The sequence below is a fragment of the Wolbachia endosymbiont (group A) of Sicus ferrugineus genome (genome assembly GCF_947251515.1).
GTDB lineage: Bacteria > Pseudomonadota > Alphaproteobacteria > Rickettsiales > Anaplasmataceae > Wolbachia.
Genome location: NZ_OX366370.1, coordinates 749,729 through 865,071 on the forward strand (window position 1 = coordinate 749,729; position 115,343 = coordinate 865,071).

90 protein-coding genes, 7 tRNA genes and 18 pseudogenes (2 of these 115 running past the window's edge) are annotated in these 115,343 nt (G+C 35.4%); 45 read left to right on the forward strand and 70 right to left on the reverse strand.

The genetic code is table 11. The features are described 5' to 3' along the window. The 4 genes and pseudogenes from OPR24_RS03870 to OPR24_RS03885 form a co-directional block, all read left to right on the forward strand. A pseudogene (locus OPR24_RS03870) lies at positions 1–293 on the forward strand (IS630 family transposase); it begins 719 nt to the left of the window's first position. Continuing rightward, positions 290–487: a hypothetical protein gene (locus OPR24_RS03875; RefSeq protein WP_265032707.1), complete on the forward strand. Its 198-nt coding sequence runs from the start codon at positions 290–292 to the stop codon at positions 485–487. Before OPR24_RS03870 ends, OPR24_RS03875 begins: the two are co-directional and overlap by 4 nt. A gap of 46 nt (positions 488–533) precedes the next feature. Continuing rightward, positions 534–977: a hypothetical protein gene (locus OPR24_RS03880; RefSeq protein ID WP_265032709.1), complete on the forward strand. Its 444-nt coding sequence runs from the start codon at positions 534–536 to the stop codon at positions 975–977. A gap of 101 nt (positions 978–1,078) precedes the next feature. Beyond that, positions 1,079–1,447: a hypothetical protein gene (locus OPR24_RS03885; protein WP_265032711.1), complete on the forward strand. Its 369-nt coding sequence runs from the start codon at positions 1,079–1,081 to the stop codon at positions 1,445–1,447. A 74-nt stretch (positions 1,448–1,521) separates the two neighbouring features. Here the strand turns inward: OPR24_RS03885 and ccmE are convergent, their stop codons facing one another. The 9 genes from ccmE to OPR24_RS03925 are packed head-to-tail and all read right to left on the reverse strand — an operon-like array spanning position 1,522 to position 9,541. Beyond that, on the reverse strand, positions 1,522–1,914 hold the full coding sequence (gene ccmE, locus OPR24_RS03890; RefSeq protein WP_265032713.1) for a cytochrome c maturation protein CcmE: 393 nt from the start codon (positions 1,912–1,914) through the stop codon (positions 1,522–1,524). Continuing rightward, positions 1,898–2,035 (reverse strand): CcmD-like small membrane protein, encoded by a 138-nt coding sequence (locus OPR24_RS06625; RefSeq protein WP_458694312.1) that lies wholly within the window; start codon positions 2,033–2,035, stop codon positions 1,898–1,900. Before OPR24_RS06625 ends, ccmE begins: the two co-directional genes overlap by 17 nt. Beyond that, a complete protein-coding gene (locus OPR24_RS03895) occupies positions 2,032–2,910 on the reverse strand; it encodes a biotin--[acetyl-CoA-carboxylase] ligase (protein ID WP_265032715.1) in 879 nt (292 codons plus the stop codon). The genes OPR24_RS06625 and OPR24_RS03895 overlap by 4 nt, the downstream gene beginning before the upstream one ends. A 26-nt stretch (positions 2,911–2,936) precedes the next feature. Then, a complete protein-coding gene (locus tag OPR24_RS03900) occupies positions 2,937–3,923 on the reverse strand; it encodes a hypothetical protein (protein ID WP_265032717.1) in 987 nt (328 codons plus the stop codon). A 48-nt stretch (positions 3,924–3,971) separates the two neighbouring features. Then, positions 3,972–5,360, reverse strand: a complete 1,389-nt coding sequence (locus tag OPR24_RS03905; RefSeq protein ID WP_265032719.1) for an NADH-quinone oxidoreductase subunit N — start codon at positions 5,358–5,360, stop codon at positions 3,972–3,974. Continuing rightward, on the reverse strand, positions 5,357–6,799 hold the full coding sequence (locus OPR24_RS03910; RefSeq protein WP_265032720.1) for a complex I subunit 4 family protein: 1,443 nt from the start codon (positions 6,797–6,799) through the stop codon (positions 5,357–5,359). Before OPR24_RS03910 ends, OPR24_RS03905 begins: the two co-directional genes overlap by 4 nt. A 3-nt stretch (positions 6,800–6,802) precedes the next feature. Next, positions 6,803–8,650 carry an NADH-quinone oxidoreductase subunit L gene (gene nuoL / locus OPR24_RS03915; RefSeq protein WP_265032722.1) on the reverse strand — a complete coding sequence of 616 codons (1,848 nt, stop codon included), beginning with the start codon at positions 8,648–8,650 and terminating at the stop codon, positions 6,803–6,805. Positions 8,651–8,654: 4 nt separating this feature from the next. After that, positions 8,655–8,963 (reverse strand): NADH-quinone oxidoreductase subunit NuoK, encoded by a 309-nt coding sequence (gene nuoK / locus OPR24_RS03920; RefSeq protein WP_019236815.1) that lies wholly within the window; start codon positions 8,961–8,963, stop codon positions 8,655–8,657. Continuing rightward, positions 8,954–9,541, reverse strand: a complete 588-nt coding sequence (locus OPR24_RS03925; RefSeq protein ID WP_265032723.1) for an NADH-quinone oxidoreductase subunit J — start codon at positions 9,539–9,541, stop codon at positions 8,954–8,956. Before OPR24_RS03925 ends, nuoK begins: the two co-directional genes overlap by 10 nt. A 382-nt stretch (positions 9,542–9,923) precedes the next feature. Between OPR24_RS03925 and OPR24_RS03930 the strand changes: the two genes are divergently transcribed. Next, a complete protein-coding gene (locus OPR24_RS03930; protein ID WP_265032724.1) occupies positions 9,924–11,837 on the forward strand; it encodes an ATP-dependent helicase in 1,914 nt (637 codons plus the stop codon). Positions 11,838–12,239: 402 nt separating this feature from the next. Continuing rightward, positions 12,240–13,205, forward strand: a complete 966-nt coding sequence (locus OPR24_RS03935) for an Rpn family recombination-promoting nuclease/putative transposase (protein ID WP_265032726.1) — start codon at positions 12,240–12,242, stop codon at positions 13,203–13,205. Between the two features lie 4 nt (positions 13,206–13,209). Here the strand turns inward: OPR24_RS03935 and OPR24_RS03940 are convergent, their stop codons facing one another. The 3 genes from OPR24_RS03940 to dapE form a co-directional block, all read right to left on the reverse strand. After that, positions 13,210–13,959 carry an alpha/beta hydrolase gene (locus OPR24_RS03940; RefSeq protein ID WP_264735522.1) on the reverse strand — a complete coding sequence of 250 codons (750 nt, stop codon included), beginning with the start codon at positions 13,957–13,959 and terminating at the stop codon, positions 13,210–13,212. A 1-nt stretch (position 13,960) separates the two neighbouring features. Continuing rightward, positions 13,961–14,488, reverse strand: coding sequence for a c-type cytochrome (locus OPR24_RS03945; protein WP_265032728.1), 528 nt, complete (start codon positions 14,486–14,488; stop codon positions 13,961–13,963). Positions 14,489–15,143: 655 nt separating this feature from the next. After that, entirely contained in the window at positions 15,144–16,349 is a 1,206-nt protein-coding gene (dapE, locus tag OPR24_RS03950) for a succinyl-diaminopimelate desuccinylase (protein ID WP_265032730.1), read from the reverse strand. Positions 16,350–16,391: 42 nt separating this feature from the next. Here dapE and OPR24_RS03955 point away from each other — a divergent pair, with 42 nt between their 5' ends. Continuing rightward, positions 16,392–17,729, forward strand: a complete 1,338-nt coding sequence (locus tag OPR24_RS03955; RefSeq protein WP_265032732.1) for an iron-containing alcohol dehydrogenase — start codon at positions 16,392–16,394, stop codon at positions 17,727–17,729. A 195-nt stretch (positions 17,730–17,924) separates the two neighbouring features. On the opposite strand, the gene OPR24_RS03960 is transcribed toward OPR24_RS03955, so the two are convergent. From OPR24_RS03960 to dnaE, 7 genes are all read right to left on the reverse strand, one after another. Further along, positions 17,925–17,997 (reverse strand) — tRNA-Met (locus OPR24_RS03960). Then, on the reverse strand, positions 17,997–19,289 hold the full coding sequence (gene purB / locus OPR24_RS03965; protein WP_265032734.1) for an adenylosuccinate lyase: 1,293 nt from the start codon (positions 19,287–19,289) through the stop codon (positions 17,997–17,999). Before purB ends, OPR24_RS03960 begins: the two co-directional genes overlap by 1 nt. Next, the gene (locus tag OPR24_RS03970; protein WP_265032735.1) at positions 19,289–19,723 is read right to left on the reverse strand and encodes a GNAT family N-acetyltransferase; all 435 of its coding nucleotides are present in this window, start codon (positions 19,721–19,723) and stop codon (positions 19,289–19,291) included. Before OPR24_RS03970 ends, purB begins: the two co-directional genes overlap by 1 nt. A 212-nt stretch (positions 19,724–19,935) precedes the next feature. Continuing rightward, complete coding sequence (rplI, locus tag OPR24_RS03975) at positions 19,936–20,481, reverse strand: 50S ribosomal protein L9 (RefSeq protein ID WP_265032737.1); 546 nt, start codon at positions 20,479–20,481, stop codon at positions 19,936–19,938. Between the two features lie 7 nt (positions 20,482–20,488). Beyond that, positions 20,489–20,764: a 30S ribosomal protein S18 gene (rpsR, locus tag OPR24_RS03980; RefSeq protein WP_265032739.1), complete on the reverse strand. Its 276-nt coding sequence runs from the start codon at positions 20,762–20,764 to the stop codon at positions 20,489–20,491. Beyond that, positions 20,764–21,546: a 30S ribosomal protein S6 gene (rpsF, locus tag OPR24_RS03985; RefSeq protein ID WP_265032741.1), complete on the reverse strand. Its 783-nt coding sequence runs from the start codon at positions 21,544–21,546 to the stop codon at positions 20,764–20,766. Before rpsF ends, rpsR begins: the two co-directional genes overlap by 1 nt. Positions 21,547–21,594: 48 nt before the next feature. Next, the gene (dnaE, locus tag OPR24_RS03990; protein WP_265033998.1) at positions 21,595–24,924 is read right to left on the reverse strand and encodes a DNA polymerase III subunit alpha; all 3,330 of its coding nucleotides are present in this window, start codon (positions 24,922–24,924) and stop codon (positions 21,595–21,597) included. A 929-nt stretch (positions 24,925–25,853) separates the two neighbouring features. Here dnaE and OPR24_RS03995 point away from each other — a divergent pair. Beyond that, positions 25,854–27,101, forward strand: a complete 1,248-nt coding sequence (locus OPR24_RS03995; RefSeq protein WP_265032744.1) for an IscS subfamily cysteine desulfurase — start codon at positions 25,854–25,856, stop codon at positions 27,099–27,101. Positions 27,102–27,164: 63 nt separating this feature from the next. Here the strand turns inward: OPR24_RS03995 and OPR24_RS04000 are convergent. The 3 genes and pseudogenes from OPR24_RS04000 to lipB form a co-directional block, all read right to left on the reverse strand. Continuing rightward, a pseudogene (locus OPR24_RS04000) lies at positions 27,165–27,410 on the reverse strand (Rpn family recombination-promoting nuclease/putative transposase); the annotation flags it as partial. A gap of 247 nt (positions 27,411–27,657) precedes the next feature. Beyond that, positions 27,658–28,635: an LD-carboxypeptidase gene (locus tag OPR24_RS04005; RefSeq protein ID WP_265032746.1), complete on the reverse strand. Its 978-nt coding sequence runs from the start codon at positions 28,633–28,635 to the stop codon at positions 27,658–27,660. After that, positions 28,635–29,252, reverse strand: coding sequence for a lipoyl(octanoyl) transferase LipB (lipB, locus tag OPR24_RS04010; RefSeq protein WP_253309637.1), 618 nt, complete (start codon positions 29,250–29,252; stop codon positions 28,635–28,637). The genes OPR24_RS04005 and lipB overlap by 1 nt, the downstream gene beginning before the upstream one ends. A gap of 159 nt (positions 29,253–29,411) precedes the next feature. Here lipB and OPR24_RS04015 point away from each other — a divergent pair. The 4 genes and pseudogenes from OPR24_RS04015 to OPR24_RS04025 all read left to right on the forward strand — a co-directional run. Continuing rightward, positions 29,412–30,215: pseudogene (locus OPR24_RS04015) on the forward strand (phage portal protein); the annotation flags it as partial. An 85-nt stretch (positions 30,216–30,300) separates the two neighbouring features. Next, positions 30,301–31,312, forward strand: a pseudogene (locus tag OPR24_RS04020) (IS630 family transposase). A gap of 3 nt (positions 31,313–31,315) precedes the next feature. Continuing rightward, entirely contained in the window at positions 31,316–31,399 is an 84-nt protein-coding gene (locus OPR24_RS06525; RefSeq protein ID WP_406833294.1) for a DUF2924 domain-containing protein, read from the forward strand. Next, positions 31,393–32,967 carry a recombinase family protein gene (locus OPR24_RS04025; RefSeq protein ID WP_265032747.1) on the forward strand — a complete coding sequence of 525 codons (1,575 nt, stop codon included), beginning with the start codon at positions 31,393–31,395 and terminating at the stop codon, positions 32,965–32,967. Before OPR24_RS06525 ends, OPR24_RS04025 begins: the two co-directional genes overlap by 7 nt. Positions 32,968–33,542: 575 nt before the next feature. Here the strand turns inward: OPR24_RS04025 and OPR24_RS04030 are convergent. After that, positions 33,543–33,618: transfer RNA gene (locus OPR24_RS04030), tRNA-Lys, on the reverse strand. A gap of 287 nt (positions 33,619–33,905) precedes the next feature. After that, positions 33,906–34,917: pseudogene (locus OPR24_RS04035) on the reverse strand (IS630 family transposase). 254 nt (positions 34,918–35,171) lie between these two features. Here OPR24_RS04035 and OPR24_RS04040 point away from each other — a divergent pair. The 4 genes and pseudogenes from OPR24_RS04040 to OPR24_RS04055 all read left to right on the forward strand — a co-directional run. After that, positions 35,172–35,247: transfer RNA gene (locus OPR24_RS04040), tRNA-Ala, on the forward strand. Positions 35,248–35,445: 198 nt separating this feature from the next. Continuing rightward, positions 35,446–35,670 carry a hypothetical protein gene (locus OPR24_RS04045; RefSeq protein WP_265032748.1) on the forward strand — a complete coding sequence of 75 codons (225 nt, stop codon included), beginning with the start codon at positions 35,446–35,448 and terminating at the stop codon, positions 35,668–35,670. 44 nt (positions 35,671–35,714) lie between these two features. Then, positions 35,715–36,726, forward strand: a pseudogene (locus tag OPR24_RS04050) (IS630 family transposase). Then, positions 36,727–37,110 (forward strand): annotated as a pseudogene (locus OPR24_RS04055) (phage portal protein); the annotation flags it as partial. It lies immediately after the preceding pseudogene. 316 nt (positions 37,111–37,426) lie between these two features. Here the strand turns inward: OPR24_RS04055 and OPR24_RS04060 are convergent. The 4 genes from OPR24_RS04060 to murJ all read right to left on the reverse strand — a co-directional run bounded on the left by OPR24_RS04060 (position 37,427) and on the right by murJ (position 42,454). Continuing rightward, on the reverse strand, positions 37,427–38,092 hold the full coding sequence (locus OPR24_RS04060) for a hypothetical protein (RefSeq protein ID WP_265032749.1): 666 nt from the start codon (positions 38,090–38,092) through the stop codon (positions 37,427–37,429). A 105-nt stretch (positions 38,093–38,197) separates the two neighbouring features. Then, entirely contained in the window at positions 38,198–40,750 is a 2,553-nt protein-coding gene (locus OPR24_RS04065; RefSeq protein ID WP_265032750.1) for an AsmA family protein, read from the reverse strand. Continuing rightward, positions 40,747–40,965 (reverse strand): hypothetical protein, encoded by a 219-nt coding sequence (locus OPR24_RS04070; RefSeq protein ID WP_264732050.1) that lies wholly within the window; start codon positions 40,963–40,965, stop codon positions 40,747–40,749. Before OPR24_RS04070 ends, OPR24_RS04065 begins: the two co-directional genes overlap by 4 nt. Then, on the reverse strand, positions 40,958–42,454 hold the full coding sequence (gene murJ, locus OPR24_RS04075; protein ID WP_265032751.1) for a murein biosynthesis integral membrane protein MurJ: 1,497 nt from the start codon (positions 42,452–42,454) through the stop codon (positions 40,958–40,960). The genes OPR24_RS04070 and murJ overlap by 8 nt, the downstream gene beginning before the upstream one ends. 150 nt (positions 42,455–42,604) lie before the next feature. Here murJ and OPR24_RS04080 point away from each other — a divergent pair. Both OPR24_RS04080 and OPR24_RS04085 read left to right on the forward strand, forming a co-directional pair. Beyond that, positions 42,605–42,680, forward strand: a tRNA-His gene (locus tag OPR24_RS04080). A 163-nt stretch (positions 42,681–42,843) separates the two neighbouring features. Further along, on the forward strand, positions 42,844–43,194 hold the full coding sequence (locus OPR24_RS04085; RefSeq protein WP_265032752.1) for a hypothetical protein: 351 nt from the start codon (positions 42,844–42,846) through the stop codon (positions 43,192–43,194). A gap of 561 nt (positions 43,195–43,755) precedes the next feature. Here OPR24_RS04085 and OPR24_RS04090 read toward each other — a convergent pair. From OPR24_RS04090 to OPR24_RS04115, 6 genes are all read right to left on the reverse strand, one after another. Then, positions 43,756–45,087, reverse strand: a complete 1,332-nt coding sequence (locus OPR24_RS04090) for an IS4 family transposase (protein ID WP_406833281.1) — start codon at positions 45,085–45,087, stop codon at positions 43,756–43,758. Between the two features lie 461 nt (positions 45,088–45,548). Then, complete coding sequence (locus OPR24_RS04095) at positions 45,549–48,065, reverse strand: hypothetical protein (RefSeq protein ID WP_265032754.1); 2,517 nt, start codon at positions 48,063–48,065, stop codon at positions 45,549–45,551. 110 nt (positions 48,066–48,175) lie between these two features. Further along, positions 48,176–49,510 carry an alanine:cation symporter family protein gene (locus OPR24_RS04100; protein ID WP_265032755.1) on the reverse strand — a complete coding sequence of 445 codons (1,335 nt, stop codon included), beginning with the start codon at positions 49,508–49,510 and terminating at the stop codon, positions 48,176–48,178. Between the two features lie 536 nt (positions 49,511–50,046). Beyond that, positions 50,047–50,550, reverse strand: a complete 504-nt coding sequence (locus OPR24_RS04105) for a protein-disulfide reductase DsbD domain-containing protein (protein ID WP_265032756.1) — start codon at positions 50,548–50,550, stop codon at positions 50,047–50,049. Between the two features lie 287 nt (positions 50,551–50,837). Further along, positions 50,838–52,487 (reverse strand): chaperonin GroEL, encoded by a 1,650-nt coding sequence (groL, locus tag OPR24_RS04110; RefSeq protein ID WP_265032757.1) that lies wholly within the window; start codon positions 52,485–52,487, stop codon positions 50,838–50,840. Between the two features lie 100 nt (positions 52,488–52,587). Beyond that, a complete protein-coding gene (locus tag OPR24_RS04115; RefSeq protein WP_373457551.1) occupies positions 52,588–52,878 on the reverse strand; it encodes a co-chaperone GroES in 291 nt (96 codons plus the stop codon). 155 nt (positions 52,879–53,033) lie between these two features. Here OPR24_RS04115 and ygfZ point away from each other — a divergent pair, with 155 nt between their 5' ends. The 3 genes from ygfZ (at position 53,034) to OPR24_RS04130 (ending at position 55,189) form a co-directional block, all read left to right on the forward strand. Beyond that, positions 53,034–53,840, forward strand: coding sequence for a CAF17-like 4Fe-4S cluster assembly/insertion protein YgfZ (gene ygfZ / locus OPR24_RS04120; RefSeq protein ID WP_253309649.1), 807 nt, complete (start codon positions 53,034–53,036; stop codon positions 53,838–53,840). A gap of 149 nt (positions 53,841–53,989) precedes the next feature. After that, positions 53,990–54,445 carry a dUTP diphosphatase gene (dut, locus tag OPR24_RS04125; protein WP_406833282.1) on the forward strand — a complete coding sequence of 152 codons (456 nt, stop codon included), beginning with the start codon at positions 53,990–53,992 and terminating at the stop codon, positions 54,443–54,445. 66 nt (positions 54,446–54,511) lie between these two features. Then, positions 54,512–55,189, forward strand: a complete 678-nt coding sequence (locus tag OPR24_RS04130; protein ID WP_265032759.1) for a hypothetical protein — start codon at positions 54,512–54,514, stop codon at positions 55,187–55,189. 114 nt (positions 55,190–55,303) lie between these two features. Here the strand turns inward: OPR24_RS04130 and nusB are convergent, their stop codons facing one another. The 3 genes from nusB to yidC are packed head-to-tail and all read right to left on the reverse strand — an operon-like array spanning position 55,304 to position 57,901. After that, complete coding sequence (gene nusB / locus OPR24_RS04135; protein WP_265032760.1) at positions 55,304–55,786, reverse strand: transcription antitermination factor NusB; 483 nt, start codon at positions 55,784–55,786, stop codon at positions 55,304–55,306. Then, complete coding sequence (locus OPR24_RS04140; RefSeq protein ID WP_265032761.1) at positions 55,786–56,214, reverse strand: 6,7-dimethyl-8-ribityllumazine synthase; 429 nt, start codon at positions 56,212–56,214, stop codon at positions 55,786–55,788. Before OPR24_RS04140 ends, nusB begins: the two co-directional genes overlap by 1 nt. Continuing rightward, a complete protein-coding gene (gene yidC, locus OPR24_RS04145; RefSeq protein ID WP_265032762.1) occupies positions 56,192–57,901 on the reverse strand; it encodes a membrane protein insertase YidC in 1,710 nt (569 codons plus the stop codon). The genes OPR24_RS04140 and yidC overlap by 23 nt, the downstream gene beginning before the upstream one ends. Before the next feature lie 113 nt (positions 57,902–58,014). Between yidC and OPR24_RS04150 the strand changes: the two genes are divergently transcribed. Next, a complete protein-coding gene (locus tag OPR24_RS04150; protein WP_265032763.1) occupies positions 58,015–58,530 on the forward strand; it encodes a TIGR02281 family clan AA aspartic protease in 516 nt (171 codons plus the stop codon). A gap of 6 nt (positions 58,531–58,536) precedes the next feature. On the opposite strand, the gene secF is transcribed toward OPR24_RS04150, so the two are convergent. The 5 genes and pseudogenes from secF to OPR24_RS04175 form a co-directional block, all read right to left on the reverse strand. Further along, positions 58,537–59,412, reverse strand: coding sequence for a protein translocase subunit SecF (gene secF, locus OPR24_RS04155; protein WP_265032764.1), 876 nt, complete (start codon positions 59,410–59,412; stop codon positions 58,537–58,539). A 74-nt stretch (positions 59,413–59,486) separates the two neighbouring features. Beyond that, a complete protein-coding gene (locus OPR24_RS04160) occupies positions 59,487–59,642 on the reverse strand; it encodes a hypothetical protein (RefSeq protein ID WP_265032765.1) in 156 nt (51 codons plus the stop codon). A gap of 88 nt (positions 59,643–59,730) precedes the next feature. Beyond that, positions 59,731–60,742, reverse strand: a pseudogene (locus OPR24_RS04165) (IS630 family transposase). Between the two features lie 53 nt (positions 60,743–60,795). Continuing rightward, positions 60,796–61,053, reverse strand: a pseudogene (locus tag OPR24_RS04170) (major capsid protein); the annotation flags it as partial. A 76-nt stretch (positions 61,054–61,129) separates the two neighbouring features. Then, positions 61,130–61,207: pseudogene (locus OPR24_RS04175) on the reverse strand (head decoration protein); the annotation flags it as partial. A 255-nt stretch (positions 61,208–61,462) separates the two neighbouring features. Between OPR24_RS04175 and OPR24_RS04180 the strand changes: the two are divergent. Beyond that, positions 61,463–62,860, forward strand: a complete 1,398-nt coding sequence (locus tag OPR24_RS04180) for an ankyrin repeat domain-containing protein (RefSeq protein WP_265032766.1) — start codon at positions 61,463–61,465, stop codon at positions 62,858–62,860. A 119-nt stretch (positions 62,861–62,979) separates the two neighbouring features. On the opposite strand, the pseudogene OPR24_RS04185 reads toward OPR24_RS04180, so the two are convergent. The 4 genes and pseudogenes from OPR24_RS04185 to OPR24_RS04200 form a co-directional block, all read right to left on the reverse strand. Next, a pseudogene (locus OPR24_RS04185) lies at positions 62,980–63,297 on the reverse strand (phage portal protein); the annotation flags it as partial. Beyond that, on the reverse strand, positions 63,297–64,328 hold the full coding sequence (locus OPR24_RS04190) for a PDDEXK nuclease domain-containing protein (RefSeq protein ID WP_265032767.1): 1,032 nt from the start codon (positions 64,326–64,328) through the stop codon (positions 63,297–63,299). The pseudogene OPR24_RS04185 and the gene OPR24_RS04190, both read right to left, overlap by 1 nt. Before the next feature lie 26 nt (positions 64,329–64,354). Continuing rightward, entirely contained in the window at positions 64,355–64,570 is a 216-nt protein-coding gene (locus OPR24_RS04195) for a gpW family head-tail joining protein (RefSeq protein WP_265032768.1), read from the reverse strand. Then, positions 64,563–65,828, reverse strand: a pseudogene (locus tag OPR24_RS04200) (phage terminase large subunit family protein); the annotation flags it as partial. The gene OPR24_RS04195 and the pseudogene OPR24_RS04200, both read right to left, overlap by 8 nt. A gap of 81 nt (positions 65,829–65,909) precedes the next feature. Here OPR24_RS04200 and OPR24_RS04205 point away from each other — a divergent pair. Continuing rightward, positions 65,910–66,921, forward strand: a pseudogene (locus tag OPR24_RS04205) (IS630 family transposase). Positions 66,922–66,924: 3 nt separating this feature from the next. On the opposite strand, the pseudogene OPR24_RS06460 reads toward OPR24_RS04205, so the two are convergent. The 4 genes and pseudogenes from OPR24_RS06460 to OPR24_RS04220 form a co-directional block, all read right to left on the reverse strand. Further along, positions 66,925–67,809 (reverse strand): annotated as a pseudogene (locus tag OPR24_RS06460) (phage terminase large subunit); the annotation flags it as partial. A gap of 678 nt (positions 67,810–68,487) precedes the next feature. Then, entirely contained in the window at positions 68,488–70,317 is a 1,830-nt protein-coding gene (gene typA, locus OPR24_RS04210) for a translational GTPase TypA (RefSeq protein ID WP_265032769.1), read from the reverse strand. A gap of 105 nt (positions 70,318–70,422) precedes the next feature. Continuing rightward, a complete protein-coding gene (gene pyrE / locus OPR24_RS04215) occupies positions 70,423–71,019 on the reverse strand; it encodes an orotate phosphoribosyltransferase (RefSeq protein WP_265032770.1) in 597 nt (198 codons plus the stop codon). A 3-nt stretch (positions 71,020–71,022) separates the two neighbouring features. Beyond that, a complete protein-coding gene (locus OPR24_RS04220; RefSeq protein ID WP_265032771.1) occupies positions 71,023–72,207 on the reverse strand; it encodes a dicarboxylate/amino acid:cation symporter in 1,185 nt (394 codons plus the stop codon). A 130-nt stretch (positions 72,208–72,337) separates the two neighbouring features. On the opposite strand from OPR24_RS04220, the gene OPR24_RS04225 reads away from it, so the two are divergent. Next, the gene (locus tag OPR24_RS04225) at positions 72,338–72,826 is read left to right on the forward strand and encodes a hypothetical protein (RefSeq protein ID WP_265032772.1); all 489 of its coding nucleotides are present in this window, start codon (positions 72,338–72,340) and stop codon (positions 72,824–72,826) included. 64 nt (positions 72,827–72,890) lie between these two features. Here OPR24_RS04225 and OPR24_RS04230 read toward each other — a convergent pair whose 3' ends face one another. The 3 genes from OPR24_RS04230 to OPR24_RS04240 form a co-directional block, all read right to left on the reverse strand. Next, positions 72,891–74,216: a dihydroorotase gene (locus OPR24_RS04230; RefSeq protein WP_265032773.1), complete on the reverse strand. Its 1,326-nt coding sequence runs from the start codon at positions 74,214–74,216 to the stop codon at positions 72,891–72,893. A gap of 114 nt (positions 74,217–74,330) precedes the next feature. Beyond that, positions 74,331–75,572 (reverse strand): hypothetical protein, encoded by a 1,242-nt coding sequence (locus tag OPR24_RS04235; RefSeq protein ID WP_265032774.1) that lies wholly within the window; start codon positions 75,570–75,572, stop codon positions 74,331–74,333. Positions 75,573–75,683: 111 nt separating this feature from the next. Further along, entirely contained in the window at positions 75,684–75,863 is a 180-nt protein-coding gene (locus tag OPR24_RS04240) for a hypothetical protein (protein WP_264328606.1), read from the reverse strand. Between OPR24_RS04240 and OPR24_RS04245 the strand changes: the two genes are divergently transcribed. The 3 genes and pseudogenes from OPR24_RS04245 (at position 75,820) to OPR24_RS04255 (ending at position 79,756) form a co-directional block, all read left to right on the forward strand. Next, positions 75,820–77,706, forward strand: a complete 1,887-nt coding sequence (locus tag OPR24_RS04245; protein ID WP_458694313.1) for a heme lyase CcmF/NrfE family subunit — start codon at positions 75,820–75,822, stop codon at positions 77,704–77,706. The genes OPR24_RS04240 and OPR24_RS04245 overlap by 44 nt on opposite strands. A 207-nt stretch (positions 77,707–77,913) precedes the next feature. Then, positions 77,914–78,693: a helix-turn-helix domain-containing protein gene (locus OPR24_RS04250; protein WP_265032776.1), complete on the forward strand. Its 780-nt coding sequence runs from the start codon at positions 77,914–77,916 to the stop codon at positions 78,691–78,693. A gap of 51 nt (positions 78,694–78,744) precedes the next feature. Continuing rightward, positions 78,745–79,756: pseudogene (locus OPR24_RS04255) on the forward strand (IS630 family transposase). Between the two features lie 311 nt (positions 79,757–80,067). Here the strand turns inward: OPR24_RS04255 and OPR24_RS06530 are convergent. Continuing rightward, entirely contained in the window at positions 80,068–80,280 is a 213-nt protein-coding gene (locus tag OPR24_RS06530) for a DUF2905 domain-containing protein (RefSeq protein ID WP_406833295.1), read from the reverse strand. Positions 80,281–80,401: 121 nt separating this feature from the next. On the opposite strand from OPR24_RS06530, the gene OPR24_RS04260 reads away from it, so the two are divergent. Next, positions 80,402–80,839, forward strand: coding sequence for an Hsp20/alpha crystallin family protein (locus OPR24_RS04260; RefSeq protein ID WP_265032777.1), 438 nt, complete (start codon positions 80,402–80,404; stop codon positions 80,837–80,839). 689 nt (positions 80,840–81,528) lie between these two features. Here OPR24_RS04260 and OPR24_RS04265 read toward each other — a convergent pair. The 3 genes and pseudogenes from OPR24_RS04265 to OPR24_RS04275 all read right to left on the reverse strand — a co-directional run bounded on the left by OPR24_RS04265 (position 81,529) and on the right by OPR24_RS04275 (position 84,262). After that, a complete protein-coding gene (locus tag OPR24_RS04265; RefSeq protein ID WP_265032778.1) occupies positions 81,529–82,485 on the reverse strand; it encodes a helix-turn-helix domain-containing protein in 957 nt (318 codons plus the stop codon). 183 nt (positions 82,486–82,668) lie between these two features. Further along, a pseudogene (locus OPR24_RS04270) lies at positions 82,669–83,680 on the reverse strand (IS630 family transposase). Positions 83,681–83,731: 51 nt separating this feature from the next. Further along, entirely contained in the window at positions 83,732–84,262 is a 531-nt protein-coding gene (locus OPR24_RS04275) for a WD_0033/WD_0034 family tandem repeat-containing protein (protein WP_265032779.1), read from the reverse strand. A gap of 443 nt (positions 84,263–84,705) precedes the next feature. On the opposite strand from OPR24_RS04275, the gene nuoF reads away from it, so the two are divergent. Next, complete coding sequence (nuoF, locus tag OPR24_RS04280) at positions 84,706–85,959, forward strand: NADH-quinone oxidoreductase subunit NuoF (protein WP_265034000.1); 1,254 nt, start codon at positions 84,706–84,708, stop codon at positions 85,957–85,959. A gap of 28 nt (positions 85,960–85,987) precedes the next feature. Here nuoF and infC read toward each other — a convergent pair whose 3' ends face one another. The 3 genes from infC to nuoI all read right to left on the reverse strand — a co-directional run bounded on the left by infC (position 85,988) and on the right by nuoI (position 89,088). Further along, positions 85,988–86,506, reverse strand: coding sequence for a translation initiation factor IF-3 (infC, locus tag OPR24_RS04285; protein WP_265032780.1), 519 nt, complete (start codon positions 86,504–86,506; stop codon positions 85,988–85,990). A 12-nt stretch (positions 86,507–86,518) separates the two neighbouring features. Beyond that, the gene (gene thrS / locus OPR24_RS04290; RefSeq protein ID WP_265032781.1) at positions 86,519–88,420 is read right to left on the reverse strand and encodes a threonine--tRNA ligase; all 1,902 of its coding nucleotides are present in this window, start codon (positions 88,418–88,420) and stop codon (positions 86,519–86,521) included. Between the two features lie 185 nt (positions 88,421–88,605). Further along, positions 88,606–89,088, reverse strand: a complete 483-nt coding sequence (gene nuoI / locus OPR24_RS04295) for an NADH-quinone oxidoreductase subunit NuoI (protein WP_265032782.1) — start codon at positions 89,086–89,088, stop codon at positions 88,606–88,608. A 213-nt stretch (positions 89,089–89,301) separates the two neighbouring features. On the opposite strand from nuoI, the gene mnmE reads away from it, so the two are divergent. From mnmE to OPR24_RS04310, 3 genes are all read left to right on the forward strand, one after another. Then, on the forward strand, positions 89,302–90,630 hold the full coding sequence (mnmE, locus tag OPR24_RS04300; RefSeq protein ID WP_265032783.1) for a tRNA uridine-5-carboxymethylaminomethyl(34) synthesis GTPase MnmE: 1,329 nt from the start codon (positions 89,302–89,304) through the stop codon (positions 90,628–90,630). Positions 90,631–90,677: 47 nt separating this feature from the next. Next, positions 90,678–90,765 (forward strand) — tRNA-Ser (locus tag OPR24_RS04305). A 177-nt stretch (positions 90,766–90,942) separates the two neighbouring features. Beyond that, on the forward strand, positions 90,943–91,956 hold the full coding sequence (locus OPR24_RS04310; protein WP_265032785.1) for an NAD(P)/FAD-dependent oxidoreductase: 1,014 nt from the start codon (positions 90,943–90,945) through the stop codon (positions 91,954–91,956). Positions 91,957–92,731: 775 nt separating this feature from the next. Here OPR24_RS04310 and OPR24_RS04315 read toward each other — a convergent pair. The 3 genes from OPR24_RS04315 to rpmE all read right to left on the reverse strand — a co-directional run bounded on the left by OPR24_RS04315 (position 92,732) and on the right by rpmE (position 95,246). Continuing rightward, a complete protein-coding gene (locus OPR24_RS04315) occupies positions 92,732–94,108 on the reverse strand; it encodes a hypothetical protein (protein WP_265034001.1) in 1,377 nt (458 codons plus the stop codon). Between the two features lie 92 nt (positions 94,109–94,200). Continuing rightward, a complete protein-coding gene (locus OPR24_RS04320; RefSeq protein ID WP_265032787.1) occupies positions 94,201–94,995 on the reverse strand; it encodes an NAD kinase in 795 nt (264 codons plus the stop codon). A 38-nt stretch (positions 94,996–95,033) separates the two neighbouring features. Continuing rightward, positions 95,034–95,246, reverse strand: a complete 213-nt coding sequence (gene rpmE, locus OPR24_RS04325; protein ID WP_265032789.1) for a 50S ribosomal protein L31 — start codon at positions 95,244–95,246, stop codon at positions 95,034–95,036. A 128-nt stretch (positions 95,247–95,374) separates the two neighbouring features. On the opposite strand from rpmE, the gene fabD reads away from it, so the two are divergent. Further along, the gene (gene fabD, locus OPR24_RS04330) at positions 95,375–96,355 is read left to right on the forward strand and encodes an ACP S-malonyltransferase (protein ID WP_265032790.1); all 981 of its coding nucleotides are present in this window, start codon (positions 95,375–95,377) and stop codon (positions 96,353–96,355) included. A gap of 31 nt (positions 96,356–96,386) precedes the next feature. Here the strand turns inward: fabD and gpmI are convergent, their stop codons facing one another. From gpmI to OPR24_RS04345, 3 genes and pseudogenes are all read right to left on the reverse strand, one after another. Then, positions 96,387–97,907 (reverse strand): 2,3-bisphosphoglycerate-independent phosphoglycerate mutase, encoded by a 1,521-nt coding sequence (gpmI, locus tag OPR24_RS04335; RefSeq protein WP_265032792.1) that lies wholly within the window; start codon positions 97,905–97,907, stop codon positions 96,387–96,389. Positions 97,908–97,940: 33 nt separating this feature from the next. Next, positions 97,941–98,012: transfer RNA gene (locus OPR24_RS04340), tRNA-Asn, on the reverse strand. Between the two features lie 71 nt (positions 98,013–98,083). Further along, positions 98,084–98,567, reverse strand: a pseudogene (locus tag OPR24_RS04345) (IS5 family transposase); the annotation flags it as partial. Positions 98,568–98,641: 74 nt separating this feature from the next. On the opposite strand from OPR24_RS04345, the gene gatA reads away from it, so the two are divergent. Continuing rightward, entirely contained in the window at positions 98,642–100,111 is a 1,470-nt protein-coding gene (gatA, locus tag OPR24_RS04350; RefSeq protein ID WP_265032794.1) for an Asp-tRNA(Asn)/Glu-tRNA(Gln) amidotransferase subunit GatA, read from the forward strand. An 810-nt stretch (positions 100,112–100,921) separates the two neighbouring features. Here the strand turns inward: gatA and alaS are convergent. Continuing rightward, the gene (alaS, locus tag OPR24_RS04355; RefSeq protein WP_265032796.1) at positions 100,922–103,585 is read right to left on the reverse strand and encodes an alanine--tRNA ligase; all 2,664 of its coding nucleotides are present in this window, start codon (positions 103,583–103,585) and stop codon (positions 100,922–100,924) included. Between the two features lie 174 nt (positions 103,586–103,759). Between alaS and OPR24_RS04360 the strand changes: the two genes are divergently transcribed. The 5 genes from OPR24_RS04360 to purH all read left to right on the forward strand — a co-directional run bounded on the left by OPR24_RS04360 (position 103,760) and on the right by purH (position 107,405). Further along, positions 103,760–104,203, forward strand: coding sequence for a PAS domain-containing protein (locus tag OPR24_RS04360; protein ID WP_265032797.1), 444 nt, complete (start codon positions 103,760–103,762; stop codon positions 104,201–104,203). Positions 104,204–104,301: 98 nt separating this feature from the next. Continuing rightward, on the forward strand, positions 104,302–104,508 hold the full coding sequence (rpmI, locus tag OPR24_RS04365) for a 50S ribosomal protein L35 (RefSeq protein ID WP_064125368.1): 207 nt from the start codon (positions 104,302–104,304) through the stop codon (positions 104,506–104,508). Between the two features lie 20 nt (positions 104,509–104,528). After that, a complete protein-coding gene (gene rplT / locus OPR24_RS04370; protein WP_064125369.1) occupies positions 104,529–104,894 on the forward strand; it encodes a 50S ribosomal protein L20 in 366 nt (121 codons plus the stop codon). 19 nt (positions 104,895–104,913) lie between these two features. Continuing rightward, positions 104,914–105,813 carry a methionyl-tRNA formyltransferase gene (fmt, locus tag OPR24_RS04375; RefSeq protein ID WP_265032798.1) on the forward strand — a complete coding sequence of 300 codons (900 nt, stop codon included), beginning with the start codon at positions 104,914–104,916 and terminating at the stop codon, positions 105,811–105,813. 80 nt (positions 105,814–105,893) lie between these two features. Further along, on the forward strand, positions 105,894–107,405 hold the full coding sequence (gene purH, locus OPR24_RS04380) for a bifunctional phosphoribosylaminoimidazolecarboxamide formyltransferase/IMP cyclohydrolase (RefSeq protein ID WP_265032799.1): 1,512 nt from the start codon (positions 105,894–105,896) through the stop codon (positions 107,403–107,405). A gap of 596 nt (positions 107,406–108,001) precedes the next feature. Here the strand turns inward: purH and gltX are convergent. From gltX to tldD, 3 genes and pseudogenes are all read right to left on the reverse strand, one after another. Beyond that, entirely contained in the window at positions 108,002–109,441 is a 1,440-nt protein-coding gene (gene gltX / locus OPR24_RS04385) for a glutamate--tRNA ligase (protein WP_265032800.1), read from the reverse strand. Positions 109,442–109,601: 160 nt separating this feature from the next. After that, positions 109,602–110,613: pseudogene (locus tag OPR24_RS04390) on the reverse strand (IS630 family transposase). A gap of 782 nt (positions 110,614–111,395) precedes the next feature. Next, positions 111,396–112,814, reverse strand: a complete 1,419-nt coding sequence (tldD, locus tag OPR24_RS04395; RefSeq protein WP_265032802.1) for a metalloprotease TldD — start codon at positions 112,812–112,814, stop codon at positions 111,396–111,398. A 62-nt stretch (positions 112,815–112,876) separates the two neighbouring features. Between tldD and OPR24_RS04400 the strand changes: the two genes are divergently transcribed. From OPR24_RS04400 to OPR24_RS04420, 5 genes are all read left to right on the forward strand, one after another. Further along, a tRNA-Leu gene (locus tag OPR24_RS04400) sits at positions 112,877–112,961 on the forward strand. Between the two features lie 70 nt (positions 112,962–113,031). Next, positions 113,032–113,538, forward strand: coding sequence for a hypothetical protein (locus OPR24_RS04405; protein ID WP_265032804.1), 507 nt, complete (start codon positions 113,032–113,034; stop codon positions 113,536–113,538). Between the two features lie 66 nt (positions 113,539–113,604). Further along, complete coding sequence (locus OPR24_RS04410; protein ID WP_265032807.1) at positions 113,605–113,988, forward strand: hypothetical protein; 384 nt, start codon at positions 113,605–113,607, stop codon at positions 113,986–113,988. Positions 113,989–114,140: 152 nt separating this feature from the next. Further along, positions 114,141–114,848 carry a uroporphyrinogen-III synthase gene (locus tag OPR24_RS04415; protein ID WP_265032808.1) on the forward strand — a complete coding sequence of 236 codons (708 nt, stop codon included), beginning with the start codon at positions 114,141–114,143 and terminating at the stop codon, positions 114,846–114,848. Then, a protein-coding gene (locus OPR24_RS04420; protein WP_265032810.1) for an exodeoxyribonuclease III crosses the window boundary here: on the forward strand, positions 114,848–115,343 show its 5' portion. It continues 284 nt past the right edge of the window; the window shows 496 of its 780 coding nt (coding positions 1–496); its start codon is at positions 114,848–114,850; the stop codon falls past the right edge of the window. Before OPR24_RS04415 ends, OPR24_RS04420 begins: the two co-directional genes overlap by 1 nt.

A 115,343-nucleotide genomic window follows, 5' to 3' on the forward strand; every position in this document is an offset into this window, starting at 1 on the left:
CGCAATATCTAGGGACAAGAGAAGCTGTTCTTGTTATGGACTGTGCTAGTTGGCATAAGTCAAAAAATTTAAAGGTAGCTAAAAATATTGAGATTATATACCTACCTCCATATTCACCTGAACTCAATCCTGTTGAGAGGCTTTGGTTATACATAAAACAGAACATTTTGCGCAATAAAATATACGATACAATTGCTCTGCTTTAGGGTGCTTTGTGCAAATTTATTACTTCTCTTGCCAGCTCCACAATTAAACAACTCTGCAATTTCTCCTATTTGACTGATCAACAATGAGAATTGGTATCAGCAATCAAGATCAGTCTAAAGCTATTATTGATGCATTAAAAGGGAAACTTGACGAGCAGAGTAAACAGAACGAGGAAATGATTGAGATGCTCAAGCAAATCAAGGACGATATGCCAGACATTGGACAGGCTCCAGACTTTACAACAGTAGACATTAATAATGACTCACTGTTATTTGTATAGTAGTGATTTATAAAGATAAGTAGTTTTTTTATAGGAGGTAACTATTATGAATAAAAATATAAAATTATATTCTAGTGAAGAAGTTGAATCAAATAATACATTACAACTTCCGAAGCCGGAGTTTGATAAACCAAGCTTTGAAAAGCCAGTAATAAAGAAGATTGTCAGTGGTAAAACAAAGAAAGAATTTGATATAACTAAAGATATGACACAAGAAGAGATTGATGAGATGCCACAAATTACATTGACCATAAAGCACCTTAAAAATTTTTATGATGGCTTGATAAACAGCATTAATAAGTATAACGAAAATATGGATAGTGCAATTCAAAGTGGTATAATAAAACAATTATCATCAACCATAGATAGTATAGGCAGCAAGACAAGTAGTATAGACAGTGAACTTGAAGATCTTAGGAATTCGATTCCAGATATTGGAGAAGCTCCTCCATTACTCCATATTACTGGTGAAGAGAACGGATTGCTTTAATAAAAAAGGTAATAGCCTGATATCAGGCTGTTGCTTTCTTTCACATACCATTTCAAGGTAACTAGTTAGTTTCAAAATTCTAATTTTTTATAGGAGTTAGCATGAATAATAGTAAACAAGAAAGCAAAAACGAACTTAAAGTAATAAGCAAAATAGAAGTTAACACCAAACCTAAAGGTTATGATGAAACAGTTGCGCGAAATCCAGCGCAGCTTGGTTATGTCCACAAAGCTTTAGATAAATTAATCGCAGAGCTGAACACGAAATTCGTTCCTGAATTGGATGATGTATTGCATAACAATAGCAACTCTATCAGTCAATTAAATGACATGCTAACAGAAGAAAGGAGTAAGCTTGACGAGCTAATAAAAGATCTCAGTGATTTAAAACAAGCTTTAGACGATATTGCTCCTCCACCAGCAGCTCCTCCATTATTCCATGTTACTGGCGAAGAGAACGGATTGCTTTAATAAAAAAGGTAACAGCTTGCTAGCAGGCTGTTACTCTCTCTACATATCGTTTCAATACAGCTGAATTAGGGAATCTATTTTAAAACTTTCGGCATATAGTTCTCATCATGTTTTGCAAACACTGTATCTGCAAGAAAAGTACTATTATCAAACATTTTACCTTGCACAACAACACCACTTTTTTCTGAAAACATTGGTGGAAGTATTCCCTGATATTTCACCATAACGCTCTTATTAAAATCTGTCATTTGAAAAATCACTTCACTTTCGTTGCGTATCACGCTATTTTCAACGACCATTCCACCAACACGGATTGGCTTTTGATTATTTGGTAAAACTATTGCCTCACTTACTGTATAGAAAAATGAGATATTTTCTTTGAGCGTCGTTAAAATAAAAAAGACTATGCAGCTTAAAAAGCAGAAAATTCCTGAAGTTATAAGTAATCGCTTATGTTTCTTCTTCATTATTATCTTTCAGGCTTTCTAGAATTTTTTTACTTTTAGTATAGCAAAAAATGGTAAAAATCAGTTCTCCGGTAATCAACGTAAAACTAATAAGGTAAGCAAAAATTACATATGTATTCATAATGCATTATCAATAAATAACTCACCTGCATCAAAATAAATTAAGCTTCCATCCTTTTGCTGCAACACCAATTTACCACTTTTATCTATATCAGCAAAAATTCCTTCATACAATTTGTCAGCTAACTTTACACTGATTTGCTCATTCATTTTGAATGCTTTTTTTAACCACATTTTTCTTATAGCATAAAACCCATCAAATAGCCATTGCTTTCTTAGCTTATTAAAATTTATTATTAATTCCTTTAACAGATCCATGTTAGACACAGATTCACCGTAATTGCTAATGCACGTTGTTCCTGGAAGTGGTGCATGATTGACATTAAGTCCAATTCCTATAATGAGCCAATTCGAATTGGACTTTCTTTCAAGCAATATTCCACTGATTTTTTTACTATCAACTAGGACATCATTTGGCCATTTATATTGAATGTTACTATCATTCATAAATGACAGTAAAGTATTTCCTACAGCAAGAGCAGTCACAAAAGTCAATTCTGTTAATTTACTGATGTCTTTAACTTGACTCGTTAAGCCTACTGTTATCCCAGTACCATCCGATGTCATCCCAGTGCTTGACACTGGGATCCATGCTTCTTGATTCCTAGATTCCAGCGTCACGCGCTGGAATGACACCGAAAACTGATTTTCACTTAGATAATCGTTAAAGAGGTTTACTATCAAACTTGCATAGAAATTACCTTCTGGAGAAACCCAACTTTTTCCAGTACGCCCTCTACCTTCTGTTTGTTTATCGGCAATAATAATAGTTTCATTAGATATCCCTCTCTCAATTAAATCCAACGCTTTTTCGTTAGTGCTTGAAACTTCTTTGTAATGATGAATATGAAAGCCCTCAAATGTTTCAGGGATCATTTTCTTAATTGTATCAAAAAACTCTCTTATCCAGAAAAACTGTTGCCACGGCTAGCAGAACTTGATAATATAGGTGATTGCATACTGCTATATGGAGCCCTATTTCCATTTACGTCATAGGGCATTTCTTCAGGACCACTTTCCACACCTTCAATTATTGAGGTTAAAGATGGTGCATATTGGTAAGCTAGTGATGGTGTAATTGAATCATCACAATTAGTACCCCAAGAATTACAATTATCAGTCATTACAGAATTATATTCCGTCTGAAGTTCTTGTGCACCAAATCCTTCTTCCGCATTTTGTTGTTCAACCGTGATAGTTTTTGTTAGGTTAAACAATGATTGAGATCGGCTTAAATTGCTTGGATATGGTGGTATGATTTGACTAACAGGAAGCGATTGATACCCCTGATTTTCCTCGTCAATAGAATTAGATGGCAAATTAATTAATGGAATTAAGGCACACATCATCATTTTTTTATCTTGATCTTGCCCAACTTTTACACCACTTATAAATGCAGGAACCGCAATTCTTAATTTATCCGCAAGTGGTATTCTGGTTTGTGGCTCATGATTTTGAACACAATTGCTATCATCTTCCAAACTGTTACACGTGTCCATAACGTTTTCAGATTGCTGTATCTCTATCCCTTCTGTTAAATTATTATCTGATTGCTGTTGAGCAGTACTAATCGACTCATCTTTTTCTTCTTGTACTAAACTTTTTCCTTCATCCTTACTTTCACTTCTTGATTTTTCATTAGCCTCATTAGATTTACCTTTAGCATCCTTACTGCGTATGGCGGAAACAGTAAATACTGCTAATGTAATTACCGAAGCTAATGCAGCAACTACAGAAATGGCAAAAATTACCAGAGGAGCTGTAGAAATTACAATACCAAATTTAATTGCTAAAGCAACATAAGGAAAATATAAAACAGCTACAGTGCTCGATCCTCCTAGCAAGAGAGCGGCAATTGAAAATTTCAAAACAGTTTTTCTTTTACTCATTTTTCACCACAAAATATTAATTAATCACTAATTATAAACACTAAATTGTTAATTTGTCAATGAACTAATCAATGAGTAAAGATCTTCTGCGTATAAGAAAAGAACGAGGTTGATCAGTGAAGCCACTGAAGTGATAATGAATAGACCCTTAGAATAAGCAACCTTATTACCACTAGCTTTATCAAAATACATAACTTTCATGATATTTAAATAATAGTAGCATGATATCACACTCGCTATTACAAGGATCAAAGACAGGCTGATAAAGCCAGAATTTATTAAACTTTTGAATATAAAAAATTTAGCGATAAAACCTGCAAGTGGAGGTATTCCCGACATCGAGAGTAATAGTATAGAAAGATGGAATGCTAAAATTGGTTGCTTTTTTCCTATACCAGATAAATTTGCAATATCACAATCGTCATCGTCAATTTGTACGAGATATGAGAATAGCCCTATGCTTGTGATTATATATACCACCAGATACATTAAGGCACTATCTGTTCCTGCTTGTGTAAAAATAGAAAGTGAAGCAAATATAAAACCAATGTGACCAATTGAACTGTAAGCAAGCAGCCTTTTTAAGTTTTGCTGACGCAAGGCCCCAAAAGCTGAGATAAGCACAGACAATGCTGAAACGTATAAGAAAATAGGCTGAACATAACTTTTTACATTTACTAACTCTTCATTCATCAATCGAATTAAAAATGTTACAAGTGCAGCTTTTGGGGCCGTAGAAAAAAACGCAGTTACTATGGTAGGTGCACCTTGATAGACATCTGGAGCCCACATATGAAAAGGAGCAATAGCAAGCTTGAAACACAAACCAATAAGGATAAAAACTAACCCAAAAACTATTCCATAAGTTATCTGATGGTTTTGCAAGAATGAACCGAGCTCAGAGAAATTGACTTGTCCTGTATATCCATAAAGCAGCGACATTCCATATAGCATAATGCAGGAAGATAGTGCACTAAGTGTAAAATATTTCACTCCTGCTTCACATGAATAAGCTGAATCTTTATTAAAGCTCGCAAGAACATACAAAGATACACTCATCAACTCAAAAGCTAAATAAAAAGAAATCAGACTATTTGCTGAAACCAAAGTTATCATGCCAAATAGCGCAAAAAGAATCAGTATTGAAAATTCATATTTATAGTCATATTTTGATAAATTCAGCATCAAAAGTATTAAAATTCCTGTGCTGAGAATTAACCCTTGGGCTGACCTGATGTATAAATTGAGTTTTAACAACGAATTAAAGAGAAAAATTTCATTGTTTTCTGCCGAAATAATTAAAATAATCAAAGTTACCACTGTGCAGCCAAGTGCTAATAAGTTGATAGTTCGGCGGTTAAATATAATTCCAAGCAGTAGCAACACTAACGAGGAGATAATAGAGAACGTTTCCGGCAATATCTGTATATAATTCATAGCGCATTATATTTGACTAACAAATTTGCCATACATGGCTTCAAATAATTCAGTGCAAGGGTTGGGTAGAATCCAAGCAAAATAATAAACACTGCAAGCAGAATTAAGACAGAAAATTCTATGCTATCCAAGCGATTATTTAATAATTTAGAATAGCTAACCCCCCATATTATTTGCTTACATAAATTCAGCATATAAACTGCGCTTAAAATGGTGCCAAGTGCGATAAATCCTGTAAAAAACCCTATGCTCTTAAACATTCCAACCATAGCCAAAAACTCACCTATGAATCCAGATGTTCCAGGTAGCCCTATTGAAGCCATTGAAAATAAAATGAACATAAAACCAAATTTTGGCATTGTGTTTACTATGCCAAAGTACTTTGCAATCTCCAAAGTTCCAGTTCGAGTATATAGCATTCCAACACACAAAAATAAAGCAGCAGAAATAAGGCCATGACTAATCATTTGAAATATGCTACCCAGTACTCCTTCCTCACAAAATGAAAAGAGGCCAGCGGTAACGATCCCCATATGTGCTATTGAAGAATAAGCTATTAACTTCTTTATATCATCTTGAGCAAACGCAACTAGAGAAGCATATATCACCGCAATAATGCTCAGCACAACAACGAAATTTGAAAAATACAAACTTGCCTGAGGAAGCATTGGAATAGAAAACCTTAAAAATCCATACCCCCCCATTTTAATAAGCAAGCCAGCTAAAATCACAGATCCAGAAGTTGGTGATTGCACATGCGCATCAGGAAGCCAGGTGTGAAATGGAAACATAGGTACTTTTATTGCAAAAGAAATAAAAAATGCAATCCACAGCAATGACTGCACTTCAAGATCAAGGCTTGGCACTAATGTAGCTAATTTTTGTATACTAAACGTTCCAAAAACACTATAGATGTATACCAACCCAAGTAGAAATAATAATGAGCCAGTTAATGTATAAAGAAATAACTTAAACGTCGCATATATCCTTTGCTTCCCTCCCCAAATGCCAATAATAAAGAACATTGGTATTAAGACAGCTTCAAAAAACACATAAAAGCTTATAGCATTCAGTGAAACGAAAAAACCGACTACAAAACTCTCAAGCAGTAGAAATAATGCCATATATGGCTTGAGGGTCGTATAACTCATTTTGCAATTATAGAGCATACAAATAACAAACAAGAAGGTCGTAAGTAGAAGGAAAAGCAACGATATTCCATCCACCCCTATTCCAATATCTCTCACTGGATAGCTGACAAACTGAAAGTCCGCATTGTTATAATCAAATTCTATACAAGCTACAATGCTAAGCAAGAATGGAAGTACAGCAAAAAATAGGGCAAGGAATCTTAGGTGTATAGATTGATGATTAATCCTGATCGAGGATAAAATCAACGCTCCTATCAGTGGAAGCAAGAATATACTAAGTAACAACACCTTCTATTTAATTCCAATAATATATAAAGCACCGATTATTAAAGTAACAAACATAATAAATGCATAATCAAATATATAACCAGTTTGTAACTTTATAGAACTTTTTGAACATTCATTAACCAACCTTACAACACCATTTGGTCCAAATGAATCAATAGCCTTAACATCAAACTTCCATAGAAGCCTAGATATAAACCTTATCGGTGCAATTATAACAAACTCATACACCTCATCAAAGTACCATTTATTCTGCAAAAACTTAAGTAAAAATTTACTCTTAATTTGCCTAATTACTTGATATTGGTAAATTAGGTACGCAAGTGCTATTCCACTTAGGCTTGCCAAGGTTGGTAGTAATTTTATAAAGAAATTATGAACTCCATGCTCATCAATCACCATTAAACTTGATTTCCAAAACGCATTACTAGTTATGTTCAAAATATTTGCTCCCCACACTCCAGAAAATACCGATCCAAAAGCAAGTATCAGTAATGGTATAAGCATAATCTTCGGTGCTTCATGTATATTAATTTTACTTTGTTTTTGGCTATGGAACACAAGAAGCAATAACCTCCAAGAGTAAAACGCTGTGAAGAATGCAACAACTAAGCTTATTACAAAAGCAAAGCTATCCGTGCTATAAGCATGTTCAATTATCAAATCCTTTGAGTAAAAACCTGCAAATGGAAATATTCCAGAAAGCGCAAGAGACCCAATCCACATGAGAGTGTAAGTGCAAGGGATTTTCTTCCAGCAATTTCCCATTTTCTGAATGTTTTGCTCATGATGCATTGCATGAATTACATTGCCAGCACCAAGAAATAGTAGAGCTTTAAAAAAAGCGTGTGTCATTAAATGAAAAATAGCAACATTGTAAGCAGAAAGCCCACATGCCATGAACATATAACCAAGTTGGCTGCAGGTTGAATAAGCAATTATTTTTTTTATATCGTTCTGAGTAATCGCAACCGTAGCTGCAAAAAAAGCAGTAAGTGCCCCAACAATAACTATTAATTCTCGTGCCACATTTGATAGCTCAAACAATGGAGAACATTTTGCTACTAAAAATATACCTGCCGTTACCATCGTTGCTGCGTGAATGAGTGCAGAAACAGGGGTTGGCCCTTCCATTGCATCTGGCAACCAAACATGTAAACCAAGCTGTGCAGATTTACCCATACAGCCAATAAAAAGTAATATGCATATTATATGAATTATTTTAAATTCACAGCAGAATGCCCTAATGTTCTGTGCGCCAAGAAGATCATCTGTGTCAAAAACTTCAGTAAATTTCAAAGAGTGAAATGTATAATAAATGAGAAAGATCCCAATCAATAGTGCAAAGTCTCCTACCCTATTCACAACAAATGCTTTAATTGCTGCATTATTTGCAGAATATTTTTGGAACCAAAATCCTATGAGTAAATAAGAACATAGGCCAACCCCTTCCCAGCCAAAAAAAAGCTGCACGAAATTATCGCTTACAACCAGCACAATCATGCAAAACGTAAATAGCGATAGGTAAGAAAAAAACCTCGACTTCCCTTTGTCATGCTCCATATAACCGATAGAATAGAGGTGGACTACTAGTGAAACGGTGGTAATAACAATAAGCATTAAGGATGAGAGAGCATCCACACTAATTGCCCAATTTACTTTTAATACACTTAATGAAAATAGAGGAAATAAACTCAAGTGATAATTTTCAGAGAAGGTGAGAAAAACATACCAAGATAAAACTGCAGATATTCCAATCCCTGCCGTTGTAACTAACTGACTTTTTCTAAAAAGTGCTGCAAATAGCGAACCAAAGAGTGGCAAAAATACTATTAATTTCAGTATATCCATCATACTTTCATTCTTTCATTAAGTTCGCTTGTTCAACATCTATATTGCCACGGCTTCTATAATATACAACCAATATTGCAAGCCCAACTCCTGACTCTGCTGCCGCAACAGTCAACACAAACATCACAAAAATTTGCCCAACTATATCGTTCATAAAGGCAGAAAAAGCAACTAGATTGATATTAATTGCCAGCAATAATATTTCTATTGATAACAGTATATTGATTATGCTCTTACGGTTAATGAAAATACCGCACACCCCAATAGTGAACAAAATAGCAGCAACTATCAAAAAATGATTTAATCCTATTTCCATTCTACTCCTTTTCCAAATTTAGCCTTAATCAATTTTACAGATGAAGATTGTGTCAATTGCTTTAATACATTCTGTTTTTTAACTCCTTTTTTCTTGTCCTGCAAAGTAAGAGCAATTGCACCGACAATTGCAACAAGCAGCAGAATACCAGAAAGATGAAAAGCGTACATGTAGTCAGTGTAGAGCAAATTACCAATAGCTTTCACGTTATTGGCATTATAGTTTATAACATTACTTATATTCAGCGTTGAGCTGCGGATTACAAAACTGATAATCAGAAAAAACACAACACATAATATAGCACCAGGAGTGAAATGCTTCGCAAAACCCTGGCGCAACCTTATGTAGTCAATATCGAGCATCATAACTACAAAGAGGAACAACACTGCAACCGCACCGATGTATACTATCAGCACCATCATAGCGATGAATTCAGCTCCAAGGAGAATAAAAAGAACTGCAGAATTAACGAAGGTGAAAATTAAAAATAATACTGCATGCACAGGATTTCTTACACTAATCACACAAACAGCAGATAAAATGCTAAGAATTGCAAAAAAATAAAAGAAAAAAGGCATTGATACTTTAACTGCAACAATAATTACTAATTTAAAGTGACTATTGTTGTAAAGTCAATATTATATTAAACATTTAAAACACTGTACTACAAAGCCATTTTAAATTATTATAAAGCTGAAGAAATAGAAATGAAGGCGTACATATGCCATTCCAAACTCCACCTATTCACCCAACAAGCAGAAATTCTGGTGCCAATACCTCAAATCAAGTTGTTGCTATTCGACATACACCTGAAACTACTAAAACAAAATAGATGTAAAACCTTACATTTAAATATGTAGTACTTGAGTGAAGCATTCTTTAACTGTTCTATTCAATAAAACCTTTACAATATTTCGATCATAGGTTTAACTTTACGAAGTTATAATCTATAGAGCTGCAATGAACGATTATCTCTCACTGCTAAATCCAGAACAACAATCAGCTGTAACTAACATAGATGGACCAGTTTTGATACTGGCAGGAGCCGGAACCGGAAAAACAAGAACGATCACTTCAAGAATAGCGCACATAATTAGGAACGGTCACGCTTATTCTGATGAAATATTAGCAGTGACATTCACAAACAAAGCAGCAAATGAGATGGTATCAAGGGTACTTGAGCTAACAGGCACAAACATACCATGGCTTGGCACTTTCCATGCAATTGCAGCAAAAATTCTACGTTATCATGCTGAAGTCGTGGGGCTAAATTCCAATTTTACAATTATTGGTGTGGATGACCAATTACAGGTAATAAAAAACATCATGAATGAAATCAGCCCTGATTACCTATCAGAAAAATGTAAGACCATTATGAATATTATTCAGCAATGGAAAGAGAAGTGCTTATTGCCATCTGAAGTGGAAGATATTCAATCATTTAGGCCAGTGTACGTAACTGCACTCAAAGTCTATCACCAGTATCAGGAAAGGTTAAAATTCCTTAACTCTGTCGATTTTGGTGACTTATTGCTACACAACATACAACTCTTTAATCAAAAGACCGAAGTTCTGTCCTACTACCAAAACAAGTTTAAATATGTCATGGTAGATGAATATCAAGATACAAATGCGATACAATATCTTTGGCTAAAATACCTTGCAAAAAAGCACTCAAATATTTGCTGTGTGGGAGATGACGATCAGTCAATATACAGTTGGCGTGGTGCAGAAGTTGAAAACATTTTAAAATTTTCTGATGATTTTAAAAATGCAAAAACTGTCAAACTAGAGTGTAACTATAGATCAACATCTCACATACTTGCAACTGCGTCATATGTTATCAATCACAATAAAACTCGGCTAGAAAAAAAATTGTGGACAACAAACATTGAAGGGGAAAAGGTAAATCTAATAAAATTATGGGACGGAAAAGCTGAAGCAAGGTTCATAAGCGAACAGATATTAAAGCTCAATAAATACAGATTTAGTGACATTGCAGTGCTGGTAAGGGCCACTTTTCAAACTAGAGTTCTCGAAGAGTATTTTATAAAATATTCAATTCCCTACAAGATTATAAGTGGCGTAAAATTCTACGAACGTCAGGAAGTCAGGGATATAATTGCACATTTAAGACTTGTTACAAACAATAACGATGACTTAGCTTTCGAAAGGATAGTAAACCGGCCAAAAAGAAGTATAGGAGCTACAACTCTAAAGAAAATATACACGACTGCTCAGGATAACAAAATTTCTTTTTTTGAGGCAGCAAAAATATTAGTTAATAGTAATCAAGTAACCGAAAGAATTAAACTCTCACTAAATGATTTTTTAAATAAAATTAAAGCTTGGGAAGAAATAGTAAGCGTAAAACCACTGCATGAATTCGTTAAAATCGTAGCAAACCAATCAGGGTATATTGAAATGCTTGAAAATGAGGAGGTAACAGGCTTAGCACGAATAGAAAATGTCAAGGAGCTCATCTCATCTTTAAAAAATTTCGATAATGCCACAACTTTCTTGGAGCATATAAGTCTAGTGATGGAAGTGGATAATATGAATAACGATGACACCGTATATGTTATGACTCTTCATGCAGCCAAAGGACTTGAATTCCCGTGCGTGTTTCTACCTGGTTGGGAAGAGGGATTATTTCCTCATCAAAGATCTTTTGAAGATAAAAGTGGTAAAGCTTTAGAAGAAGAAAGGAGACTTGCATATGTTGGCATAACCAGGGCAAAGGAAAGGTTAATCATTTCATGTGCAGATAGGAGGGAAATTAACAACCAGTGGCAACCGATGCGCACTTCTCGGTTCATTAAAGAATTGCCAAGAGAAAATGTTGAGGTAATCAAGAGTAACGCCTACTGTTGAAGCTATAACTGCAGATAAACATATCTTACAAATCTGAATTACTTCAACTATGTGTGTAACCAGACTGCATTCTGTGATTTTTAGCAAAGCACGGTCTTTCATTTGAGCTTTCTTCAATTTAAAATAAATACAGAAAATTGCTGCCTATAGCTAAACTGACTTAGATTTACCGACAATTTGAAAAACCGTTATTCCGCTACTTGTTAGCGGATGAGATACCGCGGCGGTATGACGGTTCGCGGCGGTATGACGATAACCTCGTCATACCGCTACTTGTTAGCGGGATCTATGCTAAGAGATACCGCGGCAGCATGACGTGTTAGCTATAGCTATCTTCAAAAATATGGTTGAATAATTGTTAATAATAGTGTATAGTTATTAATATTTTCAAGCATTTTTGCCATGGCTCTTTCAAAATTTCTCGATCCTCGCAATGATTTGTGTTTCAAAAAAATCTTTGGAACGGAAAAAAATAAGAATATCCTGATCCACTTTTTGAACGATATTTTAGGGTTTACTGAGATAAATGCAATACAAGAAGTTGAGTTTCTTAGCACTATTATGGATCCTGAGATTGCTTCTGATAAACAGAGTATTGTTGATGTCCTCTGTAAGGATTCTCACGGAAATAGATATATAGCAGAAATGCAGCTCGCTAGAGACAAGGGCTTTGAAAAACGCGCTCAATTATATGCCGCTAAAGCCTACTCAAGACAATTAGATAAATCTGGCAACTACATTGATTTAAAGAAAGTCTTCTTTATTGCTATATCAAATTGTAACTTACTTCCTGAAGAAGTTGATTATATCTCTACTCATAATATACGTGATATAAAAACCAACGGACATTACTTAAAAGATTTTCAATTTATCTTTATAGAATTGCCCAAATTTTCAAAAAGTAAAGTAGAGCAGTTAGAAAGTATAGTAGAAAGGTGGTGTTTCTTTTTTAAATACGCAGAAGAAACAACAGAAGAGGACTTAAAAGAGATAGCAGAAAAAGCGCCAATAATAAAGCTAGCATATGATGAATTAGACAAGTTTCGTTGGAACGAAAAAGATTTAGTAGCTTACGAAGAAAGAATAATGGATCTACGGAAAGAAGAAGCCATTCTTGAATACAGACTTGATCTTGCTGAAGAGAAAGGTATACAAAAAGGTATAGAGAAAGGAAAAATTGAAGGAAAAATTGAAGGGAAAATTGAAGGGAAAATTGAAGGGAAAATTGAAGGGAAAATTGAAGGGAAAATTGAAGGGAAAATTGAAGTCGCAAAAGCAATGCTGGCTAATAATGTTGATGTCAACACTATTGTCAAGTTTACAGGCCTTTCTATTAGTGAGATTGAAGAATTAAGTGGAAATCTGTGAACGGTTACCTATATGTTTTTGCTGGCAAAAATTCTCTAATGGTCTTAAATAAAACTTTCAGTGAGTGATTGTCAGACATGTTGTGCTCTGCTGATTTCATCAAGTATACTTCAACATCGGTTGACTTAATTTTTTCAGCTAAATTCAATGAAGTTTGATAAGGAACATCTTTATCATTAATGCTATGCAATAAGCGCACAGGACAGTTTATATCTATTGCTTCTCTGTTTAAAAGAAGGTTCTTTCTGCCATCTTCGATCAAATTTTTAGTTATTTTATATGTACAATGCTCTGAAGTAAAATCTATTACACCTTTAGAACCTAGTTCTTCTTTTTGCTTGCCTGACAATTGCTTGAATATCAAATCTTCAGTAAAATCAGGAGCAGACGATATGCCGATTAATGCTGCAATTTTTTCTGGAAATTGAAGGGCAATGAGCAGCATCAGCCATCCTCCCATACTTGAACCTATAATTATTTGTTTATCGCTAGTTAATTCACTTATCACTTTAGCACAATTTTCTTGCCAATCACTTATCGTGTAATCAATAAAATCACCACTTGAATGACCGTGACCAAAATAATCAAATAGCACAAGTGCTATATCGTTTTCTTGGCAAAATTTGTAAATAGCAGTTGCTTTAGTTCCATCCATATTAGATGCAAATCCACCGAAAAAAACTACAGAAGCTTTCTTTCCTTGTAGCTTTCGATATGCTATGTGACCATTATTTCCATCATTACAATAATCCATACTACTTTGGCAAAGCAACCGGGTTATCACTCAATTGACGCAAATAACTAACTAGATCTGCAATTTCTTGTGGATTGGAAATACCTGCAAATGCCATACGCGTACCTTTTATATAGGCTTTTGGGTTCTTTAAGAAAGCAAATAGCTCCTCATACCCCCATTTTCCATCTCTTTCAAGCACTGCTTTTGAGTAATTGAATGAGTTACCAAGATGAGCCTTTTTGTTTCCAACTACGTTCCATAAGTTTGGTCCTACTTTATTCATTCCACCTTTCTCAAAACTATGGCAGGCTATACATTTCTTCGCTGCTGACTTGCCTTTTTCAAAGCTAGCATTCTGCATGAGCGCTCCAATATCGAGCGCCACTTGCTCGATTTTTTGCTGGGACTCATTGTTACCAGCAGCTACTATCGTTTGGTGTTCAATCTTATATTCCTCTGGACTATACAGCATATCAACTACGTTGCTGACTATCATAATGATTAGCCCAGAAAGTAAAATCGATGCTGCAATCTTATTAAGCTCCATAGTTAATTTTTATCAATTAATGTTGCTTAAATTATGCAAATATTTTCGCAAATAGCAACCAATTACCCTGAAGCTCGCTAAATGTGAGAGTCTCTAGCTACAAATATTAAGAAATTTACCAAATAAAAAAAAAGGCAAAAGAAACCCTGGGGTTATTATCCGCTTTAAAATATTGGCGTTTTTTATGTTTTAAACGCTTGACAAGCGAAATTCAGCTGCTTTTAATTGCAACTAACCTACACTGCAAATGTTTAAGAAATTTACTAAGCAGAAAAAAAGACAAAGAATCTCCGAGTTAGCTAGTCTTTTACTATCTCTGTCGAGTATTGGTATTTTTTGATGTCTTGTAACGCTTTATAAGCGCGTTCAGCTTATTTAGATAAAAATCTAGATGTAGATGAAGTTTTGTAAAGACATACAGTATCTATATACTGCAAAAAATTAAACATAAGACGCCGATACATTAAGTAATCCTTACCTTTTAATCTGCAGATTGGCGAAAGCAAATACAATAGCTTCAGTTTCATGATAAGGGGACTGGCGAAGTTTGTCAAGTGGTTTTTGTAGCTCTCATGGTTTTTGGATTCTAACGTCACACGCTGGGATGATACCAGTTGTTACTCAAACAACAGTTATGCAAGAGATCTGATTACATCTAAGCTAACAATGGACCACTAGATATATTACTAACTACGTTGACCTGACTCAATATTTTATTAGTGGGATTGAAATAATTTTCTATAAATTCCTTATATATAGATGTTAATTTGTGTATATCATTTACTAATACGCATTCGTTTATCTGATGTGCGGTTTTGTTGATTATACCAAATTCAATCACTGGACAAACATCTTTGATAAATGCAGCGTCAGATGTGCCACCACTTGTGCTCAGCACAGCATCAATACTGGTAACTTTATTTATCGCATCAAGCATAATATCAGTATTTCTATCAGGAGTAGAGAGGAAAACGTCCCTGCTGCTATGCATAGAAAGTTTATAATCGTTAGTTACACTGGAGCATATTTCATCAATCAGCTTATATAAGCCGTCAGGTGTTTGTGTATCGTTATATCGAATGTTAAAACGTGTAGTTGCTGAACTAGGTATTAGATTGCTAGTATTATTTCCAACATCGATAGTAGTAACTTCGCAATGTGAAGGCTGAAAATATTTATTACCATGATCAAAAGTAGTATTTTTTACCTTACTCAATATCGATATTACCTTATATATTGGATTATCTGCTAGGTCTGGATAGGCAACGTGTCCTTGTTTTCCATGGCAAATTAATTCAAATGTTACAGAACCTCTTCTGCCTATTTTTATGGTATCACCTAATTTCTCACTACTGGTTGGTTCGGCAACTACACAAAAATCTATCTTTTTTTGCTTACTTTTCATCCATTCCAAAACTGCCTTTGTTCCATATTCTTCCGTGCTTTCTTCAGCACTGGTAATCAATGCACTTATCGAACCATTAAATTGAAACTTTTCTGCAATTAAATTTGCCATAGCAGCAATAAATGCAGCTATTCCGCTTTTCATATCAGCTGCTCCTCTTCCATATAGCATTCCATCTCTAACTTCTGGATTAAATGGACCAAATGCCCAATTTTTTAACTGACCCGGTGGTACAACATCAACATGCCCAGCAAAGCACAAATTTGGTACTCCATTTATATATTTCGCATAAAGATTTTTAACTTTAGTTCCATCATCACCAAATTCTAAAATCTCACAGTCAAAGCCACTTTTCTTGAAGATTGTTGCTATATGCTCTATTGCCCCGCCGTCCCTTGGTGTTATACTCTCAAAAGAGATCAATTTCTTAGTTAGCTCTACAGGGTCAATTTTCATGTCAATCTTAAAATACTTATATTGCTATATTGTAAACACTCTATGCACTATTTAAAACAAATATTACAACAAGCCGAACAAACTTTTCTAAGAGAAGTAATAACAGATTACCACCTTGCTGATGATATCTATAAAATATGCACACGACACGGAAATGACATCTTTCTAGTTGCAGATGAAAATACAGCAAAACTTTTAAACAAAAACGTATTTAATAAAATTTCTCACTTAATTATCCCGAGCAATACCATTAGGCCTCTTGCAAAACCTCATATCATTTCGGATGCTCCCTACATTTTATCATCCCAGTCCTCCGAGACTGGGATCCAGGAAAAAAAATCAGCGTCACGCGCTGGAATGACACCAACCATGGGTACTAATCTTTCACTTGCCTCTCTTGAAACCATAAATCTAGTTAGAAACAAAGCAAAAGACAGTGACTTAATAGTTGCATTTGGTAGCGGCACCGTTAACGACATCTGCAAATATGCAAGCTACCTCGAGAAAAAAGATTATATATCGTTCCCAACAGCCGCTTCCATGAATGGATATACATCCGCAAATGCTTCAATATTAGTAAATGGATACAAAAAATCGTTCAAAGCACATCTTCCAAGAGCGATATATATAGATATAGACATACTTACCAATGCACCACTGCGCCTCACATTAAGCGGATTTGCAGATTTCATTTGCCGTTCGACAGTTCAGGCTGACTGGCTACTATCTCATTTGTTGCTTGGCACAGAATACAATGAATTACCTTTTACACTTGTTCGCGATTTGGAGCAAATTTTGCTAAGAGAGTATACGGCGCTTACTAAAGGAAGTAGAAAAGTGGTCCTATTACTTATGGAAGTTCTACTAATTTCAGGACTTGGAATGGTAATATCAAAAGGCAGCTATTCTGCAAGCCAAGGAGAGCATATGTTAGCTCACGCAATGAAAATGGTAACAAGAGATTATTCCTCATTACATGGCGAAAAAATTGCTGTTACGACGATTACCATGGCTAATTTGCAGGAAAAGATATTATCAATACAAAACCCGATTATCAACCCGACCACTTTAGATGTAAAACATATAACTCAGTGCTTTGATAATATCGAATTTGTAAGAACTTTTGAACAGAAGCAAATTATGCAGCAAAAAATCCAAGAGATTATTTGTAAAGAATGGACTAATATTTCCAATTTAATTAAGCAAAATTTACTACCTGCAAAATACCTGCAAAAAATATTTGAAGATCTATCAATTCCGCACTTACCAGAGCACCTCAGTTGGAATAAAGAACAATATTGTAAAGTGGTCGATCTTGCGTTTGCAACAAGAGATAGATTCACCTTTCTTGACTTAGCTAATTGCATAGAAGAAAGTTAAGTTTTGTAGTGAAATTCTGTCATTTAAAGAGATCATAGGCCAAAAGCTAAACCCTTTTCACAATCTCTTATCCATTGTCCTCTAAACTGTACACCTAAGTGGATATACAACTGAACGTAACCATTCCAAGTAGCTGACACTGGGTCGCACTACTTCACCAATAGCACTATCTTGCTAAACATAGTTTAGTTCGAGTGGCTGAGGAGGGACTTGAACCCCCGACCAAGAGATTATGATCCTCCTGCTCTACCAACTGAGCTACTCAGCCTAATTGAAAACCTTGCTATATATGTGACCTACATGCTTTGTATAATATTTCAAATCAAACAAAGATTCAAGTTTTTCCGAGTTAATAACCTTAAGTAAAGGTTTATCTTGTTTCAATTCGGCCAGAAAATCACTGTTGTTTTGTTTCACTTTCATTGCATTGCTCTGAACAATTTGATACGCCTCTTCCCTCGCCAAACCACTATTTACTAACTCAAGCAATACACGCTGTGAGAAAACTAAACCTTTTGAAGAATTTAAGTTCTTTTCAATGTTTTCCTTATTGATTACCAATTTACCTATCAAATCTGTTAATCGCACTAAAGCAAAATCCATTGTTATACAAGCATCAGGAGCAATGCATCTTTCCACAGACGAGTGTGATATATCACGTTCGTGCCACAATGCAACATTTTCTAATGCAGGAAAAACATAACTGCGTATTAAACGTGAGAGTCCCGTCAGATTTTCACTTAAAATAGGATTACATTTGTGTGGCATAGCAGAGCTTCCCTTCTGCCCAATGGAAAAATGCTCAGAAATTTCGCCGATTTCAGTTCTTTGCAAATGACGAATTTCAATTGCAATATTTTCTATTGAGCTTGCAATCACTCCCAAAACCGAAAAGAACATGGCATGTCTATCACGAGGAATGACTTGAGACGATATGGTTTCAGGTATGAGTCCCATTTCTTTCGCTACATACTCTTCAACAAACGGATCAACATTTGCAAAATTACCTACTGCACCTGATATTTTACAAATTGAGATCTCTTTTTGCGCGCTAATTAATCTCTGATAATTGCGTTTAAATTCAGCATAAAATCTAGCAAATTTTAATCCAAGAGTTGTTGGTTCTGCATGCATTCCATGACTGCGCCCAACACAAACAATATCTTTATAGTCCTCAGCTTTTTTTTTCAATACTGCAAGTAAATTTTTTAGATTCCCGAGTAAAATATCACATGACTCTTTCAACTGCACCGCAAGGCATGTATCCAAAACATCAGAACTTGTCATTCCATAGTGGAGATAACGAACATCAACTCCCGCTTTTTCAGCAACATATGTCAGAAAAGCTATAACATCATGTTTTACAATGGATTCAATTTCGTTGATACGTTCAATATCAAATTCAATAGCACCAGAAAGCTTCTGAGCAACACTATTTGGAATCACTCCTAACTCTGCTTGAGCCTCACACGCTAATTTTTCTATTTTGAGCCATATATTAAATTTATTATTTTCCTCCCAAATGGAAGACATTTCTTTTCGGCTATAACGAGGAATCATTAGTGGTCTCCTATTAACAAACTCTTCTTTAGATAGTAGCGTTTGTGGCCTTTAGCAGGGCAATCATCTAAAACAGCAAATATTTCATACCCTAATTTTAGGTAGAAATCAGGTGCCTGAAAGTCAAATGTATTTAAACTAGCAAGGCATGCTCCTTTGAATTTTGCTTCTTCTTCAATCTTTTGCAAAAGCTGCTTGCCGTAACCTTTTTTTCTTTCGCTCTCTTTAACACACAATGTGGATATACTAAGAACATTATCCATAATCAAGCTGCCATAAACACCTGCTACCAACTCATTATCTGAATTTCTAATAACATAACACATATCTTCCGAAGGAGGATTCTTATAACATGGTATTTGTGTGAGATTAAATTCAACAAGTACCTTATCTAGAGATTCTTGCTCTTCTTTACCACCAGGAATGATCTGCACTTCTCTTTTCCTTTAATTATAAATCTTTTTCCCTGTCATTCCAGCAATTCATAGGGTGTCATTCGAGTAGCTGACACTGGAATCCAGATATTTGCAAATTATTCAATGGACAACGGATTCTAGAAGCATAAAATAATGTCCATGATGAAATAAACTGGATTCCAGTGTCAAGCACTGGGATGATAGGAACAGTTGACATATTTTATTCACTCCTATTCGTTATTTGTATCTTCCTGCTCTGCAATTTTACCTTCTTGTTGCTCAGACTTCTGATTTTGCAATTTTACTTGCCTTAGCTCATTTGCATCTGTTTCGGATTTCACGACGTATATAGTAATTGGTACTACTACTTCACTATGTAATTCTACGTTTACTTGGTACTCGCCCAAGTTTTTGATACTTATTCCACCAAAAGATAAACTACGATGATCTATCACATGTCCTTCTTGTAGTAAAACTTTCGCAATTTCACGTGTTGTCACAGAACCAAAAATTTTACCATCCTCTGAAGCTTGCTTTATCAATACCACAAACTTATCATGTAGTGACAATGCAAGCTCTTTTGCTACATTTAATCTTTTTATATTCTCTTTTTCCAGTAATAAACGTTGCTCCTCTAGCTTTGTTAAATTTTCCTTGGTAGCTTTCACCGCTTTTCTTTGTGGAAAAAGAAAATTACGTGCATAACCTGGTTTAACTTTGACAACTTCACCAAGCTTACCTAAAGTCCTTATATTTTCCTTTAAAATTATCAACATAAATTACCTAAACTTTTTTAGTACAGTAAGGAACAAGAGCTAAAAAACGTGCCCTTATGACTGCTAAGCGTAACTTCCTTTGTTTTTTTGCACATATGCCTGTTAACCTTCTAGGTAATATCCTACCATAGTCAGAGGTAAACTTGGATAATAAATCTGTATTCTTATAATCTATGTCTTCATCTTTAGACGCAGCAAGAGGGCAAACTTTAGAACGCCTAAAGCCAGTCCTATTATTTACAGATACGTAAGAATTATTAAAACTATTTCGTCTTTTCATCATTATGTGCTTTGCTCCTCAATTTGTTTATTCATCATATAAGATTTACCTTCAAAAAATTTATCAACCTGCACAGACAAGTGGCGAATAACGTTCTCATTAAGTTTCATTCTACGCACAAATTCATCCAGAATGCTTGCAGTAGAACTTATACACATTATACAATAATGACCGCTCTTCATCTTATTTATTGGATATGCAAAATCCAAAAGACCCCAATGTTCATACTTGATTAATCCTGATGCTTCAATGTTTTCCAAAAGCATTTCCAATGCTTTGCTCGATTGAGTTGGACTGTTTATTCTAAAATCTTTCAAAATATCTTGAAAAATCTTTATTAGATGTTCTGAAATATTTCTCTTCAAAGCATTTACTGCATTATGGATAAACGCACTTTTAGTAATTTGCTCACTGCCTCCTAGAAATTTTGTAAAATCCTGCGTTATTCCTAAATCTTTTAGGTCATCTTTCAACTCTTTATCGATTTTTGACTTCACTTCTTTCAAATTTGAAAGATCTTCTTCCAATTCAACCCATAAAATTTTTGTAAGATCTTCCAAGAAATCAGAGTAAGCAACTAGACCTTCTTTAATGTTTTCAGCACGCGTTTCTAACTCTTGTTTTGTAAGCGTACTATTTTGCCTTTCCATAAGACTCTTGATCTTCTGGAAAATAACATCTGCTTTAATATTTTTCAATGAAACAGCTAGCTCTTGGACCATCTCCTCTACTTCTTGCTGTAACAATCCTTGTTGTGCTATAAAAGTAAATTCATAGAGATTCACTATATCTTCCTTTAATAACGATTAAATACTTCATTATATAAAGCTTTTTTATATAAGCAAGTTATTTGTATTAATTTCTACGCCTTTAATCCAGCTTAAGTTAGATATTTCATAAATAACTTGAGGAGCAATTGAGTATGCACCTGGTAATAAGATGCTCACTTTATGTGTTTCGAGAAGAAGTTTTAGCATTATTTTGGTTCTGCCTTCATCTTTCAATATTGTGTTTAATTCCATAGCGGCTTTTTGCGAATCCGTGCACTCAGTGGTGAGAACTAATTCTTTTATTGTAGAAGTGATTCTTTTTGTAAACTCAGATATATCCTTGCCTGCTAATCTTGTTGTATTTTCCGAAGCTTCAAGATCAATTATCACAAATGTTCCTGGTGAAAATAAATCTCTTTTTCCTTCTATTATTTCATTATTATAAAATGCTATTTCAGAAACGTTATGGGGATCAGAAAGTGTGAGTATAACAAACCTTCCACGCTCTGAAGTTCTCATACGTGCATTTAATATTACCCCAGCAGTTTTTGCTGTTCTATTTTCTCCGATAAACCCAATATTTAACTTTTCCAGAAGAATTCTAAATTTTTCAAGTGGATGATTAGTTAAATAAAATCCTAGTGAAAATAACTCATGCTCTAATTTTTCCTCTTCATCAAAATCTTCCACATTCTCAAATTTCGGTTTGAGGACATCAAGACTACCAAACAAAGCAGCTTGACTTGATTCCCTATCCTGTTTGTTTTTATTTGCAAAGTAAATCAGCATGTCCATTGACTCATATAGCTGCTTTCTGTTCTTATGCACGCTATCGAATGCTCCGGATTTAATCAGGCTTTCTAGCGCTCTCTTATTTATTATATGACCTGAATTTTGAATGAATTCCCATATGTCCTTATAAGCGCTTGAACGTGTGTTCACTATTCCCTCTGCTATAGAAAAACCAACATTCCTCAAGGCAGCAATACCATAACGTATGCACTCACCCTCTATTGAGAATTCAGCTTGAGACTTATTTATATCAGGTGGAAGAACGGTAACGCCACTAAACTTTGCTGCATGATAAAATAAATTCAGTTTATCTCTATCATCAATATTTAGATTCATTAGTGCTGTAAAAAATTCTAATGGATAATTAGCTTTAAGGTAAGCCGTTTGATAAGATATAACCGCATATGCAGCTGCGTGAGATTTATTAAATCCATAACCAGCAAATTTTGCAACAAGGTCAAAGATATAACTTGCCCTGTCATAATCAACGCCATTCTTTGTTGCCCCTTGGATGAAAAGTTCACGTTGTTTATCCATCTCTTCCTTAATTTTCTTACCCATGGCACGTCTCAGCAGATCTGCTTCCGCTAAGCTATACCCGGAAAGAATACGGGCTATTTCCATCACCTGCTCCTGGTAGATTATTACCCCAAATGTTTCTTTTAACACTCCTTCAAGTAACGGATGAATATAATCTGGCTTTTCAAGTCCATGCTTTCTTGCAACATAAGTTGGAATGTTATCCATAGGTCCTGGACGATAAAGGGAAATTAAAGCGATAATATCTTCAATGCAATCTGGCTTTAATTTGATTAAAGCTTCTCTCATTCCCGAACTTTCAAGCTGGAACACTCCAATTGAATCACCGCTAGAGAGCATCTCATAGGTTTTTTGATCATTCAAAGGAACTGAAGAAATATCGATCTTTTTTTCATCACGATTAATTAAACGACATACATGATCTATTAGTGTTAGCGTACCAAGTCCAAGAAAATCAAATTTTATTAGCCCAGCTTTCTCTACATATTTCATGCTGTATTGAGTGATTGGCAGAGCCGAATTTGGATCATAATAGACGGGAACAAAATTTTCTAATTTTTGATCGCATATTACAATTCCAGCAGCATGAGTTGAAACGTGACGATATATTCCTTCGAGCTTTAGTGATATATCAAGAAGCTTTGCAATTACCTCATCACTATCTCGTTCTTTCTGCAGGTTTTGATCAAGCTCTATCGCTTGCGATAAAGTTACAGGATTTACTGGATTAAATGGAACCATTTTAGATATTTTATCCACTTGAGAGTAAGGCATTTGCAATACTCTACCAACATCACGTAATACTGCCCTTGCTTGCAATTTTCCAAAAGTGATTATTTGAGCAACATAACCGTACTTTTTCTGAACATAATCAATAACCAGGTCCCTTTTCTCTTGGCAGAAATCGATATCAAAGTCAGGCATCGATACACGATCAGGATTCAAAAATCTTTCAAATATTAGGCCAAACTTTATTGGGTCAAGGTCTGTAATCTGTAAGCCCCAAGCAACAATTGATCCAGCACCAGAGCCTCTTCCTGGACCAACTGGAATGCCATTTGCTTTGCTCCAACGAATGAAATCAGAAACTATCAAAAAGTAGCCAGCGTAGTTCATCGAAGTTATTACGCTTAGTTCGTAATTCAGCCGATCGTAGTATTGTTTAAGGTCTATATCTGTCTCATTCGCAATGCGGAATTCTAATCCTGCAACTGCCTGCTCCCTCAGTTCTTCATTCTCAGTTTTATTTTCTCGACAAGGAAATTTAGGCAAGATAGGCTGCCTGCTTCTTGGCATGTAAGAGCACCGCTTAGCTATCACTAAAGTGTTATGAATTGCTTCGGGAATGTCGCTGAACAGTTTCTCCATTTCTGCCACAGATTTGAAGTAATGCTCGGTAGTTAACTTCTTTCTGTTATTCTCCAGGGCATAACTCCCCTCCGATATGCACGTTAATATGTCATAAGCCTCATAATCAGACCTATTTGGAAAAAACACATCGTTCGTTGCAACCAGTGGTACATTGCGCTGATAAGCAAAATCTATTAAAGCTTCTTCAAGCTCTAGCTCTTTATTCAGCCCATGACGCTGCAATTCAACATATAAATGACCATCGAATGCTGAAAGCAGTTTTTCAACCGTTTCTTTATCTTGCCCCAACAATAGTTGAGCCAAACATCCACCGGTTAAAGCGATCAGACCCATACTTAAATTCAATAGCTCATCAAAATCAACGTAAGGAATATCGCTGTTATTCTTGCGCTTTTTAAAAGACTCACTCACCAAAGTGACTAAATTAGTGTACCCTTGCTCATTTTTTGCAAGCAATAATATAGGTAAATTTTGTTCTGAATGTTTAACTATAATATTGCATCCTATTATTAGCTGTATTCCCCTACTTGCTGCATATTCTGAAAATTCGAGCGAGCCAAACAAGTTGCCTGAATCAGTAATTGCAACCGCTGGCATTTTATTTCGCAAACAAAGGCCTATCAGCTCCTCAATTTTAACCGAGCTTTCAAGCAGCGAATAAACACTATGAACACGTAAGTGTATGAACATAAAAAACTTTAGATCAACAAAAAAGGATAACATTAATTTACTCATGAGAACATAATTTTCATGAGAACAAAAACCTATAAGATTTCTCAAATCTAAGGTTAAGATACAAAAAACTTCCTTGACAAACTCCGCCAGCCCCCTTATCATGAAACTGAAGGTATTCAGTTATCTTCATCTGTGCAGATTAAACAGCAAAAAAACAACGTAGTTGGCGTCTTATTTTTAATTTTTTGCACTATGTGCACCTTATGTCTTCACAACATTTCTGGGTTTTTACCTATATAAGCTGAAACGCGCTTATAAGTCGTTTAAGACAGTATAGTACGCCAATTTGCAGGATTAGAGAGTGACAACTAGCTAACACGGGATTTCTTTTGCCTTTTTTTCTGCTTAGTAAATTTCTTAAACATTTGCAGCGTAGGTTAGTTGCAATTAAAAGCAGCTAAATTGCAGTGTTTAAGACTTAAAAAACGCCAAATACTGAAAATAGACAATGACTAGGGCTTCTTTTGCCTTTTTTTTGTTTGGTAAATTTCTTAATGTTTATAGCTGAACGACAACCGTCATCCCTGTAAAGGTCAAGTAATTTGTCATTCCGCTACTTGTTAGCGTGATCTATGCTAAGAGATACCGCGGCGGTATGACGGTTCGCGGTGGCATGACTTAGGACTGCTGTCATTCCAGTCTGGAATCTAGTTCTTATTGTACATTTACTTGGTGTAGAGTTAAGTTTCCTGGATCTAAGTAGTCAAGGTACTGGAATGACATCATAGGGGCGCTGGAATGACACCATCACAGAGTGAACCAGCGTCATACACACAACTCGTCATCCCTTTGGTGAAAATGTTTGTTGATGCAAGATTATACCTTGAAAAAATTAAGTTTTAGTGCTATTAAATAGTTGTAAATTTTGTCTCTGTGGTAGCTTTATGAATGTTGAAAGTAAGAAAATACATGATACTAAAATAAAATTACCAATATTTCTTGATTATCAATCTACTACTAAAGTGGATCCCCGTGTTTTGGAGGTAATGATACCTTATTTTGGTGAGTTCAGTAATGCACACTCTCGCAGCCATTCATTTGGTTGGACTGCTGAAGAAGCAGTGGAAAAAGCAAGGAAACACATCGCTGATCTGGTGAACGCAGATAGCAAAGAAATTATCTTTACCTCAGGTGCAACTGAGTCAAATAATACAGCAATCAAGGGCGTTGCTCACTTTTACAAAAATAAAGGAAATCATATAATAACTGTCTGCACGGAGCATAAGTGTGTTCTGGATTCTTGTCGGCATCTAGAAAATGAAGGCTTTAAAGTTACATATTTGCCTGTTAAGCAAAATGGAATTATAGATTTATTAAAGCTTGAGGAAGCAATTACTGATAAAACAATCCTGGTTTCAGTGATGATGGTAAATAATGAAATCGGAGTAATTCAGCCTGTAAAGGAGATTGGTAAAATATGCAGAAAGCATAATATATTTTTCCATACAGATGCAGCTCAAAGCTTTGGAAAAGTTCCAATTGATGTTAATAAGATGTGCATTGATCTTATGAGTCTCTCTAGCCACAAAATTTATGGACCTATGGGAATAGGCGCATTATATGTCCGTAGAAAGAATCCTCGTGTTAGGCTGATACCATTGATTAGTGGTGGTGGACAAGAAAGAGGTATACGTTCTGGAACAGTTCCAACACCTCTTGCAGTTGGTTTTGGTGAAGCGACACGTATTGCTAAAGAAGAAATGGAAACAGAAGCAAGCAAATTGGAAGGACTGAGAGATATTTTGTACAATAAGATAAAAGAAGCATTTCCTGATATCGTTTTAAATGGTGATTATGAAAATAGAATTCCTGGCAACCTAAACTTGAGCTTTCCCTATGTTGAGGGTGAGTCTCTCATCATGGCAATCAAGGATTTAGCAGTAAGTTCTGGTTCTGCGTGCACGTCTGCGTCTCTTGAGCCTTCCTATGTCATACGGTCGCTAAATAATGGCCACGACCTTGAGCATTCATCAATTAGATTTGGCCTAGGCCGATTTACAACTAAAGAAGAAGTTTTGTACGCAGCAGATCTTGTTGCTAAAAATATTGGCCGACTGAGAGAAATGAGCCCACTTTGGGAGATGGTACAAGAAGGAGTAGATTTGAACACCGTGAAATGGGACTTTCATTAAATATATCCATTCAGCCAGTCCAACTGCAAATGCACTTTGAAATTACTCTGTAACCATTCACACTTAATTCTGCAATTCTTTGATCTCACTCATGGAGAGGCCAGTAAACTTAACAATAGTGTTGATATCAACATTATTAGCCAGCATTGCTTTTGCGACTTCAATTTTCCCTTCCTCTTTACCAATTCTTTTACCTTTTTCAGTAGCAAGATCAAGTCTGTATTCAAGAATGGCTTCTTCTTTGCGTAGATCCATTATTCTTTCTTCGTAAGCTACTAAATCTTTTTCGTTCCAACGAAACTTATCAACATATACATTAACTATAATCTGTATACCGCTACACAGGATATGAATAGGAAGTACTTTTTGATTTTACAATACAGCTTGAGATTCAATTTTTATAATTTTCTTGTTGACTAGCGAGACGGTATCTTTTTTTTCGTTTGGTGAATTTCTTAAACATTTATGGCTAAATGACAATCGTCATCCCGCTACGTGTTAGCGGGATCTAGAGATACCGCGGCAGCATGACGTAGAGCTCGCATTAGCTATAAGATTAGCTAACATTCTGCACATCCATAAAAAACAAACCTTCTTTTTCGTCTTGAACGCTAATAATAGCGTGAGTGTTAAGAGGTAAAGGGTCATTTGTATATCCATGGCCTACCCCTTTCATTGTAAATACAGGAAAGTTAACACTTTTTGCAAACCTTTCTTTTACAACTTCAACAAGATTATCATTATAACAGTTAACGAAATCCCCAAAGATTACTGCATGCACTCCATCAAAAATGTGAGCTTGTTTTAGGTGATCTAAACTGCGCTCTATTGCGTATGGGTAAACTCTTATGTCCTCTAAAAATAGAATTTTACCTTTCGCATTTATTTGCCAAGCGGTTCCTATACTATTTTCAACTAAAGTCATATTACCACCGATGACTTTAGACTCTAATCTGCCATCTTTTAGTCTAATGCCATTGTTTATCATCTTTAGGTTATCAAATCTGATAGAATCCCGCTTGTTAAGAATTAACTCTTTCAATTTTTCAACAGAGCTTTCAGAAACGGAGCTATTTACTATCATTTCCAACATGGTGCCGTGAAGAGTTTGCCAATCATATTTAGCTTGTAGATAGATGTGCAAGGCAGTTATATCGCTATAGCCTATGAGGATTTTTTTGTTTTGAGCAATCCTTTCTTTTTTATCATTGGGTAACTTTTCTAGATAGGGAATTAACCGAGAAGCCCCTTCTCCTCCTCTGATACACCAAATTATTTTACTATCATTAGTTAGTGCACTAACCAAATCATTTGCTCTGAATTCATCAGAGTTGGAATAAAATGGATTGTCATTACTATATATTTTTTCCGAAATATGGGGATTAAAATCTGAAGCTTCTACATATTCTTTTATAGTAGTCAGATCTGATTCTTTTCCCTTGGAAGAAGGAGCAATAATATCAACTCGGTCGATTGCATGAATACCTGTGTTAGCACATAAAGTGAAAATAAAATATAAAAGGTAAATGATCATTAAAATATCTTATAAAACTCTTTTTTTAGTATATCATCCAATTCAGAGAGTGGAACTTTCACTCCTAGTTCTTCCATTGATGTGACGCCATAACCTTGCAGTCCACAAGGAATAATACCCTTATAGTGAGAGAGATCTGGAAAGACGTTAAGCGCTATGCCATGATAAGTTACCCATTTTCTTAAGCGAATACCAAAAGCTGCAATTTTTTTTTCTACTCCATTGTTATTCACCCAAACACCTATTCTATCCTCTTTAAATTCTCCAAGTATATTAAATTGCTTTAAAACATTTATTATCCACTTACTTAGGTCTCTAATATATAGCTTTATGTCGCATTTATTTCTTTTTTTAAGGTTTAACATTAAATATATGATGCGCTGTCCTGGACCATGATATGTGTGTTTACCACCCCTTCCTGTTTTATATATAGGAAATAGTTTTTCAACAATGTCATCATCTGTTGCACTGATTCCTGCAGTATAAAGTGGAGGGTGCTGGAGTAGCCATACCAATTCGTCTGCTGAATTATTGTAAATTTGTTGAATTTTTTCTTCCATAGATTTTACGGCACAGTTATAATCAATAAGCTGATTAGATATTAGCCATTCTGTCATGTTCAATTTCTTTTCTTTTTAGTATAGCAGTGCATTCTTTTCCTGTCATCCAAGTGCCCTCTTTTTGTCATTCCAGTGCGTGACACTGGGATCTATGTCTTAGTTTAACTACAGAATCTAAAACACTTTTAACTTTTAAACATCTTTCATGAGGCACATATGAATTTCAACATTTTTCAAAGAAAGAAAAGCAGTGAATATTCTGCTTTGCAGCTAATGATGGAACCAAGTTGGAGTAAGCGTGATTATGTAAGTTTTGCTGAGGAAGGTTACATAAAAAATGTTATTGCCTTTCGAGCAATTAATATGATTGCAAGTGCTGCATCTTCGGTACCTTTTACTCTCTGCCAGCTTACTGAACAGGGAAAATCGCAACTAAAAGCCCATCCATTACTGAAATTACTTTATTCTCCTAATCCAATGACATCAAAATCGGAATTTATTGAGGGGATTGTAACTTATCGGTTAGTTAACGGCAATTCTTATATATTGATGGTTGAGTCGCAGAACAATAGAAAACCACCAACAGAGCTTTATCTTCTGCGCCCTGATAGGGTTGAAATTGTTCCAGGGAAAAATAACGTTCCTTATATCTATCGTTATACCATAAATAACAACGGTTATGACTTTAAAGTTGATAAACTAACCGGACGTTCAGCAGTGTTGCACCTAAAGACCTTTAACCCTTTGAATGATTGGTATGGATTATCACCAATTGAGGCAGCTGCATACAGTATAGATCAGCATAATCAGGCGGGTGCTTGGAATCAAGCGATGTTGCAAAATGGGGCAAGACCAAGTGGTGCAATAGTTGTGAAATCAGCGAAGGACGGGAGTGGTGGAAGTTTAAGTCAAGAGCAGTACCAACGCTTAAAAGAGCAAATAAATGATCATTATTCAGGTTCTGTCAATGCTGGAAGACCGATATTGCTTGAAGGAGGCTTGGAGTGGAAAGAAATGAGCTAATACCAATTCCCACTATACAAAGAACGGATAGACAATAATGGAAAAAAAGCCATACTAAAGTAAGTGAAGTAGCGAGGTATAAATGGCATTAAGATCAAAATTATTGGATGAAAAAGTAGTAGAATCAGCAAAAGAAATGCTGAAGAAAGTAAGGAACAATGCATATGTTTCAAAAAAACTAAATGCTGTAATTGCGGCAAAAAAGCATAGTATAACGGCTGTAGCAAAAATATATTGAATTTCAAGAAGCGCACTAACTTCGTGGATAAAACTCTTGAAATTTGGCAGAGAAGAAAAACTGTTTGCTCCTCCATCACGCCGTAGAAAAACTAAATTAAATCAGGCTCAACTACAGCAAATTGAAGCATGTATAGAAGAAAATCCTAATATTACCATTAAAGAAATGAGAATAAGAATCCAGGAAAAGTTCGGATTAAATATCAGCAAATCTACAGTACACCGCCATATGCAAAAGATGAAATTTTCATATATTACACCAAGACCAGTACACAACGTACAAGATAAAAGTAAACAAGAGGAATTCAAAAAAAAATCTCAATGAAGTTATTGGCAAGTATCCAGAAAAAGAGCTATTTTTCTTTGATGAATCAAGGTTTGGCACACATTCGAAAGTTGGGCATGGATGGTTTAAAAAAGGCACTAGGACTCGGGTTAAAATAAAATTAGGTAGGCATAATTTTTATCTCTACAGTGCAGTTAATCCTAAAAATGGAGAGAGTTTTAGCTTATTTGCACTAAATGTTAACACTGATTGCATGAATGTATTTCTTGAGCAAATGTCGCAATATCTAGGGACAAGAGAAGCTGTTCTTGTTATGGACTGTGCTAGTTGGCATAAGTCAAAAAATTTAAAGGTAGCTAAAAATATTGAGATTATATACCTACCTCCATATTCACCTGAACTCAATCCTGTTGAGAGGCTTTGGTTATACATAAAACAGAACATTTTGCGCAATAAAATATACGATACAATTGCTCTGCTTTAGGGTGCTTTGTGCAAATTTATTACTTCTCTTGCCAGCTCCACAATTAAACAACTCTGCAATTTCTCCTATTTGACTGACCAACAATGAGAATTGGTATCACTATCTGCAATAGCAACTGAAATTGCAGGAACAAGATGGAATGGATTAGTTTTTTTTGGAGTGAAACAATGTTAAAACAAATTAGATGTGCAGTATATACACGTAAATCGTGTGAAGATAAAGTTGAACAAGAATTTAATAGTCTAGATGCACAGAGGATGTCTGGAGAACATTATATAAAAAGCCGACAACAAGAGGGATGGGTTACAGTGGATAAACGATATGATGATGAAGGATATTCTGGAGGGAATTTAAAGAGGCCAGCACTACAGAAGTTATTTGGAGATATCAAAGCAGGCACAATAGATTGTGTGGTGATTTATAAAATAGATCGCTTATCAAGGTCATTACTTGACTTTGCAGAAATAGTGGATTTATTTGATAAACATAAAGTTACGTTTGTGTCAGTTACACAATCATTCAATACAGCAGACCCTATAGGTAGATTAATGCTAAACATCATACTGAGCTTTGCGCAATATGAAAGGGAGTTAGCAGCGGAAAGAATAAGAGATAAAATAGCATCATCACGTAAGAATGGTTTATGGACAGGAGGTCTGCCACCACTTGGCTTTGATGTAAAAGATAAAAAGCTGGTTGTGAACGAAAAAGAAGCAGAGTTAGTAAAGAATATATTTGAGAGTTTTGTAGAGACAAAGTCTGTGATTAAAACCCTTAGGGAATTAAATGAGGAAGGACATTGTACAAAGAAGTATAAAAAGAAATCTGGCCAAACTTTCGGAGGAGATTCATTTCAAAAGTATTATTTGTATCGCGTTCTGACTAACCCAATCTACAATGGTCGTATAAAATATAAAGAAAATCTATATCCTGGGCAGCATGAAGCAATAATTGATGATGAACTATGGCAAAAAGTGCAAGCTACTTTTAAAAATCCCGAGAGTAGGAAAAGTCCAACAGCAACAAATCATTTATTAAAGGGGATAATAAGTTGTAGCTGCGGAGCATCAATGAAGTCATGTTATACTCAGAAGAAAAGGAGAAATTATTGTTACTACGTCTGTAGAAATCATCAACAGGGAATAGAATGTACATTTAGCCAGCGTCATATTGCAGCAGGTGAGATAGAACAAACAGTAATAAAATATATGCCACAGATACTGAGTAATCCACTTAATTGTGAGAAGAGTATAAGTGAAGAAACGTGGAATAATCTATCCCCGATAGAGCAAGAGAAAATAATTCGTCAGGTAATTAAAAACTTAAAGGTATGTGAAGATGATATTGAATTCTGCATGAACAAAAATGAAGAAACAATTTTCATGCCAGTAAAATTTAAAAAACGTGGAGGAAGAACAATGATAATAGATCCTGAAGGGAAAGATAAGGAAGTAGATAATCCATTACTAAAAGCATTGGTGAGAGCAGATTTGTGGCAGAGGAAACTAAGTAGCGGAAAATTTGCAACTATAAACGAGCTCTGTGCCCATGAGAAGCTTGGATTAGACTATGTAAAACGCATTTTACGTCTAAATTATCTAGCACCGAAGATAAAAGAAGACATATTGAATGGAACACAACCCCGTCACCTAAAATTGATAGACTTCAAAAAAACCAAGATACCGATATTATGGAGTGAGCAGCTGGAGAAATTTTACGGCTCAACAGAAAAAGTTGCTTAGGAGAATTTATACAAAATGCTGCAAAAAGTGCACAGCTGGGCAACAACAGGTTCAAGCTGCTGCTAATATGCAGTAGGTTGGATGAAGTACAGCCAATACCGGTCTAGGGATAGTAGCAAGCCACACAGTCGTTAATTTGGCAGGCTCTGTTGCATAGCTGATTATTATGTGGCTGGATATAGAACGCAGGTCGCAGCTACACTTTTTGAGTGTTCAGCGTCACTATGAGGGGCTCTTCACACCCCTTCAATTAAACAAACAGGAGTAGCTAAAATCTATTTTTTCTTACGTTTAATATTGAAAGAAGCTATAAACTATGTTCATGGAGAAAACAGGTCCTCTTTAGCGTCACGCGAAATTCATTTATTTACTCATTTACTTTTCTCAAAATAGCAAGAAAGTACCTACCTTTTTGAGAAAAATAGTAGAAAATTAACAGATTACGGAAAGAAAACAGGAATTTTGGGGCAAATAATTAGACAAAAAGGCTGTATGTATAGGTGGTTAAAACAGGCTACTGTGGCGGGTTTTATGTTGTGGTAAATTACTATAGAGAGAAGTTCGTAAAACACGACTGGTGATCCCGACGCGATTCGAACGCGTGACCCACTGATTAAAAGTCAGTTGCTCTACCGGCTGAGCTACGGGATCATTTCATTTTTCAGCTATACTAAACATCAATACAGTTTTTATCCGTTTTAATCAAACTAAAATTTTCATGTGTGGTTAAATAAATTATATAATATACTGCGTTAGTGATAATTTAGTTAAAAAATCTATGGATAATTTAAAAAATTTTTAAAGGAAAACTTCTTGTTAATTTTCAGTTCACAGATTTATTTGGATGGTGTGAAGTATAACGCTAAGGAGACAAGAAAAATAGAAAACTGTATATACCCTGCAGAATTTGTGCACTATTATAATGCTTATACCAATTCTCATTGTTGGTCAGTCAAATAGGAGAAATTGCAGAGTTGTTTAATTGTGGAGCTGGCAAGAGAAGTAATAAATTTGCACAAAGCACCCTAAAGCAGAGCAATTGTATCGTATATTTTATTGCGCAAAATGTTCTGTTTTATGTATAACCAAAGCCTCTCAACAGGATTGAGTTCAGGTGAATATGGAGGTAGGTATATAATCTCAATATTTTTAGCTACCTTTAAATTTTTTGACTTATGCCAACTAGCACAGTCCATAACAAGAACAGCTTCTCTTGTCCCTAGATATTGCGACATTTGCTCAAGAAATACATTCATGCAATCAGTGTTAACATTTAGTGCAAATAAGCTAAAACTCTCTCCATTTTTAGGATTAACTGCACTGTAGAGATAAAAATTATGCCTACCTAATTTTATTTTAACCCGAGTCCTAGTGCCTTTTTTAAACCATCCATGCCCAACTTTCGAATGTGTGCCAAACCTTGATTCATCAAAGAAAAATAGCTCTTTTTCTGGATACTTGCCAATAACTTCATTGAGATTTTTTTTTGAATTCCTCTTGTTTACTTTTATCTTGTACGTTGTGTACTGGTCTTGGTGTAATATATGAAAATTTCATCTTTTGCATATGGCGGTGTACTGTAGATTTGCTGATATTTAATCCGAACTTTTCCTGGATTCTTATTCTCATTTCTTTAATGGTAATATTAGGATTTTCTTCTATACATGCTTCAATTTGCTGTAGTTGAGCCTGATTTAATTTAGTTTTTCTACGGCGTGATGGAGGAGCAAACAGTTTTTCTTCTCTGCCAAATTTCAAGAGTTTTATCCACGAAGTTAGTGCGCTTCTTGAAATTCAATATATTTTTGCTACAGCCGTTATACTATGCTTTTTTGCCACAATTACAGCATTTAGTTTTTTTGAAACATATGCATTGTTCCTTACTTTCTTCAGCATTTCTTTTGCTGATTCTACTACTTTTTCATCCAATAATTTTAATCTTAATGCCATTTATACCTCAACTATTTTACTTGCTTCATTATGGCTTTTCTTCCATCATTGTCCATCTGTTTGCCTTGTAATGGGAATTGGTATTAGCAATAGCCTATAGCTAACACGTCACACTGCTGCAGATAGATTCCGCTAACACGTAGCGGAATGACGGTTTTTCAAATTGTCAGTAAATCTAAGTCAGTTTAGCTATAACAGATAAATATTTCTTGCATTTCAGCTTGAGTGATTTATGCTTTAAGCAAGAATTACCTGGGGGTATAGCTCAGCTGGTAGAGCATCTGTTTTGCACGCAGAAGGTCAGCGGTTCGATCCCGCTTGCCTCCACCAGTCTATATTAGCTCTAGCACGCCACAAAACCTGTCAAAACAGCTTATTTTAATCTACTCTCCTAAAAATCCCTATTTCTTTTCATAATTTTTCTCTGTACAAGTAATGTTTGTTATTATAATTCTAATATATATTAATTTAACAATAAATTAATCAATAAATGTTAGAATACTAACAATTAATTTATTGGTAATGCCTATGAGTGGAAAAAAACATGTTTTTAAGATGGTGCCTGGGAAACCTTTTAGTGATACTAACGGTATTCCTATTTTTGAAGGCACTCCAAGATTATTTCCCGGCGATAGAGGGTATAGAAAACATTCTGAATATAAGCTTGCCAAAGTGAATTTTGAAGCACTGGATGATGAAAGTAAAATAGAACTAATACCAATTCCCACTATACAAAGAACGGATAGACAATAATGGGAAAAAAGCCATACTAAAGTAAGTGAAGTAGCGAGGTATAAATGGCATTAAGATCAAAATTATTGGATGAAAAAGTAGTAGAATCAGCAAAAGAAATGCTGAAGAAAGTAAGGAACAATGCATATGTTTCAAAAAAACTAAATGCTGTAATTGCGGCAAAAAAGCATAGTATAACGGCTGTAGCAAAAATATATTGAATTTCAAGAAGCGCACTAACTTCGTGGATAAAACTCTTGAAATTTGGCAGAGAAGAAAAACTGTTTGCTCCTCCATCACGCCGTAGAAAAACTAAATTAAATCAGGCTCAACTACAGCAAATTGAAGCATGTATAGAAGAAAATCCTAATATTACCATTAAAGAAATGAGAATAAGAATCCAGGAAAAGTTCGGATTAAATATCAGCAAATCTACAGTACACCGCCATATGCAAAAGATGAAATTTTCATATATTACACCAAGACCAGTACACAACGTACAAGATAAAAGTAAACAAGAGGAATTCAAAAAAAAATCTCAATGAAGTTATTGGCAAGTATCCAGAAAAAGAGCTATTTTTCTTTGATGAATCAAGGTTTGGCACACATTCGAAAGTTGGGCATGGATGGTTTAAAAAAGGCACTAGGACTCGGGTTAAAATAAAATTAGGTAGGCATAATTTTTATCTCTACAGTGCAGTTAATCCTAAAAATGGAGAGAGTTTTAGCTTATTTGCACTAAATGTTAACACTGATTGCATGAATGTATTTCTTGAGCAAATGTCGCAATATCTAGGGACAAGAGAAGCTGTTCTTGTTATGGACTGTGCTAGTTGGCATAAGTCAAAAAATTTAAAGGTAGCTAAAAATATTGAGATTATATACCTACCTCCATATTCACCTGAACTCAATCCTGTTGAGAGGCTTTGGTTATACATAAAACAGAACATTTTGCGCAATAAAATATACGATACAATTGCTCTGCTTTAGGGTGCTTTGTGCAAATTTATTACTTCTCTTGCCAGCTCCACAATTAAACAACTCTGCAATTTCTCCTATTTGACTGACCAACAATGAGAATTGGTATTATCACCAAGTGATATGGATTTTATTGAGTCCAAACACAGTTCAGCTCGTGATATTGCCCTGGCTTTTGGCGTCCCGCCGCAGTTGCTTGGCATACCAGGTGATAACACTTATAGCAATTTAGTCGAAGCACGCTTATCCCTCTGGGAACAGACGGTTTTACCAACGCTAGAAAATATTATCTGTCATCTGAATTCTTGGCTAACACCAAAATTTGGCGAGGATCTGTGCTTGTCGTACGACAAAGATGCAATAGAAATTCTCATGGAAAAGAGGCAAAAGTTGTGGAAATACGTAGAAAACGCAAGCTTTATGACACTCAATGAAAAAAGGGAAGCATTTGGCTTGCCACCACTGCCAAGTGGTGATGAGTGAGGTTAAGTTTGATCCGTTCAGTTGTGCGGCTAAAAGACAACTTAAAAGAGTTTAAGTTTTTGCTTTGTACTTTGTAAAATATTAAAAAAATCAGCCAAATTACACCATATTTAGTCTATTTTATCCTATAGTTTTGGGTTTACCGAGGGTTCGTCATTCTGCTACATGTTAGCGGAATCTATCCGCGGCGGTATGACGTAGGGTTGCACTAGCTATAGCAACTTTGTCTGCACAACCATTTTCTACCGCACCATTGAACAGATATGCTTGAAGATATCCGTTCAGATGAGTTTATTGTCTCCTAAACCGTACACGCCTAACAAGCTACCGCTAGAGCTTGTGAAAAATTCTCTATTTTTATTCCCTTTAATTTACTGGATAAGTTGTCTACAAACAAATCTGATTTAGTGCAGATCTGCTCTATTTTTTTAGGAGATAAAGAGGAATCTAATTGATTCGCTATACCAGACACTCCATTTAAAACTACTCCAGCACCATATGGTACATATGACACAGTATATATAGCACCTGACGTAAGATCTAGCAAATTCTGAGAAGCAGTGATCATCTTGTATCCTACTGTATTTTTATCTTTTTCTTTAATCTCCTCAAGTATCTTTGATGCACTATAGGGAATATAAGACATACCAGCTATACCATATGAAGCCCCATTTAAGGCGTACGATACAACTACTGTTGTTGCTGATAGTGCTTTGGCTCCATATTTTGCAGTATAAAGCAATGGCTTAAGGGCATAAGAAATAGTTTTACCTTGTGATTCAGATTCAAGCAACGAATTTAGTTCTTCTTGTGTTGCTGTACATTCGAAAAATTCTTCCTCATCGATTTCTGCAAGATCAATCTCTTCAAAACCCTCATCAATATCTACAGGAGTCACTGTTTCTTTTATAGGGCTAACTTCTACATCACTTCCAATAATACTTGGATTATTAGAACTTCTGCCAAAAAGATTCGAAAACATGCTAAACATTTTTTTTACCTACAACTTAACGCTCATATCAATATATTAACCTAATATTAGCCAGGTGTCAAGCACATATGACTCTTATAAACAGATGTTAGTAAATTAACTATTCCTCTTGCCAACCAGAGCGATGAAGATTTGGTCTACATCAAAACTCATCTTAGGACGCCAAATAGGGCCATCCAAATGCATATCGATATAGATTGGATTACTATAGTTTGGTGGTATGAAAAAGAACCTAAATATAGAAGCTAAAGCGAAGTTAGATAAGGTTAAATTAAAAGAGATCGACCCTGATGCTTGATCAATCCCGAATTGTAAACTAGTTGAACATATACCACTCTTAATACTTGCTTTTCCGCTAATATTTTCAAAAAATGTACTGCCATTATATATATCAACATAAGCAAATGTGGAAATTTCAGATTTATTCTTACTGCTTAATAAATTAGTGATAAATGAATTAAAATCTACATTAGTAACTTCTATTCCCTGCACTTGTAAATTTACATCTCCTGATAAGTTACTAGCCCAATCACGAAAACTTTTTCCTTGAGTTTTGATTTCACCATTTAAGCTTACCTGACCATTTACATTGTCAATTCCTATAACCTTACCAATCTTTTTAGTGTCCAAATTTACAATAGAAAATCTTGTATTCATTGAGTCTGATCTTAAATAACCCTGAAAAAACACTTGCCCGTGTTCTAATACGTAACTTGCCTGCCTGATAGTGATAACGTTGTTTCTCATTACCGCATTCAAATTAAAATCTTTCAAAATATTCTGCTCGGTTTTAAATTCTGCAGTATTGATTTGCACATTTGCATCAAAGCCTTCTTTGTCATCCAAAAAATCAAGCTGCTTTGTTGACCATTGAATTTGATCTATCTCATTTCTTGAATTTCTTTTTACCTCTACTAAATTCGGTAATTTAAAGATATTTCCATTAAATTTATTGCCCGTAAGGTTCACATCTAATAAAGGTTTGGCGTATTTTTGATCTACTAATATTTTTGCATTACCGGTAATATCGAAATCTTCTCCAGATAGTTTTATTTTATCTGCAACTAGCTTACCTTTTTCCATTTTCAGCAAAAAATCCAAATTTTTAATTTTCGTATCATTCAATGTAAGGTTATTAACACTGGCCTTTATATTCGCATCATACTGAAAATTTTTCAGCCGTTGCATTTTAGATAAACTGCTAAATAATGAATGATCATATTTATCTGCATCAAGATTATGCATGCTAAATTCACCATCAATCACACTGCGTTTTTTTGTGTGGCTTACTCTAATTGACCCTTGCAAGGATTCCTTATTATTTAGCAGTCTAATGTCTGAGATAGATAATATTCTTGGTGCAAGGTGCAGTTTAGAACTTAGTGTAAATTGATTTTTCTGGTTTTCTTTCATCTTTATAGAAGGAAAAAAACATGAAATGAATGACTCAAAATCATTTCCTTCTACTAACAAATCACCGTCGAATTCAGATAGGGCATTATTATTTGAGATCTCTCCTGATAAGTAGGATATATTATTGATTACAGGGAATTTAAGAAGCGTATTAACTTTTACTTTGCCATCAGTGAATTTTAGTACAGCACGAAAATTGTCCAATATTTTGTTTTGATATTGAATGTTAGAAGCTTCCATATTAAAATTTAAGCTCAAGTTCTTTGGGACAACTGCTCTAAAGCATTCCAGAAGGTCTTTCATATTCGTTGTTCTTTGTGAATCATTTTGTATGGAATCTAAGTCAACTTTGCTGAAGCTAATATTGAGATTAGTGTGATCGCCTTTTCTATCATTTTGTATTGTACCACTGGCTTGCATGCTTTTGGAATCAATTTTCAAGTCAGTTACCGTAAACTCATTTTCATCGAGGTTGATATTAGATGATATCTCAATATTTTCGCTAGGAATAACACAAGAGAGAAAGCTAAGATTAATGATTTTTGCTAAATCACTCACAGAACCGGAACTATTATTAATCGTTAGTGTTAAATTACCCTGGAGTTCTTCTTGATTTCTATTACCTGTAAATAGCAAATTTACAAAATTTGATTCAACACTAATGTATGCATTCTTTTTTGTGATATTAACCTTTCCTGAAAAATCGTAATTATTATCACCTACCTTTACTTTACCAAAGAATTGCCTATTTTTTTTTACAGCAACTTCCTTTATATTAACAATGCTGCTATAATTAGCGAAATCATTCTTAAAACTTACTTGGCTGTCTTTTATTACTATATCGACTGTGTTACCACTGGCTTTTGTATTTATAATATTAATTAAATTTTCTTTATTGCTTTTCATGCCAAACAATGTGATTGACTTTGGTTGCAACGAGAATAAAAGCAACGATAGGAACGATGGCCTTACTTCAATTTTTCTTACACTAATTAAATCTGATAGCTTTTGCTCTTTATTTTTGTTGTATTGTATATATACATTATGAATAGTGAGCTTTGGAGTAATGAGTGAAACTTCAACTTTCCCTCCAATATGCACTTTAGCATCATACTTCTCCTCTAACTCTTTTATGATATATTCCCTGTAGTCACTCCAATCCTTAAAAACTGCGGCAACATGAAGAAGGACTAATACTAAAGAAATTGATAATATGGCGTATAAAGAAAGTTTCATAGTAGACCTCTCATTCCGGCATCTCTTCGTCTTGTCATCCCAGTGCGTGACAATGGGATCCATCTTATTTTCATCATGAGCATTATTTCAGCGTATGCTCCTAGAATCTGTTGTCTATTGCATAATTTGCAAATATTTTTATATCTGGATCCCAGTGTCAAGCACTGGGATGACACCGTTTGCTGTTCCTTTAGCAAAAGATCTAGTTTATACATATTTCAAATTATTCAAATTTCCTCTAAACATTAAATAGAGAATACCAAAATAAACAATAACACTCAAAGCTATTAAAGTCGTTAAATAAACAATACGAGCCAATATTTTATCAAAAAATAATCCTGCCAACAAAGAATTAAAAATATAAAGGGCTATTGACATGACTACCGTTGCTACAAAAATTTTCATGATATTTAACAATAACGCTTGGCTAACCTTATACATTTTATTTATTGTTAAATAACTAATTAATAGAATGGAGTTTATCCAAGTGGAAATGGAAGTAGCGATAGCAATCCCCGTGTGCTGATACTCGTTCATTAACAAAAGGTTTAGCACTACATTAATTCCAAGACACATTAGTGAGAACATAGTTGGTATTTTTAGATTGCCTTTAGCAAAAAACGTGGGTAGCAATACTTTATTTATAATAAATGCAGGTAAAGAAAGAGAAAATGCTATTAACGTGGGAGCAGTTTGCTGCACTGCATAATGATCAAACCGGCCGTAAGAAAAAAGCGTAAGTAAAATTATGTCGGGAATAGTAATAAAGGCAGCAGTTGTTGGCATAATTAACATTAATCCTATGTTGAGAGCCTTGTTCTGTATTTTGACTATATTTTCAGTGTCATTCATTTGTTTTGAAATTAAAGGAAGAAGCACTGTACCGATTGCAGTACCGATTATTCCCTGCGGTAGTTGATTTAGTCTATCGGCATAATATATATAGGACACCGCATTTGGTATAAAACTCGCCATGATTGTGTCAATCCATACACTTATTTGAGTTACACAATTGTTGATAATTGCAGTTATCATACGCTTAAAAAACAACCTTACTTCATTGCTTAATTCAAGGCTAAAAGAAAAAGCTGCCTTTAACTTGTATGCACTAAATAGTATCAAAAGTAGCTGGAAAATTCCTCCTATAAGGACAGCTATAGAAAGGTTGTGCGCTGGAGTTTTTACGTAAGGCACAAACAAACTGATGATTAAACAGAGATTCAAAACGATTGGTGCAATAGCTGTTGAAGCAAAATGCTGCTTTACTTGCAGCATTCCACCAATAAGTGATGCAATTGACACAAAGATTATGTAGGGCATCATAATTCTTGATAAAGTAACAGTAAGGGTAAACTTACTTTGGTCAAATCCAGGAGCAAAAATTTGAATCATATAAGGGGAGAAAGTTTGCATGATAAGACAAAAAATTACTAAGATAATAAACGTAATGGATATTACACTACTTGCAAAATTAAATGCCTTTTTATTATCATATGATTCTGCCGAGTATAACGGTATGAATGAGGTAGTGAACGCTCCTTCTGCAAAAAATGCTCGAAATAGATTGGCAAAGCGAAATGAAGAAAAAAATATGTCTGCAAGAGAGTTTGCACCAATAACCGTAGCAATCAATACATCTCTTATTAACCCTGAGATCCTTGAAATAGCCGTAAAAAAACTAAATGTGAAAATACTTTTAAACATACCACTACTTCATTAGTATCAATACAATTAACTATAATAGTAAAAGTATCAATGAAAATATTTATTGGCTAAACTTAAAACCCTCTACAAAAGGAGAGTTAAATAATCAATTGACTATTTGCGCTCGTATGTTAGATATTTTATATCTTGGCGGGCGTAGCTCAGTTGGTAGAGCGTCAGTTTGTGGTACTGAATGTCGCCAGTTCGATCCTGGTCGCTCGCCCCACTAAAATTTTCTGCTTGACGGAGATATGAACAAATGGTAATATATCAATTAATTAGCGAGAGTATATGGGTGACAACACTAAAGGTTTTTTAATATTGTGCGGTGCAGCATCAGTAACAGGTGCACTTACAGGTTTGGGATTGAGTTTCACAGCTTTGTCACCTTGGTTATAGGCGGAATTGTTGCTGCCGTTCCTGTAATATTATTGGCTGCATGTGATATATGCGAAGGAGAATGCTCCAAGAAAGATCTTTTCGATATAGCCGTTTTATACGTTGCAAGCGCTGCAATTGGAGTTGGCCTTGCTGCAGCCGCAACTGCTATTTTTCCTGGTGCAATGCTTGGAATGGGCTCTGCAGCTTTAGTAGGTGCAACAATAGGAGTAATAGCGCCAATTGCAGGGATATTTGCAATCATAGCTACATCATTTGCTGCTAAAAAAGTGAATGAATATATTATTTCTCCTATAGTTGAGTGTTTTTCTTCGAAAGGGGAGGGGTACGAATCACTTTAAACCAATTAAGTAAGGTTTCTGCTTTCTGTTATTCTAGTGTGCAGCATATAGCTGTACGAACATTTGTTTGCAAAGGCAGTGTGTTAAGTGTTATAGCCGGTTTTGCCTCAAACACAAAGGCAGTGCCTGGACTCTTGCTTCAATGTTAAACAAAATACCATAGAATTCAAAATGCAAAAAAAATGTTCAACATTGTATCAGGAGTCTAGAAATATATGTATCCGTTCAGAGGTGTAGCTTAAGAGACAATAGATAGAAGGTTTTGAAAGGGATTAAGATTCTTTTGTTTCCAAGTCAGGTATAACGAGATTATCGGGAGTGTTAAATAAACCATACGCGTCAAGTTAAGGCCCAATATAGCACCATTTAAAGTGGGTATCTTGTTTGTTACATTTATTTTTTGGGAAATTTTGATCTAAAATAAGATAATTCTTTTAGAAGAGTCTATAAATTACTAGCTTTATTACTTAATATCTAAAATAATCTTTACCACTTTTCTTTTTCCTTATGCTACTTTCCCTTAACTTGACGCGTATGGTTAAATAAACCATACGCGTCAAGTTAAGAAGCAAGGGTAAGAAAATTCAATGAACTTAAGGTGGATACTCTAGTTTTTCTATATCTGTCTTTCACAGAAAATTGTGACCAGTCTGTGGTAAGTTTTTTCAGGAAAATTCTCAAATTATTAATTTTACTGCTTAACGCTAAAAACAACTTCCTAATCCTTCTTTTTAATTCAATGAATGCCTTTGTTAAACTCAGCTCTGTATTATCTTTCAGTTTTATACAACCAACTATTCCATGAAATATAAGAATTGCACACAATTTAGCGTATAGTTCACATAATACTCTGTATGGTTTTCCTTTAAGTTCGTCAAGCCTGATGTGACTCTTATACAATTTAAATAATAATTCAATCTGCCATCTTACCCTGTAAACTGTTAATACTTGTTCAGCGCTGATTTTACTCTCTGGAACGTTAGTTATGAATATCGACCAATCCAGCAATTTTTGATTCTTTTGAGAAGATGTATATCCATGTGATTTTGCTAACTTATTAGCCCTTCTTCTTCTAATTATAGACTGTTCTTCAGTTAATTTTTGACATATAATTCTCACTTTAATTTTTACTTCTTTTCCTAATAGCACTTCCATCTCTAGAAGGGATTGACCTTCTAAACATTCCAACAACTCTATTTTTTGATTTGTTTCTATATCATATATATTGGTATCAGACTTATAACGACTAACAAAATATGCACCTGCTTCATCAATCTGTTTAAAAGAACTAGGCACAAAGTAGCCCAAATCAAATATTAGCAAATCATTGGCTGATAAACCGTTCAGATAATCCCTATAACCTTGATCCGACCTTATTCCTTCCATTAAATTTAACTTATCTAGCGCTTGGTTCAGGTAATCAAAGACTAACTGCAGCTTTATTCCTGATTTGGTATTACTCTCACAATCTCTATAGCTACTGCCATATCCTTTGTACATATCTTCCATGCTACTGGGCAGGCTAATATAGCTACTATCCAATAGCTTAATGCTTCTAAATTGCTTCAAAATTCTGCAATCAACCTGTAAGCTGTGTTTAAATAAAACTAAAGATTCATTATACATTCTTTTCATAAATTCCACTGCTTCTTCAGTAAATCTAAAATCCAAACCCTGTTTTGTAATTTCTATCGAGTCTTCATTTAGCAATTGGCACATTGTTTCTATGCTGCAATCACCAACTCCTATGTTACCAAAAACCATAGCTTTTATGAATGATGAGCCATTAAGTTTTCTCTTTCTTTTTATAAAACCTACTGCAATTGATATTTCGTCTGCTTTTTCATTAAAGAATTCATTGAGGTCTTTTGATAAGCAAGCTATTCTGTCCATTGTAAGTTCTCTCATTCACATATCCAAGAGAACTTATACCTTATTATTTTCCTTCACTCTATCAATTTTACTTACACTTTTCCTTAACTTGACGCGTATGGTTAAATAAACCATACGCGTCAAGTTAAGGGAAGTAGCATAAGGAAAAAGAAAAGTGGTAAAAATTATTTTAGATATTAAGTAATAAAGCTAGTAATTTATAGACTCTTCTAAAAGAATTATCTTATTTTAGATCAAAATTTCCCAAAAAATAAATGTAACAAACAAGATACCCACTTTAAATGGTGCTATATTGGGCCTTAACTTGACGCGTATGGTTTATTTAACACTCCCACTATGGCTATACCTAATTGGGCTTTAACTATATCTCAACTTGATATTTTCTTTCCTGGTAGATTGAAAATTGAGTTGAGTTAAAAATGCGGTTTGACACACTTTTTTGAACATTCCCTAACCTCAATTTACATTAAAATACTTTTATTAATATCTTTTTCTTGTGACTCAGCAATACGTTTAGCCCAATCCAGTGGCCTTTTATTTCTGTTACCTAATGCAATTCTATTGCGATCATAACTATCAGTGTGTTCCGTTAAAGTATCTTTTCTTTCTTCTTCTATTACTCCAATTTTCAGTTGTGCTTCATCTTTCTCTAGTAATTTATATAGATTACTATTTTTATCTACAATTGAATTAGTGTCATTGTTTTCTTGTTCTGCCACTGTTTTTATGTCTGTTGAACTGTCTTTTAACAATCCGGCTGCTAATAAATGTTCTTTGGCTTGTTCGCTCATTTCTTTCTGATCCACTGGTTTTAGTGGGAACTTCTGAGTTTCTTTATCCAACTTACTGGTAAATTCCGTAAGTAGAGTGTCATCTCTTTGTTCAACATTCATTAGGCTCGCTTTTAACTGTCCAGAATTTACTCGAGATTGTTCATGATTAGCATGAGTTGGAGATGAATAGCCCGAATCGTTTGTTTTTATGTCTGTTGAGCTGTCTTTTAGCAACCCGACTTCTCTCAAGCGTTTTTTAGTTTCTTCGCTAATCTGACTCTGATCAGCCGGTTTTAACCCGAGATTTTCTTGACCTAATGTATTTTTAAGTTCTTCAAATGGAGTTAGATTAATATGTTCTTCTAATTTCCTTCCTACCTGTTTTAAATCTGTTTGAGATTTACTATCACCATTAGTTGGAGATATATAGCCTGAATCACTTATACTATTTGGTGTTGAAGCAGAGACACTAACAGTTGGACCTTCTACTGTTTTTACATCTGCTAAATCGTCTTTTTGCAACCCATCTTCTTTATCTTGTGACAGTTTATCAGTAGGATCAACTTGCCTTAATCCTCTATTATCTTGCTGTGATCTATCTCTGATTTCTTTAAGAAGATTTTCAGGTGGAGTTTGGTCACTTTGTTCAATGTTCTCTAAGCTCCTCTTTGGCTGCTCAGGATCTACTTGAGGTTGAGCATGAATTTGAGGTGAATAGCCCGAGTCACTTTTGCTATTGGGTTTTGGAACAGAAAGTGGCTGTTTACTTTCTTCCCACTCAGCATCACTAGCACCACGGTTATCACTGTCATGTTCATGTATATTTGAATAAGGCAAGTAAGGAACTTTGTCCTTTAATGTTTCTAATATAGAAAACGTTGATTCATTTTTCCTGCCTCCTTCCATTGATGCTCCGCTACCATCAACAACACCAGTGTGCCGTAAGCTGTTTCTCTTGAAATTTCTGATGTCTTGTAATAGATCGCCTTTGCTATTTCCTTCTTTTTGCTGGGTTTTAGGTTGTTGCTGATTATTAGGTGTTTGCTCATTTCTATCTGGTTTTTGGCTTCCAGGTACAGCATGTCCAAATGTAGGATTGTCATACCGTTCATCTTTTTGCCTATTATCTTGATTGTGGCTTACAGACTTGGTGAAAGTAGAACTGTCCGAAGGATCAGAAGTTGCACCTTTTTGCTGATTATTAGGTGTTGGATTATTCTGTTTATCTCTTTGCTCACCATCTTGGCTCACAGGCTTGGCAGAGGCATTCCTCCCTTGCTCATTGACAACATTTTCTTTAGATGGAAGTGAACTAGTTCTAAGTGGTGGCAGCGGAGGGGTCTGAGACCCAATTTCTCGATTCATATGAGTAGCTTGGTGTTTTTGAACAGGTTTTTTGACCTCTTGCTCAATATCTCTACTGTTACTTTTTATTGCGATTTCAGATGATTTGTTAAGGACTTGATTGTCTTTTCCGTCATGTTGCACCTCATTCACTTTTCCTTTTTCCCTGAATTTTATTTCATGCAAGAATAAACCACCTATTTTTACGTCTTTGTTTACTTCTAATTGCTTCTTTAATTGCTCCGTAACACTGTTAGGTTCAATAAGGTCTACACCTTCTTTATCAATATTGACTTTAATAGTACACTTTTCCCCATTCACATACCAATTTAGCGTCATTTCATATGAACCATCGGTTACAACATAATGTCTTATTTTTTTCCCTCCTTCCTCGGCAACAAAACCATGCATTCCGCTCTTTCCATCACTGTGCAACGTTGAAAATCCCGAGATTCCATTCTTCTGACAAAAATCACTGTTTAAAAATTCGCTGATTTTGAACTCTTTCTTGTTATCCTCCAGTGTAATACTGGCATGATTACCGTATATTGAAACTTTTTTATCTTTAACATTATCATTAATGTTATTAGCATTAGTAATATATTTATTCAACTCTTCTTTAGCTTTATCTTCAAGCTCTTGTCTAGCTGTCTTGTCGCATTCCTGAAGAATAACTCCACATGCTTTATTTTTGTCTTTATCTTCGTTCCAATCCCAATCGGCGCGTTCTGTTAAAAACTTTACTGTGTTAAAATCAACTCTAGCATTATAAATTGGGTCGTCCTTTTTATCAAATAAAGGAAAAAATTCTTGAATGCGCTCATTATAAATGTGTTCTTGTTTTGTATCGTTAGTGTTCATACACCCCTCACTAATAACCCTCTGCCTTTTAGCCTTAGCTAATATAATTATCACGAGAATTGGTTGAATTTTTATTAAGGAAGGTTGTGTTGTTACTCAGATGGCAACTTTTAGTTGGCGCCTAATTTTAAATATCTGTTGCTCATAGTAAACACTTCTGGGTCTTGAAAGGTTAGCTTGAGTATAGCGAGTATGTTGATAAATAACAAAGCAGCAATCGAGATATCAGCGACATCCCATAGCAACCGGACTTTACCCATCGCACCAAGCGGAATGATCACGGTAAAAATTACAATCCAGATTTTAGTGTATTTATTATCCATAGACACATAGCGTATTGTCTGTTTTGAGCAAAAAAACCAAGTAAAAATAGTAGTAAAGGCAAAACAAAACATTATGGCCATAATTAAATAGTCAATATAGGGCCAATTCATAGCTTTTCTAAAAGCAAATATGCACATGTTAGTACTCTCTAAATCAGTGATCCAAGAATCTGTGACAAGCAGTACCATTGTTGTAATAAACACTATAAATGCAACTATAAAAGGCGATATTATTGTGATTAGGCTCTGTTCAATAATAAATTTATTATTATTTTTCTTAGGAACAATTGAAGAGTGCACGATTCCTTCAAGGCCAAGCCCTATATCTGTTGCAAAAATACCTCGCAAAGTTCCGACTTGAATAATAGTCAACATTTCTAAAATCAAACCTAGAGATAAACCAGAGTTAAAGCTACTAGTTGTAAAAAAACTGCTTGTTATTAATTTTAGAGAAGGAAGGATATTTTCACTAAACTTAAATAATATGATACCGCAAAGTATGAGGTAACTTACCGTCATTATTGGTATCATAGCCGATATAAAAATTTTAATTTTTTTTAAGCTGAGAACTGCAACAACAAAAAATATTATGGCCATTACAATGCCACCAATGACTACAGGCACATCTATCATGTTAAGTGGTATTGATAGAGAATTTACCTGAACAAGGTTACCAACTGTTATTGAAACCATCATCATAACAACCAGAAACACAATTGTAGCTTTTCTAGAATTAAATGAATCAGCCATGTAGGCTACAGGGCCACCTATAAACCGTCCGTTCTTTTCCTTTCTGGTTTTTATACTTAGATAACAAGTGACATATTTTATCACAGAAGTGATAACAATAATTATTGCCATCCATAAAATAGAGCCCGGTCCTCCGGTTTTTAGAGCAACAGCAGTTCCTGAAATGTTTCCTACTCCTAAATTTCCCCCTAAGATTGTAAACAGGGCGGCTATAGAAGAAAATTTATTTTCCCCTCTTTTAACTCCAATGAGTGAAAGGGCGTACGGCAATCTAAATATCTGTAGCCATTTTAGTTTAATCGATAGGTAAACACCAGCAACTAGCATGAGTAATATTGTTGGCAGTAATAAAACAAACTTTACTATACCCATTTACATACTAAAAGTGAGTGTTTTGATTTAAGTATACATACAAAAATTGAAAATACCTAACCTATTTTCTATGTATGACTTCGTTTCCGTCATTCTAGAAACCTTTTCTTGTCATCCCAGTGCGTGACACATAACTGTACGAACATTGTAATATGGTACAATGTTAAGACGATGTCATTCCAGTGCTTGACACTGGAATCCAGCTTTTAATGCAACCCCTCACCAAAAATATTGTGTTTTAACATAAGGTTGGCTACTTTTATACTCACCAACTTAGTGTCCAATCTAGATCCCAGTGTCTGGGCACTGGGATGACATCTTTTTTCTTGGTACAAATTACTCTTATATCTCAATGTTCGTACAGTTAGTGCGTGACACTGGGATCTAAATTTTTTTATTATAGATCCCAGTGTCAGCTACTTGGATGACGCCATTTTAGAGGAATTCCCTTATACCACAAGTTCGTACAGATGTGGGTTTGACCATAGCTAGATTCCAGCGTCACGCGCTGGAATGACACCTACCCCATGAGAACTCTATTTTCCATACCATTCATTTATAAGTTTATTGATATCAGAATCTATAAAATCCTTTAGTGGTTGCCTGGTTTTTATCTCAACATTTTTAGGGATGCACCTATCTTTACATATTGCATAATTTATATGGAAGTTAAGGTCAATATACCCTTGATTTGAAAACACATTCATCTTAAAGGGAAATAATACCATATCCTTATATACGTTACTGATAAATATCTCTCTTCCTACTTTATCTCTATGTTCCTTTGAAGTAGGCCAGTAAATATCTATGTTTAATGTGTTACCCTTACAATCAAAAGAAGTGGGAAGACCGAAATCTCCAGAATCTTTATAATATATGTGCCAGCCTGGTTCTATTGTAACCTTTATTGCACCTTTAAGAGTGAGGTTTGCTTCATTTATCTTGCCAATAAGTAAATCAAATTTTGCAATTTCCTCGTCAGCATATAGTTGGGTGCAAGAAAAAAATAAAAACAATATTAAATATATATGTATTTTCATTAAGGCAAATTTCTCCTTTTATAGAGAAAGTGATTTAGATTTTAAGTGTTATATTTAATAGCATTATATAGATTATTTATTAATATAGCATTATGCTAGTATAAATACACCAGGGGTTATAGTTTTCTTATGCTGCCTTTTTGTTATTAGACAACCACAATATAAAGGGGTGAAACGGATGTAAACAGTAGTGCCTTTCTGCACCAAACGTATTATCTTTAACGAATAGTAAAATGTGAGATTTTTTGGAACTACCGTGGAGCAATTGCTCCACGGCTTCACTCTACTCAGAATCCACCCATGCCACCCATTTCTCCTGCGCCCATAGGAGATGAAGCATTTTCTTTGCTTGGTACATCAACTATCATAGATTCAGTAGTAATCAGCACACTCGCAACAGATATCGCTGTTTCAAAAGCAATACGCACCACTTTTGCTGGATCAATCACACCAGCTGTAAATGCATTAGCGTAATTCATAGCCTCAACATTGTATATAAGCTCTTTATCATTCTGCTTAATCAAATAGTCAATGATAACAGCAGATTCAAGACCAGCATTTTTAACTAACCTTCTAATTGGAGCACTGAGAACTTTCTTGATAATGTTTATGCCTATTTGCTCTTCGTCACTTGCACCTTTTAATTTTTCGAGAACAGATGAAGCATAAAGAAGTGCAACTCCACCACCTGGAACTATGCCTTCTTCAATTGCAGCTCTTGTTGCATGCAGCGCATCTTCAACTCTATCTCTACGTTCTTTAACTTCCACTTCAGTTGCTCCACCAACTTTTAGCACAGCAACACCACCTGATAATTTCGCTAAACGTTCTCTTAGCTTTTCTTTATCATAATCAGAAGTTGAAGTTTCAATTTGAGATTTGATCTGCTCGATTCTAGCTTTCACACTGTCAGAATCGCTATTTTCGCTGACAACTGTGGTATTATCTTTAGTAATTTTAACATTTTTAGCAGTACCAAGATCATCAAGTGTCAGATCTTCCATCTTGATTCCAAGTTCATCTTTTATGACGTACTTAGCACCAGTCAAAGTTGCTATATCTTCGAGCATTTCCTTTCTTCTGTCACCAAAACCTGGAGCTTTTACTGCAGCAACTTTTAAACCACCACGCAATTTATTGATAACTAAAGTGCTTAATGCTTCACCTTCGATATCCTCTGCAATAATAACCAAAGGTTTACCAGATTTAACAACAGCTTCAAGAATAGGAAGTAAAGGTTGAATAATATTTAATTTTTTCTCTGTAATTAATAGATAAGGATTATCAAGCTCCACGATCATTTTTTCATTATTTGTAATAAAATACGGAGAGAGATAACCGCGATCAAATTGCATGCCAGTAGTCAGCTCAACTTCTAACTCTTTTGAACCTTTACTTTCTTCAACAGTGATTACACCCTCTTTTCCAACTTTTTTCACGGAATCAGCGATACTGTTACCTATATCCTTATCACCATTTGCAGAGATTATCGCAACTTGCGCTACTTCATCCATTTTCTCTAGAGAAATTGTACGAGACATTGATGCAATTTCCTTTAATATTACATCTTTTGCCTTCTGTATTCCGTTTTTAATACCAACACGATCGTTTCCAGCAGCAATTGATTTTGAAGCTTCCATTATCATGTTGCTAGTTAATATTGAGCACGTTGTTGTACCATCACCAACTTTGTCGTTACATTGAGAACAACTTTGGGCAAAGATGCTTGCTATTGCAGCATTTAGTGGTTTTTCAGGCTTGATACCCTTCATCACCTTATAACCATCTTTTGTAATTTCTGGTGCTCCATAGGGCTTATTAATCCCTACTGTTTTTCCTCTAGGTCCCGCAGTTATTGCTACCGTTGAATCCACTATTGCTGCGACTTCACGAAAGGCTTCTTGTAACTGCTCACCTGATACTACTACATTAGTCATTTTTATCACCTCTTGTTAATAAAAAATTTAGAAAACTATAATAAAACCATTTACAATGCGCTATGTTGCGCTTTGTTTCAGTTTAGTAAAATAAAGACTGCTATTTAATGACAGCAAGTATATCGGACTCTTTCATCACGATAAGCTTTTCATCATTATGTTCTATTTCTGTACCAGCCCATTGACGATAGAACACTTTATCACCAGCCTTTACAGTTAAAGCTATGCGTTCGCCATTTGAGTTGCGTGAACCTTCACCAGTTGCTACAATTTCACCTTTAGTAGGTTTCTTTTCAGCACTTGATGGAAGCATAATTCCACCCTGCTTTTCCTCGCTAATAGGCTTGATCAGCACGCTATCATCCAATACATTTAAACTTATACTTGACATTTGCTTTTCCTTTCAACAAATTAACCTATAACTTTATATATATACTCGTAAGTTAGATTTCAAGGGCTGGAGCTTGTAAAATATGCACCCCAAAAGCATTTTCTAAAAAAGCTTAATGTTATATAATAAATTTTAGGTTTATTTATAGAGATTTCATGAGTTATATACCATTCTTAAGTCGTGGTGTGATAGTGCTATATGGGCCTGACACTAGAGATTTTCTGCAGGGCATTATAACCAATGATATTAATAAGCTGGATAGCCAAAAAGCTATTTACTCTTTATTGCTTAGCCCTCAGGGAAAATACCTATATGATTTTTTTCTTATTGAATATGGTAGATATATTTTCTTAGAGTGCGAAAATGTGCACTTACAGCAAATAATCGAGAAACTAGATTTACTTAAAACTTATTTGAGAGTGAAAATTAAAGACATTAGTGCACTATATAAGGTTGGAGTTTTGTTTGATACTAAGTTGGCGGAGTGTAGTAGTAAGTCACAAGTTATTTTTCAAGATCCAAGGCACAAGCTGCTAGGAATGAGGATCATACATAAAGATGAAATAAAAGAACCGGTTGGAGATTTTATTCAGTATGAAAAAGTTAGAATTAAAAACCTTGTCCCAGATGGAGCAAAAGATATGGTACAAAATTCATCGTTCCCATTGCAATATTTAATCGATAAGGCAAACGGTATAAGCTTTAATAAGGGGTGTTACGTAGGTCAGGAAGTCGTAAATCGAATGAGCAGACAAGAAATATTCAGAAGAAAACTTTATCTTGTTGAGGGGGATAACGCACTTCCAGATATTGGCACTAAAGTGACAAATGAAAATAATGAGGAAATAGGGGAACTGCGCTCTAGTGTAGACAACATTGGACTTGCATTGCTGAATACTCAAAAAAGTCATGCAAATTTATATGTTGATGGGGTTAAGTGCGTTAAGACGTTGTATAATTAAAGTCTTAAGGTAGCGCATATAGAAACGAAAAACTTATTTTATGGCCTAGCGTCAAGCACTAGAATGACATCATTTACGATGTAACATTTATTACTTTTGCAGATACAATTTACATGCTATAATTAAATCTTCATAGTTGGTAAATTGGAGTGCAAAAAATTAAAGTAGAAATAAAAAGATTATCACACGGAGAAGACTTGTCTCTTCCATGTTATGCAACTATGCAGAGTGCTGGTATGGATCTTTATGCTGCTTTGAATGACTCTGCTGTTTTAAATCCACTTGAGAGATTACTTGTTCCAACTGGAATTGTGATTGCAATACCAAACGGTTTTGAGGGGCAAATCCGCCCACGTTCTGGTCTTGCTGCAAAACATGGAATCACTGTCTTAAATTCTCCGGGCACTATAGACTCTGATTATCGAGGTGAGGTGAAGATTTGCCTAATTAATTTAAGTAATCAGTCGTATGAGATAAAAAGAGGAGATAGAATTGCACAAATCCTTATTTCTCCTGTATCTCAGGTAATTTGGGATGACAGAGAAGAATTCTGCACAGAAGAAACCGGTCGCAATGCAGGGGGCTTTGGCTCAAGTGGCAGGTAATTTGCGAAAGAGCTTGACTATGACAGTTCTTTTATACACAATTTAAGCATATTAATATTTTATTAAATGAGGTCGTTTATACTAACTTTCAAAAATCATCGTGGTCAGTTCCACAAAACAAACACTGCACTTGCAACGCTTACTGTTCTGTATTTCGTAGGCGCAGCAGTAGCACTTTCAGCACCATATTGGGTGTCTTCAACTTCCATGCTAGCTCCACTTGCAGCTTTTGCAGCTACACCACTTGGAATGGGTATATTAGCAACTGTTACTATTGCACTGGTTAGTTTAGCAATGTATGCCATCAGCAAAAATAACGAAATATCTGAGTTGAAAGCTTCGAAGCTCAGTGTTAGTAGTGATGATGCACATCTAGTGCTACGAGTATCAAGCGAAGATAGTAAGTTTATTGAAGAGAATTATAAAGTAGGTGACAAATATCGTATAGATTGTGCCAACTCAAAAGGTGAAGTATATCGTATTACCCTTGTTGATCACGTCAAGTACAGAGATCATAAAAATCTGATTTTGCTTGGCAGCACTTATCTCTTCCATGTGTCTTCACTAGAAGTGAAAGATGGTGAGGGTAAATATGTTCCAATAAATGATAGAAGTAAGCAATTGGAAACATTAGGTTTAGGCTTAAGGGATCAGTATCCTAAGGAATTAAGCATTACATTTATGCCAAGCACAGTTGTGCAAAAACCAGCAGCTGAGCAAGGGAAGAACGGAAGAAATAAATAGTTAAGCGAAATAAAAATGGTAGACTAAGTCTACCGTTTTTTTAATGTCAGTTACTTAAATTTATTATGGAAAATTTCCTTAAAAAATAAACTTTTATATAGTTGTGAGAAGCTGCTAAGGATTTTTATTTAATTTAACTGCATCTTTTGCCTTATCCAATAACCCATTAATAAAACCAATTTCGCTTGGTTTATCAAGTAAATCAGATGCAATGTTAGTATATTCATTAATGACAACTGGAACTGGCGCATCACAATTAGCTAACTCACATATTGCAACACGCAAAATAGATAAGCTTATAAGATTTAACCGTGAAAGGGACCAGCTTGGGTGTAAGTAAGACTCTATTATTTTATCATATTCTTCACTGCTTTTTATAACCTTATATAACAAGTTTTCTAAGAACTGATGTTCAAATTCTTCACATTCAAATATATCTTTCAACTTACTTATGTAGTTCTTAAGCTCACAATTTTCCAGTTTAAAAGTGCTTTTGTTGTAACCTACGAAAATATTTGAATAAGCAATTTGTACAGCAAGAAATCTTGCCGTACTTCTTTTTATGCGCCACTTTTTATCTACTGGTTTTTCCTCCATTACTTTAATTTGTTGTATAAATCTATCATATGCAAAACAGTTGAGGCTGCATGGCCTCCAACGTTCTTTTTATTTTTGTCAGCTCTAACTAGTGCTTTATCTTTGCTGTCAGCGGTAATTACGCCCATACCAAGGGGCATTACATAATGCATAATAACTTCATTTAAGCCTTCGATTACTCCTTTACAAACATATTGATAGTGATCGGTTTCACCGCGAATCACGCACCCAAGAGCTAAATAACCGTCATAATTAGCATTCTTGCTTTTGACTGCAAAGAGAATTGTAGCTGGTATCTCAAATGCACCAGGAACTTCAATTATGTCATAGCTTGCATGACTTTCTTTTAATCTATCGACTGCACCTTCAAGCAAAAGGTTCGCTATTTCAGTGTGGTAAATTGAATTAACTATTAGTATTTTCGACATTCATCCCCACTTTTCTTGTTAAAAGCAACTTTATTAATGATTGTTGAATTAGAGTTATAATATTACTAAATATCCAATATATTACCAGGCCGGCAGGAAAAGAAGAAAAAATAAAGACAGAAATGTAAGGTAAAAACTTCATAACATTTACTTGAATATCATCTTTACTGGTTTGATCTTTCTCACTTAGCTTCTGCTGAATTATCATGGTGGCACCGAAAATTATAGGTAAAATGCCTATAGAAATAGGAAAGTTATAATTAAACAACCCAAATAATGTAAAGATGTTCGTTGGGTCAGGAGCTGAAAGATCCTTAATCCATAAAAAAAAAGGAGCATGTCTCATCTCTATAGTAACAAATAATACTTTATATAGAGCAAAAAATACCGGTATTTGTATTAGCATGGGAAAAATGCTCGACATTGGGTTTACATTGTTTCTCTTGAACAACGCAATTGTCTCTTTGTGCTGCTTTAAGCTGTCATTTTTATACAACTCTTTTATACGAGTTAATTCAGGCTGCAGGCTTTTCACCTTGAACATCGAAATATATGATCTATTAGATAAGGGAAGCATCAAAAGTTTGATTACTAAAGTCAGCAATAATATTGCTAAGCCAAAATTTTTTAAAATGAAGTTAAAATATTCAAGCAGTAAAAACACTGGCTTGGTTATAAAATAAAGAACACCAAAATCTACAGCTTTATCAAACAAAGGTATATTGAGAGTATCCTTATAAGAATCCAGTAAATTCAACTTTTTTGCTCCAGCAAAAAAATAATTCACATTAGAAACACTTGCGCCAGGAAGTATGCTCTTGTAAGGTTTGACAAAATCTACTTGGAATTTATCAGTATTATTAACGTTCGTGTGTTTAATGCTTACATTTATTTTATCGGATTTCTCAGGTATGATGGCTGTAAGCCAGTATTTATCAGCAAAACCAAACCAATTTTTTTCACTTGAGCTTGCTTTTATTAAATGTTTCTTAGAGATATCCTTATATGTCCACTCCTCCAGTTTATTATCAAATGCACCCAGTACTCCTTCATGGGATATCCAATAAGATTCGTTGATATTGTCACGTTTACGGTTAATTCTACCATAATGAACCAAAACTACATTATCTTTTGTATTGTTTTCAATAATTTGCTCAACTTTAAACATGTAATTATCGTCAAGGCTAATTTTCATTCTAAATAAAATGCCATTTTCATTATCCCAAAATAAATTGACCTCTTTTTGATTGAGTTTATCTGCTTGCCAGACTGTTTTAGAATCTGGAACTTTAATCTTTTCATTCGGATCGAGCCACCCAAATTCTGCGAAATATACATCTTTTGATTCTGCAGGTGACAGTAACACCACTTGTGGAGAAGAAGAACTCGGTTCTAAGTAGTAGTTAGTTAAGATTAAGTCATCAAACCTTGCACCTTTCAAAGAAATTGATCCTTTAATCATGTTATTGATTAAACTAACCCTCTGTTCTCGAGTGGAATTAATAATTTCAGAACGATTTTGGTGTATTATAGGAGTAAGGTCGTTAAAAGATTCGATATGTTCAATATTTTCAATCAATGGCTGGTTTTGGTTTGCACTAAAAAAATTATCATAAATAATGCGCCAAGATACCATGATCAACATGGAAAGGATAGCTGCTAAAATTAAACTTTTTGCTTCTGACATGAAATTAAATCGAACATATCTTCTTAAAGTGTATATTAAATATTGTACTAAAACAATAAAATTTACTTATTTTTAATAATAACTTTTAACGCTAATCTTCAAATTTTAACAATATGAACGCGGTGAAAAATCTAGTTATTTGGTTACTAATAATAGCCGCCACTTCAATGCTTATTGATTCACAAAGGGACAAACTAAGCGACAGATTTCTCAGTACTTTTTTACCATATAAAGGGAGAATTCAGAATAGTGGTCAGAATAGTGGAAGTATCGAATTTACGAAATCATACGATGGACACTTTTATATTCAGGCTCAGGTCAATGATCGCAATATAACGTTTTTGCTTGATACCGGAGCAACCGATATTGTTCTATCACAAAAAGACGCATTACATGTTGGTATTAACTTACAAAACGTTCAGGATTTTAAAATATATGAAACTGCGAAAGGTCAAATAAAAGCTAGTGTTGTTCACATCCCTCAGGTTAAAATAGGGAATTTTTTAGTTAATGATGTACAGGCGAGCGTTAACGCTCATTCTATGTCTCATTCACTACTTGGAATGAGCTTTTTAAGGTATTTTCATTTCACTATAAGAGATAATAAGTTGATATTATACCGCGACTAAACACTTCTACAATCTACTTATCAAAGCTCTGTAGGTTAATATAGGAGCAGAAATAAATATTGCAGAACAAGTACCAATCAAAATACCAAAAAAAATGATCAAGCTGAAGTCTCTCACTGCATCTGTGCAGATTAATGTCAAAGGAAGAGCAGCAAGAAGGGTTGTACCCGAGGTTAATATAGTGCGAAATAATGTAGCGTTGATACTTGCATCTACCATCTCACTCATCCGCCCACTTTTACCACTCTTGCAATACTCTCGAATCCGATCGTATATAATTACTGAGTTATTGATTGAATAACCAATGACAGTGAGGAGAGCTGCAACTGATGAAATATTAAACTCAATGCCAGTTAGGCTAATAAAACCAATAGTTAAAACCACGTCATGAATCAGTGCTGTTATTCCACTGAATCCACATTGCCAATTAAATCTAAACCAAACGTAAAAAAATATTCCAACAATTGCGATCAACATGGATAACATTCCTTCAAATATTTGTGTTGAGCTTATTTGTGGGCCAACATAGTCTATTTTACGATAGCTTATTGAGCTTCCCAGCTTTTTTTCTAGTATGCTTTTTATCTTTTTGATTTTATCTTCATCTCCTTCATCTTTAAAACGCATGACTAAATTATCACCCGCTTTTGAACTCTGCACTGTAAAACCATTTTCTTTTAATGCATCAAGAATAGAGTGATTCTCATCTGAAGATTTTATCTCTATCAAAATTCCGCCTGAAAAGTCTATGCCTAAGTTCACTCCACGTAACACAACAATGAGCATTGAAAAGATGATAAAAATAATGCTAATTAATGCAGTCAAATCCCTATATTTACTAAACTTGATATTGAGGTTATCTGGAATGAGTCTAAGTGCCATGCTATTTACTTAAAATAATCACTTGAATTTTATATACTTTTTAAAAAATTCACTAGTTTATTCTGTGATTGGAGTCATGCAATTTCATCAGTTGATAAACCAGTTATTTGGGAGATAACATCGATAGAAACGCCCAATATAAGTAGATTATTAGCAACTTGGATCCTCTCTGCTTTGTTAACCTTTTCTTTGGTAACCTTAATGCCTTCGCAAAAAGATTCGGCTAACACATTGAATCTATCCCGTGCTGCTTGGCCCTTAATCTTTTGATATTCTCTTATTAAACTTGATAGTTCTTTTTCTGTCTTATACCAATTCTCATTGTTGGTCAGTCAAATAGGAGAAATTGCAGAGTTGTTTAATTGTGGAGCTGGCAAGAGAAGTAATAAATTTGCACAAAGCACCCTAAAGCAGAGCAATTGTATCGTATATTTTATTGCGCAAAATGTTCTGTTTTATGTATAACCAAAGCCTCTCAACAGGATTGAGTTCAGGTGAATATGGAGGTAGGTATATAATCTCAATATTTTTAGCTACCTTTAAATTTTTTGACTTATGCCAACTAGCACAGTCCATAACAAGAACAGCTTCTCTTGTCCCTAGATATTGCGACATTTGCTCAAGAAATACATTCATGCAATCAGTGTTAACATTTAGTGCAAATAAGCTAAAACTCTCTCCATTTTTAGGATTAACTGCACTGTAGAGATAAAAATTATGCCTACCTAATTTTATTTTAACCCGAGTCCTAGTGCCTTTTTTAAACCATCCATGCCCAACTTTCGAATGTGTGCCAAACCTTGATTCATCAAAGAAAAATAGCTCTTTTTCTGGATACTTGCCAATAACTTCATTGAGATTTTTTTTTGAATTCCTCTTGTTTACTTTTATCTTGTACGTTGTGTACTGGTCTTGGTGTAATATATGAAAATTTCATCTTTTGCATATGGCGGTGTACTGTAGATTTGCTGATATTTAATCCGAACTTTTCCTGGATTCTTATTCTCATTTCTTTAATGGTAATATTAGGATTTTCTTCTATACATGCTTCAATTTGCTGTAGTTGAGCCTGATTTAATTTAGTTTTTCTACGGCGTGATGGAGGAGCAAACAGTTTTTCTTCTCTGCCAAATTTCAAGAGTTTTATCCACGAAGTTAGTGCGCTTCTTGAAATTCAATATATTTTTGCTACAGCCGTTATACTATGCTTTTTTGCCGCAATTACAGCATTTAGTTTTTTTGAAACATATGCATTGTTCCTTACTTTCTTCAGCATTTCTTTTGCTGATTCTACTACTTTTTCATCCAATAATTTTGATCTTAATGCCATTTATACCTCGCTACTTCACTTACTTTAGTATGGCTTTTTTCCCATTATTGTTTATCCGTTCTTTGTATAGTGGGAATTGGTATTATTTTTTGTTTTCCTCGTTTTCCCACTGTTGCTGGTGCTCTCGGAACTTGCGTTGGTAATAAACTCAATACTCCGTTTTGCTCTTCTATCTTAATATGTCGAAATCTTACCGATCTACTTGGAAATAAATTTAAATTTTCGACGCGACCATAATTTATCGGCAATATATTTATTGCTTTAGTTAATTCCGTCATACTAAATGCTGGATTTGTAAATGGATTTTGCATTCTTTCCCCCTTTCCCTTTAATGCTGTGTGTTTTAAGTTGTTTGGTAGCTCTGCTCTTCAGTTAGGCAGTTGGCGTTTAAACTCCCTTGCGGATGATGATTCCTCGTGCTTCAAGTTGCTTTATTGCTGCAGCTTTTTGCTCTTCAGTTATATTTGTTAACTGTAGCCTTTTATCCTCTCTTAGTTCTTTTGATAATATTTGCTGTTCTGTTTTTTGCTCTGCAGCTTGCATAAAACACCTTATCTTGACAATTAATGCCATTTATATTGAACAATTACATAATGTGCAAACATTTTTTTACATAATTTAATTTGTAGAAAGTTTTGCCTCAAATGCTTTTTAATTGACTCTCTTCTACAGGATAGTCATAATATATTATTTAGTCACAAGATTTAAGGGGGGAATAATATGGGTCTGCTACATGAAATATTAGAAACATTAAATAATGACCAGAATTTAGACTCGAGTAATATAGTTGAAAAAATAAAACAAGAGTTTGAAAGGAAAATGGATGAGCTGTACTCACAATGGGATACTTGCAAGTATGAATATAAACTATATGAGAAAGAATATCAATTATGGGAGGGTAATAATTTTTCATTGGATTGTCAATTTGATAGCTATCATCTAGGAACAATGCTGCACATTGCTGCTGAAAATGGCTATGAGAGAATCGTGAAGCACCTAAAAGACAGAGGTGCAGCTGTCAATTTACTTAATAAGTATAAGTATACACCTTTGCATTATGCAGTAAAAAGAGATGACAAAGATATGCTCAAATATCTACTAGGAAAAGGTGTTGACATAAATTGTGGATGTGGAATTTTATGTGTTGCTGTTGAAGTTGGTAATAAAGACATGGCCAAGTTCTTATTGGACAATGGAGCAAATATCAATGCAAAAACTGAGGTACGTGAAGAAACTTCTCTACACATTGCCATCAAAAAAGCTCGTGTTGCTCTTCAACAGGGTAATATTCCCGATTACGAAAAGTATGTAGAGATAATAAAATTCCTCATAGAGAGAAAAGCAGATGTTAATGCAGTAAGTCAACATGGGTCTACACCTTTAGGTTATGCGATCGGCAGTAGAGGTATAGCAGAGCTATTGATCAAAAATGGTTCTAACATTGATTTTCAAGATGAAGATGGCGATACTCTTTTGCATAATGCTGCCCATAATGGCAATATAGAAGAAATAGAATTTCTGACGGAAAACAGTGCAAATACTGATATCAAAAATGCACAAGGAGTTACTCCTCTACATAGAGCTGCTATAAGATTCCAAGTAGATACAATAAAGCTTTTGGCAGCAAAAGGAGCAAAAATCGATATAATAGATAATCTTGGACAGACTCCATTACATATAGCTGCCCATCTAGGTTCAGAGAAAACAATATTAGCCTTAATAGAACTTGGCGCAGATCCTTGGTTAGAGGATAACAATGGTGCAACTCCAATAGACCATTATGTGTATGAAAGGCAAGCTTGGCAAAGCCGTGTTGATTGGGGTTTCACACAAGACCGTCCTCGTGAAACTGGGTACTTAATGAAGTTAAAACAAGCATACAATAAAGATCTCTTTGTTCGTTATTCAACACTGTTACTGGGTGCTGTAGCAGCAATAACACTTTTCACAACTGGTAATATTACACCCGATGCACCACGTATGATAGGCGCAGCAGCTATAGTTACAGTAGCAGCACTTGCAGCTGGTCGTATTACATATGAAGCGTTTAAACCCAGTACTAAAATGGCAAAAGTAGAATATGAGCGTTTTGTAGCAGCACAGCAATCACCGCAGTAGTCTATTTCTAAATAAAAAAACTGTTGCATTATATCTCATATTATGGTAAGCCTAGCGTTAGGTGGTTCATATGAGGTAAAAATGAAAAACATTATCATCGCAGGCTCTGGTCCTGTTGGTTTATCTGTCCATCTCAGCCATAATTCTTGCACTTTTTTCCGAAACTCTGCATCTTTCGCTTTTGATTGCGGTTTTATTCCTGTTCCAACGCAATTACTCACTATCGTATCGATGATGTTTGCTGCATAGGAGTTCTTTCTTACCATATCTCGAGAGCGGCTACGTAAGTGCTCAAGGCTGTGAGAGAGTAAGCTATTTATGCTTCCTACTTCTGGTTGAAAGTGCAATAATCTCCTTCCTGAGCCTGACGCATCCCATGCTGAACCTTTAGGCTTTGGTGGTTTGCGGAATAATTGTTTAAATGATTTCAATAACATTACTTTTCCTTGTCTGAAACTTTAGATAACTCAGCTTCTAACTCTTCTATTGTTGGCAAAGCTGTTTTGATGTTTTCTGGTAGATTTTCAGTGATTTGATATTCTGCAAGACCTATTGGTTTGGTCATGTCTCGGAGTGCATATTCAGCAAGTACATTATCTTTAGATTTGCATAAAATTAATCCTATTGAAGGGTTATCTGTTGAGTGTTTTATCAAGTCATCAACCATTGATAAGTAAAAATTCATCTTTCCAGAATGTTCTGGTTCAAACTCAACTGCTTTAATTTCTATTACTACAAAACACCTAAGCTTTAAGTGATAAAATAGGAGATCTAAGTAGTAATCCTTTTGTCTAACTGTTAAATGGTATTGGCGCCCAACAAAAGAAAAACCAGCGCCGAGTTCCAGTAGGAATTTCTCAATATGTGCCACTAACCCTTTTTCTATTTCTCTTTCATGAGCGTCTTTGCCTATACTTAAAAAATCAAAAATATATGGATCCTTAAGAGTTTGATTTGCTAGATCTGATGTTGGATAAGGCAGTTTTTCTTTAAAATTTGTAATTGCTTTACCTTGCCGTTTATGAAGGCCAAGTTCTATTTGATGTATCATTATAGCACGTGACCAACCATACTCTGAAGCATTTCTTATATAAAATAGCCTTGCTTCGTGATCTTTTACTCGCTCCATTAAAACGACATGATGATACCATGGTAATATTCCAGCAACTTGCTGGAGAAATTCAGGATTAGGATAAATCTCCGCAAAACGCCTCATATTATGCAAGTTAGCAATACCAAATCCTTTCATTTCAGGGAATTCAGCCTTTAAGTCTCTACTTAACTGCTCAATTACTTTAGATCCCCAACCCTGACTCTTTTGTTTTTCTAGAATCCGCGTTCCAATATAATGATAAAGCAGTAGCAGTTCCTTATTTACTGTTCTTGCTGCCTTATAACGACTAGTAGCAATATGTTCTTTCAACTGCTCTAAAAATTCTGTATATCCTTTTCCTATAATTTTTGTCATAGTGTTCCTTTCAACGATTTTTATCATTATATGATCCCTTTATTCGTTGAAATAACAATCTTTCTCTTCGGCTTCACACCTGCGATTTTCAATTCAGATTTAATTCGTTGTCTTAAGTCCAATAGATCTTTTATCTGTACTTCTCCGTACCGAACCACATGGTCACCATATGCAATTGAGACAACCCTTTCCCCCCTCTGTAGCTTCCTTATCGCTTCTTCTACTTGTGCTAAACTATACATTTTTCTCGCTTAGCCACTTGCTCTTTCTCACTCTTTTTGACATTTTAGCTTTTTTACCTGTTAAACTTTCCCATTTACTTTCTGGCCAACGATCAATCCCCAGGGCAATAGACGCAGCTCTTGCGTAAACTCTGCAATCTAGTACTTCATTTCGGTCTCTTATCTTTTGCCACTCTTGCTTGGTATACCCTTTTACTACCTTGGTAATTAGTTGTTCTGCAGTAAGTTGCTTAAAATATTCAGGTGGATATTCGGGAAAATGACAATACCCCGGCGCCCCTTCTGTTAAAACATTAAGTAGCTGAAAAAGCTCGGACTTTAATATCGATACTCCAACTGGCCACAGCTTCATTCCTCTCTTTAGCTTTTGTCCACTAACTGTGACATCAACTCTACTTGGGCTGCTCAGTGGCACTAGCGCTTTGTTTGCCCCTTTTACTGCCATTACTCTCCCTGACCCTTGGTGACCTCTTACCCAGTTGTATACTTCTTGTGTTGCATACCCAGCATCTACCGCCATCATGCTTATCATGTATTCAAGCCCATTTTCACCGATAAAATGATGATTTAATAATTCCGAAAGTTTTCCCCATACTTCTTCTCCTCCCGGATCTCCTTCAAATACCTGGTAGTCTATTGACCAACTTTCTCGGTTTTTTCCCCATGCTACTACTTCTACTTCTAACCGATCTTTTTGCACATCAACCCCTGCCGTTAACACTATTTTTCCACCTTTTGGCACCGTACCTATCGGAAAATTTTCTCGACGCTCAAATAGTTGCTTCCAGTCTGGTACTTCTCCTTTGTCTACCCAGGTTTCTCCGAGTGTTGTATTTATCCAAACTTTCAGTAATTGCTCATTTTCCTTTGCATGAAGATAATCTTCCACTGCTTGTTTCCAACTATACCAGCCAACTGGGCTATACAAGCTCGATAAATGAAACCCTTTTTTTTCACCTTTTATTGGATTAGTAGGCCTCCATTCACCTCTAGCTAGCATCTCTGTTTTCTGATGATTTTTTATTTCTCCCCTACACTCTATGCAAACGTAGTGGGCTGTTGAGGGTTCTTTATCTTCCCACTTTATCTGTGGCCATTTCAGCACCTGATAGTGATCACAATGTGGATAAGGTACAAAAAAGTAACGTTTGTCTGAACTCTCAAATTCCTTCTCTATTCTGCTGATTCCATGAACTGTTGGTGTTGAAACCAAAAAGATTTTTCTCCGTGTAAAAGTATTAGTTCGGGCTATACTGATACCAATTCCCACTATACAAAGAACGGATAGACAATAATGGAAAAAAAGCCATACTAAAGTAAGTGAAGTAGCGAGGTATAAATGGCATTAAGATCAAAATTATTGGATGAAAAAGTAGTAGAATCAGCAAAAGAAATGCTGAAGAAAGTAAGGAACAATGCATATGTTTCAAAAAAACTAAATGCTGTAATTGCGGCAAAAAAGCATAGTATAACGGCTGTAGCAAAAATATATTGAATTTCAAGAAGCGCACTAACTTCGTGGATAAAACTCTTGAAATTTGGCAGAGAAGAAAAACTGTTTGCTCCTCCATCACGCCGTAGAAAAACTAAATTAAATCAGGCTCAACTACAGCAAATTGAAGCATGTATAGAAGAAAATCCTAATATTACCATTAAAGAAATGAGAATAAGAATCCAGGAAAAGTTCGGATTAAATATCAGCAAATCTACAGTACACCGCCATATGCAAAAGATGAAATTTTCATATATTACACCAAGACCAGTACACAACGTACAAGATAAAAGTAAACAAGAGGAATTCAAAAAAAAATCTCAATGAAGTTATTGGCAAGTATCCAGAAAAAGAGCTATTTTTCTTTGATGAATCAAGGTTTGGCACACATTCGAAAGTTGGGCATGGATGGTTTAAAAAAGGCACTAGGACTCGGGTTAAAATAAAATTAGGTAGGCATAATTTTTATCTCTACAGTGCAGTTAATCCTAAAAATGGAGAGAGTTTTAGCTTATTTGCACTAAATGTTAACACTGATTGCATGAATGTATTTCTTGAGCAAATGTCGCAATATCTAGGGACAAGAGAAGCTGTTCTTGTTATGGACTGTGCTAGTTGGCATAAGTCAAAAAATTTAAAGGTAGCTAAAAATATTGAGATTATATACCTACCTCCATATTCACCTGAACTCAATCCTGTTGAGAGGCTTTGGTTATACATAAAACAGAACATTTTGCGCAATAAAATATACGATACAATTGCTCTGCTTTAGGGTGCTTTGTGCAAATTTATTACTTCTCTTGCCAGCTCCACAATTAAACAACTCTGCAATTTCTCCTATTTGACTGACCAACAATGAGAATTGGTATAAGACAGAAAAAGCATAGCTCCCAAGTTCAACCTTTATCATCTCAATTTCTTCTTTTCCTCCATCTAGGGGATATAACAACTGATCTTCTTCTCTTGAAAATAATATTATTGCAGGTGCAGCGCATAATGCTGTTGTATTATACAACCGCCTGGTTGCAGTTACTTGGACGACAGGAACAGGAGGCGCTGGCTTTTTGATTGAATAAGTAATCTCCTTATTTTTAGCTATTATTGGCAAACAAACATGGTGCCATATGTTTTTTGGTTTGGAGAGAAGGTGCCCGGTCAAATCTTCCTGATGTAGCCTATTCATCACAAGAACGATTACTCCTTTTTTTCTGTCGTTAAGCCTGGTTACTAAAGTCTGATCGAACCAGTTTGTAACACGCTTTCTAAACGTTTCACTCAAAGCTTGAGCGGGACTCAGTGGATCATCCACGATGATGAAATCTCCACCTTCACCGGTTAATGTTCCTCCAACGGACGTTGCGATTCTAAATCCTCTCTGCAATGTTTGGAATTTGTATTTGGTATTCTGATCTTTGGATAGTTCTACTTCTGGAAATAGCTTTCTATACCAACTAGATTGTATTATACACCTTGTATCGAGCGAGTGTTTTTCGCTGAGCAGCCGAGAGTAACTTGCAACTATTATTCTTGCAGTTGGCTGATTTCCCAGTATCCACGCGGGCCACGCAACGCTTATGCACATGGACTTCATTGAACGCGGAGGCATATTGAATATTATTCGCCTCATTTTGCCAACGTTTGCCGCTTCAAGTCTGTCTGCTATGACTTTTATATACTGATAATCATTATACTCACACCCCGGCACTACCGTTTGAAAGCATAACTTAATGAATTTTAGAAAGTTCATGTGTGTATTTTAGTGAGCTGCCACCCCAGCATCCTCTCCCTATCATCCCAGTGCCCAGACACTGGGATCCAGTTTAGCTATAAAATTTAAGAAAATATTTAAGCAAACGAAAAAAAAGGCAAAAGAAGCCCTGGTCATTGTCTATTTTCAGTATTGGCGTTTTTTTATGTTTTAAACGTTTAATAACCGCGACTCAGCTGCTTTTTAATGCAACTAACCTTTAGTCATAAATGTTTAAGAAATTTACTAAGCAGAAAAAAAGGCAAAAGAAATCCCGTGTTAGCTAGTTGTCACTCTCTAATCCTGCAAATTGGCGTACTATACTGTCTTAAACGACTTATAAGCGCGTTTCAGCTTATATAGGTAAAAACCCAGAAATGTTGTGAAGACATAAGGTGCACATAGTGCAAAAAATTAAAAATAAGACGCCAACTACGTTGTTTTCTTGCTGTTTAATCTGCACAGATGAAGATAAATGAATACCTTCAGTTTTATGATAAGGGGGCTGGCAAAATGTGTCAAGCAAGTTTTTCGTTTCTGCGGGCTACTTGAATAACGGCTACAATGTTTGTACAATTGTGCGTCATGCGCTGACCCATTTGTTGTGCTTAACAAAAGCAAATGTTCGTACAGTACGAACTGGAATCTGTTACGAAAATTACCTGCAAAAAGAAACCTCTACTCCTTATTCTTTGCCCTTCCTGCACGCTTACGTTCATTTGGATCAAGGAATTTTTTGCGTAAACGTATAGATTTTGGAGTTACTTCCACCAATTCATCATCATCTATATACGCTATCATATCCTCCAGTGTCATTATCTTTGGAGGAGTGAGTTTTATGGCTTCATCACTACCTGAAGCTCTTACGTTTGTTAATTGCTTACCTTTTAGCACGTTTATCTCCAAATCATTGTCACGGCTATGCTGGCCGACAACCATGCCACAATATACCTTATCCTGTGGCTTGATAAACATAATTCCCCTGTCTTGCAAATTGAAAATTGCATACGCCACAGCCTCACCCTTATCTGTAGAAATTAAAACTCCATTGCGCCTTCCAGAAATTGGACCTTTATGTGGAGCATAACTATGAAATAAACGGTTAATTATGCCTGTGCCCCGAGAATCAGTTAAAAACTCTCCTTGATAACCAATTAATCCTCTTGATGGCACTAAAAACGTTAATCTTGTCCTGCCATTGCCAGAAGGTCTCATGTCAGTCACTTCACCTTTTCGAAAGCTGAGTTTTTCCATGATGATTCCACTATATTCATCATCTACATCAATTACTACTTCCTCTATAGGTTCAAGTTTTTTGCCATCCTCCTCTTTGAATAGCACTCGAGGGCGTGAAACAGAAAGCTCAAAACCTTCTCTTCTCATATTTTCAATCAGCACTCCAAGCTGCAACTCACCACGTCCACCCACTTCAAATGCTTCGCCACTTGGTGCCAAAGTTACAGTAATTGCAACGTTTGTTTCTGCTTCTGCATATAAACGATCTTTTATAACAGTTGAGGTAAGTTTTGTTCCCTCTTGCCCAGCAAAAGGTGAGTCATTAACGCTTATAGTAATTGCCATTGTTGGCGGATCAACTGGAGTTGAGCTGACTGCAGTTGTAACTCCTGGTGCTGCTATAGTGTCTGAAACTGAAGCTTTCTCAAGTCCTGCAATGGCAATTATGTCACCTGCTACAGCTTGCTCTACCGGAATACGTTTCAAGCCAGAAAATGAGAGTAACTTAGTTAATCTCCCTCGTTCAATTACTTTACCGTCCAGATCAAGTACCTTAAGATCTGAATTGACTTTTGCAACGCCCTGATAAACCTTTCCTGTCAATATTCTGCCAAGAAACTTATCAGACTCAAGTAGAGTGACCAACATAGCAAAAGGGGCATTTTGATCATAAACAGAAGGTTTTATATAATATATAACCGTTGAAAATAATGGGCTTAAATCTTTTCTTTCATCAGAAAGCTCCTTAGCACACCAACCATTTCTACCTGAAGCATACAACACTGGAAAATCTAGCTGCTCGTTGGTTGCATCAAGGTTAAAAAATAACTCATATATTTCATTTAATACTTCATCAATTCTGCTGTCTGGTCGGTCGACCTTATTGATTATCACAATTGGCTTCAAATTTGCTTTTAGTGCTTTTGACAACACAAATTTAGTTTGTGGCATGGGACCTTCTGCAGCGTCAACCAGCAGCAACACGCCATCTGCCATGCACAATACCCTTTCTACTTCTCCACCAAAGTCCGCGTGCCCTGGCGTATCAATAATATTGATCTTTTCATCGCCCCACATTATTGACGTGCATTTTGCAAGTATTGTAATCCCACGTTCACGTTCTTGATCACCACTATCCATCACTCGTTCTTGAACTTCTTGATTCTCACGAAACGTGCCACTTTGTTTTAACATGTTATCAAGTAAAGTAGTTTTACCGTGGTCAACGTGTGCGATTATTGCTATATTACGGATCGATTTAAATTCGTTCATTTTCTATCATTTCAAAATTAATTTAGTAATAAGTATACATAAAATACACTTGGAGTAAATAACTAAAGCTGTGTATAAGTGCTGTGTTTCCAAGATATTATAGGATTACTTTGTTAAATATTCTCTACTCCCAGGTTTTGTTATGGGTAGTTGTTTTAATTCACTTGGAAGTTCTTCCTCGCTGTAGTTTTTGATGTTCAGTTCAATCAAAGATATGACAGGAAAAGGCAGTTTCGTTTCACTATTCCTCTTTATTAGAGAAGCTTCAGCAATGACTTTACCTCCCTCCCCTTCTGCACATTTCACTGCTTCAAGTGAAGATTTGCCTGTGGTTATCACATCCTCGATAAGTAATATTTTCTCACCCTTTTTGATCTTAAATCCACGGCGTAATTCAAACTTGCCATTAACGCGCTCGCAAAACATTGTCTTTATTCCAAGCTGCCTGCCAATCTCATAACCTACAACTATTCCGCCAATTGCAGGAGATAATATTAAATCTATGGAGCTATTTAATTCTTTTTTTATTTTATCTGCTAATAATGCACAAACTTTCATGGCTCTGCTTGGATTTTCAAAAATCTTCGCACACTGTATGTATGTGTCACTATGCAGTCCGGATGATAAAACAAAATGCCCATGCAAAATTGCTTCTGCTTCTTTAAATTCTTTTATTATTAGGTTGTTTTCGTCTAATATCATTTTTTAAGTTTCACTATTACATTCTTTATTAATTATCCGAGTGATACAAATATCAGACCACACGTTTATTGCAGTTTCAAACATATCGATGATTGTATAAATAGGCAAAATCAGTCCCATAATATGCAGAGGAACATTCATCGACATGAGATAACTGGTTGCCATAAAATAGCACCCCATCGGCACTCCAGCGTTACCAATTGCTGCACTAGTTGCTAAAAAAATCCATATAAACATTTCGCTTAAGGAAAATGCGCATCCATTCATCTCTGCAACAAACATTACAGTGATTAGTATAAATGCAGCACACGCATTCATATTAATTGTTGTGCATATTGGTAAAATAAAGGACGATAATTTCTTTGGCACCTTTAGCTTATTTTGCACACAGTCTATAGTTGTTGGCAATGTTGCACTGGATGATTTAGAAAAAAACGCAAGTGTGAGTGCCGGCATAACCCCTTTCAGCGTTTGAATTGGTGATATGCCTTTATACCACATAAGTAGCGGTAAAATCAGAAATGCCTGCACAAAATTTGCAGACATTATGCAAACAAAATACCATAAAAGACTGTAGAACTCGCTACCACCTTTTAATTCGTGCAAAAAACATGTAATAAAAGACCACACAGCAAGTGGAACAAGCTTTAGTAACCCCTGAGCAATTTTAAGTAACGTATCGAAAAGTGCAGAGAATATTTGATGTAATATGTCCTGCTTTTCTTTTGAAAGTGAAACAATAGCTCCACCCATCAAAAAAGCGATCAATATGCTACCAATAACGTTATTTTCAAGAAAAACTTGCACAAAATTCGAAGGAATGAGTGATTTTAAGTATGAAAAGTAACTGTAATTGTTATTATCCAAACTTCCTATCGTGTTACATATGAAATTTTTTTTCACTGGGTCTATTAGCAGGTAAAACAATAATGCAACAAACGCAGCTATAATAGTTGTAAGCAGCGTATAAAATAGTGTTTTCTTAACTAAGGTTTTAATTTCGATTGAGTCTTTAAGTCCTAAAATTGTGGAAACTATTGATAGAAAAACTAAAGGTAAACTTATTAATTTCAACAAACTAACAAATATGTCACTAAACAGCTTTGCTATTTCAAATATAATCTCACTGTTTAAATAGTAAGCAACTATTGCAAACAGTATAGAAAAGAGTATTGCAAACTTGTGCATTGAAAATAAAACTTCAAAGTAACATTATACAACAATTTTGCTGTTTTGGAATCAGATTGATAGACAAAATAACTTAACAAATAATGAGAAAATAGGCTATACTTTATTATGAAACATTCCAAGGAGAATCATGAGTATAGAAACACTTGAGATAATAACATTGGTTGCGGGAGCAACATTAGTAGCAGGTGGTACAATAGGGTATATTACAGGTCTTATTGGTTCTGCGCTAGGTTTTACAGCTTTTTTGCCCATTGTTTTAGGCAGTGCCATTATCGCTTCTGCAGCATTATCCTCTACATTAATTTTTTGGTCACTTTATACGTTATATCAGGCAGGCCACGAAGAGCTACTTGAGTTATGGAACTTATCATATATTTCTGGCATAGCAATTGGAGTTGGTCTTGCTGCATCTGTGAATACTGTTTCCCTTGGTGGGTTGTCAGCAACTGGAATAGGTATAATAGTAGGAATTAGTACACCACTTTTAGCAGGTATTGCAGGGGAATGTATAAAGTTTACAGCTAAGAAAGTAAATAACTATATTATACAGCCTATAGTTGAAAAAGTAAGAGGATGCATTCATTCGGAAACAGTGGAATTGGCTAATATTTCTTAATTTAAATTTAGGTGCACTTAGCCCATTCTGGTGATAACAAATTGGAATAGATAAGGTATGATAACTAAATTTTCTGTGAGTATATAGTTTTGCCAGACACAACAGTACGTACCACGTGCCCTTTTACTTTGCGCCCATCGAAAGGGGAATTCTTTGATTTACCAGCAAAGTTGTCAGTTTTAATTTCCCATTCATGATTGAGGTCAACTAAAATTAAGTCTGCAGCAAGGTTTTTTTGTATACGACCACGTGATACGTGTATTATATCTGCAGGCTTATATGTCAATTTTGCAAGCACATCAAATAGACCCATTTGCCCACTGTGGTAAAGTTCAAGTGAAAGGGGCAGCATTGTTTCAAGGCCAACAATACCAAATGCAGCATTTTCAAGTGGAAGATCTTTAGAATTACGATCATGCGGAGCGTGATCAGTTGCAATGCAATCAATCACACCTGTCTTTAAACCTTCAATCATAGCTAAACGATCTTCTTCAGTGCGAAGCGGCGGGTTCATTTTTGCAATTGCTCCATGTTGTTTTACTATATTTTCAGTCAAAGTGAAGTGATGAGGGGTTACTTCGCACGTAACATTTAATCCCAAATCTTTTGCACATTTAATAGCATCAAGTGAATCTTTTGAAGAGATATGTAAAATATGGTAGTGCACATTTTCCATATCTTTCATGAGCAGTATATCGCGACTTACTATAACCGATTCTGACGCACTCAAGATTCCCTTGACTCCCAATTCTTCAGAAATTTTACCTTCGTTGATTGCACCACCTGCTGATAAATTTAAATCTTCTGCATGTTGAGCAATAGGAACACCCAGCATACTTGAATAAAGCAGCGCTTGTCTCATAATCATTGGGTTCATAACTGGCATGCCATCATCAGTGAACCCAACCGCACCTGCTTCCTTTAAAAGTGCCATTTCAGTCAACTTTTCTTCCGAAGTGGTGATTTTAGCGTAAAATTCAACGTTTACATGCGAAGTTTCAAGTGCTCTATATTTCAAATATTTAGCCAAAACAACGCTATCAATTGCTGGAACAGTGTTCGGCTGACAAACTACAGTTGTAACGCCTCCCGCAGCTGCAGATTTGCTGCCTGTATATATAGTTTCTTTATGTTCTTGGCCTGGTTCACGAAAATGTACGTGAATGTCAATAAGGCCTGGCATTAGAACAAGCCCTTTACAGTCTATTGTTTCATCGACCCCACTTGTTGAAAATAATGATTCACCAAAGTCAATAATTTTATCCCCTTCAGTCAATAATGAACCTTTTATATCAAGTTTAGTTTCCGGGTCGATAATACGAGCATTAGTATACGCAATTTTATAGCCTTCCTTTTGCCCTGTTTGCAACAAATTCCAAGTTTGAGTCATTATATTTGAGTATCGATTATGCAATAAATCTAAAGTTTTTTTAACAAAACACAACCAAATTAAAACACAGACTAAGAGCTGTCTTGAATTAAAATTGTCCCAAAAATTTGGCTCTTATAACCGAGTTACTTCAGTTTTAACGTTAATATGAAAAACTCTTAGCTCTGTTGAAGGATTTTCCAGTTGAATATCTAGCTCATTCTGTATGTTCGATAAACAAATCAAAGCTGAGTCAAAATTTTCATCACACTGCTTTGCTTCATGCATACCATCGATTATTTCCTCTAATTCTTCCACATCATACATTTCTTGCGGCGCACTTTTTAATATCGCTTTTATTTGGCTTAAGTTTTGACAAATTTTCTCCTGATATCCAGCAATTCTCTCTTGATATATATCAATCATTTTTTGACATGCGTTGCCTCTAAATGGATGTTCTTTTTTCTCTTTTATATAAGAACTTTGAAAGTCTTTACAGTTAAGGATTGCTTCTCTATGTTTTTTTATGTCATTAATTGCGCTGACTATCGACTTATCTATTTTCTTCAAATTTTCTTCCCGTTCTTCTCTTTTAATTATACTTTTGGATTCATTTTTCATTTGGTTCATTTTGTCATACAGGTTTCTGCATTCTTTGTAAGATACCATTGGTTGTAATATTCCTTCTTCTACACCTTTATTGTAAAAATTTTTCAACTCATTACTTGATAGTATTGTTATAGCATCTTCCCTTTTGCCTTGTGATTTAGGATACTTTTTATTCAATGAACTAACATGATTTAACAAGAAATCTTTAACTAGCTCTTCCTTTTTAACTTCAGCTAATTTTTCTAGTGTTTCTATATATTTTAGAACTTCCGCAAAGAGCTGTCCACCAGATGGAGCAAATCCTTGAAGTGGTTTACTCTGAGCTTTATAAAAATCGGTTTGTAAAAAATCTTCAGCTTGTTTTTTTATTACTGAAAGTTCATTAAAGGCTTTTTCTGGATTGATTTTTCTCAAAATACTAATAGTTTTTCTAATCGCTTTTTCTCTCTTTTTATTATCTTGCTTTTCATTTAATATCAGATGTTCAGTTTTGATAAAAGCATTACCTTGATCACTCTTTGCAATGTTACAAACGATGTTTTTTACAACTTTTTCAGTTGCTGCATAATCTATTTCTTTTGCAAAGCAGTCAACAAATGATTGCCAAACTTTTTTATTAACAAGCTTACTTGTCTTATTTTCAAAATCTTCTCTACTTTTGAATCCTAAAATAGTATAGAGATTTTTTTCAACTATTGGTTCGGCATGTTGTTTTGCCACTTTACCTTTTATATTGAATGGAAATTTACTAATCTTAGTTGTACCCACAATGTTACCTCAATATTAACGCTATCTATAAAAGTATAAAGATTTAATATTTAATTTTTAATTAATGCCAGCATTACTAGCACAGCTAACTACGGGGGCATTATGCTAGCATCAATAGCAAGCGTCAATTAACACTTTAACTTCTAACTTGTCATCAGTAATATTGTTTATATAAAAACTATAATTTTTTATGCCTGAACTTGGGAATATATTGCTATTGGTAGCCTGCTTATTGTCTTTGACATATTTGTTTTTACCGCTTAGTTCTTGTCGGTTTATTACCACTGCCATATTTTTTTGTGTATCAACATCAATGGCTATTTTGATCTACTGCCACATTACAAATGATTTCTCACTCGAAAACGTATATTACCACTCACACACAACAAAACCTTTGATCTATAAGATTTGTGGAGTTTGGGGAAATAAAGAAGGGTCTATGTTGCTTTGGACATTAGTGCTTACCTTTTACCTATTTCTGATGGGTATTTTTACTGATAACGACAGTAAATTGAAGAAAGTATCCTTGATCACCCAAGGCTTGATTTGCTTTTGTTTTTTACTGTTCACTTTACTTGAATCCAGCCCCTTCACTAAAATGCCAAGCGTTGAAAAAGATGGATTGGGTTTTAATCCGATATTGCAAGATATAGGCCTTGCTATTCATCCACCGATATTATATTTGGGGTACCTTGGATTTAGCGTTCCTTTTTCGCTCTCTATAGCTGGATTAATTGCAAATACTGAAGGAAATGTTTGGGCTAAAATTGTCAGGCCTTGGGTACTTATTTCTTGGTCGCTGCTCACTTTGGGCATCAGCTTGGGTAGCTGGTGGGCATATCGCGAACTTGGGTGGGGTGGATTTTGGTTTTGGGATCCAGTGGAAAACGTTTCTTTGATGCCGTGGCTAACTGCAGTGGCGCTGACACATTTGTTGCTCGTTGTACGAAATTTCAATACTTTAAGGAATTTCGCTATTTTACTTACGCTTACAACTTTTATATTGAGTGTAACTGGAACATTTCTAGTCCGCTCAGGAATACTCACCTCAGTGCACACGTTTGCAGATGACTCAAGGTATGGACTATATATATTAGCTCTACTTGGTGTAATTACAGTCAGTAGCTTAGTAATATTTGTAGTGTTTACGAGAAAAAATCGCACATCTTTCCAGTGCTCGACATTGGAATCCAGAAAGAAATCTGCTACTCAAGTGACAGAGGGCAGAAGATTCTTTTCACGCCTTACGATGATGCTGATGAACAATTTATTATTCATCACTGCCTTTTTCATCGTGTTCGTTGGCACTTTATACCCTACAGTGCTTGAGTATTTAACCGGTGAATTAATTTCAGTTGGAGCACCATATTACAATTCTTTATTTAATCCTATTGCACTGGCTATTCTAGTGCTCACCATGATCGGGCAATACTGCCGTTGGCAGGGAAATAGTCTATTGCCAATATTCCGTGAATATAGATTTTCATTCTGCAGTGCTGCAGCTATTTTGCCGTTTATCTTTCACATGGAGCTAATAATTGTGCTATCAATTACTATCTCCATAGCATTATTAATCTTTGTTTTAGAAGCATACAGTAAAAGAATTCGTTTATTTAAGAGCGAATCAATTTTATTAGCAAGAAGAGTTTCTAAATCCTACTATACAATGATGCTTGCTCATGCTGGAGTGGCAATTCTAGTGCTTGGTATAGCTTATTCAGTTGGTTGGCAGGAGAAAAAAGAAAATTACTTAAAAATAGGGGATAGCATAACAGTCAATAAATTTAAAGTTACTTTGCAAAATATTGAGCTAATAAAAGAAAAAAATTTCCATGCAGTGAGAGGTACAATGGATATCAGGAATTTGCTGAATAACAAGATATTGGGTGAAGTAACTCCTGAATATAGATTTTACCTTGCGGAAGGTCAGAAAAATGTTGAAAGCAGTATCTACCACAATTTGCTTTCTGATATTTATGTTGTAATTGGAGAGATTGATAAGAGTAAGAGCAAAATTGCAGCTAAAGTGCACTATAAACCTGGAATGTCTATAATCTGGCTTGGATCCTTTCTCATCGCTTTTGGTTCGCTCCTTGCCGCTTTTCCTTCTAGTGGACGAATAAAGGTTGTCTAGCTGTGGGTTATCACGGTATTTAGGAAGGGTTATATTAAATCTCATTAAGAAAGAGAGGCATCTTATAAAAGCTCACAACAAAAATTTCATATAGTTATTACTATAGATAGCTATCTTATGAATATATGAAAAAAAAGTTATAAAAAATAATATACTATCATAAAACCTTATGGTAAAGCATATGTTTGTTTATATAAAGAAAGTAATATGAGCAACTCCAACGATAGCGATGACAAAAAGCACACTGACTCTATAAATTACAAAATAGGGCAAAAGATAAAATACTGGAGGTTAAAGCTAAAATATACTCAGGAGAATTTGGCAAATAAAATTGGAGTACCAAAACAGCAAATACTGAGACAAGAACAAGGGGTAGATGACATTTATCCACACGAACTCTATGCCATAGCAAAAGCGTTATCAGTTAATATCGGAGCTCTACTCCCTAAAAGTGAACATAGTTGTTGGGATAAAGATAGGATGAAAGTGTTGAAAAATCTTGTCGGAATACATGAAGAAATTGAAAATCATGGATTAGACGAGGCATTTTATTTACTAGCCAGGTCTATCCAGGTTAACGAAAAGAGTACTGTAAAAGCAACCAAAGTAGAATTGGCAAAGAGTCTAGCTAAAGCAGAAGTTTCTGTTGGTATTATCTCTCAAGCAACTGGCTTATCTGCTGACGAATATGATAACACAGAAGAAGAAATTCGTACTGATTCTGCGGATTACAAAGTTGGACAAAGGATAAAAGAGGTACGGTTAATACGAAGATATACTCAAGAGGATTTAGCAAATAAAATCGGGATATCACAACAGCAAATACAAAGGTATGAACAAGGGGTGAATCGTACTCTAACTGAGAAATTATATGCAATAGCTAAGGCATTGTCAGTGAAGGTAGAAGTTCTACTACCTGAGATAGAAGAAGGTTGTTGTGAAGGTGAGGATAGTAATACCAATTCCCACTATACAAAGAACGGATAAACAATAATGGGAAAAAAGCCATACTAAAGTAAGTGAAGTAGCGAGGTATAAATGGCATTAAGATCAAAATTATTGGATGAAAAAGTAGTAGAATCAGCAAAAGAAATGCTGAAGAAAGTAAGGAACAATGCATATGTTTCAAAAAAACTAAATGCTGTAATTGCGGCAAAAAAGCATAGTATAACGGCTGTAGCAAAAATATATTGAATTTCAAGAAGCGCACTAACTTCGTGGATAAAACTCTTGAAATTTGGCAGAGAAGAAAAACTGTTTGCTCCTCCATCACGCCGTAGAAAAACTAAATTAAATCAGGCTCAACTACAGCAAATTGAAGCATGTATAGAAGAAAATCCTAATATTACCATTAAAGAAATGAGAATAAGAATCCAGGAAAAGTTCGGATTAAATATCAGCAAATCTACAGTACACCGCCATATGCAAAAGATGAAATTTTCATATATTACACCAAGACCAGTACACAACGTACAAGATAAAAGTAAACAAGAGGAATTCAAAAAAAAATCTCAATGAAGTTATTGGCAAGTATCCAGAAAAAGAGCTATTTTTCTTTGATGAATCAAGGTTTGGCACACATTCGAAAGTTGGGCATGGATGGTTTAAAAAAGGCACTAGGACTCGGGTTAAAATAAAATTAGGTAGGCATAATTTTTATCTCTACAGTGCAGTTAATCCTAAAAATGGAGAGAGTTTTAGCTTATTTGCACTAAATGTTAACACTGATTGCATGAATGTATTTCTTGAGCAAATGTCGCAATATCTAGGGACAAGAGAAGCTGTTCTTGTTATGGACTGTGCTAGTTGGCATAAGTCAAAAAATTTAAAGGTAGCTAAAAATATTGAGATTATATACCTACCTCCATATTCACCTGAACTCAATCCTGTTGAGAGGCTTTGGTTATACATAAAACAGAACATTTTGCGCAATAAAATATACGATACAATTGCTCTGCTTTAGGGTGCTTTGTGCAAATTTATTACTTCTCTTGCCAGCTCCACAATTAAACAACTCTGCAATTTCTCCTATTTGACTGACCAACAATGAGAATTGGTATTAGATGAGGTACCGCCAATATCACTCAGTCAGTCAATGAACTCTTTACATTCTAGCGATAGTGATGTTGAAATAATCAGCAGATCACAATGTCGTTAATCTGACAGGAGTAGCAAGTTAAGCGGAAATGGCACAAGTGTGAAAGGAGGTAATGTTAGGTTAATGGTTTAAGAGATTTTCTAAAGAAATTATCTTGACGTTTATGTTTTTTCAAGCATGCCACTAGCTTTAAGGTTTTGTAGGCCAGTTGTTTGGTTAATAGAAACACTGCTTCAATTTAGTTAAAGTTCCTTGTATGCTCTCTAACGAAACCTATTAATTAGTAACATGATTAGACTTACTATACAACTTATCAAAAGTGAGGTAGTGATCGAAAAATAAAGTTTAAAATTACCTTTTTCAATATAGATATCGCCTGCTATACCAAGTTTTTGTATTAGAGAACAAAGAAGTCCTATTCCTGTAATGAGTAAACCAATTATACTAAAAAGCGTAGTATTAATTCTGTATTCAATTGTCGATTATCTAGAAAACCTTATCGATAACATACATGTATTTTAACTATAGTACAAAGTATTGAAATTAGTAAGTGAAATGACTATATAGGAAAGCATAAGAGTAATAAGGAGGTGTAACATGAGTAATCTAGTTCATTCAAATAAAAACGATAGTCTCAGCCTGAGAGGGCTGCAAAAAGCTGTTGATGACATGTTCAATAGCTTCTTTACGGGGTTTGGTCCGGAACTTAACAGAAAGGGTGTACCAGCTTGCGACTTTTATGAAACAAAAGAAAGCTATTGCCTGTCGTTAGATTTACCAGGTATCTCCAAAGAAAATATAGATATTAGCATATCTGGTGATAACTTAATAGTGAAGGGTGAAAAAACGTGTGATAATGAGTTGAAAGATAAGCAGTTTTACCATCGAGAAAGGTACTACGGCTCTTTCTATAGATCTATTCCGCTTCCAGTAAATGTAGAGCAAGATAAGGTATCTGCTAATTTTTCAGACGGAGTATTACATTTAACTATACCTAAGTCGGAAAAACATATTAAGAAAATTGATATAAAGTAACTGATAGAAAATAGCAGGTCTCTGGCTCGGGCTTGCTATTTTATCAAGGTGATCTTAAGGATGATATTATTAAGGTTAAAATATTTTTGTTGAGCAGTAATGCAGGTAAAAGATTGTAGAATATGATCTCAAAATTCTACTTTACGCCTTATAAATTGTTCCAGTTGTACGGAAATGGGGCTTTGCTTTGGAATGCTATAAAAGGTTTTGACGAAATGTCTACTAAAGAATTATGGTCCGTTTAAGTTGCTAATCTACAACAGGAATCACATGCTTTAGAAAAATTGTGCTTGCAATAGCTTTTATTCTTGCTATTTATCATACATAATATCTTTACAGGCTGGATGTTAATTGAAGATATTTTTAAGCCTGGGCAAGTTTTTAATAAGGCAGAAGTAAACGAAACAATCAAAAAAGCCAGAGAAGGGCAATGGTTTTAATGTGGTTAGCTAAGGGGCTTTTATTATGGCATCCGTTTATATAATGTTAGGCGTGCTCTTTATTGTTATTCTCGATAGTTCATTAAACTCTTAATAAACAGGGTGAAAAGCTCCGTAAGCTCAAGTTAAGGAGAAATGGCGGAAGTGTGGAGAAAGGTAATCTTTAATTAATGATTTAAGATCTCTTCTAAATAAGTTATCTTATTTTACTCTCTTGATGCTTATGCTCTTTCAAGCATACCACTAGCTTTAAGATCCTGTAGCCTGATGTACTACATTGATAGGAACACCTACCTCAAGTAGATTCTTTGCCACTTCTATTTCCCCTATTTTTTTACCCTTTTCTTTATCAATCTGTATTCTTTTAGATACTGACATAATTAATGAATAAAATTTATCACGTATTTCTTGATCATCAATTTTTTCATACTCTCTCACTAAATCTAGTACCCCATTTTCTCCCTCTCTATCCTCATTACTTCTTTCAATTTCAACATTGCCTTTTTCTATTAGTTCACTAATTTTCGGCAGTAGAGTTTGAGCGTGCGTTGATAATTCGTCTGCTATGTTACGTAGTTTTCCTATTGTCATGATATGGGTTCCTTGCTCATAGCGTCGTATTTGACCACCTGTTAAACCGACTTCATTTCCTAAATCCTCCTGAGAACGTCCTCTTGCTAGCCTCCAGTCTTTCATATTTTCCCCTGTTTTATAGGCTATAAAATTAACTATCTCTGTTTTATCATGTTTCTTAAGTTCATCTTTAGACAAGCCTGTTGTTTGGAGGATGACATCAACAGAAATACCCGCTTTAAGTAGATTCTTTGCTACTTTAATCTTTCCTGCTTCTCTACCCTCTTCTTCTCCCATCTGGATAGATTTATTTAATGCAGAGGCTATCTTACATAATTCCTGGTTCCTAAATTTTTTACATTCTCTAACTAGATTTAATGTTTTTTCTACCTCACCTTTCTCTGATGCCATCGATTCAGGCAGTAGTTTTGCCATATCAATCATTAGTTCCACTACTATCATACAGAATATAATGATTGAAATCGGATTTTCCCCTCGCTCATATCTGGACATTTGCTTCTCTAATACTCCGACTTTACTTCCTAGACCTGCCTGAGTATATCTTTTCTTTTCCCTCTCATGTTTTAATTTTTTCCCTACTTCGTAGTCTGTTAACTTTGTGTCAGTAGTCATGTCTCTTTAATATACCTTGAGACACATATATACTCTTTAATCTAAGATTCTATTAACTCTCCTACCTTACACTAGAAATAGGAGAAAAGAGGTTTCTGCTTTCTCTAAATATGTGCACCACGACTGATAAGGTACTCCTTCACGTCCTCTTTAATATCTTTATCTTGATATTCATACCAATTCTCATTGTTGGTCAGTCAAATAGGAGAAATTGCAGAGTTGTTTAATTGTGAAGCTGGCAAGAGAAGTAATAAATTTGCACAAAGCACCCTAAAGCAGAGCAATTGTATCGTATATTTTATTGCGCAAAATGTTCTGTTTTATATATAACCAAAGCCTCTCAACAAGATTTAGCTCAGGTGAATATGTAGGTAGGTATATAATGTCGATATTTTTAGGTACCTTTAAATTTTTTGACCTATGCCAACTAGCACAGTCCATAACGAGAAAAGCCTCTCGTGTTTCTAGATATTGCGACATCTGCTCAAGAAATATGTTCATGCAATCAGTGTTGACATTTGGTGCAAATAAGCTAGAACTCTCTCCATTTCTAGGATTAACCGCACTATAGAGATAGAAATTTTGCCTAACTAATTTTGTTTTAACCTGTGTTCTAATCCCCTTTTTAAACCACCCATGTCCAACCTTTGAATGTGTGCCAAACCTTGATTCATCAAAGAAAAATAGCTCTTTTTCTGGATACTTGCTAATAGCTCCATTGAGATTTTTTTTTGAATTCCTCTTGTTTGCTTTTATCTTGTCCATTATGAACTGGTCTGGGTGTAATATATGAGAATTTCATCTTTTGCATATAGCGGTGTACTGTAGATTTGCTGATATTTAATCCGAACTTTTCCTGGATTCTTATTCTCATTTCTTTAATGGTAATATTAGGATTTTCTTCTATCCACTCTTCAATTTGCCGTAGTTGATCCTGATTTAATTTAGTTTTTCTACGCCGTTGTGGAGGAGTAAACAGTTTTTCTTTTCTGCCAAATTTCAAGAGTTTTACCCACGAAGTTAGTGCGCTTCTTGAAATGCAATATATTTTTGCTACAGCCGCTATACTGTGCTTTTTTGCTGCAATTACAGCATTTAGTTTTTTTGAAACATATGCATTGTTCCTTACTTTCTTCAGCATTTCTTTTGCTGATTCTACTACTTTTTCATCCAATAATTTTAATCTTAATGCCATTTATACCTCGCTACTTCACTTACTTTAGTATGGCTTTTTTTCCATTATTGTCTATCCGTTCTTTGTATAGTGGGAATTGGTATAAGTCATTTCCTTGCCATTTGAATGTTTTATCGTTATTCTCTTTTTTAGAATATCTTTCAAAATACCATTTTCCTCAGAGATTTTTAACACTACTCTCATAATGTCATTGTCTCTACGTGATATAGCATCTGTAAGTATTGTATGAGTTTCTTCCCGACCATCCGAATGTTTTGTGGTCATTTCTTCATTCAGAACTTCCTTTAATAGTTTTTGTTTTTTGGCTTCTTCCAAAAGATCTTTTACAGCTTGATTATTCTTATGACTTATAGCATAATGTAGTAGTGACAATGTCTCCTCTCTACCCTGATATTTGTAAGCTATTTTCGCTAAAAGAATCGTGCTTGCGTTATAGCTGGATTTTTTAAATATTCCATTTCTGAACCTTCCAGCAATACCTTTCCCTTCCTCTATTTCTCTTGCTAGCTTTTGAATATTCTTTCCATCTTTATTTGTTAACTCATATATATCACATACTAATGTCAGTTTTGACGTTTTCATAATGTTTTTCCCCTATTAAGATTTATTGATTAGTGGTAGTAGTTGAAATAGCGCAGTTGCTCGCTCCATAGCTTCGGTATCTTCAATAAGCTATGTTTTATTGTTTAAAGTATCTTCGGCTTTGTTGCATATGAAGAAGCGTAGATGGCAAATTCGAAGATAGGCAGAATTTTAAGTTAAGCAAAGTAAGATTGAAGGAAGCTATAAAAATTAGAAAACTTGGTTGAAATTAGTAACAACAAAAAATCTTTTATTGACTCAATTCTATTTTATTCTACAAATTTGCTTTAATTTTTCTTGTAAGTTCTCAACTGGGTGTGTATCCTTACGTGAGTGAAGATTAATAAAACGCATTCTATATCGCTAATTTTGTCAAATTGACAAGTAAGCGTGAGAGGAGTTCTTTTTTAGTGTTACTCCTTCACTCACAAATTTTGAAAAACATGCTAAAAGAACAAGACAAAATATTCACCAACCTAAATGGTAAAGAAACTCCACTACTTAAGGGTGCAAAAAAACGTGGTAGCTGGCAAAAAACAAAGGAGTTACTAGATTTAGGATCAGAAAAGATCATTGATGAAGTAAAGAAATCTGGTTTGAGAGGTCGAGGGGGTGCAGGATTTTCCACCGGCCTTAAGTGGAGCTTTATGCCCAAAAATCTCCCAAAAGCATATTTAGTAGTCAATGCAGATGAGTCAGAACCTGGTACATGTAAAGATAGAGATATATTGCGATATGAGCCACATAAGTTACTTGAGGGAATTCTCCTAGCCGGCAAAGCGATCAGCGCATCAGTTGCGTATATTTATATCAGGGGTGAATTTTATAATGAATATTTAGTTCTAAAAAAAGCACTTGAGGAAGCCTATAAAGAAAACTTAATTGGAAAAAATGCCTGCAAATCAGGTTATGATCTTGATGTGTTTATCCATAGGGGTGCAGGAGCTTACATATGTGGGGAAGAAACAGCTCAACTCGAATCAATTGAAGGAAAAAAGGGCTTTCCTCGCATGAAACCTCCATTTCCCGCAGGTGTTGGACTTTTTGGCTGTCCAACCACAATAAACAACGTTGAAACTATAGCCATGGTTCCAGATATTCTAAATCGCGGAGGAGAATGGTTTGCATCTCTTGGTAAACCAAATAATACTGGTACTAAGATTTTTTGTATTTCAGGACATGTAAACAACCCGTGTAATGTTGAAGAAGAGCTCGGAATTCCACTACGTGAATTGATTGAAAAATACGCAGGTGGAGTGCAAGGGGGTTGGGATAATTTACTTGCTGTAATACCTGGTGGGTCTTCAGTGCCATTAATTCCAAAATCTATATGCGATACTATTGAAATGGATTTTGATTCATTAAGAACCGCACAATCAGGGCTTGGTACTGCTGCTGTAATAGTGATGGATAAATCAACTGATATAATAGCTGCAATAGAGAGGTTATCACACTTTTACATGCATGAGTCCTGTGGACAATGCACACCATGCCGTGAAGGTACTGGATGGATGTGGAGGATTATGAAGAGGATGGTGGCAGGAGATATTAAGCCTGATGAAATAGATAAGCTGCTTGACCTTACAACTCAAATAGAAGGACATACAATTTGCGCGCTTGGTGATGCTGCAGCTTGGCCGATTCAAGGATTAATAAGACATTTTCGCCATGTTATCAAAGAGAGAGCGATAGTTTAACTCTACTTATACTTCTTAAGCCGTTTTGCTACTTAGCAACCAGAGCTAAAAAATATTGATTCCCTTCCCTTTTAGGTGCCAATTCTACCTTTGCAATATCTTCAGTGTCTCTAATTAGCCGTTCTAATTTTTCCAGTCCGACTTCAGTGTTTATAAGCTCTCTGCCCTTAAATCTCATTGTAACTTTGATTTTATGTCCGTGGGCAAGTAAGTCTCTTGCTTGACGCAATTTTGTTTCGTAGTCATGATCACCAATATTAGGACCCAGTTTAATTTCTTTTATAGTTAATGTTTTTTGTTTCTTTTTTGCTTCACTTGCTTTCTTTTTTATATCATACTTTTGTTTGCTATAATCCAGAATTTTACATACTGGAGGGGTTGAATCAGGTGCAATTTCCACCAAGTCTAAACCAACACCCTGTGCAAATTCCAAAGCTCGTTCTATTGGCACGATTCCGACCATTTCACCACTATGATCAACTAAGCGTACCTCCTTAGCTGTGATGAATCCATTAATTCTGTTTTTATTGTTCTTTTTAACTTGCAAACTTTAACTCCCTTAATTCAAATTAATACTTTTTAACAGCGATTCAGTAGCCTTTTCCAAAGAAAAAGACTCCTGTCTTTCCGATCCTAAATTTCTTACTGACATAGTTTTACTTGTAACTTCATTTTTGCCTACAATCCACAATATAGGAACCTTGTTTGAACTATGCAAACGTATCTTATAACTAATTTTTTCATTGGTCAAATCAGTCTTGACTCTCACACCTTGTTCTTTTAAAATATTGCTAATTTCTGTGGCGTAACCTTCAGCTTCATTTGTAATGGTCAGAATAGCAAGTTGCGTTGGAGCAAGCCAAACTGGAAATTTTCCTGCATAATTTTCTATCAAAATTCCGATAAAACGCTCAAAAGTCCCAAGAATTGCCCTATGTAACATGACAGGGTGATGTTTGTGCCCATCTGCCCCTATATAAAAAGCTCCCAGACGTTCTGGTAAAATGAAATCAACTTGTAATGTTCCACATTGCCAATTTCTGCCTATTGCGTCTTTCAAAACGAACTCTAACTTTGGACCATAAAATGCACCTTCACCAGGGTTAAGTTTATAACTCAAGCCCGCTTCTTTAACGGCTTCAAGCAGCGCTTTTTCAGCTCTATCCCACACTTCATCATTACCTACTCTAATATCTGGACGGTCTGAAAATTTCACAGAAATTTCATTGAATCCAAGCTCTGAATATACTTCTTTTAAAAGGTCACAAAACTTTACAGTTTCAGAATTTACTTGTTCTTCCATACAAAAAATGTGTGCATCGTCTTGCGTAAAACCACGCACTCGCATCAGTCCGTGCAATGAGCCTGAGCTTTCATTTCTATGGCATGTGCCAAACTCTGCCATACGTATTGGTAGATCGCGATAGCTTCTGGTGTGAGAATTAAAAATCTGCACATGACAAGGGCAATTCATAGGTTTTATTGCTAGCTTTTTGCTTTCAGATTCATCAACAATAAACATATTTTCACGAAATTTATCCCAATGTCCCGACTTTTCCCACAGTTCCTTGCTTACTAAAATAGGGGTTTTTACCTCAAAATAGCCATTATTTATTAGCTTCTTTCTGATGTAAGACTCAAGAACATTATATAAAATATATCCTTGTTCATGCCAAAAAACCTGCCCGACAGCTTCCTCTTGGATGTGAAATAAATCCATATCCTTGGCAATTTTGCGGTGATCACGTTTCTCTGCTTCTTTGAGACACTCAAGATAAGCGTTTAATTCATCCTTATTTCTCCATGCTGTGCCATATATTCGCTGCAACATTGGGCCCTTTGCATCACCTCGCCAGTATGCACCCGCTACTTTCATAAGTTTAAACGCTTTAACTCTGCCGGTTGATGGTGAGTGCGGACCACGGCATAGGTCTACAAAATCGCCTTGTCTATAAACAGTTAGGTTTTCACTCTCTGATATAGAGGATATAATTTCAACCTTATATTTTTCGCCTATACCACTAAAGAAATCAACTGCCTGCTTGCGAGTCCAAACCTCTCGAACAAATCTGTGATTACTTTTTACAATCTCTTTCATTTTCTTTTCTATTGCAGCAAGATCATCCGTAGTGAAGGTACGATCTGTAGCAAAATCATAGTAAAAACCGTCCTGAATTGTTGGGCCAATAGTAATCTGAGTATTAGGAAATAGCTCTTTCACTGCCTGCGCCATTATATGAGCAGCATCATGCCTTATTATATCTAAACCCGCTTCTTCACTCAGTTGTATCACCTCTATCTCTGCATCAGATTCAATTTCACGTGAGAGATCATACAACTCACCGTTTACTTTCAATGCAACTGCTTCTTTCAAAGCATCCGGTTGTAATATATCAAAGCCAGTGACTCTACCACTGTATTCTTTTACTTTTTGTTCGGTTGAAAAGGTAACTTTTATCATTCATCAGACCTTTTGTCATCCCAGTGCGTGACACTGGGATCCATGTTTCTTTTTTTTCTAGATTCCAGCGTCACGCGCTGGAATGACACCAAAAGGTGAGCTACTGATCTTTCACTTAAATAACAGTTGTACAAGAGATCTATTACATACTTGCTGTAAGAAATTTTAATTGTTGACATACCTAGTTAATAATACGGTCTATTCTTTTTTAACCTGAGTGCAATTGCGTCTTCCCAAACTTCACCATTACGCAATAACTTTTCTTTATTGTACATTAGCTCCTCTCTTGTTTCAGTAGCAAATTCAAAGTTAGGACCCTCCACAATTGCATCAACTGGACATGCCTCTTGGCAAAGTCCGCAGTATATGCATTTTGTCATATCAATATCATAGCGCGTGGTGCGACGACTACCGTCTTCTCTTTCCTCTGCTTCAATAACTATTGCTTGAGCAGGGCAGACAACTTCGCATAATTTACAAGCTATGCATCGTTCTTCACCGTTTGGATACCTACGCAACGCATGCTCACCACGAAACCTTGGACTTAAAGGGCCCTTCTCCATAGGATACCTCAAAGTAACCTTTGGCTTAAACATATATTTTAATGTAATAACAAACCCTTTAATTAACTCTACAAAAGACCAATACCAAGCTAATTTCTTGAGCATAAAATATTTAAAACCTATGTTGATAATTATAAATCATATTATCAGTTTTCAAAATAAATATTTTCACCTGAGTGACCTTTGCAGTTTTTTATATAATGTATTTATTAATATGATATTACTATAAACTAGCAAGATAGATAAAAATTTTGAATATTTTCAAATTAGGTATTTTGGTTTCTTAAGTGTAATATTGCTAAGTAGTTTATATAAATAATGACAAACACAAATGAAACTATTTTCGCTTTATCGACCGTATTGGGTAAGTCAGGAGTTGCAGTAATCAGAATTTCAGGCAACTACGCGCTTAAAGCTTTAAATCATTTTCATATTAAGAAAGAAATTAAACCAAGATTTGCTACTTTAGTTGATCTATATGATGATTCCAATCAATTGATAGATAATGGAATAATCATCTATTTCCCTGCTCCAAACAGTTTCACTGGCGAGAACGTTATAGAGTTACAAGTGCATGGAAGCAAGGCAGTCATAAAAATCATCTTGGAGGAATTATCAAAAATTTTTGTTATGGCCAGGCCTGGAGAATTCTCACTTAGGGCTTTTCTAAATGGTAAATTTGACTTAACGCAAATAGAAGGGATTGCAGACTTAATTGATGCTGAAACGAAAATGCAAGCTAAACAAGCGATTAAGCAGATATCAGGAGAATTGGAGAGACTATACAGCAATTGGAGGCAAAGATTAATAACGATACAATCCAAAATCGAAGCATATATAGACTTTCCAGAGGACATTTGGGCAGAAAAAAGTGAATTGAAAAAAATTAATAATGAAGTGCAATCTCTCGTGCAGTTGATACAAGAGCATTTAAATGATAATAGACGGGGCGAAAGGTTGCGTGAGGGTTTACATATTGTAATAACTGGTGAACCAAATGTCGGTAAATCAACTCTGTTTAATTTCTTAGCCAAGCGTGATATTGCTATTGTTTCTGAATATGCAGGCACAACAAGAGACGTGCTTGAAGCTCATATTGACATTGGCGGATACCCAATCATTCTCTCTGATACTGCTGGAATTCGTGAGAGTTCAGACCCGATAGAATTAGAAGGCATAAGTCGAGCAAAAAAGAGGTCTTTTGAAGCTGATCTAAGAATAGAACTATTTCCTTTTGAACAACGTTATAATATCAATTGCAACGTTGTAAATAGCGATACTATTTATGTATTGAGCAAAGCTGACGATGCAATTAATGACAGAAATATACTGATTGGCGGTGTAGATTTTCTACCTATTTCTATTTTAAAGGGAATAGGTACAAACAAGTTGATCTCTCTCATAAAAAAGAAGGCAGAGGAAAAATTTGGGCATGATAGAGACACTCCTGTGATTACTCGGCAAAGACATAGGAGTCACATGCAGAAAGCACTGGAACATTTACAACGTTTTAATATCGATAATCCAATTGAGTTGATATCTGAAGATTTGAGGCTTGCTGCATTTGAACTTGGTGCGGTGATTGGAATTATTAATGTTGAGGAAATATTGAGTAGTGTGTTTAGCAACTTTTGCGTGGGCAAGTAAAGCTTTTATAGATTGCTTAAAATCAAATGTTGTGATAGAAAAGAAATGGACGGATGGCCGAGCGGTTTAAGGCACCAGTCTTGAAAACTGACGTACGTGATGAGCGTACCATGGGTTCGAATCCCATTCCGTCCGCACGCTACTTTTAGCATCCCGCTATGTTAGCTGATTTTTAGAGCTTATTTGGACTATGTGGTTCATAACGCTGGAAATCTTATCTAATCTAGCCACATCTTTTAAAAATACATCCCTTTGTAAATTGACCTTATTAGCGAAGAAAGCTAATATCTATGAATAGATTACCATCTGAATATGAAAACCGATATAGTAATAATAGGTGCAGGGCCTATTGGAATATTCACTGCTTTTCAAGCGGGAATGCTTGATATGAGATGTCATATAATAGATGTTTTGGATCAAGCAGGAGGACAATGCACAGCTCTTTACCCAGAAAAGCCAATATATGATATACCTGGTTATCCTGTAATTACTGCCCAAAAATTAATTGAGCAATTAATGGAGCAAGCTTCACCATTTGAGCCTGTTTATTATTTAAGTCAAAAAGTGGAAAAGATTTCGAATAACTGTGATCAAAGCTTTACTATCATAACTAACACAGGTACAGAGGTAAAATGTAAAGCTGTTATTGTTGCTGCAGGTAACGGAATGTTTGAACCTAACCGTCCACCCTTAAGTGGTATATTAGAATATGAAAATCAATATGTATTTTACAGTGTAAATAAAATTTCTGATTTTCAGGACAAAACTATAGTCATTGCAGGGGGGGGTGATTCTGCAGCTGATTGGACTGTAGAACTTTCTAAAGTTGCAAAGAAAATTTATGTGATACATAGAAGAAAGGAATTTCGCTGCACTCCTGAAACTAGAAATAAATTAGAATCACTTGAAAATGATGGAAAGATAGAACTGGTAGTGCCATATCAATTACACGAACTAGCAGGAGTTAATGGGCAGTTGAGCGCAGTGATAGTAAAAAACATTGCCTCTAAGGAAGAAAAAGAAATATCCGCTGATTTTTTGCTGCCATTTTTTGGATTATCAATGAATCTTGGTCCAATAAACAGTTGGTGTATAGAGTTAGAACATGGCCGCATAATTGTCGACCCAGCTACACTTAGAACCAGTAGAGATAGAATATATGCAATCGGAGATATAGCTACTTATCCAGGCAAACTCAAGTTGATACTAAGTGGTTTTGCCGAGAGTGCCATGGCTTGTTATGACATATACAAAGTAATCCACAACTCTCCAGTCAATTTTCAATACTCGACTTCAAAGGGAATTCACGGGAAAGAAAGTGAGTGAATCTGGAATAACCCGGGGCATCTGTTTTCGAAGGCAGTTGCCTAAAACACAAAGATGTTACCCAAGTAGAAACGAAAAAACTTGCTTGACAAACTCCGCCAGGCCCCTTATTATGATAATAAGCGTATTTATGACTCAAAACTTGTTTTTGACCTGCAGGCTCAATGACAAAATTCAGTAAAAAACTTAGGGTATTTTTTGGCGGATTACATAAAATTATAGCGGCTGCATGTCTTTTAAATTTTTTCTGCATTCAGCCAAAACGCGCTTAAACTAAGCGTCAGCACATTATTACAGCGCCAATTAAAGTATTAGAGAGTCAAAACTCGCACCACGGGAGTTCTTTGCCTTTTTTTTCGTTTGGTAAATTTCTTAATGTTTGTAGCTAAAGCAATTTAAGAGACCGAAAATGGTGTCATTCCAGCGCGTGACGCTGGAATCTAGTCTTTATTATGCAGCCACTTATTTAAAGTTAAGTTTTCTGGATCCAAGTAGTCTGGGCACTGGGATGACAGGGGAAGGTACTACCCTGAAAACCGTCATCCCGCTACGTGTTAGCGGGATCTAGAGATACCGTAACGGTATGACGGTTCACGGTGGCATGACGATAACCTCGTCATCCCGCTGCTTGTTAGCGGATGAGATACCGTGACGGTATGACGTAGGACTGCTGTCATTCTAGTGTCAGCTACTTTCATGACATCATTATAAAGTGTCACGCGCTGGGATGACGAAGAAAGAGCATAAGGCATTGTGTTTTACGTTGTGCATTTTATTAACCGACACTATAAACAACATCCTTACAATTATGAGATTGGACTACAACTTGCTCAAGCGTTAAGCTGCTGCGTTTAGCATCTTTACTGTGGTTTTCTCCAAGAACCTCTGTTCTTTCTTGTTTTATTTCTTCAATGAATTTCTTGTTAACGCTTTCAGTGTTAATCTTTTCCTGAGAATATATAAGGTTAGTGCAATTTGTTTTTCTATAATAATGCACGCCAAGACATATAATTGATAATGCAAGTATACCAGAACCTATAAGTAATGATAACCCTATGTTATTAATCAAAGGGTTTTGGTAAAATTTTTGTATATTATTAACACCGCCTTCCGCATACAGCAATAAAGGAAGTGCTATATTTGCAGCAACTACACCGGTCAGTAATGCAGTAAATAGTGGCCTATTGTTAATTACTGATTCTATTTTATTAGTTCTACCAACTACTTTTTCGTCAATGTTAATGAAGTTGTTTTTAGCTTCCCAAGCATTAAGTACAAAATTTGAATGAGTGCCATTGCTATATTCCAGTCTTACAGATTTTATAGCTTTATTTTTTGGCTGATGCTCCAACACATCAGCTAAAATTTCATTCGCATCTTCTTTTTGAATGTGATGTTCTTCAGTATTTCTAAACTGTTTTATTGCAAAAAATATTGGACTAATTGCAAGCAACGCAGCAAGTGCGATAACTGGTATAGTGATATATTTTGGGCTGTTTGTAAAAAATGCAATAAATTTTGCTTTATCTTGTAAATATACTAAAGCTGCAGATGTGCTGAGTATAATAGCACTTGCACCAAAAATTACAAAACCCTTCTGCTGCATGGCATACTTTGCTCTTGGCCAGATTCTGTTTACTTTCTTTTGTGAATTGATTAAGGAAGTTTTTGAATTCATTTCACCTGTACTATATTGTGTACTGAACTCTTCTTTTAGGTTTTCGAGAGTTTTATCAGAATCCCAAGGGTTACTAAATTCCGTTTCTTGTGAAACTGATCTTTTCATTCCATAGCTTATTCCACTGTCTAAACTCTCTTTGGAAGCTTCGTTACTGAAACCTATATCTGTATAAGGAGTCCTTTCTGATTCACCGTGGACTGATCCTTCTGAAGGAGGTAAATTCAACTCTGCATAAGGAGATTCTTCTAATTCATTACCAGGTGATTTTTCTAAACCTAGCATTTGCGGCATATCAAGTTGTAAAGCTCGATTTTTTGGCGGTACAGGAAGTGGTGTTTCGTCTGTTTTTTGTTCTGTGTTTCGAGGTGCTGGTGTCGGTGGGATTTCTGGTGTTATCCCGCCATTTTCATCTATTGGTGTATGAGAAGTTAATGTGACTTTACCCTTATCTGTGTTTGCTGATCCTAGCATATTCACTCCAAAATTAATTACTATGTTGCGTTAATTACGCTATAGTTATTAAGATATAGTAAATACCAGTTTATGGATAACTCTAGAAAAGCTTAATATAGGAATTGTCTATCAAAGATCCTTTCATTGAGTGAGTCATCTTTGTCAAAAAGCAGAGTGATTGTGTTCTCATGGTCTTTTTGTATTTTTATCTGTGATATATTATGAAACTCTTTGTAATCTGATACTACAAGCGCTGGACGATTTTTTGTGTCGTTAATGTCAATTTGTACTACCCTATCATTTGAAATTAACGCTCCATTCCAATGCCTTGGGTAGTAGCTATTGATAGAGGTCAGTGCAAATAAATTTGAATTAAGTGGTAAGATCGGCCCACCAGCAGAGAAGTTATATGCAGTGCTGCCTGTAGGGGTGGACAATATTATTCCATCTCCTCTGAATTTTTCTACTTTTAGTTTATCATTAATAGTAATATTCATCTCTACTATTTGGTTTGCTTTCCTAAAAACATATACTTCGTTTACCGCTATATAGTGGTATTTCTTGCCACTTGTGTCTGTTGCTTCCATTTTTAGTAAAGTTAACTGAGTTGAAGTTGCGTGCTCTATATGATCAATTAAATCTTCACTGCGGCTAAAGCATTTATTCATCAAAAACCCAACATTGCCAGTGTTTACTCCGTATACGTGTGTGTTTTTGTTTTCTATAACGTAATTATGCAAGGTGCGTAGCATAAAGCCATCACCGCCAACAACTATCAATAGATCGATTTCGGACTTATTTTCTTCTGTTATATTGATAAAATTAAGTTTCTTTAATAGTTTAGATACTTCCTGCGATTTTGGTGATTGAGAAGCAACATAGCCTATATTTTTGTATTTATGCATGCTTCAGTAAACTCTCTAAAACTTAAAGAGGAGGAAAATTAGAAAATGCTTCCATATTTATCGTTAAACTTAGCTAATTTGCTAGTTTTACTTGCTGACCCGCTTGTCAAACTTCCAGTCCATGCAGGGTGAGTGAGAGGATCCCTATCAAGTTTTATCTTATCACCTTCCTTTCCATAAGTGGAACGAGTTTCAAACTCTTGACCATCTGTCATGACTATAGTAACCTTATGATAATCAATTTCTGCCATTGTTGCTTATAAACTTTTAGTCAGTTAATATTCTAGTGAACTTAATTCACTAAGTCAATCATTATTCTAAAATATTGACAAAAAATAAATAAAGTAGTATATTTAATAAGGAATAAATAATAACTATCATGATTTTTGCTTTCCCTGGTCAGGGCTCTCAGTTTGTAGGAATGGGAAAGAGCTTATATAGTGAGTTTTCCGTTGCAAGACAAGTATTTAATGAAGTGGATAGCATATTGGGTAGAAAGCTGTCTCATTTAATCTTCAATGGTCCTATTGAAGAATTAACCATTACAGAAAACGCTCAGCCAGCTATAATGGCAGTGTCAATCGCGACACTACGCGTTATCGAGCATGTGTTTGGTGAATCTCTTTTTTCTAATTATGAAATTAAATATGTTTGTGGACATTCAGTCGGTGAATATACAGCGCTATGTGCTGCAGGGGCATTGACTCTTGAGTCTGCAATCAAGCTGCTGAAAGTTCGCAGCGAAGCAATGCATGAAGCTTCTTTGAAATGTGAAGGGGGAATGGTTGCATTGCTTGGAGCGGAGCTAAACGAAGTGGAAGATGTTTTAAAATCAGTCCAGATTGATAGAGTTTGTGAAATTGCAAATGATAACGGTGGTGGGCAAATAGTTATAAGTGGTACTAGAGAGGGTCTTGAAATATTACCCGATTTGCTCAAGAACTTGAACATCAAGAGATTAGTTAAGTTACAGGTTAGTGGACCTTTTCACTCATCTCTTATGAAACCTGCTGATGAAAAAGTTTTGGAATTTTTGGAGGGTATTAAAATAACCCGTCCTATAGTTCCTTTGATATCAAATGTTACAGCTAAAGAGGAGAGTGATCCCAAAGTTATAAAAGCTTTACTTGCTAAACAAGTCATAAGCAGAGTGAAATGGAGAGAAATGGTTTTGTATATGGCAAGCCGTGGCATTAACAAATTTGTTGAAATTGGACCTAATAAAGTTTTATCCAATCTAGTTAAAAGAATTGACCAATCTATCAGTACAAAAAGTATAGGTAATATTGGTGATATAGACAGCTTCTTTAATGAATCATTAGTACTAACAGCGAAAAATTTAAAAGTTGGGTTAAGTTAAAACACATCTATTTGCCAGCGCATGACGCTGCCTAGCTGGAATGACAGAGGGTAATGCAAGAAATCAACGAACTACCTGTCATTTCGTTTGGTTTCTTAATTCCGAGTAGCTGTAAAATAGTGGGAGCGATATCAGATAATCTTCCGTCTCTTAGTTTTAGATTATCGCAAGACACAATAAATGGCACTTTATTTAGAGTGTGTGCTGTATGAGGTGTATTATTTTCTTCATCGAACATACATTCCACATTACCATGGTCTGCAGTAACAATTAATGCGGTGTTGCTTGACTTTTTAACAGCACTCAGCACTCTTGCAAGACAATCATCTACAGCTAGCACAGCTTTCTCGGCTGCTTTTATATTACCTGTATGTCCCACCATATCAGGGTTAGCGTAATTTACAACTATCAGTGCAAATTCTTGGGAGTGAATTTTTTCTACAAGCTTTTCTGTGAGCTCAAAGGCTGACATTTCTGGCTGCAAATCGTAAGTTTGAACTTTCGGTGAGGGAATGAGTATTCTTTCTTCACCAGAGAAAGGTTCTTCTTTTCCACAATTGAAAAAGAAAGTCACATGGGCATATTTTTCGGTTTCGGCGATGCGTAATTGTTGCAATTTATTGTCTGCTATTACCTGTCCTAAAGTGTTAGCAAAAGATATAGGAGGAAAAATATAAGGAATTTTAAGATCTTCTTTATACTTCATCATACTTAGAATTGAAGAGAATTTTGCTATTTCAGTATAGTTTGTTTTACCTAGCAAAATACTTGCTAATTGTATCATTCGATCAGCACGAAAGTTAGCCAATAGCACTCCATCTTCTGGTTTTATACCTTGATAATCACCTATTACTGCGGGCCTGACAAACTCATCAGTTATGTTATTTTGATAATTTTCATCAATCAACGATACTGCATTATCATGACGAGGTGCCTTTGCAAATGCGATAGCCCCATAAGCTTCAATTGTTCTCTCCCACCTGTTATCACGGTCCATAGCATAGTAACGCCCAGAAACAGTAGCAATTCTTATATCATTTCCCTTTATACTCTTTATAAATTCTTGAATGCATTTTTTTCCTGAATTTGGTAATGTGTCTCTGCCATCTAAAAATGCATGTATCACCACTTTGATTCCGCGCTGTGATATTTTATTTGCTAAAATCGAAATATGCTTTTGATGCGAATGAACACCGCCATATGACACTAATCCCACCAGATGGCATACTCCGTTCTTACTTTTTAGATTACTAATAAAGCTTTGTAGATTTGCATTGTTTTCTATTGTTCCAATTTCTTGATTAATGCGCTTAAGGCTTTGCATTACTACTCTACCACTGCCAATATTCATATGGCCAACTTCTGAATTACCTATTTGACCACCAGGTAACCCAACATCAGTTCCACAGGCGGACAAACTGCATTTTGGATAATTAGAGTTAATATATTGCCAGCAAGGTGGACTTGCATTGCTAATAGCATTGTATTTACTGCTTTCTATTCCATTTCCCCAACCATCTAGTATACATAAGACAACTGATTTAATGCCCATATAAGATCAACACTAGAATTTCACAGAGAAGAGCTCCCCGGGCCGGATTCGAACCAGCGACCAATTGGTTAACAGCCAACTGCTCTACCACTGAGCTACCGAGGAATAAACCGTCTTTAATTTATCACGTTGAACGTTGATTGTAAACGTTTTTTGTATACTTTGTAAGAGCCTGTTCATAATCTTTTCAGAAGCAAAGCAGTGAAAGCCAGAACGACCATTTGTAGGCTAGTATTGAGTTTTCGCTCACAATTTTTCCACAATCTTCTACATTTTTCTAACCAAGCAAAAGATTTCTCAACAACCCATCTTTTTGGCAATACAGCAAAGGAATGCAATTCACTTCGCTTTATTACTTCAACAGTTGCACCAATAATATCTTTTATTTGAGTTGCAAAATTCTCTCCTGTATAGCCCGCATCAACCAGTATATTTTTAACTCCAGAAAGGTTTTCTTTTGCATTGTTGACCATTCTCACAGCACTGCTGCAGTCAGTTGTTCCTGCAGTTGTTACATAAATTGCATGTGGTAAACCTTGAGTATCAACTGCGATATGGCCCTGAGATTTTTTTACCAGCGTCATAGCCTTTTTCTTCAGCAGTATCTGCGTTCTTTACACTCTGAGCATCAATTATGTACAGGTTCTTAGCTATATTTCTAGCTGTAACTATAAATGTATGGATTTTTTATCGTGCCATGTTATAATTAACGTCTTGCTAAAAATTAAATATTGATGAATGAACTAAAAAAGTTAAGTATTACACAAATGCATGACGGGCTCAAAAAAAGGAGTTTTTCCGCTGTTGAACTCGTGGAGGCGCACATCAGTGCGGTTGAAAATGAGAAATTAAATGCATTTATAACAAAAACCCCAGAGATAGCAATGAAAGCTGCTAAAGCTGCAGATGAACATTTCTCTAGGCAAAAGGATGATTTAATCTCGCCGCTCATGGGTATACCAGTTGGCATCAAAGATCTATTCTGTACAAAAGGAATAAAAACAACAGCATGCTCAAAAATGCTGGAAAATTTCGTTCCGACTTACGAATCTACGGTGTCTGACTTGCTTTTAAAAAGTGGAGCAGCCATACTCGGTAAGCTTAATATGGATGAATTTGCTATGGGTTCTGCGAACACAAACAGCTATTTTGGCCCTGTTGAAAATGTGTGGATTAGAAAAAGTGATGGGGAAAAAGTTGTTCCTGGTGGATCATCTGGTGGATCTGCAGCATCGGTTGCTGGATTTTTATGCGCTGGAGCGTTAGGAAGCGACACCGGTGGATCTGTACGCCAACCAGCAGCTTATTGTGGAGTAGTTGGAATAAAGCCAACTTATGGAAGATGCTCGCGTTTTGGTATGATTGCATTTGCGAGTTCTCTGGACCAAGCAGGAGTCATTACTCGTTCTGTCTCTGATTCAGCATTAATGCTGGAAGTAATTTGTGGCTATGATAAAAAAGATTCAATATCGAGCGAAAAGTCAGTACCTGAATTTTCTAGCTTTATAAATGGTGATGTCAAGGGTAAGTGTATTGGTATACCAAAAGAATATAGGATGGATGGAATTTCAGAGGAAATAGTTCATAATTGGGAAAGAGTTGCTTCCTATTTAAAAGAAAATGGCGCTGAAGTTGTTGACATTACTCTGCCACATACTAAATATGCAATACCGGTCTATTATTTAATCTGTTCTGCTGAAACTTCATCCAATCTTGCTCGTTACGATGGCGTGCGTTATGGATTAAGGGTTGATGCTGATACCCTTGAAGAAATGTATTCACTAACAAGAGCAGAAGGTTTTGGTAAAGAGGTGAAAAGAAGAATTTTAATTGGCGCTTATGCGCTTTCTTCAGGTCATTATAATGAATATTACGAAAAAGCGCAGTGCATTAGAGCATTAATCAGAAATGATTTTATAAAAGCATTTGAAAAAATAGATTACATACTTGTGCCATCTGCTCCAACAGAAGCTTTTGGCTTAAATGAAAAGCCAGATCCGCTAATTATGTGCATCAATGATGTGTTTACCGTGCCAGCAAGTCTTGCAGGATTGCCTGCTATTTCTGTTCCTGTTGGGCTTTCCAATGAGGGTTTACCACTTGCCTTACAAGTGATTGGAAATTATTATGACGAAGCTGGAATATTAAATGTGGCAAGTGTGATAGAGCAAAATTGCGGCAGAATAATTAGACCTCTTGCATAATCTATTTTCTGATAGTAATTTTTGCATTAAAATTTGCTTATGCTCATCAACGTACTCTATGGTTCCATTTTTAGATGAATAGCAAAAACAGGGCATATTAATCTGTTTACAAAATTTTCGTGTAACAGTTCACACTTAATTAAACAGACTAAATTCTGTAATTTTGGATGTTGAAAAATTTACCTTACGTTGTCATTCCAGCGCATAACGCTGAAATCTGGATTTATAGAAACGGATTAAACGAAAAAACTTGCTTGACATCCTTCGCCAGCCCCCTTATTATGACAATAAGGGTATTTATGACTCAAAACTTGTTTTTGACCTGCAGGTTCAATGACAAAATTCAGTAAAAAACTTAGGGTATTTTTTGGCGGATTACATAAAATTATAGCGGCTACATGTCTTTTTTATTTTTTCTACATTCAGCTAAATCGCGCTTATTTTAAGCGTTAGCACATTATTACAGCGCCAGTTTAAATTATTATAGGGTCAAAACTCGCACCACGGGGCTTCTTTTGCCTTTTTTTTCACTCGGTAAATTTCTTAATGTTTGTAGCTAAAGCAATTTAAGAGACCGAAAATGGTGTCATTCCAGCGCGTGACGCTGGAATCTAGTCTTTATTATGCAGCCACTTATTTAAAGTTAAGTTTTCTGGATCCAAGTAGTCTGGGCACTGGGATAACACCCTCTTGGATGGAAACCAGTGTCAGCTACTTTCATGACACCATGACAACCGTCATTCCGCTGCTTGTTAGCGGATGAGATACCGCGGCAGTATGACGGTCTGCGGCGGTATGACGTAGAGTGTATTAGTCCTTAGAAGCGGTTATTTTGCTATAAATGGCTGTAATAGCATCATCTATTTTATTGCTATCACAGCCTGTTTGTGCAAGTTCAGCATTCCCACCACAGTTCTTTTCAGCTGCTATTGATATTAGTTCTTTTGCGCTAATCTTATTGATTAAGTCTTTACTTACTTTAATAATCAAGACTGTTTTATCTTTTTCTGTTGCCGTGAAAGCTATTACCGTTTTTGGTTTTTGTTGCTGCAAAACAAACTCTCTTATTACATTTGCTGGAATATCAGTGAAAGTGTGGCTTATAAAATTTATTCCATTTATTTCAGTGCTTTTTATATTCTCTGCACTCACAAGCTTTTTATATAGGTTTCTTATTTTGGTTTCGGATTTTTTGTGTTCTTGACTTAAAACACTTAATCTGCTTGTTATTTCACTTACTGGCACTTTTACGAATTCTGCAACTTTTTTTAAGTTAATTTCATTATCACGTACATAATTGATTGCTTCCTGACCAGTTAAAGCTTCAATTCTCCTCACTCCAAAAGCAACAGAACTTTCTGTTACTATCTTAAATAAACCGATTTCTCCAGTATGTTCAACGTGCGTGCCACCACATAGCTCTTTCGAATCTCCAATATTTACAACTCTAACCTGATCACCATATTTTTCACCAAACAACGCCATGGCTCCTTCATCTATTGCCTGATTCATGCTTTGAATTTTTGTAGATGCAGAAAGATTTTCTCTGATTAGAGAGTTTACCATATCCTCTACCCAGAATAACTGATCTTGAGTCACTTGAGTGTTATGGCTGAAGTCGAATCTCAGTCTATCTGGTGCAACTAGGGAACCTTTTTGAGTGACATGATCACCCAAGATTTTCCTCAATGCAAAGTGCAGAAGATGCGTAGCCGAATGATTTCTTCTTAAGGTTTGCCTTCTTTCCTTGTCGATGTTTGCTGTAACTACATCACCTTTACAAATTGAGCCGAATTTAACTATGCATCTGTGCAAACATAGGTCATTAATCTTATTGGTATTTTCCACTATAACCATACTTCCAGCAATGCGATCTGTCGTCATTCCAGCGCGTGACCACGTGTTTTCTTCTTTCTGGATCCCAGTGTCCGCTACTTGGATGACAGAAGGGACAATGAAACTTCCAGTATCCCCCACCTGTCCACCTGACTCGCCATAAAAAGGTGTTTTATCAAGTATAATGGTTATCTTTTCTCCCTCCTTTGCAGAATCAATTACTTCATTTTTAGAGGAAACTATAGCTAGTATTTTCGCATCACTTACTTCATTGAACTCATAACCAACAAATTTTGTTTTGCCAAATTTATTGATAAAATCAAACCATACTTGCTCAACAGATTTTTCACCAGATCCAGCCCATTTAGCACGTGCTCTCTCTTTTTGTTCTCCCATTGCATCATCAAAACCCTTCTGGTCAAAATTTATTTTTTTCTCTTTTAAAACATCAAGTGTAATATCCAAAGGAAACCCATAGGTGTCATATAGCTTAAATGCTGATTCTCCAGGTAAAGTATCGCCCGATTTTAAATCTGTAGTGAATTTCTCCAGAAGATTGATACCTTTCATCAAAGTGTCTTTAAAGTTTTCTTCCTCTGATTTTAACGTCGTTTCTATTAAGCTTTTGGCTCTGACTAATTCAGGATAAACATCTCCCATATAAGCCGAACTCGTGCTATCTATCAGCGCAAGAAAAATGCGATGGAGTAGAGAATCATTATATCCAAGCAGGTGGATATAACGCGCGGCTCTCCTAATTAATCTGCGTAATACGTAATTCCTGCCCTCATTTCCAGGAAGCACTCCTTCTGCGATGAGAAATGCAGCCGCGCGAAGATGATCTGCTACGATCTTATGCGCTATTTTATTTTCCGTTCTTCCACAGTACTCTTGAGATTTATTGATCAGAGCAGAAAATAGATCAATATCATAGTTATCATGGACATTTTGCATTACAGTAGCTATTCTCTCAAGACCCATTCCAGTATCGATGCATTTTTTTGGCAATTTGTGTAAATTACCTTCTTCATCTTTGTTAAACTCCATGAATACTAGATTCCAGATTTCAACAATTCTATCGTCGTCTTGTAAATTAGGACTCCCATGGTCATAAAAAATTTCAGAACATGGACCGCATGGACCAGTGCTTCCCATACTCCAAAAGTTATCATCCGTTGTAATTCTTATGATTTTATCACTTGAAAAGCCACTTATCTTACGCCAAATCTCGTACGCCTCATCATCAGTATGGTAGACGGTTATGGATAGTCTGTTTTTATCAAGAGATAACTCCTTAGTGATAAATTTCCACGCAAATTCTATCGCAGTTTCCTTAAAGTAATCACCGAAGCTAAAATTTCCGAGCATTTCAAAAAATGTGTGATGCCGAGTTGTATAGCCAACATTTTCAAGATCGTTGTGTTTACCGCCTGCTCTTAGGCACTTTTGACTTGAGACAGCACGTTTCATTTCAGTTTTTTGAGCACCAGTAAAAATATTTTTAAACTGCACCATACCAGCATTTGTAAACATGAGCGTTGGGTCATGTTCTGGAATCAAAGGAGAAGAAGAAACCTGCTCGTGGTCATTACTTAAAAAAAATTTTATAAATCTTTCTCTGATTTCACTTAACTTCATTATTTTTATTGAGATTATTCATGAATAATAAGCTGCAATGGAAATAAAATCAATTACAATACCACCACTCTCTAGATCTCAGAACTTCTAGTGATATGCACCTTGTGGTAAGGAAAAATCAATATATTCACGATAAATTCACCTCATATCTGTGTTTTATATGTGGAAATTGGAATGGAAATTTATGTAGGCAAAGAAAAAAGAATAGCAAATGTGGTAACTCAACACTGGAGTGACATAAAAGGACCAGACAGAGATTGGCCAGAAAGGCACGAAATAGACACTGCAGAAATAATGGAGTCATGGCAGCATTGTTTTATCATTGAAGTCAAGGATCAAGGTTATATTTGTGAAAATGCAGGAGAAAAGGCTGTTGAATTCTATGGTTTTGAGAAAAAGGCGCGCATTGATAATAAGTATGCAATTGATGCACCATTTTTGCGACTATATAAAATAGATGCAGTTATTGATAAACTTGATGCTGTAATAGAGAGTAAATGCCCAATCAATGAAGAGGAAGAAAGTGAAAGTGTTAAAATGAGGCAAGTATTGTTGCCACTTGGGAATAAAGAAGGTATAACACACATATTGGGCGTAATTACTTTTAAACTCCTTTAATATACAATTTTAATTTGATTCTTTAATAAAATTATTTATACTAATGCTTAATTACTATTAAAGAACTCAATAGTAGTGTTTGTAAATTTATTTGGAATATGAAGAGAATAAAATTAAAAACCAAATCTTCTGTTAAAAAGCGCTTTCACCTTACAGCTAAGGGTAAAGTCATTTCTACTCAGTCAGGCAAAAGGCATGGCATGGTAAAGAGAAGTAAATCTAATATTCGTAATCAGCGCGGTACAACGATTCTTGGTAAATCTGACTCGCGTATAGTTAAGCTTTATATGCCTTATGGTATTTAACAAAATGGAGGTAAAATAAAATGGCTCGAGTAAAACGTGGAGTCACTACTCACGCTCGTCATAAAAAAATATTGAAACTGGCAAAGGGTTATAGAGGACGTGCAAAAAGCTGTTATAGAATTGCATTACAAAGAGTTGAAAAAGCACTGCAATATGCTTACAGAGACAGAAGAACCCGTAAACGTGATTTCCGTAGCTTATGGATAATACGTATTAATGCAGCAGCAAGAGAGCATGGGCTTACTTATGGTAGGTTTATGCATGGTCTTACACTTGCCGGCATTGATTTAAATAGAAAAATTCTTGCTGAGATGGCCGTTAATTATAAGGATGATTTTGCCAAATTAGTAGAAGCTGTAAGTGGTAAATTAGCGGAGAATTCTTAAAGCAAAAACACTTGAAAGCATGAGAATTATTTTCATGGGATCACCAGGATTTGCTGTTAATTCTCTGAGCTTGTTACTGAAATCAAAGAGCGAAGTGGTAGCAGTATACACCAAGGCTCCAAAACCTTCAGGACGTGGACAGAAGCCAACGAAATCTCCAGTACATGTTATCGCTGAAGAAAGTAACATAGAGGTATGTACTCCTATCTCTCTAAAGTTTTTGGCAGAGCAAGAAAAATTTAGAAATTTCAAACCAGACGTTGCAGTTGTTGCTGCGTATGGATTGATACTTCCAAGAAAAATTTTGAATATTCCTAAATATGGTTGTATTAATATTCATCCTTCATTACTACCAAGGTGGCGTGGTGCAGCTCCGATACAGCACACAATTTTAGCAGGAGATCAAGAAACCGGGGTTAGCATTATGCAATTGGATAAAGGATTAGATTCCGGCCCTATTTTAAAACAGGAAAAATTTCTTATCGAAAAGAACGATAACTACAAGACATTGCATGATAAATTGTCTGAATTAGGCAGTGATTTACTGCTGAAAGTGCTAAACGAAATTGAAAAACAGGTTCCCTTAAAACAGAACGATAATGATTCATGTTACGCTGACAAAGTGGAAGACTATAAAATTTATGCAAGTGATGCTTGTGAGGTTGCTTATAGAAAGGTTAAAGCGTTTTACCCAAAAGCGTTCATCAAGATAGAGAATAAACGTATCAGGATACTTGATGCTGACTTTGAAGCTCTCGCTTCAGAACAAGGTAAGATTGTTAACGATAATATGCACATAAGTTTAAAAGGTGGCACTTTAATTCCTAAAGTTGTACAAATGGAAGGGAGAAATCCTTGCAGTATTGAAGATTTTATTCGTGGCTTGAAATCAAGCATGGTAAAAAAATTTATAGAATAGTCTGCTTTAAATTAGTGTAGAAATATAATAGCTAAATTTCCTTTTCTTAGATATAATCTTAAAAAACTTTCTGTACAAAAATGAAAATAAAAAGAGCTTTAATATCAGTATACGACAAAACGAATATAATTGATCTTGCATCGTTTTTAATGCAGCAACAAATAGAAATTCTCTCAACGGGAAATACTTATAAAGCACTATCTGATGCCGGAATAAAAACACAAGAGGTCTCAGATTACACACAATTTCCAGAGATACTGGGTGGTAGAGTAAAAACTTTACACCCTAAAATTCATGGAGGAATACTTTGCAATAGAGAAAAGCACAAAACGGAAATGCAAAATCTAGGTGTTGAGCCAATAGACCTGCTTATAACTAACCTATACCCATTTTGGGAGACAGTAAGTAGCGGCTCAAATGAAGATCAAATTATAGAACAAATTGATATCGGCGGAGTGGCGTTAATTAGAGCTGCAGCAAAAAACTTTTGTTTTACCTCAGTTATTTCTAGCATTCAAGACTATGAAGCACTAAAAGCTGAGATGATAAAAAATAACAATGAAACAACATTGGAATATAGAAAACATTTAGCAACCAAAGCATTTGCTCTCACTGCACACTATGATTCTAATATTCACAGTTGGTTTTTATCCCAGAGTAAAAATAATGAGTTGCCAGAGTTTTTTGCACTATATGGACATAAAGTACAAGAACTCAGGTATGGTGAAAATCCCCATCAAAAAGCTGCATTTTATAGTAATCAATTTACCAAATATCCGCTAGAAAAAATACATGGGAAAGAGTTGAGTTATAATAATATAGTAGATATAGAGTCCGCACTTAACATAATTTCTGAGTTTAAAGAGCCTGCAGCAGTGATAATAAAGCACAATAACCCATGTTGCACTGCTGTTGGTGATAATGCTTTGGAGGCATATGAAAAGGCCCTATCGTGTGATGAAGTAAGCAGTTTTGGTGGTATAGTAGCTTTAAATCGGGAGATAGATTTAAAGCTAGCAGAAAAATTAAACGAGATATTTTTGGAAGTAGTGATAGCACCTTCAGTCAGCAATGAAGCACTAAAAATTTTGCAAAGAAAGAAAAATTTAAGAGTGATTATTCATAAATCTTTCCAACAAAATGTGAAATACCAAACTAAAAATGTTGTTGGTGGGTTTTTGGTGCAAGAAAATAATGACCACACAATAAAAGCAGAACAAGTAACAGAATGCACTACAACAGAAAAAGAAAAGGAAGATCTTATTTTTGCCTGGAAAATATGTAAACATGTGAAATCCAACGCAATAGTTATAGCAAAAGATGGTTGTGCTATTGGCATCGGTTCAGGGCAAACAAGCAGAATAGATAGTGTGAACATTGCAGTAAAAAAAGCAGGTGAAAAATGTAAAGGTGCAGTGCTTGCTTCAGATGCATTTTTTCCATTCCCAGATAGCATAGTAGAAAGTGCAAAACATGGAATTACAGCTATAATTCAGCCTGGTGGCTCGCTGAAAGATCAAGATGTGATAAAAGCTGCAAATGAAAATAAAATTGCTATGTTTTTCACTGGCGTTCGCAGTTTTTTCCATTAGGTTTTGTGTCTTATGGCTAGAGATTTTTCCATATCATACCACCATAACTGTACGAACGTTGTGATTTGAGTCCACAAGGGAGGATGTCATTCAAGTAGCCTACTTCCCCTGTCATCCCAGTGCCCAGACACTGGGATCCAGGAAAGTTTGCTTGTAAGCAAGCAAACTATCATAGAAAGTGGTTGTTAAAACACAACGTTTTCGATTAGATTATATGGAAAACTAGATTCCAGCGTCACGCGCTGGAATGACACCACTTTCGGTCTCTTAAATTGCTTCAGCTACAAACATTAAGAAATTTACCAAACGAAAAAAAAGGCAAAAGAAATCCTGTGTTAGCTAGTTGTCACTCTCTAATCCTGCAAATTGGCGTACTATACTGTCTTAAACGACTTATAAGCGCGTTTCAGCTTGTGTAGGTAAAAACCTAGAAATATTGTGAAGACATAAGGTGCACATAGTGCAAAAAATTAAAAATAAGACGCCAACTACCTTGTTTTCTTGCTGTTTAATCTGCACAGATGAAGATAACTGAATACCTTCAGTTTCATGATAAGGGGGCTGGCTAGGCTTGTCAAGGAATTTTCTTATTTCATTTAAATTGCTTGTAACCTTCTTATACACTCGTCTTTACCAAGAATCACCATGATATCGATGATTCCAGGTGCATCCATTACTCCAGTTATAGGGGCACGTAATGAGTGGTATACACCGCTTATTTTCATATCATGTGATTTTGCACATTCCTTGATCTGAGAAGATAAAAAACCCTTATTCCAATTTTCATCACCGATCTTTGACAGAAATGATGCGAGTAACTTAATTATATTGAGGTTAGATTTGACAATTTGACAAGCTTCTTCACTTAAATCAAGTGGCGGATCTTGAATATAAAATTTTGCTAAATCCAATAATTCGGTCAGGTAGTTTGCTCTTTTTTTCAGCTCTGTCAGTCCCTGCAGTAAATAGCCCTTTTTTTTGTCAGTTAGAGTATTTTCTCTAAGCATTAGAGTCAGAATATCTTCATTGCTCATATTACTAATATAGTGGTTATTCAAATGCTCCAGTTTTTTGAAATCGAGCCGTGCAGGTGAACGACCAATACTTTCTAAATTAAACCACTCTATTGCTTGCTCATCGCTAATAATCTCATCGTTGCCGTGACTCCAGCCAAGTCTCAGCAAGTAATTACGCATCGCTTTTGGCAATATTCCCATCTTTTCATAATCGCAAACGCTTGTGGCACCATGCCTTTTGGATAGCTTATTCCCATCTTCCCCATGGATAAGCGGCACATGTGCAAAGCGTGGAATGTCAAAATCAAGAGCCTGGTATATTAGCAGCTGTTTAAAGGTATTAGTGAGATGGTCAGAGCCACGTATTACATCAGTTATTCCAGCATCATGATCGTCAACCACTACGGCAAAAATATATGTTGGAGTGTTATCAGAGCGTAAGATCACTATATCATCAAGCTGCTCACTACTTACTTTGATTTGGCCGTATATTTTATCATCAATGACGATCTCTTGCGAGTCTGGCACTTTGAAACGGATAACTGACCTCACACCCGATGTCATTCCAGCGCGTGACGCTGGAATCCACATATTTTTTTCTGGATCCCAGTGTCGAGCACTGGGATGACAAGAAGGAGGTTTTGTAGTACATTTATGCTTGTATATCTTGCCCTCTTCTCTTGCTTTTATTTTCTTTTCTGCAACTTCATCCTCAGGGCAATAACAGTGATACGCCCTACCCTTCTCAACTAAAAGGTTTGCTACTTCTTTATGCCGCTCTATTCTTTTTGACTGATATACTATTTCTCCATCATAACTCACACAGAGCCATTTTAGCCCTTCTATAATTGCATCAATTGCTTCTTGTGTTAAACGTTTTCTGTCGGTGTCCTCAATCCTTAGCAAAAACCTGCCACCATGGTGCCTCGCGTAGAGCCAATTAAATAACGCAGTACGAGCCCCTCCAATGTGCAAAAACCCTGTTGGTGATGGAGCGAATCTCGTGACTACGTCTGGCATGTTATTGTTACAGTAAAGTATAGGCTATGATACCTAAAATCCACGTTTGTAACAACGCGTAATTACTGTAATTTACTTATTCTTAAAAGATAAAATTTTATTGATTTTGCATAAATTGTGTTGTATACCTAGTGTTGGTTGAATATAGTTATACTAATTCTCATTGTTGGTCAGTCAAATAGGAGAAATTGCAGAGTTGTTTAATTGTGGAGCTGGCAAGAGAAGTAATAAATTTGCACAAAGCACCCTAAAGCAGAGCAATTGTATCGTATATTTTATTGCGCAAAATGTTCTGTTTTATATATAACCAAAGCCTCTCAACAAGATTTAGCTCAGGTGAATATGTAGGTAGGTATATAATGTCGATATTTTTAGCTACCTTTAAATTTTTTGACCTATGCCAACTAGCACAGTCCATAACGAGAAAAGCCTCTCGTGTTTCTAGATATTGCGACATCTGCTCAAGAAATATGTTCATGCAATCAGTGTTGACATTTGGTGCAAATAAGCTAGAACTCTCTCCATTTCTAGGATTAACCGCACTATAGAGATAGAAATTTTGCCTAACTAATTTTGTTTTAACCTGTGTTCTAATCCCCTTTTTAAACCACCCATGTCCAACCTTTGAATGTGTGCCAAACCTTGATTCATCAAAGAAAAATAGCTCTTTTTCTGGATACTTGCCAATAACTTCATTGAGATTTTTTTTTGAATTCCTCTTGTTTACTTTTATCTTGTACGTTGTGTACTGGTCTTGGTGTAATATATGAAAATTTCATCTTTTGCATATGGCGGTGTACTGTAGATTTGCTGATATTTAATCCGAACTTTTCCTGGATTCTTATTCTCATTTCTTTAATGGTAATATTAGGATTTTCTTCTATACATGCTTCAATTTGCTGTAGTTGAGCCTGATTTAATTTAGTTTTTCTACGGCGTGATGGAGGAGCAAACAGTTTTTCTTCTCTGCCAAATTTCAAGAGTTTTATCCACGAAGTTAGTGCGCTTCTTGAAATTCAATATATTTTTGCTACAGCCGTTATACTATGCTTTTTTGCCGCAATTACAGCATTTAGTTTTTTTGAAACATATGCATTGTTCCTTACTTTCTTCAGCATTTCTTTTGCTGATTCTACTACTTTTTCATCCAATAATTTTGATCTTAATGCCATTTATACCTCGCTACTTCACTTACTTTAGTATGGCTTTTTTTCCATTATTGTCTATCCGTTCTTTGTATAGTGGGAATTGGTATGAGTTGGTGAGTATAAAAGTATAGCTAACGCGAGCTCTGCGTCATACCGTGATTCATTCGCGGTATCTCAGCCGCTAACACATAGCGGGATGACAGCAATCCTACGTCATACCGCCGCGTTATCTCTAGATCCCGCTAACACGTAGCGGGATGACGGTTTTCAGGGTAGTACCTTCCCCTGTCATCCCAGTGCCCAGACTACTTGGATCCAGAAAACTTAACTTTAAATAAGTGGCTGCATAATAAAGACTAGATTCCAGCGTCACGCGCTGGAATGACACCATTTTCGGTCTCTTAAATTGCTTTAGCTACAAACATTAAGAAATTTACCAAACGAAAAAAAAGGCAAAGAACTCCCGTGGTGCGAGTTTTGACTCTCTAATACTTTAATTGGCGCTGTAATAATGTGCTGACGCTTAGTTTAAGCGCGTTTTGGCTGAATGCAGAAAAAATTTAAAAGACATGCAGCCGCTATAATTTTATGTAATCCGCCAAAAAATACCCTAAGTTTTTTACTGAATTTTGTCATTGAGCCTGCAGGTCAAAAACAAGTTTTGAGTCATAAATACCCTTATTGTCATAATAAGGGGCCTGGCGGAGTTTGTCAAGGAAGTTTTTCGTTTCTGCGGGCTACTTGAATAACGGCTACAATGTTTGTACAATTGTGCGTCATGCGCTGGAACCCGTTTTAGCCCTTATCTATATCTCAGTTCCACCAACAGTTATTGCGTCGACTTTGAGTGTTGGTTGACCAACTCCAACGGGCACATTTTGTCCATCTTTTGAGCATGTGCCAACACCGGGGTCCAACTTTAAGTCGTTGCCAACCATTGATACTTTTTTTAGCACTGTTGGCCCATCACCAATTAGTGTTGCTCCTTTGACTGGCTGTGTAATTTTACCATTTTCTATTAAGTAAGCTTCTGAAGATGAAAAAACAAATTTCCCTGACGTTATATCAACTTGCCCACCACCGAAATTTACTGCATACAGACCTTTCTTTACGCTAGATATTATTTCTTCCGGCGTATGTTTCCCTGGTAACATATAGGTGTTTGTCATGCGCGGCATAGTAACTTCTTTATAACTTTCTCTTCTACCATTACCAGTTGGATTCACACCCATGAGTTTAGCATTCATATGATCCTGCATGTAGCCTTTGAGAATTCCATCCTTTATCAATACATTATAACTGGGTGGAGTACCTTCATCATCTATGCTAATAGAACCACGCAAATTATGCAGAGTTCCATCATCAACTACTGTGATGCCACTAGCTGCTACTTGTTTACCAATAGAATTTGAAAATGCTGAGACTCCTTTACGATTAAAATCGCCTTCGAGTCCATGACCCACAGCTTCATGCAACAATACTCCCGGCCAGCCCGGACCTAGAATAACTGCCATTTCTCCGGCCGGAGTTGGAATTGCTTCAAGATTTACCAGTGCTTGTTCCAAAGCCTGGTTTGCAACTTCTTTCCACTTTTTCTTAGAAATAAACTTACTATAAGAATCCCTTCCACCGTGTCCTGCGGAGCCTCTCTCGGTTCGACCATCTTTCTCTACGATGACTAACACATTAAAACGTACCAGAGGCCTGATATCGCTTAATCTGTGATCACCCTTTATTATTTGTACGACTTGCCATTCTCCACTTAGAGTTATTTTTACTTGCTTCACGCAGTTATTCTTGGACCTTACATACTCATTAACCTCATTGAGTAGTTTAATCTTTGAATTCAGATCCATTTCATTTGTAGGGTTAATCCTCGAATATAGGCTTTTTGTCTCTTCATTTAAATTTATTGAATTTGTCTTGTTTAAAGACACTGAGCTTTTTACCATAGAAGCAGCATTACTAATTTCTTTTTCGCTAATCTCAGAAGAACAAACGAAAGATGTACTATCCTCACAAAAAGACCTTAAACCAAATCCCCTTCTGGTATTCAAATCCACGTGTTTTAATATATTGTCATCAAAAACTAGGGACTCCGACTGGAAAAATTCTAGAAACAGCTCACCACCATCGCTATTGCTCAAAGCGTTATTGACTATTTTATATACGTTATTAATATTAACATTGTTTTGAGCGAAAAATATTTGATCTAGATTTGGCATTACCTTTGAACTAAAAATTGTTTAAGTATATTATTTAACTTTAACATAGTAAACTATAAAAAGCCCGGGTGGCGGAATTGGTAGACGCGCTAGCTTCAGGTGCTAGTAACTTTTTAAGTTGTGGAAGTTCAACTCTTCTCTCGGGCACTCTTAGCTTCCATATTGCTTGTTGAATTAGTTAATGCTACAATATAACGTATTAGGTAATATTTATGCTATGTATGGTGAAAAAGATAAGTTAGCCTACAGAAAGAAGGTACGAACTTACTCGAAACGCTTAGTTACTGCGCTATCTACTGCCCTTTTTATTGGATATATAGCAACATTAGTCTTTAATATTTCTGGGCTAAGTGTACATTCTGCCGCTCTTAGTATCACACTAAGTGCAATTTCACTTGGCTTAAATTCATGGTCACGTACTGATCACTTTCGAAAATGCGAGCTTAATGAGCAGCTTGGTGTAAAAAACTCTCCTGGACAAAAAAAATTAACGAAGATCTATCTTGATATAATATCCAGCGTTTCATTTCTAATAGGAGGTATTGCATCTATGTCGCTTTTTGAGTCTTCTGTTATCTATTTTGTTTCTACACCTTTTTTTATTTTAGGTTGTGCTATTATGGCAACTAATATCATTCGGACTTTGATCAGCAAACCACAGGCAGAAAAACCTACTGATACCCTCTCTCCATCTGTAAAAGCAGTTCAAGTGTCAACAAGTTAACTTATTTGACTTGTATAGGAATATTAGCTATAATATTAATAGTTTAATAATAAAAGAGGTTAGTATATGGATTTTTTAAACAGTCACCCAGATTTTTTTGAGGATAATGCTTATTATGTAATATCTGAATATAATACGGATAATCGAGATCTTACAGATCTTAGTACATATGTAGTAGAACGTGATGCATATGAGAATTTGGTATTCAAAAACTTATATACATATATACGTTCGGATGGAAACGTACATAAAGATATAATGCTTAATCCAAAATCTTTACAGATAGAAGAGAGGATAGAAGATAGCAGAATCGAACAGTGTTATACAAATAACTATAAGATAGATAATGGAACTTTATCTTTAGATGAGAGAGAATTAGTATTCAATATAACTCCAGGTAAATGGAATGATTCAACAGAGTTCAATGTAATTAGCATTAAAAAAGTATAAGTGAATTTAAAGCTTAGTGGTAAATAGGGGACTGAGTATCCTTATTTCAACATCAATTACTTGAATAGTTGCTCAAGCCATCAAAATAAAAATTTTTATTCAGTAATTTATTTATAAAGGATATGATCTTACCAATAGTGGAGCAAATCAGAATGAAGTCTATTTTATTAACGAGGCCTTTATTGGACTCGTTCAATACAAGAAATATATTGAGAAAGTATGGATACAAAGTTTTTATAGAACCAGTATTCACAATAAAGTACTTAAATCCTGATATATCTGCACACGAATTTGACGTTGTAATATCTACAAGTAAAAACAGTGTAAAGGCTTTTAGTCAAATATGCAAAGTGGGTGACTTTCCGATTATTACGGTTGGTAATTCAACCATGCAGGCTGCAAAAAATTTGGGATTTTCTGATATAATCTCAGCAGACAGCAACGTTGATGGTCTGATATCATTCATAAAAGCTCATTATTCAAACGCAATAAAGTTCTTGTATATAAGGGGACAAGAAGTATCATGTGACCTAAAAAAGAGATTATCTGAAGAAGATTTTAATGTAAGAGAAGTTGTACTCTATAAAACAATTATAAAAAGGAGTCTAACTAATAGGTGTAAAAATTTACTGTTGGATGGTAAAATTGATAGTGTTGCTTTTTTTTCCTCACAGACAGCAAGGGTATTTTGTTCATTAGTTCTAAAAAGTGGGCTATCTCATGTGATGAATAATACAGTTGCATATACCATGAGTAAAAACATTGCTGATAGTTTAAGGTTAATCAAATGGAAAAAAATTATAACATCGAGGTTGCCTACTGGGGAGAGTTTAATTGATATAATTAATAAGGATTGTTGATGCTAAAGATTGCAACTTGGAACGTAAACTCCATACGTAAAAGAGTTAACCAACTTTGTAGTTTTATAGTTGATAATCAGATAGATATAATTTTGCTGCAAGAGATAAAATGTACGGAAGAGCAATTTCCTTATGCAGAGATAGAGAAGCTGGGATATGAATGTGCTGTCTATGGACAAGTTGCAAGAAATGGCGTTTGTGTTTTATCTAAATATCCGATACTGGAAAAATTAAAAATTGATGTTGTAGAGAGTCATCAAGAAGCACGTTATATAGAATGTGTGATAAAGTATACCAATAGTAAGATAAGGGTAGGAAGTGTATACGTTCCAAACGGTCAAAGCCCAGACTCTCATACGTTTGAGTATAAACTCAAGTTTTTTGATAACCTATATGAAAGGATGAGCACTTTGTTGAAGAATGAAGAGTTAACTATTATAGCTGGTGATTATAATGTTGCACTGGATGAAATTGATGTTTTTGATTCAAATTTAT

Bases quoted from the DNA above. Each gene is read 5' to 3' on its own strand.
- OPR24_RS03880 (WP_265032709.1), top strand. From the start codon at position 534: ATGAATAAAAATATAAAATTATATTCTAGTGAAGAAGTTGAATCAAAT.
- groL (WP_265032757.1), bottom strand. From the start codon at position 52,487: ATGACTAATGTAGTAGTATCAGGTGAGCAGTTACAAGAAGCCTTTCGT.
- OPR24_RS04130 (WP_265032759.1), top strand. From the start codon at position 54,512: ATGAGGTCGTTTATACTAACTTTCAAAAATCATCGTGGTCAGTTCCAC.
- OPR24_RS03935 (WP_265032726.1), top strand. From the start codon at position 12,240: ATGGCTCTTTCAAAATTTCTCGATCCTCGCAATGATTTGTGTTTCAAA.
- OPR24_RS04065 (WP_265032750.1), bottom strand. From the start codon at position 40,750: ATGAAACTTTCTTTATACGCCATATTATCAATTTCTTTAGTATTAGTC.
- OPR24_RS03945 (WP_265032728.1), bottom strand. From the start codon at position 14,488: ATGGAGCTTAATAAGATTGCAGCATCGATTTTACTTTCTGGGCTAATC.
- purB (WP_265032734.1), bottom strand. From the start codon at position 19,289: ATGATTCCTCGTTATAGCCGAAAAGAAATGTCTTCCATTTGGGAGGAA.
- OPR24_RS04360 (WP_265032797.1), top strand. From the start codon at position 103,760: ATGGAAATTTATGTAGGCAAAGAAAAAAGAATAGCAAATGTGGTAACT.
- OPR24_RS04180 (WP_265032766.1), top strand. From the start codon at position 61,463: ATGGGTCTGCTACATGAAATATTAGAAACATTAAATAATGACCAGAAT.
- fabD (WP_265032790.1), top strand. From the start codon at position 95,375: ATGATTTTTGCTTTCCCTGGTCAGGGCTCTCAGTTTGTAGGAATGGGA.
- OPR24_RS04150 (WP_265032763.1), top strand. From the start codon at position 58,015: ATGAACGCGGTGAAAAATCTAGTTATTTGGTTACTAATAATAGCCGCC.
- nuoK (WP_019236815.1), bottom strand. From the start codon at position 8,963: ATGGAAATAGGATTAAATCATTTTTTGATAGTTGCTGCTATTTTGTTC.
- rpmI (WP_064125368.1), top strand. From the start codon at position 104,302: ATGAAGAGAATAAAATTAAAAACCAAATCTTCTGTTAAAAAGCGCTTT.
- OPR24_RS03900 (WP_265032717.1), bottom strand. From the start codon at position 3,923: ATGAGTAAAAGAAAAACTGTTTTGAAATTTTCAATTGCCGCTCTCTTG.
- OPR24_RS04140 (WP_265032761.1), bottom strand. From the start codon at position 56,214: ATGTCGAAAATACTAATAGTTAATTCAATTTACCACACTGAAATAGCG.
- OPR24_RS03955 (WP_265032732.1), top strand. From the start codon at position 16,392: ATGCACTATTTAAAACAAATATTACAACAAGCCGAACAAACTTTTCTA.
- OPR24_RS04105 (WP_265032756.1), bottom strand. From the start codon at position 50,550: ATGAAAATACATATATATTTAATATTGTTTTTATTTTTTTCTTGCACC.
- gltX (WP_265032800.1), bottom strand. From the start codon at position 109,441: ATGCCAGACGTAGTCACGAGATTCGCTCCATCACCAACAGGGTTTTTG.
- lipB (WP_253309637.1), bottom strand. From the start codon at position 29,252: ATGACAGAATGGCTAATATCTAATCAGCTTATTGATTATAACTGTGCC.
- tldD (WP_265032802.1), bottom strand. From the start codon at position 112,814: ATGCCAAATCTAGATCAAATATTTTTCGCTCAAAACAATGTTAATATT.
- OPR24_RS04070 (WP_264732050.1), bottom strand. From the start codon at position 40,965: ATGTATAAACTAGATCTTTTGCTAAAGGAACAGCAAACGGTGTCATCC.
- OPR24_RS03925 (WP_265032723.1), bottom strand. From the start codon at position 9,541: ATGCCTTTTTTCTTTTATTTTTTTGCAATTCTTAGCATTTTATCTGCT.
- OPR24_RS04260 (WP_265032777.1), top strand. From the start codon at position 80,402: ATGAGTAATCTAGTTCATTCAAATAAAAACGATAGTCTCAGCCTGAGA.
- typA (WP_265032769.1), bottom strand. From the start codon at position 70,317: ATGAACGAATTTAAATCGATCCGTAATATAGCAATAATCGCACACGTT.
- OPR24_RS03895 (WP_265032715.1), bottom strand. From the start codon at position 2,910: ATGATCCCTGAAACATTTGAGGGCTTTCATATTCATCATTACAAAGAA.
- OPR24_RS04240 (WP_264328606.1), bottom strand. From the start codon at position 75,863: ATGGCAGTGGTAATAAACCGACAAGAACTAAGCGGTAAAAACAAATAT.
- OPR24_RS04225 (WP_265032772.1), top strand. From the start codon at position 72,338: ATGAGTATAGAAACACTTGAGATAATAACATTGGTTGCGGGAGCAACA.
- OPR24_RS04095 (WP_265032754.1), bottom strand. From the start codon at position 48,065: ATGAACACTAACGATACAAAACAAGAACACATTTATAATGAGCGCATT.
- ygfZ (WP_253309649.1), top strand. From the start codon at position 53,034: ATGAGTTATATACCATTCTTAAGTCGTGGTGTGATAGTGCTATATGGG.
- OPR24_RS04100 (WP_265032755.1), bottom strand. From the start codon at position 49,510: ATGGGTATAGTAAAGTTTGTTTTATTACTGCCAACAATATTACTCATG.
- murJ (WP_265032751.1), bottom strand. From the start codon at position 42,454: ATGTTTAAAAGTATTTTCACATTTAGTTTTTTTACGGCTATTTCAAGG.
- OPR24_RS04265 (WP_265032778.1), bottom strand. From the start codon at position 82,485: ATGACTACTGACACAAAGTTAACAGACTACGAAGTAGGGAAAAAATTA.
- OPR24_RS04025 (WP_265032747.1), top strand. From the start codon at position 31,393: ATGTTAAAACAAATTAGATGTGCAGTATATACACGTAAATCGTGTGAA.
- OPR24_RS04315 (WP_265034001.1), bottom strand. From the start codon at position 94,108: ATGCTAGGATCAGCAAACACAGATAAGGGTAAAGTCACATTAACTTCT.
- rpmE (WP_265032789.1), bottom strand. From the start codon at position 95,246: ATGGCAGAAATTGATTATCATAAGGTTACTATAGTCATGACAGATGGT.
- OPR24_RS04045 (WP_265032748.1), top strand. From the start codon at position 35,446: ATGAGTGGAAAAAAACATGTTTTTAAGATGGTGCCTGGGAAACCTTTT.
- ccmE (WP_265032713.1), bottom strand. From the start codon at position 1,914: ATGAAGAAGAAACATAAGCGATTACTTATAACTTCAGGAATTTTCTGC.
- yidC (WP_265032762.1), bottom strand. From the start codon at position 57,901: ATGTCAGAAGCAAAAAGTTTAATTTTAGCAGCTATCCTTTCCATGTTG.
- OPR24_RS04005 (WP_265032746.1), bottom strand. From the start codon at position 28,635: ATGATCATTTACCTTTTATATTTTATTTTCACTTTATGTGCTAACACA.
- OPR24_RS04230 (WP_265032773.1), bottom strand. From the start codon at position 74,216: ATGACTCAAACTTGGAATTTGTTGCAAACAGGGCAAAAGGAAGGCTAT.
- OPR24_RS04250 (WP_265032776.1), top strand. From the start codon at position 77,914: ATGAGCAACTCCAACGATAGCGATGACAAAAAGCACACTGACTCTATA.
- dapE (WP_265032730.1), bottom strand. From the start codon at position 16,349: ATGAAAATTGACCCTGTAGAGCTAACTAAGAAATTGATCTCTTTTGAG.
- purH (WP_265032799.1), top strand. From the start codon at position 105,894: ATGAAAATAAAAAGAGCTTTAATATCAGTATACGACAAAACGAATATA.
- OPR24_RS03905 (WP_265032719.1), bottom strand. From the start codon at position 5,360: ATGAATTATATACAGATATTGCCGGAAACGTTCTCTATTATCTCCTCG.
- OPR24_RS03995 (WP_265032744.1), top strand. From the start codon at position 25,854: ATGAATGTTGAAAGTAAGAAAATACATGATACTAAAATAAAATTACCA.
- rplT (WP_064125369.1), top strand. From the start codon at position 104,529: ATGGCTCGAGTAAAACGTGGAGTCACTACTCACGCTCGTCATAAAAAA.
- rpsR (WP_265032739.1), bottom strand. From the start codon at position 20,764: ATGATGAAAAGACGAAATAGTTTTAATAATTCTTACGTATCTGTAAAT.
- OPR24_RS03940 (WP_264735522.1), bottom strand. From the start codon at position 13,959: ATGGATTATTGTAATGATGGAAATAATGGTCACATAGCATATCGAAAG.
- thrS (WP_265032781.1), bottom strand. From the start codon at position 88,420: ATGATAAAAGTTACCTTTTCAACCGAACAAAAAGTAAAAGAATACAGT.
- OPR24_RS04220 (WP_265032771.1), bottom strand. From the start codon at position 72,207: ATGCACAAGTTTGCAATACTCTTTTCTATACTGTTTGCAATAGTTGCT.
- secF (WP_265032764.1), bottom strand. From the start codon at position 59,412: ATGGCACTTAGACTCATTCCAGATAACCTCAATATCAAGTTTAGTAAA.
- OPR24_RS06625 (WP_458694312.1), bottom strand. From the start codon at position 2,035: ATGAATACATATGTAATTTTTGCTTACCTTATTAGTTTTACGTTGATT.
- nuoF (WP_265034000.1), top strand. From the start codon at position 84,706: ATGCTAAAAGAACAAGACAAAATATTCACCAACCTAAATGGTAAAGAA.
- nuoI (WP_265032782.1), bottom strand. From the start codon at position 89,088: ATGCTCAAGAAATTAGCTTGGTATTGGTCTTTTGTAGAGTTAATTAAA.
- gpmI (WP_265032792.1), bottom strand. From the start codon at position 97,907: ATGGGCATTAAATCAGTTGTCTTATGTATACTAGATGGTTGGGGAAAT.
- nuoL (WP_265032722.1), bottom strand. From the start codon at position 8,650: ATGATGGATATACTGAAATTAATAGTATTTTTGCCACTCTTTGGTTCG.
- OPR24_RS03875 (WP_265032707.1), top strand. From the start codon at position 290: ATGAGAATTGGTATCAGCAATCAAGATCAGTCTAAAGCTATTATTGAT.
- mnmE (WP_265032783.1), top strand. From the start codon at position 89,302: ATGACAAACACAAATGAAACTATTTTCGCTTTATCGACCGTATTGGGT.
- OPR24_RS04405 (WP_265032804.1), top strand. From the start codon at position 113,032: ATGTATGGTGAAAAAGATAAGTTAGCCTACAGAAAGAAGGTACGAACT.
- OPR24_RS03930 (WP_265032724.1), top strand. From the start codon at position 9,924: ATGAACGATTATCTCTCACTGCTAAATCCAGAACAACAATCAGCTGTA.
- OPR24_RS04090 (WP_406833281.1), bottom strand. From the start codon at position 45,087: ATGGACAGAATAGCTTGCTTATCAAAAGACCTCAATGAATTCTTTAAT.
- OPR24_RS04195 (WP_265032768.1), bottom strand. From the start codon at position 64,570: ATGTATAGTTTAGCACAAGTAGAAGAAGCGATAAGGAAGCTACAGAGG.
- gatA (WP_265032794.1), top strand. From the start codon at position 98,642: ATGAATGAACTAAAAAAGTTAAGTATTACACAAATGCATGACGGGCTC.
- OPR24_RS04275 (WP_265032779.1), bottom strand. From the start codon at position 84,262: ATGAAAACGTCAAAACTGACATTAGTATGTGATATATATGAGTTAACA.
- rplI (WP_265032737.1), bottom strand. From the start codon at position 20,481: ATGTTGATAATTTTAAAGGAAAATATAAGGACTTTAGGTAAGCTTGGT.
- OPR24_RS03885 (WP_265032711.1), top strand. From the start codon at position 1,079: ATGAATAATAGTAAACAAGAAAGCAAAAACGAACTTAAAGTAATAAGC.
- pyrE (WP_265032770.1), bottom strand. From the start codon at position 71,019: ATGATATTAGACGAAAACAACCTAATAATAAAAGAATTTAAAGAAGCA.
- alaS (WP_265032796.1), bottom strand. From the start codon at position 103,585: ATGAAGTTAAGTGAAATCAGAGAAAGATTTATAAAATTTTTTTTAAGT.
- OPR24_RS04310 (WP_265032785.1), top strand. From the start codon at position 90,943: ATGAAAACCGATATAGTAATAATAGGTGCAGGGCCTATTGGAATATTC.
- fmt (WP_265032798.1), top strand. From the start codon at position 104,914: ATGAGAATTATTTTCATGGGATCACCAGGATTTGCTGTTAATTCTCTG.
- OPR24_RS04320 (WP_265032787.1), bottom strand. From the start codon at position 94,995: ATGCATAAATACAAAAATATAGGCTATGTTGCTTCTCAATCACCAAAA.
- OPR24_RS04410 (WP_265032807.1), top strand. From the start codon at position 113,605: ATGGATTTTTTAAACAGTCACCCAGATTTTTTTGAGGATAATGCTTAT.
- nusB (WP_265032760.1), bottom strand. From the start codon at position 55,786: ATGGAGGAAAAACCAGTAGATAAAAAGTGGCGCATAAAAAGAAGTACG.
- OPR24_RS04060 (WP_265032749.1), bottom strand. From the start codon at position 38,092: ATGTTTTCGAATCTTTTTGGCAGAAGTTCTAATAATCCAAGTATTATT.
- dnaE (WP_265033998.1), bottom strand. From the start codon at position 24,924: ATGTTCATACACTTACGTGTTCATAGTGTTTATTCGCTGCTTGAAAGC.
- OPR24_RS04115 (WP_373457551.1), bottom strand. From the start codon at position 52,878: ATGTCAAGTATAAGTTTAAATGTATTGGATGATAGCGTGCTGATCAAG.
- OPR24_RS04415 (WP_265032808.1), top strand. From the start codon at position 114,141: ATGAAGTCTATTTTATTAACGAGGCCTTTATTGGACTCGTTCAATACA.
- OPR24_RS04190 (WP_265032767.1), bottom strand. From the start codon at position 64,328: ATGACAAAAATTATAGGAAAAGGATATACAGAATTTTTAGAGCAGTTG.